This window comes from Galbibacter orientalis DSM 19592 (assembly GCF_000260115.1).
Classification (GTDB): Bacteria; Bacteroidota; Bacteroidia; order Flavobacteriales; family Flavobacteriaceae; genus Galbibacter; species Galbibacter orientalis.
On sequence record NZ_JH651379.1, the window covers coordinates 1,723,186 to 1,838,528 of the forward strand.

87 protein-coding genes (1 of these 87 running past the window's edge) are annotated in these 115,343 nt (G+C 32.6%); 40 read left to right on the forward strand and 47 right to left on the reverse strand.

The window, feature by feature from the left end; translation table 11 throughout:
- Together JOOMADRAFT_RS07665 and JOOMADRAFT_RS07670 are read right to left on the reverse strand one after the other, a co-directional pair.
- On the reverse strand, positions 1-761 hold the 5' portion of the coding sequence (locus JOOMADRAFT_RS07665; protein ID WP_008611013.1) for an IS3 family transposase. 88 nt of this gene lie to the left of the window's left edge; only the first 761 of its 849 coding nucleotides appear in the window; the start codon lies at positions 759-761; its stop codon lies beyond the left edge, outside the window.
- Positions 758-1,036, reverse strand: coding sequence for a transposase (locus JOOMADRAFT_RS07670; protein ID WP_008611014.1), 279 nt, complete (start codon positions 1,034-1,036; stop codon positions 758-760). The genes JOOMADRAFT_RS07665 and JOOMADRAFT_RS07670 overlap by 4 nt, the downstream gene beginning before the upstream one ends.
- Before the next feature lie 266 nt (positions 1,037-1,302).
- Between JOOMADRAFT_RS07670 and JOOMADRAFT_RS07675 the strand changes: the two genes are divergently transcribed.
- Positions 1,303-3,690, forward strand: coding sequence for a TonB-dependent receptor (locus JOOMADRAFT_RS07675; RefSeq protein WP_008612400.1), 2,388 nt, complete (start codon positions 1,303-1,305; stop codon positions 3,688-3,690).
- A gap of 4 nt (positions 3,691-3,694) precedes the next feature.
- Positions 3,695-4,534 carry a DUF4249 family protein gene (locus JOOMADRAFT_RS07680; RefSeq protein ID WP_008612402.1) on the forward strand — a complete coding sequence of 280 codons (840 nt, stop codon included), beginning with the start codon at positions 3,695-3,697 and terminating at the stop codon, positions 4,532-4,534.
- Positions 4,535-4,845: 311 nt separating this feature from the next.
- Here JOOMADRAFT_RS07680 and JOOMADRAFT_RS07685 read toward each other — a convergent pair whose 3' ends face one another.
- From JOOMADRAFT_RS07685 to JOOMADRAFT_RS07705, 5 genes are all read right to left on the reverse strand, one after another.
- The gene (locus tag JOOMADRAFT_RS07685) at positions 4,846-5,580 is read right to left on the reverse strand and encodes a sulfite exporter TauE/SafE family protein (RefSeq protein WP_008612403.1); all 735 of its coding nucleotides are present in this window, start codon (positions 5,578-5,580) and stop codon (positions 4,846-4,848) included.
- A gap of 359 nt (positions 5,581-5,939) precedes the next feature.
- Positions 5,940-6,878 (reverse strand): FAD-dependent oxidoreductase, encoded by a 939-nt coding sequence (locus JOOMADRAFT_RS07690; RefSeq protein WP_008612404.1) that lies wholly within the window; start codon positions 6,876-6,878, stop codon positions 5,940-5,942.
- Positions 6,875-8,332 carry an amidohydrolase family protein gene (locus tag JOOMADRAFT_RS07695; RefSeq protein ID WP_008612407.1) on the reverse strand — a complete coding sequence of 486 codons (1,458 nt, stop codon included), beginning with the start codon at positions 8,330-8,332 and terminating at the stop codon, positions 6,875-6,877. Before JOOMADRAFT_RS07695 ends, JOOMADRAFT_RS07690 begins: the two co-directional genes overlap by 4 nt.
- Before the next feature lie 3 nt (positions 8,333-8,335).
- On the reverse strand, positions 8,336-10,111 hold the full coding sequence (locus JOOMADRAFT_RS07700; protein ID WP_008612408.1) for a serine hydrolase: 1,776 nt from the start codon (positions 10,109-10,111) through the stop codon (positions 8,336-8,338).
- A 472-nt stretch (positions 10,112-10,583) separates the two neighbouring features.
- Positions 10,584-11,159 (reverse strand): hypothetical protein, encoded by a 576-nt coding sequence (locus tag JOOMADRAFT_RS07705; protein WP_008612409.1) that lies wholly within the window; start codon positions 11,157-11,159, stop codon positions 10,584-10,586.
- 483 nt (positions 11,160-11,642) lie between these two features.
- Here JOOMADRAFT_RS07705 and JOOMADRAFT_RS07710 point away from each other — a divergent pair, with 483 nt between their 5' ends.
- From JOOMADRAFT_RS07710 to JOOMADRAFT_RS07720, 3 genes are read left to right on the forward strand one after another with little or no spacing between them, the layout of a single operon-like run.
- A complete protein-coding gene (locus JOOMADRAFT_RS07710; protein ID WP_008612410.1) occupies positions 11,643-12,932 on the forward strand; it encodes a DUF5690 family protein in 1,290 nt (429 codons plus the stop codon).
- Positions 12,925-14,088 (forward strand): TIGR03364 family FAD-dependent oxidoreductase, encoded by a 1,164-nt coding sequence (locus tag JOOMADRAFT_RS07715; RefSeq protein WP_008612411.1) that lies wholly within the window; start codon positions 12,925-12,927, stop codon positions 14,086-14,088. The genes JOOMADRAFT_RS07710 and JOOMADRAFT_RS07715 overlap by 8 nt, the downstream gene beginning before the upstream one ends.
- A gap of 1 nt (position 14,089) precedes the next feature.
- Entirely contained in the window at positions 14,090-14,767 is a 678-nt protein-coding gene (locus JOOMADRAFT_RS07720) for a phosphonatase-like hydrolase (RefSeq protein ID WP_008612412.1), read from the forward strand.
- A 5-nt stretch (positions 14,768-14,772) separates the two neighbouring features.
- Here JOOMADRAFT_RS07720 and JOOMADRAFT_RS07725 read toward each other — a convergent pair whose 3' ends face one another.
- On the reverse strand, positions 14,773-15,339 hold the full coding sequence (locus tag JOOMADRAFT_RS07725; RefSeq protein ID WP_008612413.1) for a helix-turn-helix domain-containing protein: 567 nt from the start codon (positions 15,337-15,339) through the stop codon (positions 14,773-14,775).
- A 258-nt stretch (positions 15,340-15,597) separates the two neighbouring features.
- Between JOOMADRAFT_RS07725 and JOOMADRAFT_RS07730 the strand changes: the two genes are divergently transcribed.
- The 9 genes from JOOMADRAFT_RS07730 (at position 15,598) to JOOMADRAFT_RS07770 (ending at position 36,450) form a co-directional block, all read left to right on the forward strand.
- Entirely contained in the window at positions 15,598-18,759 is a 3,162-nt protein-coding gene (locus tag JOOMADRAFT_RS07730; RefSeq protein ID WP_008612416.1) for a SusC/RagA family TonB-linked outer membrane protein, read from the forward strand.
- A gap of 10 nt (positions 18,760-18,769) precedes the next feature.
- Positions 18,770-20,350 carry a SusD/RagB family nutrient-binding outer membrane lipoprotein gene (locus JOOMADRAFT_RS07735; protein WP_008612417.1) on the forward strand — a complete coding sequence of 527 codons (1,581 nt, stop codon included), beginning with the start codon at positions 18,770-18,772 and terminating at the stop codon, positions 20,348-20,350.
- Positions 20,351-20,355: 5 nt separating this feature from the next.
- Positions 20,356-21,993 (forward strand): alkaline phosphatase family protein, encoded by a 1,638-nt coding sequence (locus tag JOOMADRAFT_RS07740; RefSeq protein WP_050989668.1) that lies wholly within the window; start codon positions 20,356-20,358, stop codon positions 21,991-21,993.
- A 7-nt stretch (positions 21,994-22,000) separates the two neighbouring features.
- Positions 22,001-23,263, forward strand: coding sequence for a ComEC/Rec2 family competence protein (locus tag JOOMADRAFT_RS07745; RefSeq protein WP_008612419.1), 1,263 nt, complete (start codon positions 22,001-22,003; stop codon positions 23,261-23,263).
- On the forward strand, positions 23,250-24,587 hold the full coding sequence (gene pbfA / locus JOOMADRAFT_RS07750; protein ID WP_008612420.1) for a (R)-1-hydroxy-2-aminoethylphosphonate ammonia-lyase: 1,338 nt from the start codon (positions 23,250-23,252) through the stop codon (positions 24,585-24,587). The genes JOOMADRAFT_RS07745 and pbfA overlap by 14 nt, the downstream gene beginning before the upstream one ends.
- Before the next feature lie 2 nt (positions 24,588-24,589).
- Entirely contained in the window at positions 24,590-26,188 is a 1,599-nt protein-coding gene (locus JOOMADRAFT_RS07755) for a purple acid phosphatase family protein (protein ID WP_008612421.1), read from the forward strand.
- A 102-nt stretch (positions 26,189-26,290) separates the two neighbouring features.
- Positions 26,291-27,367, forward strand: coding sequence for an alkaline phosphatase family protein (locus JOOMADRAFT_RS07760; RefSeq protein WP_008612422.1), 1,077 nt, complete (start codon positions 26,291-26,293; stop codon positions 27,365-27,367).
- A 580-nt stretch (positions 27,368-27,947) separates the two neighbouring features.
- Positions 27,948-31,811 carry a hypothetical protein gene (locus JOOMADRAFT_RS19665; RefSeq protein WP_008612423.1) on the forward strand — a complete coding sequence of 1,288 codons (3,864 nt, stop codon included), beginning with the start codon at positions 27,948-27,950 and terminating at the stop codon, positions 31,809-31,811.
- A 91-nt stretch (positions 31,812-31,902) separates the two neighbouring features.
- The gene (locus tag JOOMADRAFT_RS07770) at positions 31,903-36,450 is read left to right on the forward strand and encodes a DUF4347 domain-containing protein (RefSeq protein WP_157136663.1); all 4,548 of its coding nucleotides are present in this window, start codon (positions 31,903-31,905) and stop codon (positions 36,448-36,450) included.
- A gap of 43 nt (positions 36,451-36,493) precedes the next feature.
- Here the strand turns inward: JOOMADRAFT_RS07770 and istB are convergent, their stop codons facing one another.
- Positions 36,494-37,240: an IS21-like element helper ATPase IstB gene (gene istB, locus JOOMADRAFT_RS07775; protein ID WP_008610832.1), complete on the reverse strand. Its 747-nt coding sequence runs from the start codon at positions 37,238-37,240 to the stop codon at positions 36,494-36,496.
- 17 nt (positions 37,241-37,257) lie between these two features.
- Positions 37,258-38,802 carry an IS21 family transposase gene (gene istA / locus JOOMADRAFT_RS07780; RefSeq protein ID WP_008610833.1) on the reverse strand — a complete coding sequence of 515 codons (1,545 nt, stop codon included), beginning with the start codon at positions 38,800-38,802 and terminating at the stop codon, positions 37,258-37,260.
- Between the two features lie 287 nt (positions 38,803-39,089).
- On the opposite strand from istA, the gene JOOMADRAFT_RS07785 reads away from it, so the two are divergent.
- The 8 genes from JOOMADRAFT_RS07785 to JOOMADRAFT_RS07820 all read left to right on the forward strand — a co-directional run bounded on the left by JOOMADRAFT_RS07785 (position 39,090) and on the right by JOOMADRAFT_RS07820 (position 47,741).
- A complete protein-coding gene (locus tag JOOMADRAFT_RS07785; RefSeq protein WP_008612427.1) occupies positions 39,090-39,422 on the forward strand; it encodes a hypothetical protein in 333 nt (110 codons plus the stop codon).
- 135 nt (positions 39,423-39,557) lie between these two features.
- Positions 39,558-40,121, forward strand: coding sequence for an REP-associated tyrosine transposase (locus JOOMADRAFT_RS07790; protein WP_008612429.1), 564 nt, complete (start codon positions 39,558-39,560; stop codon positions 40,119-40,121).
- Positions 40,114-40,377 carry a hypothetical protein gene (locus JOOMADRAFT_RS07795; protein WP_008612430.1) on the forward strand — a complete coding sequence of 88 codons (264 nt, stop codon included), beginning with the start codon at positions 40,114-40,116 and terminating at the stop codon, positions 40,375-40,377. Before JOOMADRAFT_RS07790 ends, JOOMADRAFT_RS07795 begins: the two co-directional genes overlap by 8 nt.
- A gap of 11 nt (positions 40,378-40,388) precedes the next feature.
- Positions 40,389-40,616: a hypothetical protein gene (locus JOOMADRAFT_RS07800; RefSeq protein WP_008612431.1), complete on the forward strand. Its 228-nt coding sequence runs from the start codon at positions 40,389-40,391 to the stop codon at positions 40,614-40,616.
- A gap of 378 nt (positions 40,617-40,994) precedes the next feature.
- Positions 40,995-43,307, forward strand: a complete 2,313-nt coding sequence (locus JOOMADRAFT_RS07805; protein WP_157136744.1) for a porin family protein — start codon at positions 40,995-40,997, stop codon at positions 43,305-43,307.
- Positions 43,308-43,501: 194 nt separating this feature from the next.
- Positions 43,502-44,464, forward strand: a complete 963-nt coding sequence (locus JOOMADRAFT_RS07810) for a sugar phosphate isomerase/epimerase family protein (protein ID WP_008612433.1) — start codon at positions 43,502-43,504, stop codon at positions 44,462-44,464.
- A gap of 9 nt (positions 44,465-44,473) precedes the next feature.
- The gene (locus JOOMADRAFT_RS07815) at positions 44,474-46,075 is read left to right on the forward strand and encodes a beta-N-acetylhexosaminidase (RefSeq protein ID WP_008612434.1); all 1,602 of its coding nucleotides are present in this window, start codon (positions 44,474-44,476) and stop codon (positions 46,073-46,075) included.
- Positions 46,076-46,217: 142 nt separating this feature from the next.
- Positions 46,218-47,741, forward strand: a complete 1,524-nt coding sequence (locus JOOMADRAFT_RS07820; RefSeq protein WP_008612435.1) for a GH3 family domain-containing protein — start codon at positions 46,218-46,220, stop codon at positions 47,739-47,741.
- Positions 47,742-47,743: 2 nt separating this feature from the next.
- Here JOOMADRAFT_RS07820 and JOOMADRAFT_RS07825 read toward each other — a convergent pair whose 3' ends face one another.
- Positions 47,744-48,316, reverse strand: coding sequence for a hypothetical protein (locus tag JOOMADRAFT_RS07825; RefSeq protein ID WP_008612436.1), 573 nt, complete (start codon positions 48,314-48,316; stop codon positions 47,744-47,746).
- Between the two features lie 258 nt (positions 48,317-48,574).
- Between JOOMADRAFT_RS07825 and JOOMADRAFT_RS07830 the strand changes: the two genes are divergently transcribed.
- Complete coding sequence (locus JOOMADRAFT_RS07830) at positions 48,575-49,381, forward strand: zinc-dependent peptidase (protein WP_008612437.1); 807 nt, start codon at positions 48,575-48,577, stop codon at positions 49,379-49,381.
- Here the strand turns inward: JOOMADRAFT_RS07830 and JOOMADRAFT_RS07835 are convergent.
- Positions 49,378-50,352: a YpdA family putative bacillithiol disulfide reductase gene (locus tag JOOMADRAFT_RS07835; protein WP_008612438.1), complete on the reverse strand. Its 975-nt coding sequence runs from the start codon at positions 50,350-50,352 to the stop codon at positions 49,378-49,380. The two genes, JOOMADRAFT_RS07830 and JOOMADRAFT_RS07835, sit on opposite strands and share 4 nt — an antisense overlap.
- Positions 50,352-51,011 (reverse strand): ribulose-phosphate 3-epimerase, encoded by a 660-nt coding sequence (gene rpe, locus JOOMADRAFT_RS07840; RefSeq protein ID WP_008612439.1) that lies wholly within the window; start codon positions 51,009-51,011, stop codon positions 50,352-50,354. Before rpe ends, JOOMADRAFT_RS07835 begins: the two co-directional genes overlap by 1 nt.
- 1,066 nt (positions 51,012-52,077) lie before the next feature.
- On the opposite strand from rpe, the gene JOOMADRAFT_RS07845 reads away from it, so the two are divergent.
- The 3 genes from JOOMADRAFT_RS07845 to JOOMADRAFT_RS07855 all read left to right on the forward strand — a co-directional run bounded on the left by JOOMADRAFT_RS07845 (position 52,078) and on the right by JOOMADRAFT_RS07855 (position 54,752).
- A complete protein-coding gene (locus tag JOOMADRAFT_RS07845) occupies positions 52,078-52,473 on the forward strand; it encodes a hypothetical protein (RefSeq protein ID WP_008612440.1) in 396 nt (131 codons plus the stop codon).
- A 151-nt stretch (positions 52,474-52,624) separates the two neighbouring features.
- On the forward strand, positions 52,625-54,412 hold the full coding sequence (locus tag JOOMADRAFT_RS07850; RefSeq protein ID WP_008612441.1) for a DUF885 domain-containing protein: 1,788 nt from the start codon (positions 52,625-52,627) through the stop codon (positions 54,410-54,412).
- Positions 54,405-54,752, forward strand: a complete 348-nt coding sequence (locus JOOMADRAFT_RS07855; RefSeq protein WP_008612442.1) for a DoxX family protein — start codon at positions 54,405-54,407, stop codon at positions 54,750-54,752. The genes JOOMADRAFT_RS07850 and JOOMADRAFT_RS07855 overlap by 8 nt, the downstream gene beginning before the upstream one ends.
- Positions 54,753-54,812: 60 nt before the next feature.
- Here the strand turns inward: JOOMADRAFT_RS07855 and JOOMADRAFT_RS07860 are convergent, their stop codons facing one another.
- Positions 54,813-55,409, reverse strand: a complete 597-nt coding sequence (locus tag JOOMADRAFT_RS07860; protein ID WP_008612443.1) for a DUF3244 domain-containing protein — start codon at positions 55,407-55,409, stop codon at positions 54,813-54,815.
- Between the two features lie 222 nt (positions 55,410-55,631).
- Between JOOMADRAFT_RS07860 and JOOMADRAFT_RS07865 the strand changes: the two genes are divergently transcribed.
- Positions 55,632-56,507, forward strand: coding sequence for an AraC family transcriptional regulator (locus JOOMADRAFT_RS07865; protein WP_008612444.1), 876 nt, complete (start codon positions 55,632-55,634; stop codon positions 56,505-56,507).
- A gap of 1,095 nt (positions 56,508-57,602) precedes the next feature.
- Positions 57,603-58,457 (forward strand): AraC family transcriptional regulator, encoded by an 855-nt coding sequence (locus JOOMADRAFT_RS07870; protein ID WP_008612447.1) that lies wholly within the window; start codon positions 57,603-57,605, stop codon positions 58,455-58,457.
- Positions 58,458-58,612: 155 nt separating this feature from the next.
- Here the strand turns inward: JOOMADRAFT_RS07870 and JOOMADRAFT_RS07875 are convergent, their stop codons facing one another.
- A complete protein-coding gene (locus JOOMADRAFT_RS07875; protein WP_008612449.1) occupies positions 58,613-59,383 on the reverse strand; it encodes a S1/P1 nuclease in 771 nt (256 codons plus the stop codon).
- Positions 59,384-59,613: 230 nt separating this feature from the next.
- Here JOOMADRAFT_RS07875 and JOOMADRAFT_RS07880 point away from each other — a divergent pair, with 230 nt between their 5' ends.
- The 4 genes from JOOMADRAFT_RS07880 (at position 59,614) to JOOMADRAFT_RS07895 (ending at position 64,737) form a co-directional block, all read left to right on the forward strand.
- Positions 59,614-60,960, forward strand: a complete 1,347-nt coding sequence (locus JOOMADRAFT_RS07880; RefSeq protein ID WP_008612450.1) for a serine hydrolase — start codon at positions 59,614-59,616, stop codon at positions 60,958-60,960.
- A 14-nt stretch (positions 60,961-60,974) separates the two neighbouring features.
- Complete coding sequence (locus tag JOOMADRAFT_RS07885; RefSeq protein ID WP_008612451.1) at positions 60,975-61,790, forward strand: Cof-type HAD-IIB family hydrolase; 816 nt, start codon at positions 60,975-60,977, stop codon at positions 61,788-61,790.
- A gap of 56 nt (positions 61,791-61,846) precedes the next feature.
- Positions 61,847-63,706 carry a M61 family metallopeptidase gene (locus tag JOOMADRAFT_RS07890; protein WP_040879616.1) on the forward strand — a complete coding sequence of 620 codons (1,860 nt, stop codon included), beginning with the start codon at positions 61,847-61,849 and terminating at the stop codon, positions 63,704-63,706.
- A gap of 167 nt (positions 63,707-63,873) precedes the next feature.
- Entirely contained in the window at positions 63,874-64,737 is an 864-nt protein-coding gene (locus JOOMADRAFT_RS07895) for a sigma-70 family RNA polymerase sigma factor (RefSeq protein WP_008612453.1), read from the forward strand.
- A 661-nt stretch (positions 64,738-65,398) separates the two neighbouring features.
- Here the strand turns inward: JOOMADRAFT_RS07895 and JOOMADRAFT_RS07900 are convergent.
- The 15 genes from JOOMADRAFT_RS07900 to JOOMADRAFT_RS07975 all read right to left on the reverse strand — a co-directional run bounded on the left by JOOMADRAFT_RS07900 (position 65,399) and on the right by JOOMADRAFT_RS07975 (position 81,890).
- Positions 65,399-66,499 carry a lipid II:glycine glycyltransferase FemX gene (locus JOOMADRAFT_RS07900; protein WP_008612454.1) on the reverse strand — a complete coding sequence of 367 codons (1,101 nt, stop codon included), beginning with the start codon at positions 66,497-66,499 and terminating at the stop codon, positions 65,399-65,401.
- A gap of 496 nt (positions 66,500-66,995) precedes the next feature.
- A complete protein-coding gene (locus JOOMADRAFT_RS07905) occupies positions 66,996-67,550 on the reverse strand; it encodes a GNAT family N-acetyltransferase (protein WP_008612455.1) in 555 nt (184 codons plus the stop codon).
- A 231-nt stretch (positions 67,551-67,781) separates the two neighbouring features.
- Positions 67,782-68,606 carry a hypothetical protein gene (locus tag JOOMADRAFT_RS07910; RefSeq protein ID WP_008612456.1) on the reverse strand — a complete coding sequence of 275 codons (825 nt, stop codon included), beginning with the start codon at positions 68,604-68,606 and terminating at the stop codon, positions 67,782-67,784.
- 641 nt (positions 68,607-69,247) lie between these two features.
- Positions 69,248-71,092: a hypothetical protein gene (locus JOOMADRAFT_RS07920; protein ID WP_008612458.1), complete on the reverse strand. Its 1,845-nt coding sequence runs from the start codon at positions 71,090-71,092 to the stop codon at positions 69,248-69,250.
- An 852-nt stretch (positions 71,093-71,944) separates the two neighbouring features.
- The gene (locus JOOMADRAFT_RS07925; RefSeq protein ID WP_008612460.1) at positions 71,945-72,421 is read right to left on the reverse strand and encodes a phospholipase D-like domain-containing protein; all 477 of its coding nucleotides are present in this window, start codon (positions 72,419-72,421) and stop codon (positions 71,945-71,947) included.
- A 503-nt stretch (positions 72,422-72,924) separates the two neighbouring features.
- On the reverse strand, positions 72,925-73,215 hold the full coding sequence (locus JOOMADRAFT_RS07930; RefSeq protein ID WP_245547660.1) for a DUF3861 domain-containing protein: 291 nt from the start codon (positions 73,213-73,215) through the stop codon (positions 72,925-72,927).
- A gap of 183 nt (positions 73,216-73,398) precedes the next feature.
- On the reverse strand, positions 73,399-73,869 hold the full coding sequence (locus tag JOOMADRAFT_RS07935) for a hypothetical protein (RefSeq protein ID WP_008612462.1): 471 nt from the start codon (positions 73,867-73,869) through the stop codon (positions 73,399-73,401).
- Between the two features lie 162 nt (positions 73,870-74,031).
- Positions 74,032-74,868: a class D beta-lactamase gene (gene blaOXA, locus JOOMADRAFT_RS07940; RefSeq protein WP_008612463.1), complete on the reverse strand. Its 837-nt coding sequence runs from the start codon at positions 74,866-74,868 to the stop codon at positions 74,032-74,034.
- A gap of 238 nt (positions 74,869-75,106) precedes the next feature.
- Complete coding sequence (gene abc-f / locus JOOMADRAFT_RS07945) at positions 75,107-76,693, reverse strand: ribosomal protection-like ABC-F family protein (protein ID WP_008612464.1); 1,587 nt, start codon at positions 76,691-76,693, stop codon at positions 75,107-75,109.
- A 526-nt stretch (positions 76,694-77,219) separates the two neighbouring features.
- Positions 77,220-77,528, reverse strand: a complete 309-nt coding sequence (locus tag JOOMADRAFT_RS07950) for an antibiotic biosynthesis monooxygenase (protein WP_008612465.1) — start codon at positions 77,526-77,528, stop codon at positions 77,220-77,222.
- A gap of 13 nt (positions 77,529-77,541) precedes the next feature.
- Positions 77,542-78,285, reverse strand: coding sequence for a hypothetical protein (locus JOOMADRAFT_RS07955; protein ID WP_008612466.1), 744 nt, complete (start codon positions 78,283-78,285; stop codon positions 77,542-77,544).
- Between the two features lie 82 nt (positions 78,286-78,367).
- Complete coding sequence (locus tag JOOMADRAFT_RS07960; protein WP_008612467.1) at positions 78,368-78,754, reverse strand: DUF3037 domain-containing protein; 387 nt, start codon at positions 78,752-78,754, stop codon at positions 78,368-78,370.
- Positions 78,744-79,523 (reverse strand): HipA family kinase, encoded by a 780-nt coding sequence (locus JOOMADRAFT_RS07965; protein ID WP_008612469.1) that lies wholly within the window; start codon positions 79,521-79,523, stop codon positions 78,744-78,746. The genes JOOMADRAFT_RS07960 and JOOMADRAFT_RS07965 overlap by 11 nt, the downstream gene beginning before the upstream one ends.
- 922 nt (positions 79,524-80,445) lie before the next feature.
- Complete coding sequence (gene rlmF, locus JOOMADRAFT_RS07970) at positions 80,446-81,393, reverse strand: 23S rRNA (adenine(1618)-N(6))-methyltransferase RlmF (protein WP_008612471.1); 948 nt, start codon at positions 81,391-81,393, stop codon at positions 80,446-80,448.
- A gap of 14 nt (positions 81,394-81,407) precedes the next feature.
- The gene (locus tag JOOMADRAFT_RS07975) at positions 81,408-81,890 is read right to left on the reverse strand and encodes a hypothetical protein (protein ID WP_008612473.1); all 483 of its coding nucleotides are present in this window, start codon (positions 81,888-81,890) and stop codon (positions 81,408-81,410) included.
- A 327-nt stretch (positions 81,891-82,217) separates the two neighbouring features.
- Between JOOMADRAFT_RS07975 and JOOMADRAFT_RS07980 the strand changes: the two genes are divergently transcribed.
- Entirely contained in the window at positions 82,218-82,745 is a 528-nt protein-coding gene (locus JOOMADRAFT_RS07980) for a DUF4494 domain-containing protein (RefSeq protein WP_008612474.1), read from the forward strand.
- A 191-nt stretch (positions 82,746-82,936) separates the two neighbouring features.
- On the opposite strand, the gene htpG is transcribed toward JOOMADRAFT_RS07980, so the two are convergent.
- The 6 genes from htpG to JOOMADRAFT_RS08010 form a co-directional block, all read right to left on the reverse strand.
- A complete protein-coding gene (htpG, locus tag JOOMADRAFT_RS07985) occupies positions 82,937-84,820 on the reverse strand; it encodes a molecular chaperone HtpG (RefSeq protein ID WP_008612475.1) in 1,884 nt (627 codons plus the stop codon).
- A gap of 695 nt (positions 84,821-85,515) precedes the next feature.
- On the reverse strand, positions 85,516-86,118 hold the full coding sequence (locus tag JOOMADRAFT_RS07990) for an HdeD family acid-resistance protein (protein WP_008612476.1): 603 nt from the start codon (positions 86,116-86,118) through the stop codon (positions 85,516-85,518).
- Positions 86,119-86,268: 150 nt separating this feature from the next.
- Positions 86,269-86,886: a hypothetical protein gene (locus JOOMADRAFT_RS07995; RefSeq protein WP_008612477.1), complete on the reverse strand. Its 618-nt coding sequence runs from the start codon at positions 86,884-86,886 to the stop codon at positions 86,269-86,271.
- Between the two features lie 34 nt (positions 86,887-86,920).
- Positions 86,921-87,961 (reverse strand): DUF481 domain-containing protein, encoded by a 1,041-nt coding sequence (locus JOOMADRAFT_RS08000; protein WP_157136665.1) that lies wholly within the window; start codon positions 87,959-87,961, stop codon positions 86,921-86,923.
- A 181-nt stretch (positions 87,962-88,142) separates the two neighbouring features.
- Positions 88,143-88,799: a hypothetical protein gene (locus tag JOOMADRAFT_RS08005; RefSeq protein WP_008612479.1), complete on the reverse strand. Its 657-nt coding sequence runs from the start codon at positions 88,797-88,799 to the stop codon at positions 88,143-88,145.
- Between the two features lie 155 nt (positions 88,800-88,954).
- Positions 88,955-90,508, reverse strand: a complete 1,554-nt coding sequence (locus JOOMADRAFT_RS08010; protein ID WP_008612480.1) for a PepSY-associated TM helix domain-containing protein — start codon at positions 90,506-90,508, stop codon at positions 88,955-88,957.
- A gap of 100 nt (positions 90,509-90,608) precedes the next feature.
- Here JOOMADRAFT_RS08010 and JOOMADRAFT_RS08015 point away from each other — a divergent pair, with 100 nt between their 5' ends.
- The gene (locus tag JOOMADRAFT_RS08015) at positions 90,609-91,487 is read left to right on the forward strand and encodes an IS982 family transposase (RefSeq protein ID WP_008610872.1); all 879 of its coding nucleotides are present in this window, start codon (positions 90,609-90,611) and stop codon (positions 91,485-91,487) included.
- Here JOOMADRAFT_RS08015 and JOOMADRAFT_RS08020 read toward each other — a convergent pair.
- From JOOMADRAFT_RS08020 to JOOMADRAFT_RS08040, 5 genes are all read right to left on the reverse strand, one after another.
- Positions 91,484-91,789 carry a hypothetical protein gene (locus JOOMADRAFT_RS08020; RefSeq protein WP_008612481.1) on the reverse strand — a complete coding sequence of 102 codons (306 nt, stop codon included), beginning with the start codon at positions 91,787-91,789 and terminating at the stop codon, positions 91,484-91,486. The two genes, JOOMADRAFT_RS08015 and JOOMADRAFT_RS08020, sit on opposite strands and share 4 nt — an antisense overlap.
- Positions 91,790-91,793: 4 nt before the next feature.
- Positions 91,794-92,123 carry a DUF3325 family protein gene (locus JOOMADRAFT_RS08025; protein ID WP_008612482.1) on the reverse strand — a complete coding sequence of 110 codons (330 nt, stop codon included), beginning with the start codon at positions 92,121-92,123 and terminating at the stop codon, positions 91,794-91,796.
- Between the two features lie 87 nt (positions 92,124-92,210).
- Positions 92,211-92,927 (reverse strand): DUF4198 domain-containing protein, encoded by a 717-nt coding sequence (locus JOOMADRAFT_RS08030; RefSeq protein ID WP_008612483.1) that lies wholly within the window; start codon positions 92,925-92,927, stop codon positions 92,211-92,213.
- An 11-nt stretch (positions 92,928-92,938) separates the two neighbouring features.
- Positions 92,939-95,392, reverse strand: coding sequence for a TonB-dependent receptor (locus JOOMADRAFT_RS08035; RefSeq protein ID WP_008612484.1), 2,454 nt, complete (start codon positions 95,390-95,392; stop codon positions 92,939-92,941).
- A gap of 201 nt (positions 95,393-95,593) precedes the next feature.
- On the reverse strand, positions 95,594-97,951 hold the full coding sequence (locus JOOMADRAFT_RS08040; RefSeq protein WP_008612485.1) for a TonB-dependent receptor: 2,358 nt from the start codon (positions 97,949-97,951) through the stop codon (positions 95,594-95,596).
- A gap of 82 nt (positions 97,952-98,033) precedes the next feature.
- On the opposite strand from JOOMADRAFT_RS08040, the gene JOOMADRAFT_RS08045 reads away from it, so the two are divergent.
- A complete protein-coding gene (locus tag JOOMADRAFT_RS08045) occupies positions 98,034-99,020 on the forward strand; it encodes a helix-turn-helix transcriptional regulator (protein ID WP_008612486.1) in 987 nt (328 codons plus the stop codon).
- Here the strand turns inward: JOOMADRAFT_RS08045 and JOOMADRAFT_RS08050 are convergent, their stop codons facing one another.
- Positions 99,021-100,211, reverse strand: a complete 1,191-nt coding sequence (locus tag JOOMADRAFT_RS08050) for a mechanosensitive ion channel (RefSeq protein WP_008612487.1) — start codon at positions 100,209-100,211, stop codon at positions 99,021-99,023. It abuts the gene before it with no gap.
- Between the two features lie 72 nt (positions 100,212-100,283).
- The gene (gene kdsA, locus JOOMADRAFT_RS08055; RefSeq protein WP_008612488.1) at positions 100,284-101,102 is read right to left on the reverse strand and encodes a 3-deoxy-8-phosphooctulonate synthase; all 819 of its coding nucleotides are present in this window, start codon (positions 101,100-101,102) and stop codon (positions 100,284-100,286) included.
- 333 nt (positions 101,103-101,435) lie between these two features.
- Between kdsA and typA the strand changes: the two genes are divergently transcribed.
- Positions 101,436-103,241, forward strand: a complete 1,806-nt coding sequence (gene typA / locus JOOMADRAFT_RS08060; protein ID WP_008612489.1) for a translational GTPase TypA — start codon at positions 101,436-101,438, stop codon at positions 103,239-103,241.
- A 174-nt stretch (positions 103,242-103,415) separates the two neighbouring features.
- Here typA and ppgK read toward each other — a convergent pair whose 3' ends face one another.
- A complete protein-coding gene (gene ppgK, locus JOOMADRAFT_RS08065) occupies positions 103,416-104,171 on the reverse strand; it encodes a polyphosphate--glucose phosphotransferase (RefSeq protein WP_008612490.1) in 756 nt (251 codons plus the stop codon).
- Between the two features lie 182 nt (positions 104,172-104,353).
- Here ppgK and JOOMADRAFT_RS20725 point away from each other — a divergent pair, with 182 nt between their 5' ends.
- Positions 104,354-104,587 (forward strand): YgjV family protein, encoded by a 234-nt coding sequence (locus JOOMADRAFT_RS20725; protein WP_008612491.1) that lies wholly within the window; start codon positions 104,354-104,356, stop codon positions 104,585-104,587.
- 155 nt (positions 104,588-104,742) lie between these two features.
- On the opposite strand, the gene JOOMADRAFT_RS08075 is transcribed toward JOOMADRAFT_RS20725, so the two are convergent.
- Positions 104,743-105,426: a cell division ATP-binding protein FtsE gene (locus tag JOOMADRAFT_RS08075; protein WP_008612492.1), complete on the reverse strand. Its 684-nt coding sequence runs from the start codon at positions 105,424-105,426 to the stop codon at positions 104,743-104,745.
- A 447-nt stretch (positions 105,427-105,873) separates the two neighbouring features.
- Here JOOMADRAFT_RS08075 and JOOMADRAFT_RS08080 point away from each other — a divergent pair, with 447 nt between their 5' ends.
- Both JOOMADRAFT_RS08080 and JOOMADRAFT_RS08085 read left to right on the forward strand, forming a co-directional pair.
- The gene (locus tag JOOMADRAFT_RS08080) at positions 105,874-108,897 is read left to right on the forward strand and encodes a tetratricopeptide repeat protein (RefSeq protein WP_008612493.1); all 3,024 of its coding nucleotides are present in this window, start codon (positions 105,874-105,876) and stop codon (positions 108,895-108,897) included.
- 10 nt (positions 108,898-108,907) lie between these two features.
- Positions 108,908-110,713 (forward strand): TonB-dependent receptor domain-containing protein, encoded by a 1,806-nt coding sequence (locus JOOMADRAFT_RS08085; RefSeq protein WP_008612494.1) that lies wholly within the window; start codon positions 108,908-108,910, stop codon positions 110,711-110,713.
- A 1,144-nt stretch (positions 110,714-111,857) separates the two neighbouring features.
- On the opposite strand, the gene JOOMADRAFT_RS08090 is transcribed toward JOOMADRAFT_RS08085, so the two are convergent.
- On the reverse strand, positions 111,858-112,334 hold the full coding sequence (locus tag JOOMADRAFT_RS08090; protein WP_157136666.1) for a hypothetical protein: 477 nt from the start codon (positions 112,332-112,334) through the stop codon (positions 111,858-111,860).
- Positions 112,335-112,346: 12 nt separating this feature from the next.
- Between JOOMADRAFT_RS08090 and JOOMADRAFT_RS08095 the strand changes: the two genes are divergently transcribed.
- Positions 112,347-113,225, forward strand: coding sequence for an IS982 family transposase (locus tag JOOMADRAFT_RS08095; RefSeq protein ID WP_008610872.1), 879 nt, complete (start codon positions 112,347-112,349; stop codon positions 113,223-113,225).
- Here JOOMADRAFT_RS08095 and JOOMADRAFT_RS19670 read toward each other — a convergent pair.
- Entirely contained in the window at positions 113,222-115,066 is a 1,845-nt protein-coding gene (locus JOOMADRAFT_RS19670; RefSeq protein WP_050989671.1) for an FUSC family protein, read from the reverse strand. The genes JOOMADRAFT_RS08095 and JOOMADRAFT_RS19670 overlap by 4 nt on opposite strands.
- Positions 115,067-115,343 lie beyond the last annotated feature (277 nt).

Genomic DNA, 115,343 nt, shown 5'->3' on the forward strand with positions numbered 1-115,343 from the left:
ATATATTCCGTGACCATTTGATAGAGATCTAGACCTCCGTTTGGTGGGTTTAGATAGATCTTTTCATATTTAAGAGACTTCCAGAAGCGCTCAATAAAAATGTTATCCAAAGCTCTTCCTTTGCTGTCCATAGATATTTGAATATCATGTTCTTTAAGCACTTCAATATATTCGGAGCTGGTATATTGTGACCCTTGATCGGAGTTATGGATCTCCGTATTGCCATATTGAGCGATAGTGTCTCTAAGAAGCTCGATACACCACTGTTTGTCCATTGAGTTTGAAATACTCCAATTAAGTATTTTTCTACTATATACATCAATGATAGCATTCATATACATAAAGCCACGGAACATAGGAATATAGGTGATGTCAGTCTGCCATACTTGGTTAGGGCGGTCTATTACTAAGCCCTTCAAGAGATAAGGGTACTTATAGTTTTTAGGATCCCTGATGGTGGTTTTAGGTTTTCTATATATGGTCTGTAATCCCATAATTTTATACAGCCGTCTTATTCTTTTCACATTTACGTGGTAGCCAAGATCAAGGATGAGATAATCAGTCATCCGTTCGACTCCATAATAGGGGTGTTCCAGGAACTGCGCATCTATTGCCTTCATCAGTTCTAAATTCAATGGACTCTCACTTTTAGGCTTATAATACAGACCAGAGCGATGAATGTTAAGGATTTTACATTGTTGTGCAAGACTCAGCCTTGGATGAGATTTTACTACCTTTTGTCTTCTTTCAGTAGTACTCATTTGCCCAAGACTTTCTTTAAAAAATCATTCTCAACTTGTAATTGACCGATCTTACTATAAAGCGGTGCGGTATCCACAGCTGGAGTATCTTTTTCTGATTTGGACTCGAAAGCAAGTTCTGCGTTTTTTAAAAACTCTCGCTTCCAATTGGATATTTGGGCTGGATGCAATTCAAATTTGGCAGCAAGTTCAGGTATACTTGTCTGCTCTTTTATCGCTTCAATGGCTACTTTGGCCTTAAAGGATGCGCTGAATTTTCTTCTTGATGTTTTCATATTGACAGGGTTAAAATTACAACTTAATTTCCTGTCCTAAATTTGGGGAGTATTATACATCATGCTTTTTATTACTTAGTTTAAATATAGTTGCACAAAACATATCGGTTACTATTAATAAAACCGTTACACTAAAAGAATTATTTAAACAAATAGAAACACAAACAGATTATAAATTTGCATTTACCAGTCAAATAGATACCAATCAAAAATACTTTAAAGAAAGTAAAGACTTCAATGCTGTCGAAATTAATGAATTAATTTCCTTGTTAAATCAAAAATTGCCTTTTAGTTTCTCTTTACAAGGTGCTAATATTTTTGTAAAAGAGCAAATAAAAAGTGCAAATCAGAGAACACACACATTTTCTGGGACTATCTTAGATGAAATTAACCAACCAATTTTAGGTGCCAATATTTTTATAAAAGAAAAAGGAACAGGGACTACAACTGATGAAAATGGACAGTTCTCTATACAGTTGCCCCAAGGGAACTATTCGGTTTTAATTAGTTATATAGGTTTAAAAAGTGAAGAAAAACAAATTTCACTCTTTAAAGATGTTCAAATAAAATATAGCATGGAAGCAGATAGCCAAGACTTGGAAGAAGTAATTGTAACTCAAGATAGGGCTGTGAGTATTAAAAAGCCGCAAATGAGTATTAACAGTCTTTCTATGCAGGAAATTAAACAAATTCCAGTGGCTATGGGAGAAGCAGATCCTTTAAAATCTTTATTGACTTTACCTGGTGTGACCAATGCAGGAGAAGCCTCTTCAGGATTTAATGTAAGGGGGGGAGCAGCAGATCAGAATTTAATCCTTTTAGATGGAACGCCAATTTATAGCGACTCACATATGTTCGGTTTTTTCTCAGTATTTAATGCAGATGCTGTAAATAGCCTAGATTTATACAAGGGAGGAATTCCTTCTAAATACGGAGGGCGCGTTTCCTCGGTGCTTGATGTAAAGCAACAAACGGGAGACTATGAGAATTTTAAGGTAAATGGAGGTATAGGTTTGATATCTAGTAGACTTTTGTTACAAGGGCCTGTAAAAAAACAAAAAAGCTCATTTATGGTAGCTGGAAGAGCTTCCTATGCTCATTTATTTTTGAAGTTGGCAGACAACAATAATTCTGCAATGTTTTATGATCTTAATGCTAAATTTAATTATCGGATTAATAAGAATAACAGTCTTCATTTTTCAGGGTATCTAGGGAATGATATATTCGATTTAAATGAACAATTTGCTAGTACCTATGGGAACACCATGGGAAGTATAAATTGGAAGCATAAATTTTCAGATAATTTAAGCACTAACTTAACTGCATTTTATAGTGATTATACGTTTAATTTAGGATTGACAACTGAAAATTTTGAATGGGATAGTGCCATTAAAAGTTATGGACTAAAATACGATTGGATGTATTTTGCATCTGAAAAAATAAAACTTAATTACGGGATTGATGCTACATACTATGATTTTAATCCAGGAACTTTAAAACCTACCAACAGCGATTCGCAATTTAATTATGATCAGCTTGATAAAAAGTATGCACTAGAGTCCTCGGCTTATATAGATGTAGAGCAGGAAGTTTCAGAAAAACTACATCTTCGTTATGGCTTGCGCTATAGTTTATTTTATCGTTATGGAGCACAAGAAATAAATACCTACCAAGATAACAATCCAGTGGTTTACAATCCAACTTATGATATTTATGAAAAAGCAGACCCTATAGGTACAACCTCCTATGATAATGGGGAGAAAATGGCAGATTTTAATAATCTAGAACCAAGAGTATCCCTTTCATATGCATTTAACGAAGAGAATTCCATTAAAGCCAGCTATAATAGGATGGCACAGTACATCCATATAGTGTCCAACACACAATCTCCAACGCCAATGAATATTTGGACACCAAGTGGGCCGTTTATCAAACCGCAAATACTAGATCAATACGCTATCGGGTATTTTAAAAATTTTAATAACCGGATGTATTCAATTGAAACGGAGGTTTTTTATAAGGATATTAAAAATAGATTGGATTATATAGATGGAGCAGACCTCTTGGCAAACAATAATATAGAACAAGTAATTCTCAATGGTAAAGCTAGAGCATATGGTTTTGAATTATTGTTTCGAAAAAATATGGGTAATTTAACAGGATGGGTCTCTTATACCCTTTCTAGAGCAGAACAAAAAACTTCAGGAAGAACAGCAGAAGAACCCGGAATTGCTAATGGAGATTGGTACTTGTCTCCGTATGATAAGTTACATAATTTAAGTGTTACTGGAAATTATGAGTTCAGTCCAAAATGGTCGTTTAGTGGTAATTTCTCATTGCAATCTGGGCAGCCTGTAACCTATCCAAATGGATATTATGAATTTGGAGATATCCATATTCCTAATTATTCACTAAGGAATGAAAACCGATTACCGCTATACCATCACTTGGATATAGCCGCTACTTATACGCCTAAACCAAATAAAAAGCGAGGTTGGCAAAGTTATTGGGTTTTTAGTATCTACAATGTGTACAATAGAAAAAATGCAGCCTCTATTAGATTTACCACCAATGAGGATACTGGCTTTAATGAAGCAAGGCGGTTGTCAATTTTCGGAATAATACCAAGTGTTTCTTATAATTTTAAATTTTAATGTGATGAAGTATTTTATTAAATATAGTTTTAAAAGAATATCGTTTATATATATAAGTTCCTTGCTGGTTGTACTCTTAGCTTCTTGTGAAGATGTTGTAGAAGTTGATTTAGATGCTGGAGCGTCTAAACTTGTAATAGATGCAGAAATAGTTTGGATTAAAGGAACCGATGGAAAACAGCAAACCATAAAAATTAGTAGAATGACAGATTATTATAATGAGGTTGTTCCTAAAGTATCGGGAGCTCAAGTTTATATAGAAAATAGCGAAGGAGAAACATTTAATTTTGATGAGTCTGAGGCTGGTTTTTATGTGTGCGAGGATTTTATCCCTGAACTTTATAAGAATTATACGCTCTATGTTGCTGTAGATGGTCAAAGTTTTACCGCTACGGAACAATTAACCTCAGTAACAGCAATTAATAAGATAGAACAACGTACTGTCTTAGATTTTTCAGATGAAGAGGAAATAGAAGTAGAGATTTTTTATGATGACCCTATTGATGAAACTAATTATTACCTCTCAGATTTTAAAAGTGAAAATTTCCTTTATCCAGAATATATTTTAAGTGATGATAGCCTGAATAATGGGAATGAACTTAATGATAGTCATTCGGATGAAGATATATTTGCTGGAGATACATTGGAAATCACACATCGTGGCATTTCTCAACAGTTTTATAATTATATGAATTTGATATTGGATGCCTCAAGTGCAAATCCATTTGCTGCCCCACCTGCTAATATTAGAGGTAATATTGTAAATCAAAACGACCCTAATAACTTTGCTTTAGGTTATTTTAGACTGTGTGAAGCCAATCACGTTTTATATGTAGTGGAGTAATGAGAGATTAGGTTAAAAAACTATTTTAAACTTACTTAAAAGGAAGTCAATATTATAATTATCTCTCAACAACTTTATGTTAGGTTTTTATAATAGCCGATGCAGGTTGTAGGGAAAAGGGGATAATAAAAATTTCAAATAAAATTATCCTCTTTTTCTACAGCAGCCAAAAGTTCTAAATCTTTAATAAAATGTTCAGAAATTTGTATTTTAAAATACTAACTAAAAAATAAAAAGATAGTTTAAGGATATTGGGCTGGTATTTTTATTGAAAAATATTATTGTACGCAATTTTTTTAATTTCTTTATTTTTAAAAAAAGGATTGACCTAATAATACAATGCCCACCCCTATTAAACCTAAATACACGTATTTTAAAAATACACCATCCTTTAATTGGTGATTAAAATACCTACCAAGAAGAATGGCAGGAATTATAGCGGGAATAGAAATTAAAAAATAGTATGTTACTGTAGAAATCCAAAGCCCTTGGTACCAATAGCCAAACATAGCTAAAGTGCTTGCAGGTAAAAAATAAGCCTGTAAAGTTGCCCTAAAATGTTTAGCGGTCCAATTACGCATATTACCATAAATAACAAGTGGAGGCCCGTTTAAGCCATATGCTCCGCCAAATACACCAGAAAAGAAACCACATAAAAATAACCAATATTTATGATCTGTTTCTAATCTAAAATTACTTTTATATAGCAAGGAATAAATAGAATACAAAATAATAAGTATTCCTAAAACTAATTTAGTCAGGTTTTCATTTCCATAAATTAGGAGTAATAATCCAAAGGGGATTCCCAGAGCTGCAAAAATAACCAACCATTTAGCGCTGTTAAAGTGTATTTGTTTTCGGTCTTGTACAACTACAAAAGCTGCAATTAAAATCGAGATTAAAACAGAAAGGGGAACGGCAATTTCAATAGGTATTAAAAGAACAAGTAAGGGAACAGCTACCAAAGATTCTCCAAAGCCAAAAGTTGAACGAACTAATGTTGCAATAAAAACAATTGCTAAAACGTAAAAGGTTAGTAAACTCATATTTTATTTTATTGTTGCCCGATAAAAGTTAACGGAATTTATTGGACTCCACTTATATCAAGGTTTAAATGAGGTATTAAAAAATAGCCCCCTTGCTATTAATAAAAAGAAGATTTCAGTAATGTTGTTTCTTTAAACTACTTATTTCATGATAGTAAATATTTAGTCTTTGCTCTTTTTTCTTATAGCGAAGCGGTCTTGTATTTTTTCACGGACAACAATAATTTTATTTAAATTCACTTCTTAAAATTTCAAGTTAATTAACTTTTAAAATGAAGTTTATCACACGGAAAATAATAATATGGGTATTAATTTTTCAAAGTTTCTAACTTTAATTAACCACCCCTTTTAGGGGTTAATTATCTAGCATCTATTATTTCTGTAAGTTCTATGGCACAACCCCAAGCTACTGTAAAACCAGCGCCACCATGTCCGTAGTTATGAAAAATAGCAGGATATTGACTATCAAACTCAAAACGCACCTCACTTCTTTTAGGGCGGAGACCTACAATTTCTTCAATTATTTCAGGCTGCTTTTGGGATAAACTAGTTTGTAAAAGTCTTTTAATTATGAGATCTGTATCGCTTTTTTCTATATTTAGATTCCAATCGTCTAAATAGTCTGTACCCCCAACAACACAATCTTCACTTCGATTAATAACATAACTCAGAGCACCTTTTTTTGTGGAGTCGGCACATGAAGGAATATTCATTTTTTTACAACGTAAAATTTGTCCGCGCATAGGCTGTAGATCCTTGTCGTTACAGAGCTTTTTTGCTCCTAATCCTGTGCAGTTTATAATAAACCCATCTAGCTTTGATGCTTCTTCTAAACTGGAAATTTCATGCTGTAAAAACGTTCCGTCAGATTCTATAAATCGTTGAAAAAGATATGGTAAATATAATAATGGTTCTGCTAATGGAACTCTAGAGATAAAAGCCTTTTGTATCCCTTTTGGTAATTCCTCTTTAGAAGCTTTTTTGGTGGTTCCTTCGGGCATTTTTAGTGTCCAATCGATATTACTATTATCGTTATAAGCAGTTATAAACGGAATAAATGATACTCCATTTTTAGGTTTAATATCACGTTGGTATTCTTGATAAGCGAGTGTAGCCCAATGATTTGTTTTTTCTTTAGGATAAATTTCAAATGGAAACCAAATGGCTCCCACTTTGCTAGACAAGGTTTTATTAAAATGTTCCTTAGCTATAATGGTAACTTTAAAACCTTTCTCTTGTAGTTTAATGGCGGTGGTTAGTCCTACAATTCCACAGCCGATAACTGTTATAGATCTCATAGTTGTATTTCGCTTTTTATAGCTTTTCCTGGGAATGTATTAACTTGTAACTCCCCATTTTCAATAAGTATTTTTCCGTTTATAATTACATAGTCCATCCCTGATGATCTTTCAAATCCGCTAGCATAAGTAGCATTGTCCTTTACCTTGTTTTGATCAAATAGTAATATGTCTGCGTAACATCCTTTTTTAATTCTACCTCTTAACTTCATTTCGGGAACTATAGATTCCAAGACCTTTGCGGGCATGAGGGTCATTTTTTTTATAGCAGTATTGATACTTAATAGTTTTTTTTCATTTACATATTCACGAATAACTTTAGAAAAGGTTCCAGATGATCTTGGGTGTCCTAAAAGGGAATAACCACCGCCATCACTAGCAATCATTGTAGCGTTAGAAGTTATTGCACTGTCAATCCAACTTTCTTTCATCATATGCACAATTACAGAACCTCCTTGTTTTCGGTACATTTCAAAAGTCTTTGCTGTTAATCGTTCTCCAGTTTCAATCCATTGCAAGTCTTGGTAAGTACAACCTAATCGCTCTTGCCAACCTTCATTGAAAATAGCAGATCCAATTTCGGTATTTCCAGCAGTGTATGGATATAACTCGGTAGTAATAGGAAAGCCTAAGGCCTGTGCTTTTTCAACCGCTTGTAAGCAGAAATCAATATCCTTACGCGCCATGCTTGGTAAGTGGCAAAGGTGAAGCTGTGTTTTATTTAAAATGGCATCGCTTATTGCTTGCTGAAAGGCAATGGCGCCGCCTTCGCGAATGTGTGAAAAAACGGGTAAGTTGTGTTCTCCAGCAAAAGCATATACATCGGCAATTTCTTTGATAGATGCGTTTGGTAAATAGCCAACTGGAATGCCAATACCTATTGCACCATCGTTTAGAGCATCTTTGAGCTTATTTCTTAGTGTTGGAAATTTGTTTTCGGTTAAAGCTAATGAGGCAGCAGAATCTTTTAGCTCTTCATAAATAGTATTGTAAACCCTGTCGCTATTAGAAATAACTTTGTTTCTGTAAGCTAATTGGCAGGCAGAGGCGCCAAAATTGACTAAAGCTTTTTCTTTTCTAGCTTCATAATATTGTTTAAGAGTGTCAATCCCAATTTCTAATTCTAATGCTGTTGTAACGCCATCAAATACTTGATATTCATTCTCTTTATTGGTTTGCCCATGGGCATGCAAGTCTATAAATCCAGGGGATAATATTTTTCCGCTGCCATCTATAACTTTTTCGCCTAGGAGTTTATGAGTACTTATTTCTGCTATTTTATCATCAGAAATAGCCAAATTTAATACTTGGTCAGTGTTGGTTTCTGGGTTGATTACTCTGGCGTTTTCAATAACAATATCATAGGTAATAGATGCGTTTTCTTTTTTTTGAGAACAAGAAACAATAAATACGGTAAGAGTTAAAAAAATAATATTTTTAATAATAGTACGCATAACTTATTTTTTTGTAGCAGTAAAGGTTCCATTGGGTTCATGTAGAATTAGTTTTTCATCTTTAAATTCTGCTTTATAGCCAGATAATCCTTTGATTATAAATTCATTTTCTTTTACAGGAACTAATGTGTATTCGGGTTGTTGGGGTACAAGAAGTGTTAAGTTTTTGTTTTTTAAGGTGACTTTTAATTCTGTGCCCGAAAGGAAATAGCTTCCTTCATATTTCTGTAATTTAGTTTCAGAGATAGCAACTTCATTTGGGCTTCTCTTAAAATAAATAGGATCTAAGGTTGGTTCTAATTTTAAATAGACTCCGTCTATATCTCCTAAATCATTAGTTTTAAAATTGAAATTAAAGCCTATACCTTCTTTTAAATCAATTTTATTATTTTTTATTAAATGAGGTTTAAAAACATCGTAATGGGTATGTTTTAAATATGTTTTTTCTCTAGTAAAATTTGCCCAAAGTGAATCGTTTTCAGCTTTAACCTTAATTGTGCCATAACCTTTGTTGCTATATTCCCCAGTATATTCTGCCAAATTATGGGTGGGGTTTGTATTAGAAATTTCACTTTCTTCTTCAGTCTTTTTCTTTTCTTTTTGTTGTTTCTTAAGTTCTCCTACTTTTTCATTATAATAAGCTACCCAGTCTGTCTTTTTTAAATTTAGAATTTCATCAGAAATTTCATTCCTTACTAAAGTAGGTAATGCAGAGCCATCTTGGTTTGTTAGCACTACAATTCCTATTCCGTCGGATGGAAAAAATGAGACATTAGCAGCAAATCCATCAATATTACCACCATGTTCTAGTCGATAGTGACCTTTATACGAAGAAGTAAACCAAGCATACCCATAACTATTTAAATGTTGTGCTGGAAATTTCTTATCGGCTATACCATTACCTACTAACATTAACGGATTTATAGCTTTTTCAACATATTGTTGAGGTATAACTTGTTTCCCGTTAAATTTGCCTTCGTTTAACCAAATCATTAGCCAGTTTGCCATTTCTTTTGCACTACTATTAATACTTCCTGCAGGGCTAATAGCTGCAATATTATAGTAGGGGGTAAGTTTGTTGGTAGAGAAATTCTCTAATGTATAACCCTTGGATGCATTTGCAGATTTTTCTAATTCTTTAATAGATAAATTAGAAGTAGACATCTGTAGGGGTTTAAAAAAACGTTCCCTTATATTATCTTCCCAACTATTTCCGGTTAGTCTTTCTGCAATTATACCTTGCGCCAAGTACATAAAATTATTATAGTACCATTGTTCTCTTATTCCTGTAAAAGGTTTGTGGTATTGTACACGAGCTAGTAGGCTGTCTTTGTTTTCCGTAGGGAATAAATACCATGAAAAATCATGTCTAGGTAAGCCTGTTCTATGGCTCACCATATCTAATATGGTAATGTTATTGTTTAAATCGTTATTATAAAATTCTAGTTCTGGGATATATTTTTTGGGACTATCAGTAAACTTCAATCCTTTTTCATCTTCCAGAATTCCTAATAAAGCAGTTGTAAAAGCTTTTGAGGAAGAGCCAATGGCAAAAAGGGTATTTTCATCTACTTTTAATTTATTCTCTAAATCTTTATATCCAAATCCTTTAGCGTAAATTACTTTTCTTCCTTGAACAATAGCCACAGAAAACCCTACGGTCTGTGTAGTTTCTTGCAGAATTTTTAGTTTTTTATCAAGTTGTTTTTCGTTGAGATTGGTCTGAGCAAAAAGAGTGGTGCTAATAAAGACTGCTAGAAGTAAAATTTTTGTTTGCATAAAATATTTTGTTTTATTCAGGATAGATTGGAATGTTTAATACTAAAATACACATTTATTGGGAATCCTTTCTAGGTACTATAAATTTTAGCCACAGATTCACGGATGTTGAATGAGTTGGTGTTATAGTTATAAGAAGCAACAAAATATATCCGTGAATTCGTGGCCAATCTACTTTTTAGTACAGACAATTGAATATGTCTCATAATTATGTAAAAACTATTGTAATGACTACAATACACATTTATAGGAAATCCTTTCTAAGTACTATAAATTTTAGCCACAGATTCACGGATGTTGAATGAGTTGGTATTATAGTTATAAGAAGCAACAAAATATATCCGTGAATTCGTGGCAAATCTACTTTTTATACAAGTTTAATTGTCTCACAAAACCGCTAGTGTGATTATCTTGTTCGTTCCCAGTAGGGGATAGTGGTTCTAAATGGACTTTACTTTGTTATGACTAAGGTTTAAAAGATTTCAAAATTTGTATGGATGATTTTTAATAAATCTGAAATGGATTTAATTTCATCAACGCTTTTAAATTGTGGTAAAAAATATGAAGGGTCTGGATACCGAATTTTGTTATATATACCTTTATCGTGATCTGTTTTAATTTCAATGACAAAGCTGATGCCATCTACAATTACTTTTTGCTCAGAGAAAATGACAATATCATCTTTTAAATTAATTATTGATGTATTGTATTTTAATTTATATTCGATTTTCTCCCAATCTGGTAAATATTGAATATTGGTTATTAAAATTTTTAACCATAATTTTTCGTCTAATCGATTTAATGTGTCTATAACTATGTTTTTAGTACAGACAATTGAATCTGCCTCATATCTGAAATATTTTACGTTCCATGTTTTGTCGGAATTTAGAAACATTTCAAATGATTCAGTTGTTTTGTTATTATAGCCATCTATTTTATCAATTTTTAAATAGTTAGATGAATCATGATAATCTTCAAAAGGTAAGCTTTCCTGTGAAAAGGTTAGATTAAAAATTAGGAAGAATATTATAATTAGAATGTTTCTCATAATTATGTAAAAACTATTGTAATGACTAAAATACACATTTATAGGGAATCCTTTCTAGGTACTATAAATTTTAGCCACAGATTCATGGATGTTGAATGAGTTGGTATTATAGTTATAAGAAGCAACAAAATATATCCGTGAATTCGTGGCCAATCTACTTTTTAGTACAGACAATTGAATATGTCTCATAATTATGTAAAAACTATTGTAATGACTACAATACACATTTATAGGAAATCCTTTCTAAGTACTATAAATTTTAGCCACAGATTCACGGATGTTGAATGAGTTGGTATTATAGTTATAAGAAGCAACAAAATATATCTGTGAATTCGTGGCCAATCTACTTTTTAGTACAAGCTTAATTATTCCAGAAAAACATCTTTTTTAAACATTTGGTAACTTAAAGGTAATTTTAAAAACATTACAAATAGTAATTATTTATCGAATTTTACATCCATAAATTTACTATTTGTAAACATTTTGAAATATACAAAAACAGATATTAAAACATTATTATATGGTTCTTTTGCTGCCTTTGGTACTTACTTTTGTATGTATGCCTTTAGGAAGCCATTTACTGTTGCTACTTATGAGGGGCTGAGTTTTTGGGAGGTAGATTATAAAATTATTCTTATAATAGCGCAGGTTCTTGGATATATGCTTTCAAAGTTTATTGGGATTAAACTTATTTCAGAACTCAGAAATAATCAGCGTTTATTGCTATTAATAACAATGATTGCAGTGGCAGAAATTAGCTTGGTGTTATTTGCCGTTGTACCAGCTCCCTATAATCTTGTTTTTATGTTTTTAAATGGACTTCCGTTGGGAGTGATTTGGGGGATTGTTTTTTCATATTTAGAAGGGAGAAAAACTACAGAGATATTGGGAGTAGTATTGTGCTCTAGTTTTATAGTTTCTAGTGGAGCCGTAAAGTCTGTGGGACTTATTTCAATGAGGTGGATTGGTGTTAATGAGTTTTGGATGCCTGCGGTGACTGGAGCAATATTTATAGTTCCTTTTTTAATATTCTCTTATCTTTTAGAACGAATCCCCTCACCAACACCAGAAGATATTTCCTTACGAACAGAAAGAAAACCAATGAGTAAAGTAGATAGGGCTAATTTGATTAAAACCTATTTTTTTCCAATTGTAATATTAGTGTTTTTTTATGCGGCTCTTACGGCATTAAGAGATTATAGAGATAATTTCTCTCGAGAGATATGGGATGCATTAGGGCTCAGGGATAGTATAGCTATTTACACATTTTCTGAGATTCCAATAGCTATTTTAGTGCTTGTTATTTTAGGACTATTTGCTTTTATAAAAAGCAATTTTAGAGTTTTTATTTATTACCATTATTTGCTTTTTGGGGGAGCGTTCGTAATAGGGTTGCTTACGGTATTCTATCAATTAGAATTGATTAGCGAAATTTTCTGGATGATAAGCGTAGGCTTCGGATTATATATATGTTATGTGCCTTTTAATTGTATATTTTTTGACAGAATGATAGCAGCTTTTAGAATTAAAGGAAATGCTGGATTTCTTATTTATATAGCAGATGCTTTTGGCTATTTAGGAAGTATTGCCGTGTTGCTTTATAAGAATTTTGGTCAGGGAGGAGTATCCTGGTTAAACTTTTTCATTTATGGATGTTACCTTATTGCAGCGCTGGGTTGTATTGTTGCTGTGGCTTCTCTAAATTATTTTAAAAAGAAATATAAGTCTTCAGAAAAAAAAATATCACATCTTTTAAATATAGCTTATGAATAATATCGAGAAGTATGATCTTGTTGTTATTGGAGGGGGAGTATTGGGGAGTTTTCATGCTTATCATGCCATTAATAAAGGATTAAAAGTAGCATTAATAGAGAAAAATAAAATACTTCAAGGGGCTACTGTTAGAAATTTCGGACAAGTAGTTCCTTCTGGAATGAACACGAAATGGCAGACTTTTGGTAGGGAGAGTCTGAAAATATATAAGGAGATTCAATCAAAATTTGATATTTCTGTACGCCAAGAAGGATCGGTTTATATAGCTTCTAATGAGGAGGAAGTTAAATTATTACACGAGTTAAAAAAAATTAATCAAGCAAATAATTATACGTCCGAATTGTGGACTAAAGAAAAAACAATTAATAATTATGCAGGCATAAATGAGGCTTATGTAAAAGAGTCTTTATTCTTTCCTGATGAGGTTTTAGTAGAACCTCGAGTTATGATAAGTAAGCTTCATGCTTATTTACAAACAAAGGGATTAGCACTTTTTTCTGGAAAGACAGTGGTAAGAAATGAATCTGTAGGAGAATGTGTAAAAGTATTTACAGCAGACGGAATGGTTGTTACAGCCGAAAAAGTGATTATTTGTAATGGAAGTGATTTTGAGAATTTATATCCTGAATTATTTTCTGAAAGTGAATTAATAATCTCCAAATTACAGATGATGGCAACCAAGCCTCAACCATTAAATTATAAAATGAAGGGGGCAATTCTTACGGGACTTTCTATAAGAAGATATGAAGCTTTTTCCGAATGCCCTTCATTTAAAAAGATAAAAGAAAAAGAATCTTCTGAGAGTTTAGAAAAAAAATGGGGAGTGCATATTTTGTTTAAGCAAGCAGTAGATGGTTCTGTAATTATAGGCGATTCTCATGAGTATGCATCAGTTAAAGAAAAGGAAAGTTTAGGTTTTGATTTAAATATGAATATAGATCAATTTATTATTGAGGAGGCTAAAAAAATATTCTATTTACCAAATTATGCCATTCAGGATAGGTGGTATGGAATGTATTCGCAGTGCAAGGAAAGCGATATTTATTTGAAAACAATAGATAAAAATATTCATATCGTAACTGGAATTGGAGGAAAAGGAATGACAGGAAGCGCAGGTTTTTCTAAAGAAAATATTAATTCAATTTTTAATTTTTAAAATGCAAAATAAAATAAAACTTGCCGTTTTTGATATGGCTGGAACTACAGTGAACGAAGGTAATGTTGTATATAAAACCTTACAGAAAGCAATAAATAATGCAGGGTATAAAGTAGAATTAGACTTTGTGCTTACACATGGCGCTGGGAAAGAAAAGCATCAAGCTATTAAAGATGTTTTAGAAGAATTAAATGAAGATAAAAGTAAGTCGGATGTTATTTTTGAAGACTTCAAAGTATTACTGGATAATGCATACAAAAAATTAGCGGTCAAAGCTTGTAACGGTGTTGAAGAGTTATTTAAATTACTAAAAAGTAACAATATTAAAGTTGCATTAAATACAGGGTACAATAAAGAAATTGCAACCTTGTTGTTGAATAAATTAAACTGGACAAAGGGAGAACAATATGATGCTTTAATTACTGCCGATGATGTAATAAATGGAAGGCCATGTCCAGACATGATTTCTAAGGCAATGGAATTAACCAATGTTCTTGAGGCAGATAAGGTGTTAAAGGCTGGAGATTCTATTATAGATATTGAAGAAGGAAAAAATGCAAACTGTGCAATTACGGTAGGGGTTACTACGGGAGCTCATACAAAAGAGCAATTACTGAGCGCTCATCCTACTTATGTAGTAGCATCTTTATTAGAATTAAAAGATATATTGCTTAAATAAAGGTATTATATAAAGAAGTAAACAACTAGCATTTTAGAAGGTTGTTTACTTCTATTTTCTGGTACGTGTGGAATTCTACCATCAAAAAATATGGAATCTCCTTCTTTTAGTAAAACTTCTTCTTCTCCAATAATATAGTAACATTCTCCTGAAAGAATGTATTTAAATTCAAATGCATCGGTAGTTACTTTTTCTCTTTTAGAATTTGGTTTTACTTCTAAGAGAACTGTTTCAAAACCAAGGGAAGAAAGTTGTTTGCTAAATATAAAGTTGTAGGTAAAGCCTTCTGCCTCTTCCTCTTTATCAATAGGGGTATTTTCTTCTTTTCTTGAAACAATAAAATTAGCGCCACTACCTTTTGGTATTCCTTTAAAAAAATCGGTTACTTCAACTTCAAGCGCATTTACTATTTTTATAAATACTGGGAGGGAAGGTATTGTTCTTCCATTTTCAATACGAGAAATAAGTCCGCTAGTTACTTCTGCTTTTACAGCAACATCATTAATGGTTTTACCATCATTTTTTCTAATTTCTTTAATTCGCTTACCAATACCTATAAGATAATCTTCCATTTAGTAGAATTTTTTACACCTCAAAATTAAAAGAAATACTGTAAATTATTTACCCTATTTTATGCTTTTGATTCTGTTATTTATTCAAATTAATGAAAAACAGAAAAGTAACTATTAGTAAACTAAGGTTGTTAACTTTTTGTTAACTGAATTTACAGTATGATTGCAATGATTTAATAGTGCATGTAGTTTAACTTAACTTACCTCTTCGATATTTGCATAACTAAATAACTTAATAAAGTTTACAAATACGAAAAAATGAATAAGCGGAAATTATTATGTGTATTTGCGTTCTTCGCATTTATTACAAGTTACTCTCAAACCTTATTTAAAGGGAGTGTATTAGATGAAAATAGCACACCTTTACCAGGTGCATCCATTATGATAAAAGGTCAAAATAATGGAGTTGCTACAGATTTTGACGGAAATTTTGAGATAGAGCTCCCCCAAGGCAACGAAATATTGATAATTTCTTACGTTGGGTATCTTTCTCAAGAAATTAATTCAGCATTAGAGAATGGAGTAAAAGTTGTTTTACAACCAGATTCTCAACAATTAGATGCAGTGGTAGTAACTGCTCTAGGTATTGAAAGAGAAAAGAAGTCGTTAGGATATGCTTCTCAAGAACTTGATAGCGACCAAATTAGTTCGGCAAGAGAACCTAATCTATTAAATAGTATTTCTGGTAAAGTAGCAGGACTTCAAGTAACTAATAGTCCTTCAGGAATTGGAGGGTCTGCTAGAGTTTCTATTCGTGGAGATGCGTCGTTAAATATTAATGGAAACTCTCCTTTATTTATTATAGATGGTACTCCTATTAGTAATGAAATAGTTGGATCTTCTGGAGCTGGGACTCAAGATGTGGATTATGGAAATGGAGCTGCTGAGATAAACCCAGAGAATATTGAGTCGATGAACGTTTTAAAAGGGCCAGCGGCGGCAGCTTTATATGGTTCTAGAGCGGCAAACGGGGCTATCATCATCACAACAAAAAAAGGAACTTCTAAAGATGGAAAAATAGGGGTTACCATAAATACTGGAGTAACAGTAGATAATATTTTAATGTTACCAGATTGGCAAAATGAATATGGTCAAGGTAATAATCAACAATTCTCTTTTGTAGATGGAAAAGGAGGAGGAATTGCAGATGGTGTTGACGAAAGTTGGGGGCCAAGATTAGATACAGGACTTTTAATTCCGCAGTTCGATTCGCCTAGACAAGACGGAACTCGTGGGGGAGATTTAATAAGTAATTCTCCAATTATAGCAACTCCTTGGGTTTCTAATCCAGATAACACAAAAGATTTTTTTAATACTGGATTTACCAAAACCAATAGTATTTCTATTTCTAAAGCTGGAGATTTAGGGAATATCCGTTTCAGCTATCAGAATTTTGATCAAGAAGGAGTTGTTCCTAATACAGATTTAGAGAGAAATACATTTAATTTAAGTGCGGGTCTTAATTTAACTGATAAAGTTAAGGTTAATGCAAATGTAAATTATGTAAAAAGTGATAGTGGCAACAGACCGTCGTTGAGTTATGGAACAGAAAGTATTATGTATCTTTTTATTTGGTACGGAAGACAATTAAATACCAATAGTTTAAGAGATTATTGGATGCCAGGGCAAGAAGGCGTGCAGCAGTTTAATTACAATTACAATTACCATGATAATCCTTTCTTTAATGTATATGAAAATACAAATTCTCAAGACAAAGATCGGGTATATGGAAATGTAAATTTAACCTATGATATTTCCGATAATTGGAAACTGTTACTTCGTACAGGACGCGATTTTTACCGAGATTTAAGAGCTAAAAAGAGAGCTTTTAGTACGCAACGTTTTCCGTTAGGATATTATAGAGAAGATAATGTGTTTTTTGAAGAGATTAATACAGACTTCCTATTGTCATACGATAAAACTTTTAATGAAAAATGGAATGTAAACTTTTCTGTAGGAGCTAATCAACTTAGACAAAATCAAGAGTACGACCAAACGGTAGCGCCAGAACTGATAAATCCAGGGGTGTATTCTTTTAATAATAATAGAAAACCATTAGAAGTTACTTCCATAGATCAAAATAAACGTATTAATAGTGTGTACGGTTTTGCTCGTTTAGCCTATAATAATTATCTGTTTTTAGATATAACAGGAAGAAACGATTGGTCTAGTACGCTTCCTTCTAATAATAATTCATATTTCTATCCTTCTGTAACATTGAGTACAGTATTTAGCGATATGTTTGTGTTGCCAGAGTTTGTAAGTTTTGCCAAATTGAGAGCAGCTTATGCAGAAGTTGGTAATGATACAGATCCTTATAAATTATCTAGTTTTTACACCAATGAGAATCCGTTTGGAGAGTATCCGGTGTTAACAGAATCTTCTTTAATACCAAATGCAAATTTAAAACCAGAGATTACTTCTTCTTATGAATTTGGGGTTGACTTACGCTTTTTTCAGAGTCGCTTAAATATAGATGCTACTTATTATAGCTCCTTAACAAAGAACCAGATTATTTCTATTGATGCAGATATTGCTAGTGGTTACGCTAGTAAACTTATCAATGCTGGGGAGGTTAAAAATTATGGTTTTGAAGCTATTTTAGGAATAACTCCAGTTAGAAATGATAATTTTTCATGGAAAGCAACCTTCAATTTTGCTAAAAACCAAAGTGAGGTTACAGATTTGGGAGGGGTAGATTATACCTTAACCGAAAGAAATTCAGCTTTTATTCAAGCAAGAGAAGGAGGTTCTATTAGTGCAATTTACGGAAGAGGATTTCAAAGAGTAGAAGATGAGAATAGCCCGTACTTTGGGGAAATGATTATTGATGCAAATGGAATTCCGTTACGTACAGATGATTTGGTGTATCAAGGAGATTATGCTCCAGATTATACGCTTGGGTTTCAGAATAGCTTTAGATATAAGGCTTTTGATTTTGGATTTCTATTAGATACCCGCCAAGGAGGAATTGTAGTGTCTAGAACAAAAACAATTGGAAGTACTTCTGGACAATTAAAGGAAACTTTAGTAGGAAGAGAAACAGGAATTGTTGCAGATGGAGTTGTACAAGTATCGGATGGGTTTTATGAACCTAATACTACTAATGTAGATGCTAGAACTTATAATAACAGATATTACGAAAGAGATAATGTGGAGGCTGCAAAATATGATGCTTCTTACACAAAACTAAGAGAGGTAACATTGGGGTACACTATTCCTAAGCGCTTTATAAAGCAGTTGCCAATTACAAATGCTAGATTTTCTCTTAGCGGAAGAAACTTACTTCTGTGGACAGAAAACCCACATTTTGACCCAGAAACAGTAGCTGTTTCGGGAGGGACATTGCAACCTGGAATCGAAAACATGTCGTATCCAAGTACAAGATCATTCACTTTTAATTTACGAGTAGACTTTTAATTCAATAGAAATGAAGAAAAATCAATTTATAAAGAAGCTATTTTTAGGGGCTACAATGATACTTTCATTAAATGCCTGTACTAAAGATTTTGAAGAAATAAATGCAAATCCTAATTATCCTGAAAAGGCAGCATCAGAATTATTATTGCCAGGGATTTTAAGACAAATGTCTTACAATTGGGGTAATATGGGCTGGGAACAAGGCTTTACAGTTGCACAATATGGAGCAAGACTACAGTTTACAAGTGGAGATCGCTATAATTGGTCGCCAACAGGAAACCCATATAACGATGCCTATGATGCGCTTAGAGATGTTGAGAATATTATAGAATCTACGGTAGGTGTAAAAGGACAAGAAAATTACTTAGCTGTTGCTTTAATAGTAAAATCTTGGATTTATTCTTACTTAACAGATGCTTATGGAGATGTGCCATACACACAAGCAACAAAAGGAATAAGAGAAGATAATATTACACCAGAATTTACACCACAGAGTGAAATTTATGATGGACTAATTACAGATCTTACTGTTGCAAATAATTTATTAAAAGGAGCTGCTACTATCTCTGGGGATATTCTTTACAATGGAGATGTTACTAAATGGAGAAAGTTCTCAAACTCTTTGCGATTAAGATTATTAATGAGAATTAGTGATGTAGATAAAGCGAGAGCAATTTCGGAAATGAAGGAAATAACAAATGCTCCTTCAGAATTTCCAATTTTTGAAAGCAATGGAGATGCTGCAGTGATACAATGGAATTCTGATAATCCACAGCCTAAATTTACTACTCGATCTGGAAGTTATGATGAGGTAAGGTTAAGTACTACTTTAGAAACTAGGCTAAAGGATTTAAACGACCAAAGATTAATTGTTTTTGCCCAGCCTACTTCGGCATCAGGAAAAGGGATTTATTCGGATAATATGGACGATTATGTAGGGATGCCAAATGGTTTAAATGATGAAGATGCATTGGCATATAGTCCTTCTGGGGATCCACAAAAATCGGGTTCTAATTTTATTTCTCGTTTAGGGGTTTTACTTACATGTAGAGCATGTGATCCTGAAAATGCTTCTCCAACAGCTTCTCAAACTATTATAATGAGTTATTCTGAACTTCAGTTTATTTTAGCGGAAGCTCGCGAGAAAAATTTTATTACTGCAGGGACATCAGAGCAGTATTATGAAAATGGAATTTATGCTTCATTTGAGTATTATTTAGAAAGAATTAATGCTGGAGGTTGGAATGAAATAGCTACAAGCTTGGCAAATTTTGATGTAGATGCATATATAAATCAAGAAAAAGTAGCTTATACAGGAACTTCCGAAGAAAAACTAGGGAAAGTGGCTATGCAAAAATGGATTTCACTTTTCTACACAGGTTTTGAAGCTTGGTCGGATTGGAGACGTACCAATATGCCAGCAATAGTGCCTGGTCCAGATGCTGCTAACGGAGGGAAAGTGCCAGTTCGTTTTCAATATCCAAATTCAGTAAAATCTACAAACAATGCAAACTACCAAGAGGCTGTGAGCAGAATGGGAGGAGATAATCTAAATACATTGCTTTGGTGGGATGTGTCTGTGAATAATTAATATCTATGAAATTTAAAAAAATCATTTTTATGGTAACCACAAGTCTTTTAGGCTTGTGGTCTTGCCATAATAATTCTACTGAGAACAGAGAAATTAAACATGTTGTTGTAATTGGGTTTGATGGACTTAGTCCAGATGGGATTAGAAATGCTTCCACACCTAATTTTGATAAGGTTATTGCTGAAGGGGCTTCTACCATGCGAGCAAGAGCCGTACTTCCTACAAGTTCTAGTTCTAATTGGGCATCTATGATAATGGGAGCTAGCCCTTCTCAACATGGGATTACATCTAATGCGTGGAATAAAGACAATTTTGAGTTACCTACAGTAGTTCAAGGGGAAGATTTTTTGTTTCCTACGGTCTTTAATTTAATAAATAAGCAAAAAGAAAATACAGAGATAGGTGCTATCTATCATTGGAGCGATTTTGGTAGATTGTTTGAGAAAAGTGCTGTTAATTTTGATATTCATGCAGACACAGAAGAACAGACTGCCGCCGTAGCAAGTAGTTATATTAAGAACAAAAAACCGACTTTTACTTTTATTCATTTTGACCATATTGATCATGCTGGTCATGAATACGGACATGGAACACCAGAATATTATGAATCGGTTACAAAAGGAGATAAATTATTAGGAGAGGTTTTATCGGCAATTAAAAAAGCTGGAATACTAGAAAATACATTAGTTATTATTTCTTCGGATCATGGTGGAGTAGGAAAAGGACATGGAGGGGAGTCTTTAGCAGAAATTGAAATCCCATTTATTGCCTGGGGGAAATCAGTTAAAAAGGGATATGAAATTAAAACGCCCGTATATCAATATGACAATGCTGCTACCGTTGCCTATGCATTAGGTGTTAAAACGCCTACAGCATGGATAGGAAAGCCTGTTCTGTCATTGTTTGAAGGGAATGAAATAAAGGGTGATGAGTATCTTATTGAAGATCGTTTGGTAGCTCCCATAATAAAGCCAGAAGCTAGTTTGAATAAAAGAGCAGGAGGTCTTTTTTTTAATGAAACGAAATTGGAAATAATAAATCCAAATAAAGAAGGTGTTATTAGATATACTTTAGATGGGTCTATGCCTACAAAAAAATCAACAGTATATGAGGGTATTATTGATATAACCGACAATAAAGTAGTAAAAGCAGCAATATTTTTAGAGGGGAAAATATCGAGTCCCTTAAGCGAAGCCTTTTTTAGAATTCGTCATGATGATAGAAAGAGAGTATCTTATAAAATTTATTATTTAGTGAATCTTACTTCTCTTCCTGAACTGTTCAATAAAACTCCAGATGATAGTGGTAACACCTATGAAATCACTTCAGAAGAAATAAAAGAGAAGATAAAAGAGAACACAGCAGTAATTTATACAGCAATTATAGATATTAAAAAAGCAGCTAATTATACTTTCTACACTAGATCTGACGATGGGAGTAAACTATGGATTGATAATGAGTTGGTAGTAGCTAATGATGGCGACCATGGGGTACTAGAAAAATCTGGAACTGTTAAGCTTAATGCTGGAGAACATGCTATAAAAGTAGCTTGGTTTAATGGAGGAGGAGATGGTTGGTTAGATGTTTATTATAAAGATGGTAAAAGTCCAAAGCAACTAGTTTCTACAGAACTTTTAAATTAAAAACAGCGTGCAAACAACTATAAAACTAGCTTTATATTTTTTATTCATTCTGTGCTTTTATAAAGGAATCTCTCAAGAGATGTACCCAAATTGGGAACCTGGTATTTTAGAGATTCATCATATAAACACTGGTAGAGGAGACGCTACTTTTTGTGTTTTTCCAGATGGAACTACTTTGCTTATAGATGCAGGAGATACCTCAGAAACACATCCAAGAACTTTGTCTGATAGAAATGCAAAATTGCTTCCTAATAGAAGTAGAACTGCTCCTGAATGGATTGTAGATTATATAAATCAATTTCATCCAAAACCAAAAGGGCAGACTTTAGATTATGCCTTGATTACGCATTATCATGATGATCATTTTGGAGAAGTAGATAGTACACGGTTATATTCTAAAAAAGGGAAGTATCAATTAACCGGAATTGTTGCTGTTGGAGATGCTATTCCTATTAAAAACTTAATAGATAGAGGTTCTCAGTTTCCTATAGATTTAAAAGATGAACAGGTTCAAAAGGAGCTATCTGCAGATAAATATCATATAATTCCAACTTTGAAAAATTATTGGAAGTATAGTGATGTACACTCTAAAAATGGATTGAAACATTCTGTTCTAAAAGCAGGAATGCTAAATCAAATAAGACTGTTATATAATCCTGAAAATTATAAGAGTTTTTCTGTCAGAAATATTGCTGTAAATGGTAATGTCTGGACAGGAGAAAAGGAAAATTACTACGCATTATTTTCAGAAGGAGACTCTCCTTCTGAAAATAATTTAAGTACCGTTATAAAAATTTCATTTGGTTTGTTTGATTATTATACCGGAGGAGATATTAGCGGGGTAAATGCAATAGGGGCAACCGATTTTAATTCCCTAGAATCCAATATTGCTCCTGTTGTAGGCCCTGTTGATGTTGCTACCTTAAATCATCATGGAAATAGAGATTCTCAAAATGCATTTTATGTAAGAACACTTCGTCCTCGAGTATGGGTACAACAAAATTGGTCGTCAGATCATCCTGGAGAAGAAGTGCTCAGAAGAATACTTAGTAAAGAAATATATCCTGGGGAGCGAGATGTGTTTTCAACAGTAATGCTAGCTGCAAATAAAAAAGTAATAGGCAATCGCTTAGATGCGTATAAAAGTCAGGAAGGACATATTGTAGTAAGGGTTTATAATGATGGAAAAAAATACAATGTTTACATTTTGAATGATAAAGATGAAAAGCGTAATGTGGTAAATAAATTTGGTCCTTATGAAGCAAGGTGAAATTAATAAAAGAACAGAAGGAGATATTAATACTACTTCAGAAAGGGAAAAATGGAACCTTCGAGAAAAGGATAGGCATACACAGTTAATTTTAGAAAAGGACGAACGTTATTTTATGCATCAATCTATGTCTACTCCTTGTTTGGATGTTTTAAAATCATCTAAAAATAGTTATATAGAGAATTTGTCTGGAAATAAATATTTAGATTTTCATGGTAATAATGTGCATCAAATAGGTTTTGGAAATGAGGAATTAATTCAAAAATTAATAGCGCAATTAAAAACACTTTCTTTTTCTACAAGAAGGTATACCAATGAACCAGCCGTTTTATTTGCTGAGAAATTAGCGTCTATAGCTCCATCAGATTTAAATAGAGTTTTATTAACGCCCAATGGAAGCTCTGCAATTGGAATAGCGTTAAAATTGGCTAGAGCTATTACAGGAAAGTTTAAAGTGGTTTCTTTTTGGGATTCTTTTCATGGAGCGTCTTTAGATGCTATCAGTGTTGGAGGAGAAGCGGTTTTTAGAGAAGCTATGGGGCCTCTAATGCCAGGAGTAGAAAGAATTCCACCTCCCGTTACCTATAGAGGGATTTTTGAAAATAATGAGGCCAAGTGTTTAGAATATTTGGAATATGTTTTTGCTAAAGAAGGAGATATTGGTGCTTTTTTAGCAGAAACTATTAGAAATACAGACGTACAAATTCCTTCTAAAGAGTTTTGGAAGGAGGCTCGCAAATTATGTGATAAATATGGAGTTCTTCTTATTTTAGATGAAATTCCAATAGCTTTAGGAAGGACAGGTAAATTGTTTGCTTTTGAGCATTATTCTATAGAACCAGATATTATTTGTTTAGGAAAAGGACTTGGGGGAGGAATATTTCCGCAAGCAGCGGTTATAACAAGAGATAAATATAATACATTTGGAGAACTGTCTTTGGGGCATTACACCCACGAGAAAAGTCCGCTTGGAGCAGTAGCTGGAATGGAAACGATTAGAATTGTGGAAGGTTTATTGGAGAAAGTTAAAGCAGATGAAGCTTTTCTAAAAACAGAACTCAATAGATTAAAAACAAAGTTTGATATAATAGGAGATGTAAGAGGGATTGGAATGCTTTGGGGAGTTGAATTAGTTTTAAATAGATTAACTAAAGAAAAGGCCCTAGAAGCTGCCGAGAAAGTTATGTACAATTGTTTAAGAGAAGGATTAAGTTTTAAAGTTTCTTCGGGGAATGTTTTACAATTATCGCCTCCTTTAACAATTACACGAGAGGAATTGTTAAAAGCAATTCATATTTTAGAAAACAGTATTTCAAATTTATAGAGATGAGATTAGTTTATACCAAAAGCCTGCTTATCTGTTTTTTTATGTTGAGTTTAATGTTGACTCATGCACAAACAGTTAAACAAAATTTATTAGTAGCGCCTTACTTACAAAACGCTTCTCCACAAGAAATAACTATTATGTGGGAAACAGCTGTAGGAGAAGAAAGTACAGTATTGTATGGCAAAACAACCGATTTAAAGAAAAAAGAGACAGGAATTTCTTACGATGTTAATTTTTCCGACCATAGAATTCACGAGGTAACACTTAAAGGATTAGAGCGTTTTACAACTTATTATTATAGAGTAAAAACTGGAGAAACGTATTCAGATGTTTATCAGTTTAAAACTCCTCCTTTTGCTGAAGATAAAAAAGCGTTCAATGTTTTAGCCATGAGCGATATGCAAAGAGACCATAATGAACCAGAAAAGTTTGCTGAAATTGTAAATGAAGGAATTTTAACCTACCTGAAGAAAGAATATGGAGAAGATATTTCAGACAATCTGGCTTTAGTGCTTATTCCTGGAGATTTAGTTGAAAATGGAACTAAATATGAACAATGGCAAAATGAGTTTTTTGAGCCTTCAAAGAAGTTATTTTCAAATGTACCTGTATATCCTGTATTGGGGAACCATGAAAAGAATTCTACATTCTATTTTAAATATTTTAGTCTTCCTAAAAATGGAACTCCAGCTTATGCCGAGCATTGGTGGTTTAAAGATTATGGAAATACAAGAATAATAGGGCTAAATTCAAATGACGGATATAGAGACTCTAAAGAGCAGTATATTTGGTTAAAAGAACTTTTAGAGCGTACAGCCAATAATAATGAAATAGATTTTGTTTTTGCACAATTACATCATCCACATAAATCGGAATTATGGATTCCTGGGGAGACAGATTTCACAGGAAAAGTTGTTGAATTATTAGAGAATTTTACTACCAAAACTGGAAAACCGAGTATACATTTTTTCGGACATACGCATGGGTATTCAAGAGGACAATCTAAAGAACATAAACATTTGTGGATTAATGTAGCTTCTGCTGGAGGAGCTATAGATAATTGGGGAGAATTTGAAGGACGAGATTATGATGAATTTACTGTAACTCAAGATGAGTATGGATTTGTAATGGTAGAGGTAGATCCAAACCCAGAAAATCCTAAGTTTGTTGTAAAAAGAGTTAGTAGGGGAAATACTGTACAATCTAGAAACAATGAGGTTACAGATAGTATGGTAATTTATAAGAAAAAACGCTTGCCTTACGCTCCAACAATAGAAAGTCCAATGGGAGAGCATATAGCAAATAAAGATGTACTGTTGAAGGCGGGAGGTTATAAAAGCGATTATAAAGATAGTTTTCATGCAGCTTCAAATTGGCAATTAGCTACCGATGCTGAGTTTTCTAATATTATAGTAGATAGATGGAAGCAATACCAAAATTGGTATTATAATGAAAACCGACAAAAGGATGATGATCTTACAGATGAGAAAATGCCTTTATTAAAATCTAACACTAAATATTTCTGGCGCGTACGTTATAGAGATCAAAATTTAAATTGGAGTGATTGGTCTAAAACCGCAACTTTTACAACAAAATAAAAAATAAAAATATGAAATACCCATTAGCAGTTTTATCAAATCAATCGATTTGATAATTGAGGGCATTACATCTGACTTTTTTAAATCAATAAATATTAACAAATGAAAAAGATAAGTTTACTACTTTTATTAATAACGAGCTTTATTTCGGCACAAGATAAAGATCAGAAAGTAATTTTAATTACGTTAGATGGCCTTCGTTGGCAGGAGCTATTTACTGGAGCAGATGAGAAGTTAGTTGCTAACAAAGAATATGTAGCTAATCCAGAAGGGTTAAAGAGAATGTTTTGGAAGGAAACTCCAGAAGAACGTAGAACTGCACTTTTTCCATTTGTATGGAATTTTGTAGCTGAAAGCGGACAGATTCATGGAAATAGAAATGTAGGAAGTAAGGTGAATTTAACAAACACGATGTGGTTTTCTTACCCTGGTTATAATGAAATTTTAACAGGGGCTGCAGATGATGTAAACATAAAGAGTAATGATAAGATTTATAATGCTAATATTACTATTTTAGAGTTGCTAAATAACACAGCAGATTTTAAAGATAAGGTAGCAGCCTTTGGGAGTTGGGATGTGTTTCCTTTTATAATTAATGATGAAAGAAGTGGAATCCCTGTAAATGCAGGGTTTAGAAATGCTGAAGGTGACTTAACCGAAAAAGAAGAGTTTTTAAATCAATTGCAGACTGAAATTCCTAGCCCATGGGGGAGTGTTCGTTTGGATGCTTTTACGCATCACTATGCAAAAGAATACATACAAAAAGAGCATCCTAAGGTAGTTTATATTTCCTACGGAGAAACAGACGATTTTGCGCATGATGGTCATTATGAAGCATATTTAAAATCGGCACATACTACAGATTCTTTTATAAAAGATTTATGGGAATATGTACAAGCAGATCCTTTTTATAAAGACAATACAACTTTTATAATTACTACAGATCATGGTCGTGGTACAACGCCTTTAAAAACATGGAGAAGTCACGGAAGAGATATTAAGGGAGCAGATGAGGTGTGGTTAATTGCTTTTGGTGCTAATGTAAATACATTGGGAGAAGTTAAACATGATGAGCAATTATACAGTAATCAAATTGCACCTACTATTTTAAATATCTTGAATACCAAAATCGATACCAAAACAATGAAAGGTGCTGATTTAAAAATAACAAATCCTTAAACATAAATTAGTTAAGGTTTTACAATAGTATAATAGCCTTCTCTTAAAATAGAGAAGGCTAAATTATTTTCAAACTAGTTTCCTACTTTTTATAATTCTAAGTTTTACTTTATATACGTAAGCGTGCTAGTTTATTATTAAAGACTACACAATGTAATTTCTCTTCAATTTTAATATTCAGCTTTTAAGTTACAAATTTAAACTGCTTACTAAGCTATACTGAGGGCTAAAATCATAGCGTAATGTAGATTTTTTTCAACTAGGTAGTAGTTGTTTTTACACTCTAATTTACTTGAGTATTATTAGAATTTAGTCTATTTTTTTTAAATATTTTTATTAAGTTAAAATATATCTTCATTCTTTAAGAATAGTTCAAAAATTAAAGTTTTTAATACTATTAATAATGATTTGAAAGAGAATTCTTTATGATTTTTAGGATGAAAAAGAAGGTTTTGTAAGTAGTTTATCGATTTTATATCGCTTTTAGTCTAATAGGAGTCAATTATGAGTGACGAAAATGATGATTGGGTTTCTTAATAAGTGAAGGCTAAACTATATAAAATAAATTACGATATAACGAATGAAAAAATTATTACTTTTTCTAGCATTAACTATTGGCTATTTTTCCTATTCTCAAGTTGGGATAGGAAATACATATCCCAATAGTTCCTCTCAACTAGATGTTGAAGCCCAAGACAAGGGGTTGCTTATTCCGAGACTTGCACTCAAAAGTACAACAGATTCAAGTACTATAGTTAACGGTAATGTTAACAGTTTGTTAGTTTTTAATACAGCTACTACTACCGATTTAATACCGGGGTACTATTATTGGTATGTAGATAAATGGCTTCGTATTCTTAATGCAAACGATGTTAATGGTACTGGGGATCTCCCAGATAACATTGTTATTTACAATCCATTAGAGGAGACATTTAACTATATTGACAATGAAGGGAATCTTCAAAATATAAGTTTTGAAGATATTGTAAAGGCTAATGAAACCGTAACTGTTATAAAGGATAACGGAGATGGAACGTATACGCATACTTCTGAAGATGGAACGGTAACTACTATTAATGTTCCTGCAGATGTAATCAACCAATTTCAAGATATTGTCAAAAATGAAAATGTAAGGAATGAGATTACTAACTTAATTAATAGTATAGGTGGTAATGTTTATTATGATGGTAATAACTTTACATATATAGATGAAAATGGTGCTGAGCAAACAATCAACTTAGGTGATATCGTTAAAGCGAATGAAACAATAACTGTTTTAAAAGATAATGGAGATGGAACGTATACACATACTTCTGAAGATGATACTAAAACTACCTTTAAAGTTACACAAAGTGGAACAGGTAATCCAAATAATAACAATACAACAGGTGGTGCGGGAGATATTTATGTAGATGAGTCTACAGGAGATGTTTATACACACAATGGAATAACTTGGGTTCAGGTAGCAGGAGATAACTTAATTATAGATGAAGGAGACCCTAACGATAACAACACCTCTGGAAACGAAGGGGATGTATATATCGATAACTCTACAGGCGACACGTATGTGTATAATGAAACTACAGGCGAGTGGGAACAAAACACAGACAGTTTAAGTGTAGTAGACGGAAAAGCAACACATACAGCAGTTGATGGCACAGTAGAAACCTTTGATGTAAGTCAAAGCGGAACAGGTAATCCAAATAATAATAACACAACAGGTGATGCAGGAGATATTTATGTAGATGAGTCTACAGGAGATGTTTATACACACAATGGAACAACTTGGGTTCAGGTAGCAGGAGATAACTTAATTATAGATGAAGGAGATCCTAACGATAACAACACTGAAGGAAACGAAGGGGATGTATATATTGATAATTCCACAGGTAATACCTATGTATATAATGAAACTACAGGCGAGTGGGAACAAAACACAGACAGTTTAAGTGTAGTAGACGGAAAAGCAACACACACGGCAGTAGATGGCACAGTAGAAACCTTTGATGTAAGTCAAAGTGGAACAGGTAATCCAAATAATAACAATACAACAGGTGATGCAGGAGATATTTATGTAGATGAGTCTACAGGAGATGTTTATACACACAATGGAACAACTTGGGTTCAGGTAGCAGGAGATAACTTAATTATAGATGAAGGAGATCCTAACGATAACAACACTTCTGGGAACGACGGTGATGTATATATTGATAATTCCACAGGTAATACTTATGTATATAATGAAACTACAGGTGAGTGGGAGCAAAGCACAGACAGTTTAAGTGTAGTAGACGGAAAAGCAACACATACAGCAGTTGATGGCACTGTAGAAACCTTTGATGTAAGTCAAAGCGGAACAGGTAATCCAAATAATAATAATACGACAGGTGATGCAGGAGATATTTATGTAGATGAGTCTACAGGAGATGTTTATACATTTGTTAATGACCCTGATGGAGACCCTACTACGGATGATGCAGTTTGGGTTCAATCAAATGTTGGAGATGATGAGAGTCAGACTATTTTAGTAAGTACAACCGATAAAAGCGAATTATACTACGTATCGGAAGCTTATTTAGCGGCAAATAATCAAACAGCCCCTACAAGTACAGATGCTGATGGATGGGATCCTACATCTTTACCAACAGGAATTTATGCAATTGATATTGCAGGTGGTGTAGTAAACAATTTTGAAAATATCGTTAACAGCGGCCCAGTTACTATTAATGGAGATACGTATACTACTGTTGAAGAATATTTAGAAAATATCGTAAGCGCTAATGAGAGTCAGACTATTTTAGTAAGTACAACCGATAAAAGCGAATTATACTATGTATCGGAAGCTTATTTAGCGGCAAATAATCAAACAGCCCCTACAAGTACAGATGCTGATGGATGGGATCCTGCATCTTTACCAGCAGGAATTTATGCAATTGATATTGTAGGCGGGGTAGTAAACAATTTTGAAAATATCGTTAACAGCGGCCCAGTTACTATCAATGGAGATACGTATACTACTGTTGAAGAATATTTAGAAAACATCGTAAGCGCTAATGAGAGTCAGACTATTTTAGTAAGTACAACCGATAAAAGCGAATTATACTATGTATCGGAAGCTTATTTAGCGGCAAATAATCAAACAGCCCCTACAAGTACAGATGCTGATGGATGGGATCCTGCATCTTTACCAACAGGAATTTATGCAATTGATATTGTAGGTGGTGTAGTAAACAATTTTGAAAATATCGTTAACAGCGGCCCAGTTACTATCAATGGAGATACGTATACTACTGTTGAAGAATATTTAGAAAACATCGTAAGCGCTAATGAGAGTCAGACTATTTTAGTTAGTACAACCGATAAAAGCGAATTATACTATGTATCGGAAGCTTATTTAGCGGCAAATAACCAAACAGCCCCTACAAGTACAGATGCTGATGGATGGGATCCTGCATCTTTACCAGCAGGAATTTATGCAATTGATATTGTAGGCGGGGTAGTAAACAATTTTGAAAATATCGTTAACAGCGGCCCAGTTACTATTAATGGAGATACGTATACTACTGTTGAAGAATATTTAGAAAACATCGTAAGCGCTAATGAGAGTCAGACTATTTTAGTAAGTACAACCGATAAAAGCGAATTATACTACGTATCGGAAGCTTATTTAGCGGCAAATAATCAAACAGCCCCTACAAGTACAGATGCTGATGGATGGGATCCTGCATCTTTACCAACAGGAATTTATGCAATTGATATTGTAGGTGGTGTAGTAAACAATTTTGAAAATATCGTTAACAGCGGCCCAGTTACTATCAATGGAGAGACATTTACTACCATTGAGGATTATCTTGAGAGTAAAGAACCTTGGAATGTGGAAAATACTTCTACTCCAGCAATAAGCAATACAGAAAACATTTATCAAAAGGGAAAAATAGGGATCGGAGATTTTTCAGGAGAAACAACTACCGAGAGCTTAGATATTAAAACTGGGAGCGCAAGAATACGTGAGGTTAATACAAATGTAGGAACCATAGAAGCTGCTACAACAGGACAAAAAGACCGTGTGTTAGTAGCCGATGCAAATGGAATCATAAAATCATTAAAGGCAACCTTACCTAAGTTTTTCTTTATGCCATCTGTTTTAATACCAGTTATTGCAGAGCAGGTTCCTGCTGGAGATACATTTGGAACAATAGATCTTCATGCAAAATATATCGATCAATTTGGAACACCTCAGGCAAGTAGTGATACTTCATTAGATGTAGCTATACCAGTTTTACCAGCTGATGAGTTAGCATATCATATTACATGGTATGATGAAGAAGTATTTGAAAATGTTGCTGTTTCAGCAGCTGGAGTGCTTACGTATGATGTTATAGCAGGAGCAGATATCTATGAGGGGTCTTTTATGAATATAGTATTTGTTGTAAAGGAAGATTAATACTGAAATCTAAATTTTTTATAACAATTAATGAACCAATTTTATGTGCAGAATTAAATATATCATAATACTTATTATATACATGTTTATAGTGAGCTTTACTTTTTCAAAAAGCTCATCTGAGACTGTATATATAGATATTGCTGTTAAGAAGAGTGATAGTTTTCTTGTTATAAATAAGAATTTAGATTCAAGAACTTATCATTTAATAACTCATGGTCGTCCAGGACAATTATTGATAGAAGGTAAATGGCTGAACGCCGAGCAAATTACTGACTTTCTCAAACCTAAAATTCAAAACTCAGAATTCAAAATTCAAAACTTAAATATTTATGGTTGTGAATTTGCTAAAGGAGAAGAAGGGATAAATGCAGTTAAATACATAGAAAGTAAATTAGATGTAAAAGTTTCTGCATCTACTAATCTTACAGGAAAAGATGGAGATTGGGTGTTAGAAGTAGGTGTTAAGGCTAATTTTAGTTTTTTAAAAGATTATCCTTATACTTTACAAACAGGCCCTAATGATGACTTAGATGGAGACACTGTACTTAATAAAGATGATTTAGATGATGATAATGATGGAATTCTAGATACTAATGAGAGTTCGAATTGTGTTAATAATATTGTTATAACAGATTTGGTTTCTAGTAGAGAAAACATACCAGAAGAAGGGACTCCTTATTGCAATGGTCTTTTAAATAGTTATACCCATTTTGGACCTAGGGGTTATCTAGAATCTCAAAATGATATACCAGGAACTTATGAGGCGGTTTTTACCTATGCTGGTTTAGATACATCAAAAGAGGCAATATTTCAACATCGTTTTGTTTATTCAAATGTTAATGGTAGTCATGGAGTATATGGTGTAAATGATGCAGATGTCAGGCTTACTACTAGAATATATGTTAACAATACCTTAATTAGAACAACAATAGTTCAGGGAATAGAATATACTAGTGCATCAGGAGAAAGAGATATTAAATATTATACATTTACTCCTAATTCTCCTTCAGGAACAGTTACCGTTCGAACTACTTTTGAAAGATTTAATGGGTATTGTAACCACCTTCCAGAAATACATTTTTCTAATGCAGAGATTAGACAAGAGGGAAATGAGCTTACTTGTGATTCAATTGATACGGACAATGATGGTCTTCCAAACCATCAAGATCTTGATAGTGATGGAGATGGTTGCCCAGATGCTTTAGAAGGCGATGGAGGAATAACTTCAAATCAATTACAAACCTCTAACATTAATGGAGGAAATACAGGAGCAGAATACAATGGTACCGCAGGTCCTGTAATAGATAATCTTGGAAATAATGTGGGTGACACTGGGATACCAACAATCGCTAATGGAGGACAAGCTGTTGGAACTTCACAAAATGCTTCTGCAATTAATGAAGAAGAATGCGGTGCAGTTCCAACAGCTTGTGATGACTTAGATGGTGATGGATTTTGTAATGCTTCTGATTCAGATGATGATAACGATGGTATCTTAGATATAGATGAACAAGAGTGTACAAGTAATGGCTTATTGTTAAAAGATTATGATGGAGTATGGACTAATAAACACGGAGATAGTTATAAACAATATAGTGAGAATACAGGGATAAGAGTAGCCAGTTATAGAGATACGGGAACAGAATCTTATAAATTTTCTTTATCAGATTTAAATCCAAATGTAGTTAATACGTTAAGGTTCAGATATTATAGTTTGAATCCTCAAAACATTAGAAGTCAAAATGTTACGTTAAAGGTGAATGGAACTTCTTTATTTTCATATACCACAACAAAAGGACAACCAGATCCTCCTCCAGCATACACAGTAGATCATGGTTATAAAACAGTTTCTTTTACACCTACTTCTGAAACAGCGGAAGTGATATTAGAGTTTGTAGCTCCTACTTCTGCAGGAGGTACAAGCGATGGACTTTTTAGAGAGTTTAATGTAAATGGAGAAACTAACCTTACATGTACTCCAATTGATACGGACAATGATGGTCTTCCAAACCATCAAGATCTTGATAGCGATGGAGATGGTTGCCCTGATGCCTTAGAGGGCGATGGAGGAATAACCTCAGGTCAATTACAAACCTCTAATATTAATGGAGGAAATACTGGTTCAGGATATAATGGTATAGCAGGCCCTGTAAATCAGAATCTTGGAAATGGGGTAGATGATGAAGGGGTGCCAACAATTGCTAATAATGGTCAAGCTATTGGAACCTCACAAGATGCTACAACAATTAATGAAGAAGAATGCGGTGATGGTACTGGATGTAGTCAATGTTCTGTAGCTGGAGTAGTTGGTGGCTCTGAAGCTTGTGATGACTTTGATGGTGATGGTATTTTGAATAGTTGTGATTTAGATGATGATAACGATGGGATTTTGGATACCGTCGAAGGATGTATTACTAATCACATAACCCGCAACTGGGTAGACGAAGGAAATGGGGTGTATACATCTGTAGATCCATTAACAGGTATAGCCACCACCATTACTTTGGGTAATTATTCTACATTTTGGGATAACGGTACCAACGCAGGGAACAATAGTAGGACTGGTTGTAGTACATGTACTGAGACTGGAGAAGACTTGAATTCGGGGAGAAATATGAATTTTGGCGCTGGAAATGGGGGAGGCTCTTCTTCAGGAACATTTGAGATATCGTTTACTGACGCAAGTGGCCAGCCACTCAATATTAAATCCCCTAAAATCCACATTTTGGGTATGGGGGGAAGTGCAGGTTCTCCTACTAAGTTTACATCTGTACAGTTGATAGCACAGAATTCCTTGACATTGACAAAACTATGTGGAGGGATAGCTCTTAAAAATTCCAATGAACTGATACATTCTAGAATAACAGATAATACCAATAATACAAGGGTGTTAAGTTGTGATTCGGGAGAAGAGAATGGAAGTTTTATTCTTAATGATACAAACTCTTTATTCACATTTCAGGTAACAATGCTAGGGACTGCAGCATTACCTAGTTCTAGTATTCAAGATGCATTCATCTTTTATGTGGAATATTCTTATTGTGAAGAAGACACAGATGAAGATGGTATTCCAAACCAATTTGACCTAGATAGTGATGATGATGGCTGCTCAGATGCTTTTGAATCTGGAGCAACTACAAATAAAACAGCAAGTAAATTTAATACAACACAGGGAGCAGGTAATGGCGATGAAAATGGCGATGGTCTAGCAGATGTTGTAGATAATGGAGCTAATAGTGGTACTGCCAATGATGGAATTCCAGATTATAATTATTTACCATATGCATATGATAAAGATTTAAATTATTGTACAGATACAGATAATGATGGTGTACCTGATATAGTAGATTTAGACGATGATAATGATGGTATTTTGGATAAAATAGAATGTCCTGCAGCTTATACAAATTTAGTAGATGGTGGTGGTTTTACTACCAATCCTCCTACGTCAAATTGGTATTATTCAAATAGTACATTTAATTATGAGACTTCTAGTGGAAATTTTCCATTTTATTACTCAGGTACTCAAAAAAATTCAACACTTACTACAGGATTATTTGCTGAAATAGAAGGAGATAACACAAATTCTGGAACCTTAAATGCATTAATGGAACTAAATGGCGCTACTGATGCCTTGGTAACTAGACTTAATCAGGAGCTCATACCTGGAGTAACTTATAAGTTCAGTTATGATGCTGGACTTCGAGGTTCAGGTGGAGTTGCAGGACAAAATTGTACGTTGCAATTATACAATGCAGATACTGATGAAGTAGAAGCTGTCTTAAGTTCAATTCCACTTCAAGACCTACCTTCATATGGAGCAACACCAAACTACATAACAATTTCAGGGTCATATACTGTAACCAGAAAAGGAAATTATTATTTACTCTTTATGAATGCAGGAAATGGCGGTACTAATAATGATTATATTATGGATAGAGTTGCTATGGTTGGAGAAAAAACAAATGTTGCTATTTGTGATATAGACGGAGATGGTATTCCTAATCATTTAGACCTTGATAGCGATGGAGATGGTTGCCCAGATGCCTTAGAAGGCGATGGAGGAATAACCTCAAGTCAACTAGAAACTTCAAGCATTAATGGAGGTAATTCAGGTGCAGAATACAATGGCATAGCAGGTCCTGTAAATCAGAATCTTGGAAATGAGGTAGATGATAATGGGGTTCCAACAATTGTTAATGGAGGACAAGATTTTGGAACTTCACAAGACGCAACTACAATTAATCAAGAAGAATGTGGAACTGGATGCAGTCAATGTTTTATAGCTGGAGTAGTAGGTGGCACGGAAGCTTGTGATGATTTTGATAACGATGGTATTCTTAATAGTTGTGATTTAGATGATGATAACGATGGAATTCTAGATACAGTAGAAGCTGATTATACAGAAACAGCTGTATTAAATTTTAGTCAGCTTGGAATTACCCCACCTAACGATAATAATCCTCATGATTATTCAATAGATATTAGTGAGCAATTAGGTTATCCAGCAGGAACTACAATTTTATCTTTCAAAGATATTTATCAAATGAATTTAGGAGGGGATTTTCAGGATGATTTTTCTTCTAGTAGATTGAGTGTAAATTCCTGTAAAGTTGACCCACCCATTCCTGTTTAAATTGAGCATAGTAAAACAGGTTCTAAAAAGAGCAGTTTTGTGCTTATAAAAATATAAAATTTATCATTGTTTTTTCTTTTTTTCTCATGGATTCACCTTTAAGTTCCACTCTATGTGCTGCATGTACCAGTCGATCTAAAATAGCATCAGCAATAGTTTGTTCTCCGATAATTTGATGCCATCCCATAATTGGTAGTTGTGAGGCTATGATAGTAGCACGTTTTCCATGTCTATCTTCGATGATTTCCATAAAAGCTTGTCTTTTATTAGTATCAAGTTCTTGAAGTCCAAAATCATCAAGAATGAGCAAATCCTGTTTTTCTATTCTATCGATTTCTTTCATGTATGAACCGTCTGCTTTAGCTAGTTTGAGTTTAGCAAAAAGCTTATTGATATTGTAATATTTGACTTTATACCCTAGAGAACAAGCTTGGTATCCAATAGCTGAGGCAATAAAGCTTTTACCAACACCTGTGCTTCCTGTAATGAGTATGTTTTCCTTGTTTTTAATAAACTCGCACGATGTGAACCTAATTAATAGGTTTTTGTCAATCATTCGGCTGGATTCAAAAGATATCTCTTCTACAGAAGCTTTATATCTAAACTTGGCTGCTTTGGTTAATCGTTCTATTTTTCTATTGTGTTTATCATCCCATTCAGATTGTAATAAATACGCTACTAGCTCATCATTAGTATATGCTAGATGATTTGCTTCTAGTGTTGTCGTAAAGGCTCTATGCATGCCATATAGCCTTAGTTGTTTCATTTGTTGTAATGTTTGGTCATTCATAATTTATAATGATTTAATTATTTATAATAATCGCCCCCTCTGATGTTTCCATGCTTAGGGATTGTAGATTCTGTATTGGTATCTTCCTGTATAAAATCCAATCCTTTTTCAAGAATACTTTTAACACTTTGATAATTGATGCGTTCATAATCTAAAGCTCGTTTACAAGCATTATCAAGACGTTCATTCCCAACTTTTTTAGCTAGCCCTAATACACCAGCACAAGATTTATAGGATTGTTCAGGATGTTGTCTTTTTCCTAATAATAAAGTGATGAAAGTTTTACAATGGCCTCCAATACCTTCAGCCCAATTTAAAAAGGTGTCAGGATTCCAATCAGCTACATAACGATGTGTTGAAGGCATATGCTCGCTATCGGTAGTGTAACCATGACGTTTTAAGCCTCTTTTATGAACAGCAATCCGTTTTTGCTTATAGTAAATTTCAACGGTGTCTTTTGTATAAATGATGCGAACCTTCTTTCCTATATAACGATAAGGAACGCTGTAATAATGCTTATCTTTATTAATGTGGATATGAGAGGTCTTATATACTGTTCCCATTAGGTAGGCACGTAGTTGATATTTATCTGTAGGCAATGGCAATAATTCTTCTTGCTCCAAAGATGTAAATAAATCTAACCTAGAACAGTCCCTTGCTTGAAAGTTAATTTTATTATGCTTCCCCGTGAGTTCTAATACAGCTTCATTTAAAGCACTTAAGGTATAATAATCATTCCCATTTAATGGAGCAAAAACTCTTGTGTAGATAATCTTTACAGCATTTTCTACTAGTGCCTTATCTCTTGGACGATAGGTTCTTGTTGGAAGTATCGTGGTATCATAATGAGTTGCCATAGCCAATAAACTCTCATTAAGGATAGGCTCATACTTGCTACTTTTTGTAACAGCTGACTTTAAGTTATCAGTTACTATTGCTCTAGGAACGCCTCCGAAAAAATGTAATGCACCTACTATGCACCCAATAAAATCCTCTCGTTTTTGTGAACGACAAGCTTCTACATAGGTATAGCCGCTTGCTCCTAGTACAGCAATAAATACTTCCATTTCTTTTAGTAAACCAGTAGCGGGATCTATGATAGCTAATTTCTTTCCTGTGAAGTCCACAAACATTTTATCCCCAGCCTTATGGTTAAATCGCATGACTGGATTTTGAGTACGAGACCAAACTCTATACAAATGACAAAATCTAGAATAAGAGATAAATACCTTTTTATTTTGATAATAGTCCTCCCAGATCATGTAACGAGTAACTCCAACCTTTTTAAGGCGTTTGCTTACCTCTGGGTATAACTTAAAAACATACTCATGACGAGTCGTTATGTGGGTCTCATCAATATGCAATAATATACGTAAATCTTCAAAACCAAGCTTATCAACCTCTTCACTTGTAAGCTTGCTCTTTAGTAATAATTCGATGTATTTGCGAACAGTATTCCTGGATATACCAAGTTGTTTACTGATGCTCCGCTTACTAACTCCTTGAGTATGTAAACGATATAGTTGTTTGATTTTTCGCATGTCTAAATGTATGTTTGCCATGGTTATTTTTCTTGATTATAACCATACAAGTTATTTAATACATGCTCTTTCTAGAGGTGGGTCAATTTAGACAGGAATACCCGGGTCACTTTAAATAGGATTCAGTGGGTCACTTTCGCAGGATTACATGGGTCAGTTTGGCAAGAATTTCCACTTTGGGAACCTGGAGGTAAAACATCAGGAGGTTATAGAGAAGCTATACTTATTGATAAGACAAACGCATCTACGCCCATTAGTCATAATAAAAGTATAAAATCACTTAAAGAACAATTTAATTGGGAGAAGCTATGAGTAAAAAAATAACAATTACGGAACTTTTAGAGTTAATTCCTCAGAAGAATGAATCAAAAAAGTATTTATCTTGGGAAAAGCTTGACCTTAACGATTTTAACGATTTCAATCTAGTAGGGGAGGTATATTCTAATTCTGATAATCAAACAGAATTTTCTACTAAAGAAAATTACTGGTCTGAAAACTATCCGATTGCTTTAGACTTTTTTCCTAATTCAAGGTGTGAAGTCTATACAGATAATATTAATTATTATCTAGTTTATAGAGATTTTGGAGGGCATGTGCCAGAAAGAAGATGTCGTTTGATTAGAAGAGAGTTAATTATATAAAATTCTTCTACAAATAAGCTTGTCTAGTTTTATAATGAACTTTCTTGAAATCATAAAAAATATCTTTATTCCCCCCGCTGGTGCGCGATTGTATCGCGTTCCACAAGGTAATAATATTAGTAATAAGATATAAATATGAGCCGCAACTATAAATTTCATAATCCGGAGGGACTTTACTTTGTGAGTTTTGCAGTAGTTTATTGGCTTGATGTTTTTACAAGAAATGAATATAAAAAGATAGTAGTGGATAGTCTAAAATTTTGTCAAGATAAAAAAGGAATGGAAATAGTTACATGGTGTGTCATGACAAATCACGTTCATTTAATTTTTAGGAGCATAAAAGGGAATAAACCTGAACTATTAATAGGAGATTTTAAACGTTTTACAAGTAAAGCTGTGGTAAAAGCCATACAAGAAAATTCACAGGAGAGTAGAAAAGAATTTTTATTAGAAAATTTTAAGAAAGCGGCTAATGAAAGTTCTAATGTGAAACATCATCAATTTTGGAGGCATGATAACAAGCCAATTGAGTTATGGAGCAATAAAGTGATAAATGAGAAGATAGTTTATGTACATAATAATCCGGTAGAGGCTGGATTGGTTTTTAAGGCAGAAGATTATGTTTATAGCAGTGCTATGGATTATGCAGGCGAAAAGGGAATGCTAGAAAATATTATAAAATTTGAACATTATGGATAAAAGACAACTACCACACGAAAGGATTCGTGCGGCAGCGGGGCCAACCTGGATTGCAGAATTTTCAAGTAGCCAAATTATAAATGATGTTCGATTCCCTAAAGCAAAATTCAATAATGCTGACTATATAGAGGTTTTGACAAGGAGTTACCCAGAATGGGGTGTAGGAGGCGGGAGTCAGTTTATTACTAATTCACAAATTAAAGTGTTGAAAATCAAAAATCTAGAAACAGGAGAAACTATAAATTTCAATCATTAAAATTTGATTAAATGAGTAAGAGAAAAAAAATAGAGGATTTTGTAAATAAACTTGAATTTTTTTACAGAAACTTTGGAAACAAATGGAATCTTAAGGACTTTATAGATATTAGAAATAAGAATGATGAAATAATCCTTTCAGAATGTTTAAAAGACTTGGAGAAAAAGGGAATTGTGAAAATACTTAGTGATAATCATGATTTTGAGATAATTGATTTGCCTTCTAATAAGAAAGAGTAATCTATCTGATTTGTTTTTGTAAAAAACAGAGAAATCCATTTCCCCCCGCTAGCGCGAGCGTCACGCTCGTGCCGATTATGAGTAAGGATATTATTAATAAACAATAACAGAACAAAAACGAATGAGTCGTAAATATAAATTCTATAGCAAAGAACTGGTAATAGACTGCATTAAGTATTGTATGAATAACAAGAAGATAATATAGTATTGAAGTTAAAAAAGAAAAGAATAAATACTTATAAATAAACCTAATACATAAACCTATAAAAGCTGAAAAGATAAACCAGCCCTAAACAGAACAAACAGAACTATAATGTAATAATTATCTTGAAGCAACATCTACTCTACATACTACTTTTTATAGTAGCGGGGAATGCTATGGCTCAAAGCGTAGATTTGGAGCAATTTGGTAAAGAAAATCCGCTAAAAGTTACTGGTAATATTGCAGCTAATAGCGTGTATTACAATTCCAATCAAAATAATGCGCGCGAGCCATTTACCTACTTTTTACAAGGAACACTTAATGTGCAATTGTATAGCTTTGCCATGCCTATAAGTTATAGTTTTACTAATCAAGGAAAGAATTTAGATTATCAATTACCTTTTAATTTTAATAGACTCAGCTTACATCCCAAATATAAATGGGTAACAGCACATATAGGAGATGTAAATATGACTTTTTCTCCTTATACTTTAAGCGGACACCAATTTACTGGAGGTGGTGTAGACCTAACTCCTGAAGGAAAATTTAAAGTAAGCGCTATGGCTGGACAACTTTTAAAAGCCACCGAAGATACAGAAGATTCCCGAACGGTGCCAGCTTTTAAACGTATGGGCTACGGACTAAAAACCGAATATGAAACCGAGAAGTATAAAGTGGGAGTTATTGGCTTTTATGCCAAAGATGCTATCACTTCCATAGATTCTGTACCTGAACAAAAAAATGTTCTACCAAAAGAAAATTTGGTATTAAGTATAGAAGGAGCTTATAAAATAAATAATAATTTTGATGTTTTTGCCGAGTATGCATCGAGTGCTATAACACAGGACTTAAGGGCTCAAGATGGGAATGGAGGCAAAGGTGGGATGGCAGGCTTATTATTTAATAGTAAAATTTCTACCGAATATTATACAGCACTCAAGGCTGGAGTAAATTATGTATTCGATCAATCCTCAGTAGGAGTTGCTTACGAACGTATAGATCCAGGTTACCAAACTTTAGGTTCTTATTATTTTAATAACGATTTTGAAAATATTACTCTTAACGGAGCTACAACAGCATTGAATAATATATTAAATGTTTCATTTAATGTGGGGTATCAGCGAGACGATTTAAATAATAAAAAAGACAATGCCACCAGCAGAATGGTGGGGTCAATAAATGCAACAGCCAGTGTAAATGAACGATTGAATATAACCGGTTCTTACTCTAACTTTAGAACTTATACCAATGTAAAAGTAAATCAGTTTGATAATATCAACGATGATAATTTGTTGGATAACAATTTGGATACGCTTGACTATAGACAACTTTCACAATCGGCAATGTTGGGAATAAATTATGTAATATCCCAAAAAGAGACAGTACAACAAAACATCAATTTTAATTACAATGTAAATGATGTTGCTAACGAACAAAACGGAGTAGTTAGAATAGGAGATGCCTCTATCTTTCATAATTTCAATACGGCTTATACCATAGGCTTCCCAAAACATCAAGTAAATATTACGGGTGCTGTAAATGCTACACTCAATACTATTGGTAGAGAAGATGCTACAACAATTGGGCCTACCTTGAGTGTTAATAAACAATTTTTTGAAAATAAACTAAATACAGGTTTATCGTCTTCGTTTAATACAACTAGCAATACTTCTGGTAAAACTTCTATGACTAATATTAGAGCCAATGCAAATTATAGATTGTTGGAAAGACACAACATTAATTTAAGTTTAATTCAGCTTTTTAGGAATAACAATTATCAAGAGAATGCAATTGGTTTAAGTGAGTTTACAGCTACATTGGGTTATAATTATTCGTTTAATCTTCCGCCGAAATTCAAAAAGAATAAAAAAGATAAGATTTTTAACTTTACCTATCGTGAATATTATTTTGAAGGCGTGCATGATAGTATAAGTCCTCAGGTGGTAGCAGTTTCTCAAGAGGATAAGTTTAGTGCCATTTTAAAGATTAAAGGAATAAAATCTAACTTGACTTTTTTAGAAGAAATTATATCTCAAACAGAAAACGATAGCGATAAGAAATACAAACAAGCTGCTATTGATTATTTAAAGTATTTATACAAGCATAAAGATTTTCTAGACACATATAATGATCTGGCTTTTCAAGGACTTAAAAAACTTTATATAGAAGCTGTTGAAATGAATGATGAAGTTGAAAAAGAATATTTTGCATTACAAGCAAAGGTAAATAGTGCTAAAACAAAAGATAATAAAGACTTGGCAGAATTAGAGGTAAAAGAGAGAAGGTATAGGGCACACACTTATATGATGGAGCAATTACAGACCATTCATTTTGATGATATTTTGAATGATAATCCGCCATTTAAAATATTTAAAGATAACCATATTTCAAAAGTATTTGCAATGCTTGAGGACGGAAAAAGTAGAGAAGAGATACAAACATACCTTGAAATTCAATTTGCAGATATGTATCATAAAAAAGCTTTATAATTCTTAACTTTCTTCAAACTGCGTTATTGAACAACAGGTATAATAGTATTTATCACATTTGTTTGTGGTGAATTTCTTGTTTTCTGTTTATATTATTAATAGATTTAAAAACTTATTCTTATGAGAACTTTAATATATAGAGTGTTATTATGAGAATATCTTAAATGCTAACTAAAATTTCAACTAAAACAAAAATGAAACGTAGACAGTTTGTAACCAAAACTGCTCAGACAAGTTTAGCGCTCACTTTTTTGGGAGCAATGGCTTGTAAAGAGCAAACTAAAAAAACTACCGAAGAAACTATTAAAGAAGTTGTTGAAAACGCTCCTTTATTTTTTAAACTATCATTAGCTCAATGGTCTTTTCATAGGGCTTTAAAAGCTGGTGAAATGGATAATTTAGATTTTGCTAAAAATGCTAAAGAATTAGGATGTGAAGGACTCGAATATGTAAATCAGTTTTTTGCTGATAAGGCTACGGATACAGCTTATTTAAATGAAATGAATAGCAGAGCAAAGTCTGAAGGGTTACAAAATGTACTTATTATGATTGATGGAGAGGGCCAACTTGCAGATGCAGATACTAAAAAGCGACAAGTAGCTATAGAAAATCATTACAAATGGGTAGAAGCTGCAAAATTTTTAGGCTGTCATGCTATTCGAGTGAATCTTGGTGGTGGTGTAAAAATGGAGGAAGCATCCAAAGCTGGAATCGATTCTTTGACGCAATTGTCTGAATTTGCTTCAAAAGAAAATATAAATATTTTAGTTGAAAATCATGGTGGGTTTTCTTCAAATGGTGCTTGGCTAGCCAATGTAATGAAAGAAGTAAATAAAAATAACTGTGGTACACTTCCTGATTTTGGAAATTTCTGTACTGAATATGGTGAAAATTATAGTTGTAAAACGGAATACGACCGTTATAAAGGTGTAAAGGAAATGCTTCCTTATGCAAAAGCTGTGAGCGCTAAGTCTCACGATTTTGATGCTAATGGAAATGAAATTCATACAGATTATTTAAAAATGATGCAAATGGTAAAAGCATCTGGTTATAAAGGTTTTGTAGGGATTGAATATGAAGGAGACAAAGTTTCAGAGAGAGAAGGAATTGCCTTAACAAGAGATTTATTAATTAAAGTAGGAAAAGAATTAAGCTAATAATAAACAATGAAGAATTATATAAAAATATTTTCTTTGACTGGAAAATATATGAGTACACTAGGTAAAACCATTTTTTTATTCCTATTCATATTTGCTTCATGTAGCAAAAAACCTAAACTTCAAACAAGTATGGAAGATATAGGTTTAATTCCTATTCCAGTTTCTGTAGACAGTCAACCAGGAACTTTTGAGATCCTTGAGAGTACTCCAATCTATGTAAATGGAGATGATGAATTAGTAAAAGTTGCTAATTACTTTTCAGAAACTATTCATATTATTAGCGATTTTCATTTAGAAATAGCTTCTTCTTCAGAAGAAATTAAAAGTGGTGTGCTTTTTAAGATTTCATCTGAAATAAAAAATGAAGAGGGTTATAAAATAACTGCTTCGGAAAATTTAATAACACTTGAGGCAAAAGATGCTGAAGGTGCTTTTAGAGGAGTGCAAACTCTTTTGCAGTTACTTTCTGTACAGGAAAATGCTGATGGAATTCGATTGGGAATTCCTGCCGTAAAAATTGAAGACTATCCTCAATATGAATACCGCGGGAGTATGTTGGATGTTTCAAGACATTTCTTCTCGGTTGATGAGGTAAAAAGATACATCGATTTAATGGCTTCTTACAAGCTTAATGTCCTTCACTTACATTTAACAGACGATCAAGGTTGGAGAATTGAAATTAAGTCGTGGCCCAAACTTACCAAAATAGGAGGAAGTACAGAAGTAGATGGGGGAGACGGAGGTTTTTATACCCAAGAACAGTATAAGGATATTGTAAATTATGCTGCTGCTCGCTACATTACAATTATTCCAGAAATAGATATGCCAGGGCATACCAATGCTGCTTTAGCATCATATCCTGAGTTAAATTGTGATGGAAATGCACCAGAGCTATACACAGGAACAGAAGTAGGGTTTAGCTCTTTGTGTATTGATAAGGAAATTACTTACAAGTTTGTGGAGGATGTTATAAAAGAACTTGTTGAGATTACTCCTGGTCCATATATTCATATTGGTGGAGATGAATCGCATTCTACAGAATTGGAAGATTATATTCCTTTTGTAACTAGAGTTCAAGATATGGTTTATAAATACGGAAAAACTCCAATTGGATGGGACGAAATCCGTCATGCAAAACTTAAAAAAGCTTCTATTGTACAATTTTGGGCTAATAAAGAAAATGCAAAAGCTGCGGTAAAACAGGGAGTAAAAGTACTTATGTCGCCTTCTGCAAGATCCTATATGGATATGAAATACGACAGTATTACACCTTTAGGATTGCAATGGGCGGGACTTATTAATGTAAAGAAAGCTTACAATTGGAATCCTGCAACTTTGGTAGATAGTATTAGTAAGAAAGATATTATTGGGGTGGAAGCTCCTCTTTGGGCGGAGACAATAGAAACGATGGAAGATATTGAATATATGACTTTTCCTCGATTATTAGGTTATGCCGAAATAAGTTGGTCGCCAGATTCTTTACGTAACTGGGAAACCTATAAGTTAAGATTGGCGAAACAATACAAAGATTTAAAACTTAAAAATGTTAATTTATATGAGTCTAAAATGGTTCCTTGGGAAAAAGGAATAAAAGATTCTTTAGAGTAGAAATTTATTTTACCGTCTAAACCGTCGCCTGCGACGGTTTTTTTATGCTTAAAGCACAGCATACATTTTATTAGGAATCCATATTTTATCTTTTTATTAATATTTTTTTAGAAGGAAAAAGTTAAATTCAAATAAAAAAAGAATGGCAGTAATAGGTTCTATAATTAAAGGAATAATTGAATTGGCAGATAGCGTTATTTCAGAAGAAAATGCAAGCAAAAATCAACATATAGTTTTAAAACAACTACTAGAAAAAGCCAAGGACACCAAGTTTGGAAAAGACCATTCTTTTAATGAAATATTAGAATCTGAAAATACAGAAGAAGCTTTTGCTGAAAATACTCCTTATTATGATTACAATCTTATAAATGATAAATATTGGAAGTATTTGCATGAAGGGGAGGAAAATCTTACGTGGCCTGGAAACCCAGAATATTTTGCTTTAAGTTCTGGAACTACAGGGAAAACGAGCAAACGAATTCCAGTAACCGAAGCTATGCTAGAAGCTATTAGAAAAACAGGAATCAAACAAGTAAGTGCATTAGCAAATTTTGATCTTCCAGCAGATTTTTTTGAAAAAACAATTATGATGCTTGGAAGCTCAACTAAACTAAAAGAAAAAAATGGACATTTAGAAGGAGAGATAAGTGGAATTAGTGCTAGTAATATTCCTTTTTGGTTTCGTGGATATTACAAGCCAGGGGTTGAAATTTCTCAAATTGACGATTGGGACGAGCGGGTACAAAAAATAGCAGAAGAGGCCAAAAATTGGGATATCGGTGCTTTAAGTGGAATTCCTTCTTGGATGGAACTCATGATAAAAAAAGTTATAGAGCATCATGGTGTAGCTAATATCCATGAAATTTGGCCCAACTTACAAGTTTATACTACAGGAGGGGTGGCGTTTGGGCCATATGAAAAGAGTTTTAATGCCTTACTAAAACACCCTATTACAATTATTGATACTTATTTAGCTTCTGAAGGTTTTTTGGCGTATCAAGAACGACCAGAAACAAAATCGATGAAATTAGTACTCGATAATGGTATTTATTTTGAGTTTGTTCCGTTTAAACCAGAATACATTAATCAAGATGGTTCTTTAGTGCCTAATGCTCCTTCTATAAATATTAGTGAGGTTGAAGAAAATGTAGAATATGTTTTAATTATTTCTACAGTCTCTGGCGCGTGGCGTTATTTAATTGGAGATACTATTAAATTTACAAACATAGAGCGGGCAGAAATTATAATTACTGGGAGAACTAAATTCTTTTTAAATGTTGTAGGCTCTCAATTATCGGTTAATAAAATGAATGACGCTATTCAGGAGGTTGAAGAGAAATTTGATATGGAAATACCTGAGTTTACTATTGCAGCAACAAAAATAAATGATGAATATCACCACAAATGGTACATCGGTTCTCCAAATGCTAAAGTTAGTAATGAAGAATTAGCAGATGCTTTGGATGCTGCTTTAAAAGAGGCCAATAAAAATTATAAAGTAGCACGCTCAAAAGCTTTGAAAGGGGTAAAAGTGGAAGTTGTAAAACCTGAAATATTTCATGCTTGGAACGAGCATAATAAAAAGAAAGGCGGACAGGTAAAAATGGAGCGTGTAATGGGAGAAGAAAAATTTAAAGAATGGGAAGCTTTTGTTTCCGAGCAATAAAATTATTTTAACTCTTGTGTTAATTGTAAAATATCTTCGGGAGATAAGTATAAACTCTTAATTCTATTTTTATAAGCTTCTGATAAGCTGGTATGATTTAATATAAAATTTTTAGTACTTAAAATATAATCTCCCATTCCGTGACTTACAGCAAAAACATCGGCTGTTCTTTCGGCTTCTCGAATGTGTTTTCCAATAAAAATATATTTAATTCCGAATACAAATAAATTCCAACTACTACGGTTGAGGTAATCCATAATATGTCCTAATTCATGACCAATCCATCCAATTATAACATCCTCTGGAACGTTATTAATATTAAATTTTTCGCCCTCAATATTAAAATTACTACTGATAAATATAATGTACTTTCGCTTTTTAGGTTTTTTTAAAAGCGTAGAGAAATCGGGTTGCGCTTGCATAAACGACTTTTGTAATTTCTCTTTAAATTTAAACTCAATAGCAACTTCCTTTAATTCAGGATAAAAACTTAATGCAGTTATAACTTCCTTTCTTATGGCTAAAGGAATTTCTTTATTTATAATTTTTTCTTTACTGTTTGTAGTCTCTTTCATTAAAAAGAAGATACAAAAAAGAGGATATAATGTTTGTATTCAGAATTGTAATTTTATCTTAATATTTGTGTGTAAACACTAGGCTTTATGTGTGAATTTGTTATAAATAATTAAAAAAATTAATGTCCGAGTATAAATACAAGATCGCTTCGCTATAAGAAAAAAGACTAAATATTAACTATCAAAAAAAATAAACATTGATTTATTTGGAGTAAATTATCTCTTTTTTTTTATCAAGAAAAATAGTATTTTCATTAGATGATTGTTCCATTTCTTATAGGCATACCTACAGCCTTGCTTTTTACCTACTGGGGGGTTAATCTCACAGATCTTGCCTATTCCAAAATTTACGGAAAGCCATTAATTGTTTATGACCATATATATTTTAAAAAGTTACGTACTGAAGATATTGAGGTTATAAAGGCTCATTCGTTATTCTATACTAAGCTTAGTGCTTATAAAAAAAGGGTTTTTCGACATAGAGTGGTAATGTTTATAAATGATAAAACATTTATAGGACTTAATGGTTTTGAGATTACTCGGGAAAAGAAAATAATGATTGCTAGCGTTGCTGTAATGCTTTCTTTTGGAATGCGTACTTATTTAATAGCATGTGTAAATAAAATTATAATTTACCCACATGCATATTTTTCGGAGATTAACAGGAAATATCATTTGGGAGAATTCAATCCGCTTTTAAAAACCATTGTTTTTTCTTGGGAAGATTTTATTGCTGGCATGAATAACAATACCAATAATAGCAATTTGGGGGTTCATGAATTTGCGCATGCAATTTATTTTTGCTCTAAATATTCAAATGATTCTAGTTCTATATTGTTTACTAACGGAATAAAAAAAATTGATAAGCTGCTGCATTCCGAATCTTATATTGATAAAATGAAGAATACAGCATATTTAAGAGGTTATGCATATACTAATAAATTTGAATTTTTTGCTGTCTGTTTAGAACACTTTATTGAAACCCCCAAACAATTTAAAGAAGCATTTCCTCAGTTGTTTGGAATTATAAAGGATATGATGAATTTTGAAACTTCAGAAGCTTAATTCTTTTGTTTTTTTGAAATTGTGTTTAGTATCATTTTAGCATGAATTCTAGAGTTTTCTATAAACCAAAGATGGGTGTCCATACCGCCACAAATAACCCCAGCTAAATAAAGATTTTCCACATTTGTTTCCATAGTATCCTCGTTGTATTGAGGGTAGAATTTTCCATCATCAGATAGTTTAACACCTATTTTTTCTAAGAACGAAAAGTTGGGTTTGTAACCAGTTAGTGCCAAAACAAAGTCGTTTTCTATAGTTTTTTCGCCTTCTGGAGTGTTTATTATAATGCTATGTTCTTTAAATTCTTTAACGGTAGCGTTAAAATAAGCATTTATACTCCCTTCTTTTATTCTATTTTCAATATCAGGTTTTACCCAGTATTTTACACGGGGTCCAATTTCTGGTCCGCGTACAATCATTGTAACATCTGCACCCTTTCTATAACACTCTAAAGCTGCGTCAACGGCCGAATTGCTAGCTCCAATTACGGCTAGTTTTTGCATGGCATAAAAATGAGGATCTTTGTAATAGTGAGCCACTTTGGGTAAATCTTCTCCTTTGGTATTAAGAGTATTTGGAATATCATAAAATCCAGTGGAAACTACCACATAATTAGCGGTATAAGTTTCTTTTTCTGTTTTTATTACAAAAGAATTGTTGTTCTCTTTTGTTACAGAAGTTACTTTTTCGAATAAATTAATATCGAGGTCGTTTGAGGTAACTATTCTTCTGTAGTATTCTAAAGCCTCATTTCTTCTTGGTTTTGCCTCTTTACTGATAAACGGAATTCCATCAATCTCCAATTTTTCAGAAGAAGAGAAAAACTGCATATTCATTGGGTAATTAAATAGCGAATTTACGATGGCTCCTTTTTCAATAATAAGAGCGTCAATTCCTCTTTTTTTTGCTTCTAACCCACATGCTATTCCGATAGGACCACCACCTATTATGATTAAATCTTTATGCGTCATTAAGCAATTTTATTTTTTAGATCTGAAATTGTTTGGAGTTGATTTTTACTACTGAAGATAAAGCTACCAGCTACTAACACATCTGCGCCAGCATCGGTAAGTTTTTTAGCATTTTCAGCATTTACGCCGCCATCTATTTCAATAAGAGTAGTGGCATTATGGGTAAGAATCATTTCTTTAAGCTGCTTTATTTTTTTGTAGGTATTTTCAATGAATGATTGTCCGCCAAAACCAGGATTTACACTCATAATTAAAACAAGGTCAACATCTTTTATTACTTCTTCCAAAACACGGACACTGGTATGAGGGTTTAATGCTACTCCTGCTTTCATACCTTCCGCTTTTATGGCTTGTAGCGTTCTGTGTAAATGGGTACAAGCTTCATAATGAACCGTAAGATTATCTACCCCTAGATTTGCAAAATCTTTAATATATCTATCTGGATCAGCAATCATTAAATGTGTATCTAGAGTTTTTTTGGCATGCTTTGCAATTGCTTTTATAACGGGCATCCCAAATGAAATATTAGGAACAAACATTCCGTCCATAACATCTATATGAAACCAATCGGCTTCACTAGTATTTACCATTTCGATATCTCGTTGTAGATTGGCAAAATCGGCTGCCAATAGGGAAGGAGCTATTAATTTTTTATTCATGGATGTTTGTTATTAAACGGTTTGGCTTTTAACAAAAATAAGGAAAGTTAAAAAGTTAGAGAGTTAAAAAGTAGGTAAAGTTTTTTTTAGTTGAAGGTTCTAAAGGTTCAAAGATGTAAAGTTGTAATTGTATAAATGTGTCAATTTGAAGATTTGGAAATGCGAGAAAAAAAATCGGAAGTCCGAAGACCGAAGTCGGGAGTGTTCAGTTGGCAGTTACAGTATGTAGTTTTTTTTCATTGTAACTTCATAACAGCATAACTTTTTAACTCAAAGATGCAAAGGTTCAAAGATGCAGAGGGACAAAGTTATAAATTTATAAAGTGGAAATGAGGAAATGAGGAAATGAGGAAATGAAAAAAGAAAACCGAAGACCGAAGACGGGAGTGTTCAGTTGGCAGTTACAGTGTGTAGTTTTTTTTCATCGTAACATCGTAACTTTATAACAACATAACTTTTTACTTTCAACTCAAAGTGGCAAAGATGCAAAAGTGCAGAGAGGCAAAGTTGTAAATGCGAGAAAAAAAAGTCTGAAGTCCGAAGACCGAAGACGGGAGTATTCAGTTGGCAATTACAGTATGCAGTTTTTTTTCATCGTAACATCGTAACTTCATAACAGCATAACTTTTTACTTTCAACTCAAAGTGGCAAAGATGCAAAGGTGCAGAGAGGCAAAGTTGTAAACGTGAAAAAAAAGTCGGAAGTCCGAAGACCGAAGACGGGAGTATTCAGTTGGCAGTTACAGTATGCAGTTTTTTTATCGTAACATCGTAACTCCATAACAGCATAACTTTTTAACTCGAAGATGCAAAGGTGCAAAGGTTCAAAGAGGCAAAGTTGTATATGTGCTAATTTGAAGATTTGGAAATGTGGATTTGTGAAATAAATAAAATCTCCCGACTTCGGTCTCCCGACTCCCATCTTTCAATCTTTCAATCCTTCAATCCTTCAATCCTTCAATCCTTCAATCTTTAAATTTTCAAATCTTAACCTTCCAAAAATATAAAGCTTGTTAAGGGACGATATTTTTTTTAACTTGTATACATTATCCAAACCGCTGTACAAGATGAAAACGCTATTTGAAAAGCTGAAACTAGAAGACCTGAAAGAAATTCTTATTATTAATGAGCCTGAAGGCTTTTCTGAGCAATTGGCAGAATTGATTGATATAGATATTTACCAATCTTTGATCCAGGTAAACAAAATGGAATTTGCCTTGGTATTTGTTTCTTCAATTGAAGAATTAGAAAATCAGGTGCATACGCTTCATCCAAAATTAAAAGACGACGTAGTACTTTGGGTTGCGCATCCTAGAAAAAAATCGGAAAAACTAACTACAGATATAACAGATGCTTATGATTGGCAACCTCTTCTAAAACACCGCTACGAAGCTGTAAAAAATCTTAAAATAAATCCCGATTGGGAAGCAGTTAGATTTAGAAGGGTGGAATATATTAAGTAAACTCCCTCGGGGCAAGCCTTGGAGCATTCAAGTCTCAATTATTGAGTAAATTACTTGAGGAGCCTACCTTACTAACTATTATAAGAAAAACTAAAACATTTTTAACCCAGACCAAAAAACTCGATTATCGAGAAAACTCAACTAACTGATAATGAAAAAAATCATCCTAACAGCAAGTGTTATACTTCTATTTTTTTCCTGTAAAAACAAAGAAGTTTCTAAAGAAGTAATCGTAGATAAGGTGTCTATTGATTCGGTATTTAAGCATTATTATGAAGAAAGTTTGAAATTATATCCGCTAAACGCTACTCTTTCGGGAGATTCTCGTTATAACAATTACCTGCCAAACGATATTACAGCATCCTTTAAGAATAAGCAAAAGGCGTTTTATAATGCTTATAGAGATGAGCTTTTGAGTTTTAATAAAGATTCGCTTTCCAAAGAACAGCGAATGAGTTACGAGGTTTTAATGTGGGAATGTAACATCAATTTAGACAAGTTACAATATCCAACAGAGCTCATTCCTATTAATCAGTTTTCCTCATTACCACAAACCATTGGGCAGTTGGCGGGAGGTTCCAGCGCGCAACCATTTAAAACGGCAACCGATTATAAAAATTGGCTGCAACGCCTTAACGACTATGTTGTTTGGTGTGATACCGCAATAGTAAACATGAAAAAAGGGATTAAAACTGGTTATGTTTTACCCAAATCTCTTACCCTAAAAGTAATTCCGCAGATGGAGAGTTTTTCTAGCGGAGCTCCAAAAGAACATTTGTTTTATAGCCCTATAAAAAACATCCCGAATAATATTAGTCGTGCTGAAAAAGACAGTCTTGCATTGGCTTATGAAACAATAATTGCTGAAAAAATTATTCCTACCTATAAAAAATTAGAAAACTTTTTTAGAGATGAATATTTACCTGCCAGTAGAGAAACCTCTGGAATAAATGATGTTCCGAGAGGAAATGCATATTACGGACACCAAATACAAACTTTTACCACTACCTCTTTAGAAGCAGATTCTATCCATAAATTAGGATTGAGTGAAGTAGCTCGTTTAGAAAATGAAATGAAAAAAGTGATGGCGGAAGTTAATTTTAAAGGCGAATTAAAAGATTTTTTTCAAGCCATAAGAACTGCAAGAGAGTTAATGCCATTTGATAAACCAGCACAGGTAATTGAAAATTTTAATGAGATTCACCAAAAAATGAAACCTCAACTTGCAAAGCTTTTTGATTTAACTCCAAAAACCGAATTTGAAGTTAGAAGAACAGAAGCTTTTAGAGAAGCATCGGCAAGTGCAGAATATAACCCAGGTTCTATAGACGGCACACGTCCGGGGGTGTTTTATGTTCCAATTCCAGATGTAAAAAAATACAATATTTATTCGGATGAGGATTTGTTTTTACATGAAGCTATTCCGGGACATCATTATCAAATTTCGCTTCAGCAAGAAAATAAAAGCTTACCAGATTTTAGAAAAACCCTATGGTATAGTGCTTATGGCGAAGGTTGGGCTTTATATTCTGAATCTTTAGGAAAAGAACTCGGACTTTATAACGATCCATATCAATATTTTGGAATGCTAAGTGCAGAAATGCATCGAGCCATACGTTTGGTGGTAGACACGGGCATACATACTAAAGGATGGTCTAGAGAAAAAGCTATAGAATTTTCTTTGGCTCACGAAGCAGAATCTGAAGAAAGCATAACCGCAGAAATAGAGCGTTATATGTCGTGGCCAGGACAAGCATTGTCTTACAAAATAGGACAACTTAAAATAATAGCTTTAAAAAATAAGGCACAAAAGCAATTGGGGGATAAATTTGACATTAAAATTTTCCATAATAAAGTATTAGAATCGGGATGTATCCCAATAAAACTTTTGGAAGAAAAAATAAATACTTGGATCCTTAAAAACACAGTAGATGAATAATTGGCATTACTACTTAATGGCTGGCATTTATATTGTAGCAGGAATTTTACATTTTGTAAGACCTAGAAGTTACGTTTCTATTATACCTTCCTATATTCCTTACCAAAAGGAAATGGTATACTTAAGCGGAATTGCAGAAATAGTTTTTGGAGCAATGCTATTTACTACTTTAAAGGATTATGCACTGTGGGGAATTATTTTAATGCTAATAGCATTTATTCCAGTACATATTTATATGTTAAAAGATAAGAAGTTTGAAAAAGTAGCTCCAAGGTGGGTATTAATTTTAAGAGTGCCGCTACAATTTGCCCTTATGTTTTGGGCATATACGTATTTATAAAGCAAAAAAAAAGGGAGTTCTAACACCTCCCTTTTCCAACTTCAAAATCTATTTGTAAGATTACAAGCTAACTGTTTTGTAAAATGTATTTCCTTTGCGAGTTACTTCAAATCTGTAAGAACCTTTTTGAGCGTTAGAAAAATCAAATCTTTTTCCTACACTTTTAGCTCCTTTAAGTATTTCTTCATGTACTAACTCATTTGTTGTTTCGTTGTAAACTTTTACAGTTACAGGAGACATATCTGAGCTTAACATGTTTACACTTAACACAGACCCATCTTTTCTAAAATAAGGCTTGTAAGTAACTTCTTCTTTTTCTCTTTCAACAATTGTTTTCCCATCGGTAAAAACTACAGGTACTCTTTCAATTTTAATTTCGTTCTCAACAACAAAATAGTAAGTTCCTGTTGGTAACCCTTTAAAATTATAACGTTTTACGTTTGTTGGTAATTGTTTGTATTCATAATTATACAGAACCTCTCCTTTTGCATCAACAAAAGAAATTGCTATTGGCTGGTTGCTTTTCTCTACGAATAAATCAACAGTTCTATTATCATCCTTTTTTACAGATAAGTAAAAATCATTGGCTCTTGTCATCGCTAACGTTGCAATACTCAATACTACAACTAGCATACTGTTTCTTAATGTGTTTTTCATCTTTAGCAATTTTAATGGTTATACATTTCATTTTAATTACATTACAAAGATACGGTGGACACCAAGGTTAAAATACATCAGGATTTTCAAGTTTATGCACTATTTTAACACGATGCTTATGTTAACTCAATGTTAAGGATAAAATAGAACACATTTGAGGTAATATTTTGTATATTTGCCCCGTTAACATGGTATATTTTTATACTGAAAAACAATTTTGCTATGAGTATTAAAAAGCCTGCATTAGAAGTAATTAACCCAACTTTTGGCAGTTCTTTTTCTTTTGTGAAGTTTGATGAGAATCAAAATCAGAATACATCGTATTGGCATTATCATCCAGAAATTGAATTGGTATATGTAAAAGGAGGAGCTGGAAAAAGACAAATTGGGAGTCATATTTCTTATTACACAGAAGGAGACCTTATATTAATAGGTTCTAATTTACCACATTGTGGTTTTACAGATAAATTTACTGGAAACGAAAACGAAGTGGTTATTCAAATGCTCCCCGATTTTCTAGGAGCCGATTTAATGTCGAAACCCGAAATGAATAATATTAAATTATTATTTAAAAGATGTAAAGGAGGATTGGCTTTTACAGGAAAAACAAAAGAAATTATTGGAGAAAGAATAGAAGGTCTAGAAAAACTAAATAGTTTTGAACGCTTATTAGGTTTCCTTTCTATTTTAAATGAATTACAACTTTCTGAAGATTATCAAATCTTAAATGCAGAAGGCTTTTCTATGCAAGCCGATGTACAAGATAATGACAGAATTAATATTGTGTTCAATTATGTGAAGAAAAATTTTCAACAACCTATTACTCTAGAAGAAATTGCTAGCATTTCTGGTATGACAGTTCCTTCGTTCTGTAGATATTTTAAACAAATTACAGGGAAAACATTTACACATTTTGTAAATGAATACAGATTAGTACATGCTTCTAAGCTGCTTGCTGAGAAGCCTATTGGAATTACAGATATTTGCTTTGAAAGTGGATTTAATAACTTTTCATACTTTAATAAATCGTTTAAAAAGTTTACAGGAAAAACGCCTTCTCAATATAGAAATGAATTAAAAACGGTTATAGAAGATTAAAAAGTATCTATAATAAGGATACTCGTTAAAGCTTATTCTATTTCTTAACTTTAATGTCCGAGTAAAAATACAAGACCGCTTCGCTATAAGAAAAAAGAACAAAGACCAAATTTTAACTACCACAAAATAAGTAGTTTAAAGAAACAACATTTCAAAAACTCTCTTTTTATTCATTTTTATTAATAGCAAGGAGGGCTTAAAAACCCCATTTGAACCTTGCTATAAGTGGAGTTCAATAAATTCCGTTAACTTTTATAACACAACAATAATTTCTTAACAGAAAATTTTAAATGAAGTTGAGCATAAAAAAAGCCGCATTCTTAGCAAAATGCGGCTTTTTTAAACTAACCAACTTAAAAAATAATCAAACAAGTTTTTATATTATTTAGCTGAAAACATCAGCTTTACTTTCTTTTTATATATCTTCTTTTAAAATTCCAATCTTCCACAATAATCAATTCCTTCGGCACAAATTATAAGGGTTAAAATAAAGAGTCGCACGGAGTTGGGTTTCAAATAAGCACGACTCTTTTAACTAACCAACCAAAAAAATCTATAAATGATGAGCTATCAACCTCATCATTCTAATTATGAAAACTATCTTAAAGAACGCGTTGTTTAATTGCTAACAACAGTACAAAGATACAGCCCGTTTTTACCTTAATACTTGTATAAACTAGTTAAAAAATTTCCTTTTGGTATTTTCTTAACGTAACTATAGCATCACATTATAAAAAAGAAAAAGCCGCATTCTTAGGGAGAAATGCAGCTTTTTCAACTAACCAACTTAAAAAATAATCAAACTAACCTTTATATGTATCGCTATTATATATGTTCTTTTTTAAAATAAAGAGCCGTACGGTTTGAGGGAACGTTTGGGGGAAGTACGACTCAATATTATAAACTAACCAATCAAAAAATCTAAATCGATATGATAAAATCACATCATTATGAAAAAATTTTAAAGAACTATCGCTTTGTTTTTAATTACCGTGCAAATTTACGACACGATTATACCTTATTACTTGTAAAAACTGCTTGAAAATTTTCTATTTTTGATATAATTAACTGATTATAAACACCTAATAATAAGAAATGGACAGTTTTCATGACGGTTTTATTGTAGTTCAAGGGGATATAGACAAGAAGGAAACATCATTGCAAAAGCATAATTATTTCCAAATTGTCTATATTAGAGATGGTAATGGTATTTATAGAATTAATGATATAGATGTTAATTACAAAAAAGGGAGTATCTTTTTATTAGCTCCAGAAGACAACCACATTTTAAATCCAAAGACCAATACAAGCTATACCGCTTTAAAATTTACCGAAGTTTTATTTTCCAATAAGTCTAACCTTCCAGATAGAAAAATGTGGTTAGAAAATATTGAACACATTTTGCATAATCCTAATATTATGCCAGGCGATTGTATTTCTGAAGAGGTTGATAGAGAACGACTTTGGAGAATTCAAGATTTTATTGTGGAAGAATTTAAAAATCAAGATGAATTTTATTGGAGCATTATTACCAATGGAATTACAACTTCCTTAAGTATTATTGCAAGAAATATAATTAAAAAATATGCTCCTAATAAAGAGCTAACTGCATCTGTAAACTTAAAGAAATCGGATCAAATTCTGGCATACATTAGAACCAATGTATACGAACCAGAACTTATTAAAATTGAGCATTTGGCGCAAAAATTTAATATGTCTCAGGCAAATATTGTTCATTTATTTAAAAAAGAAACAGGAGAGAGCATCAGACAATACATTATTAACTACAAATTAATGCTTGTAAAATACCGATTAAAAAACACGCATTATTCTATTTCAGAAATTAGCTATGAGTTAGGTTTTACAGATGAGAGTCATCTTACCAAATCTTTTAAAAGTAAGTTTAAAAAAACCCCTAAGCAATACCGCCAAGAGGTTTTGAATAAGTAGTACTTATCATACTTTTCTATTTCCTTACTCCTGTAAGAGAATCAACTACTTTGGAGCAAGCCCAACATACAAAGGAAACTATTACAACACATTTAGACTTTAACCCTACGGTAAACTCAGAACAAGCATTGGGAAATTAACTCCTTAATAAAGGATTAAAAAATATCATCTAAAATTTTAGCCAAACGCAAGCCTCCTTTTTCCAATTGAGCACGTACGGTATCAAAATTATCATACATATAATTGTAGCCAAGCTTCTCTCCCACTTCTACAGAACCATATACTTTTTTTGCCAATTCTTGAGATTCTTTTACCCAATCTAACAAAGTTCCCTCCGTAATAGCTTTTTGCTGTTCTTTAGAATACACAGGTAAATTAGCCGATAATTCGCTATAACTCATCCCATAAGACTCTATCATATCGCTGTCCCAAACCCGGTGTAAGTTACTTCCGTCTCCAAACCAACGTACTTGAATGTCGTTTCCTCCCTTATCTTCTGCTCTTCCAACATGCAGAGGCTGATGTAAATCTCCCACAAAATGAATAAGTAGTTTTAAGTAAAACGCTTTATCTTCTTTAGTAGCGGTATCATCTTTTATTACAGAGATGCATTTTTCAATTCCCATAATAATATCTCCATCTTCACTTGGAGTAACATCTGTATAATTTTTATCAAAAGGAAAGTTTACATAATGCCACGGACTAAAACCACGAAATCTTTTATCCGACTTAATATCGTCGGCATACGTAGCTACAATTGAAAGGGATTGCCCACCTAAAAATTTTTCAATTTTACGTTTTGTGCTATTTTTTATATGTTCTTGTGCTACTTCACCTACTACACGGTGACCAGTTTTTCCCCAAAAAGGAGTATTTGCAAAAGACTGTTGACAGCATAAAATAACCAGAATAAATAATAAACGCATAAGATAAATTTTTTAACAAAAGTAAAACTCTATACTTTAACCAGATGTTAAATTTACCAACGAATTTATAATCAAACAACCATTATAAATATTCCATACACTTTAGTACCTTTACGAAGAAAGGAAAAGCTTCCTTTTATAAAGCATTCTTGCCCTAAACTATATGCTTATTGAACTATGTTGAAGAAATGATGAAAGGATTGAGAGTCAACAAGAATAAAAAACATAAGATGAAATTAAAATATATCGCCACATTTGCGGTAAGCATTTTCTCTATAAGTATTGGATTTTCACAAATTCCTGAAAATATAAAGAAGGAAATTCAGTACAGAGTTAAAAATAAAATAAACCCATCCATTGCAGTTGGAATAGCAGACTCCACAGGAACATATTATTACGTCCATGGATTAAAAGATGTTGCAAACAAATTAAAAGCAGATGAAAACACCTTGTATGAAATAGGCTCTATTACCAAAACATACACGGGCCTACTTCTTGCAAAATACAATGTTACAGATTCGTTAGATTTAAAAACTCCTGTAAACAATTTCCTACCAGACTCTATAACCCTAACCGATAAAAAAGGGGTAGACGTTACCTTAAAAAGTTTGTCTACACACTCTAGTGGTTTACCAAGACTACCCAACAACATGGATTTACAAAATCAACTTAATCCATATGCCGAATATTCTAGAAAGGATATGTATACTTTTTTAAGCCATTATATCCCAAAAAGTGTTGATAAGAAGTTTGAATATTCTAATCTAGGAGCTGGTTTATTAGGAGATATACTTTCTATTTACAAAAAAGACAGTTACAAAAATTTATTGCAAAAAGAAGTATTGAGTCCGTTAGCTCTAAAAGCTACTTTTTTAAATATCCCAACCACACAAACCGAAAACTTTGCTAAAGGATATTTGGGAAACCAAGAAGTTCCACATTGGAAATTTAAGTTAATGGAACCAGCAGGTGGATTAAAAACCAATATAAAAGACCTTGTTAAATACGGGAAAAGTTATTTAAATCCGCAAAACCCTTTGGCAAAAGCCCAAAAAGTAGCTACCTCAGTACAGTTTACGGATCAAGAAATGAAGAAACATGGCTTGGGATGGTTTATAAATGAAGATGATATAATTTTTCATGGTGGCGGTACTGGCGGTTTTAGAACTTTTATGGCTGTGGATAAAAAGAATAAAAGAGTTATTGCAATAATGACAAATTCTGGCTCGAGCTCTGTGGAAGATATAGCTGAATATATTATAGATCCAAAGAAAAATCCAATAGATTTCACTCCAAAAGCAATAGAAATTACGCCAGAAGAATTAATGGCTTACGAAGGGAATTATATAAATGATGGTTTAAAATTATCCTACGATTTTATAATTAACGAGAACACCTTACAAGCTCAATTAAGCGGACAACCAGAATTTCCTGTTTATTACCAAGGAGAATCTACTTTTTTTTATAAAGTTATAAAGGCTAAAATAGTATTTGAGCGTGATGAAAACAACACAGTTGTAGGTTTAACTTTACACCAAAACGGACAGGAAATCCCTTTCATTAAAACAACTCCATAAACTACAATTTATTAATGTATAAAATTATTTTTACAGATATTGATGGTACTTTATTAGGTCCAGACAGAGTTCTAACACAAGCAACCATAGACCAAGTAACTAGAATAAAAGAAACAATTCCTTTTATTTTGGTTTCTTCTAGAATGCCAAAACAGATGTATCATCTTCAGCAGGATTTAGGAATTTTAAACACCCCGTTAATTGCATTTAATGGCGCTTATATAGAAAAAGAAAGTAAAGTAATTCATTCTTCAGAAATTCCAATTTCAATTATAAAAAACTTAGTGCTTTTAAATGAAAAAGCAGGCGAAAACAAAATCCACATCAGTCTCTTTAATGCCAATAATTGGTATGTAGATAGTATGGATTATTGGGCAAAACGTGAAGAAACAAACACAAAAATTTCTCCAGAAATAAAACCCAATTCCGAAGTTGTAACACTTTGGGAAAAAGAAAATAAAGGAGCACATAAAATTATGTGTATGGGAGATAAATTACTCATTGATAAAATTTACAAATTTCTAGAAGAAAATTATAAAGACGCTCTACATCTATATCGTTCTAAAGACACTTATATTGAAATAGCTAGCAAAGAAATTTCTAAATTAACAGGAATAAAAACCTTATTAAATTGTTGCTACCCAACTTATAATTTAGAAGAAGTTGTTGCTTTTGGCGATAATTATAATGATGAAGAAATGATAGGCGCAGTGGGTCATGGAGTAGCTGTAGATAATGCTCGAGATGAAGTAAAGGCAGTAGCCAAGGCTATAACCCAACATCATAAAGAAGATGGAGTAGCAAATTATTTGAAAATTCTATTCAAATAATTGTAACATAACAATAAAAATTAGGTCTTATATAAAAATTTTGATAAATGATACACATGAAGAAAATTGCATTTGCACTTTTGGCTGTTACTATTGTAGCCTGTACACCTAAAGTCAACGATTTAGCAACAAGCAAACCAATAGACGCGTCTATTGATTTAGTAAATGTAACAAACGATATGGTACATGTAACCATCAATCCTGGTAGATTTACTACTGAAAGTATTAATTTTTATATCCCAAAAACTGTTCCTGGAACTTATAGTAATAATAATTATGGTCAGTTTCTAGAAAACGTAACTGCTTACGATTACGATAACAATCCCATGGAAATTTCTAGTGTTGACACCAATACTTGGAAAATAGCAAATGCTACCAATTTTGATAGAATTGAGTACGATGTTAACGATTCTTTTGATACCGAAGCAGAAGTTGAAGAAGCTGTTTTCTCTCCAGCAGGAACAAATATCGAAGCGAATAAGAATTTCTTTCTTAACTTACATATGTTTGTAGGGTATTTTGATAACTTGAAAGAGCATTCCTATTTATTACATTTTACACATCCTACAGGATTTGAAGCTTCTACCTCATTAAATAAAGTAATGTTGAATGACGGTAAAGCAGATACCGATACTTTTATGGCAAACAGATACTTTGAGGTTACAGACAACCCAATTATGTATTCAAAACCAGATTCTGAAAGCTTTTCGGTAAACGATATCGAGGTTACTTTGTCGGTATATTCTCCAAATAAAGTATATTCTGCATTAAGCATTAAGGATGAAATGGAGAAAATGATGAAAGCCCAAAAAACTTTCTTAGGAGATATAAATTCTACAAAAAAATACCATATCCTACTATTTTTAGGAGCAATGGGAGAAGGAGATCCTACTGGATTTGGAGCTTTAGAGCACCATACTAGTACAACCGTTGTGTTACCAGAAACTATGCCTAAAGATGCATTAGTAGAAACGATGACCGATGTAGTCTCTCATGAGTTTTTCCATATTGTAACTCCGCTTACTGTTCATTCAGAAGAGATTCAATATTTTGATTATAACGATCCAAAAATGTCCGAACATTTATGGATGTATGAAGGAGTTACAGAATATTTTGCTAACCTATTCCAAATTAATCAAGGACTTATAGACGAGCAAGCTTTTTATGATAGAATAGCTACTAAAATTCAGAACTCGAAAAGGTATAACGACAGTTTATCTTTTACTAAAATGAGTAAAAATGTTTTAGTAGAACCTTATAAAGACGATTATGCAAATGTTTATGAAAAAGGAGCATTAATTGGAATGTGTATAGACCTTATTATTCGTGAGCAAAGTAATGGTGAAAAAGGAATTTTATGGTTAATGAAAGAACTTTCTAAAGAATATGGCGAAGACAAACCATTTAAAGATAATGAGCTGTTTGATAAAATTGTTTCTTTAACATACCCGGAAGTTGGTAGCTTTTTAAATACTTATGTTGTAGGAGACACGCCTATTAATTACGAAGATTTCTTTGGAAAAGTAGGTTTATCTTTTGAAAGTGAAATGGTAGAAACTGGATTTTTCTTAAACGGACAAATTCCTTTTATTGATGTAAAACCTAGCAACAACGAAATTTTTGTTAGAAATGTCGATTTAAACTCTTCGATGAAAGAAATAGGACTACAAGCAGATGATGTTATAAAATCTGTAAATGGAAAAGACTTTACAGTAGAGGCAATTCGTGAGATCATTATGGGTTCTATGTCTTGGCAAGCAGACAGCGAAGTTATTTTGGTAATTAATAGAGATGGAAAAGAGCTAACGCTTAAAGGAAAAGCAGGAACTCCTAGGATAGAAAACAAAAAACTTACTAAAAAAAGTTCTACAACCCCAGCACAAGATACTTTGCGTAAAGCATGGCTAAAAAGCTAACAAACAATATGTTAATATAACGCAATCATCCCCAAAGGTTTTAAAACTTTTGGGGATTTTCATTTAAAAAATAAAAAATCATTTTTTTTGTAACATTTTATCTCCTAGCTACGTATAATAATCTGTATACCCAAATTCATTCATTTAAAACAATCAGGAGAGAATAGATGAGACAGCTCAAAATTACGAAGCAGGTAACCAATAGAGAAACCGCTTCCCTGGATAAGTATCTTCAAGAAATTGGTAAGGTAGACTTAATTACAGCAGACGAAGAGGTAGAATTAGCACAACGTATTAAGGCGGGAGACCAAATAGCCTTAGAAAAACTTACAAAAGCTAATTTACGTTTCGTGGTTTCTGTTGCAAAACAATACCAAAATCAAGGATTAACTTTACCAGATTTAATTAACGAAGGAAACTTAGGCCTTATCAAAGCTGCACAACGTTTTGATGAAACACGTGGGTTTAAATTTATTTCGTACGCAGTATGGTGGATTCGTCAATCTATCCTACAAGCATTAGCAGAGCAATCGCGTATTGTTCGTTTACCATTAAATAAAATTGGTTCTATTAATAAGATTAATAAAACCTTTGCTTTTTTAGAGCAAGCTCATGAGCGTGTTCCTTCAGCAGAAGAGATTGCAAAAGAACTCGATATGTCTATAAACGACGTAAAAGAGTCTATGAAAAATTCTGGTCGCCATGTATCCATGGATGCTCCTTTAGTAGAAGGAGAAGATTCTAACCTTTACGATGTACTTCGTAGTGGAGAATCTCCAAATCCAGATAAAGACCTTTTACACGAGTCGCTTCGTACCGAAATTGAAAGAGCTTTAGAAACACTTACGCCTAGAGAAGCAGATGTTATTAGACTTTATTTTGGTTTAGGAGATCAACATCCAATGACTTTAGAAGAAATTGGAGAAACTTTTGATCTTACAAGAGAGCGTGTTCGTCAAATTAAAGAAAAGGCTATCAGAAGATTAAAACATACTTCTAGAAGTAAAATTCTAAAAACCTATTTAGGTTAATCATATTTAGCTTATTTTTTTGTAATTTTAAGTGTAGAGATTAAAATTTTATAAAAATATATACAGTAACAACAGTTTATCATAACTGTTCGTTTTTTGATTGATGAATAAACTCCGGCTGATTACCGGAGTTTTTTTGTTGGAAAAGGTTGGGAGTCGGAAGATTAAGATTTAAAGATTGAAAGATTGAAGGATGGAAGTCGGGAGACCGAAGTCGGGAGATTTTATTTATTTCACAAATCCACATTTCCAAATCTTCAAATTAGCACATATACAACTTTGCCTCTTTGAACCTTTGCACCTTTGCATCTTCGAGTTAAAAAGTTATGTTGTTATAAAGTTACGATGTTACGATGAAAAAACTGCCAACTGAATACTTATTAGCTTCCGACTTCGGTCTTCGGACTTCCGACTTTTTTTCTCATATTTACAACTTTGCCTCTCTGAATCTTTGAACCTTTGTCACTTTGAGTTGAAAGTAAAAAGTTATGTTGTTATGAAGTTACGATGTTACGATGAAAAAAACTGCATACTGTAACTGCCAACTGAATACTTCCGTCTTCGGTCTTCGGACTTCCGACTTTTTTCTCACATATACAACTTTGCCTCTCTGCACCTTTGAACCTTTGCCCCTTCAACTAAAAAAACTACATACTCAGTACTAAGAAGTACTCATTTCTTGTAACCTAAACAAATCGTAGGCTTTTTGATTGAAAGGATAATCCCAACATCCCATTCTATGAAATAAATCGCCTCCAAACCCTTTTTTATAAACATGAACTCCTCTTAGTGGGTGCGAATCGTTTAAATTGGGAGCAGAACCAAACATATCGTATTCCGTACATCCCCAGTCTTTAGCTACTTTTATAGATTCCCATTGTAGGGCATAACTCGCCAATTTGTTATGTGTAGAAGAAGCGCCATAGAGGTAATTCCCACGTTTATTAGACAAAACCAAAAACATAGAAGCTAGAAATTCCCCATCTTGGTGTGCCATTAACATCTTTACATTCACCCCATTTTTATGGTTGTCTTGATTGGTTAAAATACGTTTAAAATAATCTTCATTCTGTAATGCCATATTATGGCGTTTCGAAGTTTCTAAATACAATGCATACCAATTGCTAATATGCTCCACACCATATTCCTGCACTTCAATTCCCTTTTTATTGGCTTGTCGGATGTTATAGCGGGTATTATAGCGCATATTATATAGGAGCGTTTCTTTTTTTTGCTGAAGGTCTAAAAAGAAAGTATTCTTAGGAAGCACGTCACTCGGACTCTTACGGAGGTTCCATTCCGAAGTTTTGTAATTTACTCTAAATTCCTGAATTCTACTTTGTGGTGGCCCATTCCAATTTCCCGAAGCATCAAAATATTCTTCTTCCTTAGCCCATTGGTTTTCCCAAATTAAATCGTAACGGATAAACATACAATTCTCTGGTAGATGTGGTTTTATAGTCTCTGAAAGTTCTTCTAAAAACACCCCCTGATTCTCAATAGTAGGTTCCAATTTAGGGCCATAAGGTACATAGGCGTAGCAAAAACTATCATTAATATATTTTATAAGCACCAATAAATCGTCTTGAGTTTTTGAGAGTCCGCTAGTTGAGGTTCCTAAAATATCTTTAGAAATAGTAACTTCAAACCCATTAGGAATAAATCCCTGTTGGTCTTTTAACCTTCCCCAATACGGTGTTTGAGGTAAAATATTTGTTGGTTTGATATCTTCAATCTCCTTTTTCGCTACAGTACAAATCATCCAAAAAAATTTCGTGCAAAACTAAAAAAAGTGTTTGGAGTATTAAAATTATAAGCAAATGTTTTTGAGTTGAAAATTAGTTAGTTAGGGGGTGGAAGAAGTCGGGAGTCCGAAGACGGAAGATTAAGATTTAAGAATTTAAAAATTTAAAGATTGAAAAAGTCGGAAGTCCGAAGTCAGGAGACGGAAAATTAAAAAATTCGACAATTGACACAATAACAACTTTGCCTCTCTGCACCTTTGCATCTTTGAGTTAAAAAACTATGCTGTTATGAAGTTACGATGTTACGATAAAAAAAACTACACACTGTAACTGCCAACTGAACACTTCTGTCTTCCGACTTCCGACTTTTTTTTCACATTTCCAAATCTTCAAATTAGCACATTTACAACTTTGCTTCTCTGCACCTTTGAATCTTTGCATCTTTTATGTTGAAAGTAAAAAAGTAAAAAGTTTTGTTGTTATGAAGTTACGATGTTACGATGAAAAAACTGCCTACTGTTTACATCCGACTTCGGACTCTAAGATTGCGTATTCGTAATTGTCAGACCAGCCTGATTTAAGGGGTAATACTTGTCTACGATGTCCTTCTCTTATCATGCCTACTTTTTCTAAAACTTTAATAGAACCAATATTGTTGATTGCACAACCTGCTTCTATTCGATGTAATTTAAGAGTTTTAAATCCGAAGTTTATTACAGCTTTTAAAGATTCAGAAGCGTATCCTTTCTTCCAATAATTGGAATGTATTTTATACCAAACTTCTGCTCTTTTATATTTTGTACTCCCAAGTTTAAGTCCAAATAAACCAATAAAATCTCCATTAGAAATAAGATCAATTGCAAAAGTGTAATTCTTTATTTCAGGTAATTGATTGTTCGTAATCCAAGGTTCAATTATGGATTTGGTTTCTTCAATATTTTCGGGAATCCCCAACGCATTGTATTCATCTGTTTCTGGTAGGGAATGTAAATTATGGATTGACTCTAAATCTGTTAATTCAATCAATCTTAATTTTAATCTATCAGTAGATATTTCAGTTCGATTCATTTTTTTACTAAACTCCTAATTTAGGAAATAAAAACTGAATATACAGTCTATTATGGATTTAGGGGCTAGCGGAGAGCAACCAATTCCTTGTAGTTAACAATTCTAGCACATTTTCAATTCATCTTTATAATTTAACATAAAAATTTAAAATTTAACGACCTTGAGAAAAGTACCTAAATCTATATGACTTCAGATATTCGCGCTATTTTTATAACATTGTAAGCAGTTTTTCTACATCGCTGTAACTGAGTTCGCTAATCTTTTTTCATTTCCAATTAGGGTTGTGTAATAACGTTGTTCAATCCCATATAATAATTGTTTAAGATTTTCTTCTGTTCCAATTGTAAAGCATTCATCATCATCTGAAAACTCCAATTCATCACAATATTCCTTAATATAACCATATATTGAATTTCTTTGTGTAGGATTGAAATTATTAAAGGTGTCTATCGCCATTGCAATTCTTTTTCTATTCGCTTTTTTAACTTTTGTAGCATCATAATCACCCACGAGGTTTATAAAATTATTTTCCAAAAAAGTTTCTGTGTCAGCTTGCGTTGCCTCCCTGTAAAGTTCTTCGATACCCGTAAATATAGTTGTGATAGATGTCAATTTTTTGAAATACAATATGTCATCAGTTTTGTCATAAATAGCATCGGCTATATCCTTAATTACGATAATTGGATTTTCTGAATGTAGTTCGGGTTCGTTGTTTAATGGAAACCATTTTCTATTTATAGTTTGACTTTTCGATAATTTTTGAAAAAAGTAATACCTGTTATTCTGATAGGAACATAGATAACTTAACTTTGAATAGTCTGCATTAACGATTTGATTGTATTCTGCTGAATTGAAATCTTTTGTTAAGAAATCTATTATATAATCTGTTTCAGAAAATCCGCCAATTGCAAACCATTCATCATCTTCTAATTTGTAATCGGTATCATATTCATGAGGATTGTCTAAATCATAAGGTAAATCAAATACATTTTCATCAGACATTATTTTAATAAATTGTCCGTTCTGTCGTGATTTTTTTGCAAGTAAATGGTTCATAGTTATTTGGTTAAATCTATAAATGTAAAATCGTTAATTCTTCTTAACTGTTCAAATTCCGTATTCTTTGGATCTTTTAAAATTCTGCGGGTAATAATGAAAATCTTTATTTCATTCGTGGTTGTCAAATAGTAGAAATGATACTTGAATATTAAAAAAAGCGGATTAAAATACAATGTTTGAGATAAAAATGTAAAAACAAACAGAATTGCAAATACAAAAATCAATGTATCAACATATGGTACGCTTAATGCAACAAAGAAGTACCCTAAATAACTGGGCAAAAAAGCATTATTAGCTTGCTCAATACTTTTTATCGTTCCTAAAGAGATATTGTCTTTGCTTAAAAATTTCGCAATTAGAAGGCTTATAAAAGTTAAGAAAATTGGGATTAGAAAATACAGAACATAGGAAACGTAATTAGGAAGTCCAAACAGGTAGCAATTCAAATTATTAAGCAGAACTTCTACTTTCACGAGATATACTACAATGATTAAAGATGTTGCGTTGAAAGTCAATAAAAGCCTATAAATAAAATTCATTTTTTATGTTTATTGGTTTGGTTAAATTGCTTACAACTCTCAAATATAACCAATCATCAAAGAATCACTTTGTGGAATTACTCATTTACAGCAGCTTAATTATTTACTTAATGCTTTTATTATTCTTTCTTCATTAATTACAATATCTCTAAATAATACATGTGGAAATTCTTGATATTTAGAATCTTTAAATGTTTCGAATATTTTGGAAAGCGTAGAGGCCGTTAAAAGTGATAAATTCATTTCAGTATCCATTTCGCAATCATAAACAAAGTCATCACTAAATTCAGGGGCAATAAGTAAGATTTTAACAATTCTTAGATTGTTTTTCAAGGCTAAGTTTTGATATGATTTTAATTGTCTCGAAACTGTACTAAACTTATTATATCCTTTTTCTTTTATTGTTTTACATTCAACAATAATTATTTCATCATTACCTAAATTCAAAAGTATATCCATGATATCCTTTTTTGTATTCAATTGACTTTTAAATTTATCATCAACATGAAACCCTAAGCCTTTAAATATAACTTTTGTAAGTTCCTCAAATTTTAATCCTAATTCACTTTCTTTTACAGTTATTCCATTCTCTTTTAATAGATTTAAATTTCTATAGCCAACATTAGCATAGTTCTCGAGATATAAATTTTCAACATCTTTATAATGATCAAGGATGTTTAATATATCATCTCCACGTTGTTTAATTCCATTATCTTTAACGAATTTGGAAAGATTTGGCTTTGTTATTAAATCTAAGATGTCTCTAGGTTTTATATTGTAGTCAAGTAAATAATCTGCGCTCAGAACAAATTCATCTTGTAACTCAAATTGTTCTTTTAGTTCTTTGTTAAGTGTGGGAATTGAAACATTGAGTTCTGAAAGCATTTTATCAAAACCGTCTATTGAGATACCAACTTTCTCATCTTTTTCGATAGTTTCGAAATGAGTTATTAAACTTTTAATTTTATCCTCTAGTGTACTTCCCTTTAAATTGGGAATATTTAGTCCTTTCTCACAAAGTTCATTGAGCGTTTTTTTCTTCTCGGTAAGATTAGTTCCTTCTTTATATATTTCATTTGTAAGTAAATCTGTGAAAGAAATCCCTACTTTAATTATTTGTTCTATTTTTTGTGAATGAGTTAATTTTCTTTCAATGTTATGCTCTTTAGCAATTTGATTGATTATAGGCTCCCTTAATAATTTTAGTGTTCTTCTATAAAACTTCTCTGCTACTTCTTTTTCCCTAACCTTTCTTAAAAGTCTAACCATCTCGTCCGCAACCAAAATTGTATTTTCCTTTTTTGAGTAGAATACAACGCCAAGATTCTTTAAATTGTTAATAACATCTAGAATATCTGCTTTCTTGATGGGAAGAATGGAATAGTTAATTAACTTGATTTCTTCTTGCGAAAGACCTAACTGTTTTGATAAAGTCAATATTATAGATAATTCATCAGAGGTAATTTTTGCATCCCTATTATTTGTAATATCATTAGTGTATGCAGTAGATAAACACGCTTTATATATGCGATAATCTCTTTTTCTAGTATCACTTAATTCCGATTTCTCCTTTTCTAATTCTGATATAAGGTTCTTTGTCTTAACTTTTAAGTTTTTGATTTCGATTTCATATAATCTAGAAAACCAATCTTGTTTCATTAAGCAATTTCCATCTCGAATTATAATATCAATTAAGATGTCTAATTGAGAATTAGCTTCTTGGAATTCAGACTTAAGATGCTCTGTGAATTCTGATGAGATTAAGCTAAATATATTTGATACATTTTGATTATCAACAGATTTAAGCCCCTTGTCGGATGAACTTAAAATTTTATCAATCTCTTTTGAGTTTTTAGGGTTCTTAGAAATAATATGATCAATGATTTTTATAAAAGAGTTCTTTTCAATAGAACCAAGTTTATCAAGTATCTTTTCCAGTTTCATAAGTTTCTATTTATAACTTCATCAAAGGATTAACAACAAATAATATATAGGATATGCTTTTGTTTTCTCAAACTTATACATTCAAATAATGGAAGCCTTACGGAATTCCTCATTTACAACAGATTAAAGAAATAAATAGTCCTCAAACACTTATAGAATGATACTTTAGCGCTATAGGGGGTATTTTCCCTTTTTTGTTGGAAGTGGAAAAGTCGGGAGACGGAAGATTAAGATTGAAAGATTGAAGGATTGAAAGAAGTTGGGAGTCAGAAACTAATAAGAATAAAGAGCATAGAATAGATTTTGCATTCTTGACTCTTGATTCCTGATTCTTTGATTGAAAATGTACGCCTACTGAACTGAACACTGCATTCTGTCTTTCGACTTCAGACTTTTTTCTCACATTTCCAAATCTTCAAATTAGCACATTTAGCATACTAAAACTCCATTTAGGTCAAAAGATGTCCCGTTTGGGTGTTTTAATGATGTTTATGGTTAAAAGATATATAATTAGTAGTGTTGCAATCATAATTTTAATTAATGTGTTTATAATTTTAGTCGTTTTGCCTTAAATTATGGGTGCGAGCCTCCAAATTATAGTTATCGGACTTAAAAGCATCTTTAAAACACGCAAACGGGATATTAAATAACCGTATCGCATCTATCTTTAATCCTAGCAGCTTATTAGCATGCTTAAACAGTGTTATGGAGGACTTGAATTCTTTAAGTTAAACCCTAAACTTTTAGGGATAATACCTAAAAAATTAGGGAGACAACTCAAAAAAATAAGCATGTCCCCTAATAATATAGAAGTACATGCTTATTGTATGGATTCCGTGTTATAAAATCAGACTATGAGCTGGAATCGGGGTCTTGTGTTTTTTTAGTTCTTGGGAAAAACTGCTTTAAATCGGCCACTTTCTCTGTGAATCCGTTTGCGCCAGCACCTTTTTTATATTGTGCATGACTATAATCTAACAGGGCATCATGGTAATTATCGTAATCATGCAGCGTTTTGGTACTTTCCATTTGGTATGCTATACTTTTAAGTCGCTCTAAAGTACTTTCCAAAAATTCACGCGACTCAAAATCGCTTTTAAATTCTACCCAATCCACATCGGCAGTGCTAAGAGTAGGGGAGCGTTTGTAATAATCGTAAATCTTATTTACTAATAATTTATTTTGCTCGTTAATAGAACCATATTTAATACGTTCCTCTTCAGTAAGTGCTATTAATTTGTCTTTAATAAGGTCTTCTAATTGTCCAACTGCTGTGCTAATAGCTGTTACATCCTCCGGACTTAAATTTGAACTAATTACATTTCTCATTATTCTTCGTTTTATGATTAATCTAATAAATGTATAGCTTTAATTCTATAATCAGTTCAACAAGTGCGTTTTTAATTTCTATTTTATAGAAAATAAGTTTACATAAAAAGAAGTCGGAAGGTTAAGATTTTAAAATTGAAAGATTGAAGGATTGAAAGATTGAAAAAGTCCGAAGTCGGGAGTTGGAAGGAAGCAAGAATAAAGAGCATAGAATAGATTTTTGCATTCTTGACTCTTGATTCTTGACTCTTGATTGAAAAGAGAGAAGTTGGAAGTCTGAAGCCCGAAGTAAAAAGTTACGCTGTTATGGAGTTACGCTGTTACAAAGAAAAAAACTGCTTATTGAACATTGAACACTGCATCTGTCTTCAGACTTCGGACTTCCGACTTTTTTCTCACAATCACAACTTTGCTTCTCTGCACCTTTGAACCTTTAAGCTGAAAGTAAAATGTTATGCTGTTATGAAGTTACGATGTTGCGATGAAAAAAAACTGCCTACTGCCTAACTACTTTTTAATTTCTTCATGAACTTTTGAATTTCTGGGGAGAGCTCAGAAAAAAGTTCATTCTTTCTATTTTTAAGCATTACTTCTGTAAAGAGTTTTAGACCGATAGCAAATTCTATAGATTGATTCTCGTTTTCAAATAGATTTTTCTCTTTTATAAGCTCTATAATATGAAAGACTTCGTCATGATTTTCAAATTCTATTTCCAAGGATTTATCCTGTTTTTTATCATCATTGGTTGTTTGAAGCTGAGTTAGTTTTAAAGAATACTTGTTTGTTTTTTTCATCATTTAATCTTTAAACAATTAATGGAGTTTTTGATATCTTTTTAAGAAAATTTAAACGCTTTAATAGATTGTTTATGTACTATTAATTACAAGACTTTAACCTTATTTCTTCAAAGATACCCATTTAGTAGGTAATTTCTTATTTCAGATTATTTTTTAGAATAGGAGAGGTGTTTGCTATAATTATTCTTCATTTGCGACCCAAGTGTTGGTGGTAAAATCAAACGTAAGAGATAAGGTGTTTCCTACTGAATTATTAACCTTTTCCAATTTATCTACTACTGTATCTTGACCAGATATTTTTGTGAGTTTTGTGCTAATTAAGCTTATATTATCGGAAATAGGAGTAATTTTTATTCCTACTACTTTGTATTCTTTTACCATTCTCGAATCAACAGTAATGGTTTCATCACAACAATTTATACCAGAATAAGTTAATACTTCTTCCTGTAGCTGGTCTTTCTCATCTGTTGTAATAAAAGTAGCTTCAAATTCATAGGGTAAATCGGCGCCCGTAGATTCAACATTGAAGGCAAGTTCATAATCATCAAATTGAGATAAATCAACTTCCTTATTTTTATTGATACTATCATCAGAAGAACATGAGATTGAAAAAAATAATATGGCTAGAACTAGTAGACTTTTAATTTTCAAATTGATTGATTTTTAAATCCCTCGCGGATTTGTCCCGAGGTAGTTAATTGAATACTAAATATCGGGATTTTTGAACGAATAGGGAAATAATGTACTATAAACTTTTATTTTTTTCTAAGCTTTTCCCACATTTATCTGTAAGAAATACTCCCGTTATATGGTTTATTTTATTATTTTCATTTGTTTTAATGCTGTATAAGTCACCTCTTTTCTAATGCTTGGAAACAGATCCATATTAAACTGTTGTTTAGGCGCTACATTTGTTGCAAAAAAATAGCTATTGTTTTGAACTTCCACATATCCAACAAACCAACCATTATTGTTTCCATTACTAATAGACCAGCCTGTTTTACCACTAATTTTATAGTGGTTGTTAGTCTCCATAACTATCATTTGTTTTATAATCGACTCTGTCCGCTTAGAAATAGGGAGTTTAGATTGATAAAGCCTTTTTAAAAAGTCTATTTGTTCAAACTGATTAATTCGCGATTCTCCTTCTAGCCAGAAAGAATCAATGTTTGTAGCATCAACTTTTATAGCTCCATATTCAAATTTCTTTAGATACTCGGACATTCTTTTAGCCCCAATTTCTCTCGCTACTTCTTGATAGCAAGGTACACATGAATAATGAAAAGCCTCTTTGAAAATTAAATCTTGCTCCCAGCTTTTAAGAAATCTTTCTTCTCCGTTCCATTCAAAAAGAGTACTATCATTTTCAACAACACCCGTTTCTATTGCTATGATTGAATTGGGGATTTTGAAGGTAGAAGCTGGTAATTTTCCTTTTTTTGCCCATTTAAAATTATTAGAATAATATTTGTCCTCCTTAAGATCGTAGATTACAATAGAACCTTTAATAGCAGCCGAATCGATAATAGTTTGAAATTCTGGAATTATAACCTCACGTTCAGCAGAATTATTATTTGTATTAGAAGATTTCTTCTTATCTGTACAAGAAAGAAAGAGGATGAACGCTGATAGAATATAAAGTAATTTCATTTTTTTATAATGGTGATAGGGTTGAAAAATACTGAACCTTAGTTACCTATTGCTTTACTCGATAATCGAAATTTGAATGTTCCAAAGTCTGTCCTGAGTTTACCGAAGTGCTTGCCCCGAGGTAGTTTACTTAATCATTCCTTTTCAAAATTAATGAAGAAAAAGGTTTTATACTAGTTATTATAAATTCTTAATTAGCTTTTAGATTTGACGGTCAATTTATTTAAATTATTCCTTTTCAAAGTTTAATTATCCGATTTATATTTATTTGTTCTAAAAGTGTTTCATCGTGCGAGACAATAATCAATGTACCTTGATACTCATTAATTGCAGCTGTTAGAATTTCTATATTTTGAAGATCAAGGTTATTCGTAGGCTCATCAAGGATAATTATATCGGGTGATCGATTGCTAATTGTCAAACAACAAATCATTAATCGCATTCTTTCTCCGCCACTTAAAGCGCTAATAGGTTTGTCCCATTCGTTTTTAGTAAATAAAAATCGGTTGAGTCTTATTTTTATCTCGTGTTCTTGTAAAGTAGACGAATTGAATTGTTGAGATTGCTCGAAGACGTTCAATTTATTATCAAGCAAAGAATAATCTTGATCTATATAAACCGAACTATTTTCTGCTCTTTTGATGTTTCCTAATTGAGTTTCTAGCGTTCCTAAAATCAATTTGATTAGCGTTGTTTTTCCTGAGCCGTTTTTTCCTTTCAGAGCAATGCGTTCACCACTAATTATTTGGAAATTGAGATCTTTCTCCCAAAGCTTATTTGTATTGTATTTAAAATTGATATTAGTTGCTGTAAACAAAATTTTTCCTTTGTGTAAAGATGAATCTTCAAAGCCAAATTTCATTTTATCAATATCGGATAATGTTGAACGAAAGTTTTGCAATTCTTTAGAAATACCATCAACTTTTTCAGCATGAATTCCTTTCATTTTTGAGGTACTATTTTCAGCATTGTTTCGCAAAGTATTCATCATAATTCGGGAAACCCCAGATTTCTCCTGTTTGCCTTTTCCTCGCCTGTCTAACTTTTGTTGACGCTCCAATGTTTCTCTTTCCTTTTCTTTGGCTTTTTTTAATGCTTTTTCTTTACTCTGAATATTATTACTTAAAGCATTGTTTTCTATCTGTTTTTGCGCTGTATAAAATTCATAGTTTCCACCATATACTTTAATAGCATTTTTACTTAATTCGGCAACTTTATTTAAAAGGTTTAATAATTTTCTGTCATGGCTAACAATAACCAAAGTACTTTTTGTAGACTGAATAAAATTATATAAAAGTTGCCTCCCTGTAGCATCTAAATGATTGCTGGGCTCATCGAGTAAAATAAATTTTGGTTGATGGATTAGAATACCTGCGAGAAAAACTTTTGTTTTTTGTCCGCCACTTAAAGATTTTATAGGTGATGATATGTTTAAATCACTGATATTCCAATATTTTAATGCTTCTTTGTAGCGGTCTTCAATTGTCCAATCATCATTCAATATGTTGAAATTTTCTTCAGAAGTATTTCCATTTAAAATTTCTCGAAAAGCATTTAATTTTTTATGAATCCGTAATGCTTCAGCAATTGTTAAATGATTGTATTGTCCAAAAATCTGAGGAATATAATAAGGCTCGGATTCTATTTGTAAATGTCCTTCTGCATATTGTAATTCTCCAGCAACTATTTTTAGTAATGTTGATTTTCCTGTTCCGTTGTTACCGATTAAAGCTATCTTTTCTTGGGCATTTACTGTGAGATTAATTTCTGAAAACAGCAAATCTTTGTTGGGATGTGTATATGAAAGTTGTTGTATAGTCAACATAATTTCTTTCTTTAAAGATTAAATAATGAAACAAACCGTATTGCAGCTTGTTTTCTTTAAATAGTTTGAAAGAAATTATTTTTCACATATTGTTTTTAATTAAGGCATCAAATTTACAAATTATTTTTTTTATAATGCCATTCTCTATCTATTGCAAAATTAAAAACCACAATGTGAGAGTCGTAAGTAGCACTCAGACAAATTGTATAATTAAATGTAGATTCATTAGAAATGGAAAGTAGGAGTGTAGTATTGAATTCTCTAATTTTTGCACCTGGATTAGCAAATTCATTTGTAGGAATAAACTGAAAATCTGAATTTAAAAAGTTGTTTTCAACTTTTACGCTATCTGGACAATTGTTCTATTCAAAATATACAGTTTTGTATGAAATGTCTAAATTACTGATTAGTTGTATTAAACATACTATAAGATTCAACTTGTCTAGAAAAGATAGAACTCCTAACATTTATATAATTTATTAGATACTATGTTTATTAGTTCAACTAAATGAAATGTCAAAAAATATCATTTTCTTTTTGGTAAAAATTCGTACTCATAAAATGTCTCTCGAACTGGTTTGAAAACTTCTATTTTTTTTGAAATTTTAGATTTAGAAACAATTTCTTGAGCAAATTTTTCAAATTCTTCTTTTGATTCCCAAGTAGCATAATTAATTACAGTGCTTTTATCTTCATTGGTAATAATTTGAGAAGATATAAAACCAGGGGAAGGACTTACCTCTGTTGCAAAAAAAATCTTAATTAGTGAAATTAGAAATTGAAAATCATCTTTCTGTATTTCGAAACGAACTAGAACGCAATATGTTTTTTTCATTGTAATTGCTTTCTTAGATGTTATTACTTTTTAATAGAAATCGAGATATTGCATTCTCTTTTATTAAGTCATTTGTATATTTTGTGATTGAATCAGAAATTAATTCTGGAGATGCTAGTTGTAAAAATCTTAGTGTTTTGTCTTTTTGAGGAGTAACTAGTACTGTTTTTCCAAAATTCAAATCAAAAAGTTTTGTGTTTATAATTGCATATGCTGTATTATCTGCTGTTTTAAATGCCAAATAGTCAATTCTGTTATTTTTTGTTTTGAAAAATCCCTGTCCTAGATAATCAGGATGATTTCTTGATAAAACAAGGCTCTGGTTGTTGTTGTTGATTGTGTCGGTTAAAACAATTATTTGAAAAAATATTTCATCTTTTTTGTTGTTTAATCTGTTTTTATTCAGTTCATTTTGCCCAATAAAAAAACTGTTCATTAAGAGTGTTTTGTCTTTTAATTTAAACACTCCCGATTTATTACCCAATCCTTTAAAGCTTTCCTCTCCTAATAAGCTGTACTTTGGAACTGGATAAGCTCCTAATTCAAATGGGCCGAAATCTCCAATTTCAATCAATTGCTTGTCATTTTCAAGCATTTCCATATCCCAAGTCATAGAGTCTTTAGTATTGTTTATATGTTTAAGCCTTTTAGTTTTAGACCATTTGTTATTGCTTTTTTCTACTGATTGGTTTTTAGAACAAGCTATAAGTAAAATTATAAATAGGGAGGTAATAATTCTATTTCGCATAGTTTTCATTTAAAAAGTAATTTTATTTTTTTGCCTAAAGCCTAAAGCCTAAAGCCTAAAGCCTAAAGCCTAAAGCCTACTGCCTTCATGCCTACAACACATACTTCTCAAAAATATCTTGTAAAACTTCTTGAGGGTTGGCGTTACATAGTCCTGGATGTGGTTTGGAGCTTTGAATAATAGTACTTCTAGAAGCAACTAGCCAACGGAATCTATCGGATATTTCTAACTTTCCAATAGCACCCCCAGCAGGAGCCCCTTGACAAATAAGTTCCCACGATTTTAGATAATCTTCAAGGAAATTGACATCCAATTCTTCAGAAAAAGCCTTTAATTTATTCGTGTCAATATGGTATTTTACTTGTAGGTATTTTTTACTTTTCGAAAAAAGTATGACCCCAACATTAAAGAATTCTTCCCGTTCTACTTTTGGAACAACTCTAATAATTGCATATTCATATTTTACTCTATCTTGCATCGTTCGCCTCGTTTACTAATGAATCAATTTTTGAAAGTTTAGTAGTTATAAATTTAATATAAGCTACTCTCATTTCGTTTGGAGTTAATGTATCAGACTCGCTTAACAACCAGTCTTCAGGAATTAGAGATACAATTTCTTTAATTTTTTCTTCGGTTAATAGTTTTTTTATTTCTTCGGATGCTACTTCAAGCATAGTAGCACGCTCCAAAAGTACGTGGTCTTTTATAAGTGGGAAAGTTCTGGTAAGATGATTTTCCCATTGTTGCCAATTATGATGAAAATAAAAACTGGCACCATGGTCTATAAGCCACAATTCTTTATTCCAATTTAATAGATTGGTGTTTTTATGAGTACGATCTATATTGCTAATAATACTGTCCAAAAGCACTATTTTAGAAACTGTCATTTCATCAGAAATAGGAACGAGGGGATCGTAAGTAATAGCGGTAGATAAAAAGTGAAGTCCCAAATTTAAACCAACACTATATTTTAGTAAGTCTTGAATCTCTTCATCGGGTTCGGTTTTACTAAACGAATCATCAAGATTCATAAAAACTAGTTCAGGGACTTTTAAGCCAATAGCACGTGCTATTTCTCCACCTAGCAATTCGGCAATGAGGGCTTTTTTTCCCTGCCCTGCGCCTCTAAATTTTAGTACATACAGGAAATCATCATCTGCTTTTACAATAGCAGGAAGCGATCCACCCTCTCGTAAGGGCTTTATGTATTGAAGTACATCTACAGTACGAATTTCAATTTTACTCATTTTCAAATTTACATATTTGAGTCGGAAGTTTTGGAAGTTGAAAGTTGAAAGTTTGTAAAGTAAAAAAGTTATGTTGTTATGAAGTTACGATGTTACGTAAAAAAAACAGGGAAGGAGTTGGAAGGTTAAGATTTTAAGATTGAAGGATTGAAAGATTGAAAGATTGAAAAAGTCAGAAGTCGGAAGTCCGAAGTCGGGAGTTGGAAGTTGGAAGGAAGCAAGAATAAAGAGTATAGAATAGATTTTTGCATTCTTGACTCTTGATTCCTGACTCTTTGATTGAAAATGTACGCCTTGAACATTGAACACTGCATTCTGTCTTCCGACTCCCGACTTTCTTTCTCACATTTTCAAATCTTCAAATTAGCACAATCACAACTTTGCCTCTTTGCACCTTTGAACCTTTGCCACTTTGAGTTAAAAAGTTATGTTGTTATGAAGTTACGATGTTACGTAAAAAGAACAGGGAAGGAGTTGGAAGGTTAAGATTTTAAGATTGAAATATTGAAGGATTGAAAGATTGAAAAAGTCAGAAGTCAGAAGTCCGAAGTCGGGAGTTGGAAGTTGGAAGGAAGCAAGAATAAAGAGAAGAGAATATAGATTTTTGCATTCTTGACTCTTGATTCCTGACTTTTTGATTGAAAATGTACGCCTTGAACATTGAACACTGCATTCTGTCTTCAGACTTCCGACTTTTTTTCACAATCACAACTTTGCTTCTTTGCTTCTTTGCACCTTTGCACCTTTGCCACTTTGAGTTAAAAAGTTATGCTGTTATGAAGTTACGATGTTACGTAAAAAAACTGCATACTGTAACTGTCAACTGAACACTCCCGTCTTCGGTCTTCCGGCTTCAGACTTTTTTACTCACAATCACAACTTTGCCCCTCTGAATCTTTGAACCTTTTAAAGAAAAAACTGCCTACTTTCTCGAAACACGCCATTGATTTTGAGCTTCTGTGGAGAGGAATGTCCATGCTACTATGCGACTTGTTTTGTTGCCTGTACCCATTTTAATAGTTTTAAATTCTGCTACTTTTGCTTTGTCTAAAAGCTTGTAAATTCCTTTTAAATTGGATTCTTTGGAAACTAAAGTAGTAAACCACAGACAATTGTTTTGAAACATCATACTTTCTTTTATCATGTTGCCGATAAAAGCAAATTCTCCCCCTTTATAGATAAGTTCGTTACTAATTCCAGCAAAATTTAGGTCAGGATTTTTCTCTTTTTTTCCTGAGAGATTTTTAATTTTTCGTCGGGTTCCTTTTAAAGCGTCTTCTTTAGATGCATGAAAAGGTGGATTACTAATGGTAACATCTATTTTTTCATTTGTAGTTATTATCCCTTTAAAGATTTGCGTTGGGTTATTTTGTAATCTGCATTCAATTTTCCCTTTTAATTGAGGGTTTGAAGCTATAATATTTTTTGCGTTGGCAATAGATTTCTCCGCAATATCACTCCCAATAAAATTCCAGTCATATTCGGTAACTCCTAAAATAGGGTAGATGCAACTGGCTCCCATCCCAATATCTAGACAAGTAATATTGTTTTTTGAAATCTCTCCTGAATTATTAACTCTTAGTAAATCGGCAATATAATGCAGGTAATCAACTCTCCCAGGAATTGGCGGGCATAAATTAGCATCTGGAAATTCCCAGTATTCAACTCCATAATAATGGTGGAGTAAGGCTTTGTTGAGGATTTTTACAGCCTCAGGATTAGAAAAGTCAATACTTGGATTACCAGCTTTATTAGGTTTTATATAGTTTGCTAAAGAAGGTTTGCATTGTATTAACGACTCTAAATTGTATAGATTTCTATTCTTATTTCTGGGGTGAAGTTTAGATTTTTTATCAGTACCTGAAGACATCTTTAGTTATAAGTTTATACTGCGCTAATGATTGCAAGATACAGATTTGCAGCATAACCACAATAAAGGGCAAGTTCTTCAAAATTTGTTTGTTGATCAAAGTTTATCTCTTCAATTTCGTAATCGTAGTTTAATTTAGTCCATTTATTCTCAGACTTTAAAGAAAATTGTAGTTCGTTACTTGCATTAAAAACTTCAAATTTTAATTTCCACAAAGAATTATTTTTCAATATGTAATTAATTTCCTCCTCATTGTTTGTAAGTTTTATAATAATGTAACCTTTTAAATTAAAGGTGATATCCCCAATAGCCTCTTCATTTTTAAAAATATTAATTCTACTAGTCCATATATTTTTAGGCTTTAATGTAATAGTATGACTATGTAGTGTAGCTGTAGCATTTTCCGAAAACCAGTTGCTATATTTTAATTCGGTAATAGTATTGTTTTGAACTATTAAATTGAAATTACCTTTGGCAGAAGTCGATACTATTTTCATGTTTCCTATTTATAAAATTCTTCTTTGAGAGTTGTAAAATAAATAATATTAAATAAATAGTAATGTTATTTCAATGGTTATTATTTTGAATCCCTCATTGAGGGTTTTATTCCCCGACGTTCTACGTCGAAATGGATTAAAATATTTTTCCTTTGAATACCTCGTAGGCTTGCCTCGAGGTAGTTGATTCATTAAAAAAAAATCTTCAATATTCTTTAAATCAATACCTTGAAGAAATTGCCTTTAAATTGTGGATATCTATTGTAAGAATTGCTAATTCTATTTTATGGTAACGGCTATATTTGACTTCGAAAAAAAAGATATATTATGAGTGCAACTTGGTACGAATGCAAAGTAAAGTACAGAAAAACAAACGACACAGGAGTTCAAAAAATGGTTACCGAACCTTATTTGATAGATGCCGTTTCTTACACAGAAGCAGAGTCGAGAATAAATGAAGAGATGTCGGCTTATATTAGTGATGAGTTTAAAATAACAAATATAAAAGTAGCTAATTATGCCGAAATTCACCCTTTTGAAAATTCCGATCGTTGGTTTAAGTCGAAGGTAGCTTTGGTTGCTTATGATGAAGAGAGTGGGAAAGAGCGTAAAACAAATATTTATTTGCTAGTACAGGCAAATGATGTAAAAGAAGCTTATGATAACACGGTAACTGCCATGAAAAATACAATGGGAGATTATACAATTCCAGCTATTTCTGAGTCGCCTATAATGGATGTATTTCCTTATTTTTCTGGAGAAGAAGAAGATTTGGCTAGCGTAGAAGAGTTTAATAAAATTAAAGCTTCTGTACTTGTAGAAGAAGAGGAGGGAGTAGAAGCAGAAAAAATTTAATCCCTCCTAGGGGTCTAACTTTCCAGCCCTGCCCTGAGTTTATAGAGGGGCTCTGCGTGTAAATAAGTTAGATTTGTTTCTTTTAAATACCTTTTGGGCTTGCCTTTAGGTAGTTGATTATAAAAAAGGTATAAAAAAAAGGCTTCTAAAAAATTAATTTAAGAAGCCTTTTTCTGTATAATTCTAGATGCTTATTTTATCATTTCGTAGCTACGTTTTACAAAATTGGTAAGCTCTTCTCCTTTAAGCAATCCTTGAGAAAGTCTTGCTAAGTCTAAAGATTGCTTAATTAAGCGTTCTTGTTTTGCTTTTGTTTTGGTATTCAAAATGTCGTTAACAAGTTCATGGTTTGTATTTACCACCAAGTTGTACATTTCTGGCATATTGCCCATTCCAAACATTCCGCTACCTCCAGTAGCACTCATTTCTTTCATTCTACGCATAAATTCTGGTTGCGTAATAGTAAATGGAGAAGCTTTGCTATCTAAGGCTTCCAGTTGTACCGTAAATTTTTCTTTTGGAACAACTTCATCTAAAACAGTTTTTAGAGATTCCTTTTCTTCATCTGAAAGTTTAGAAATTTTCTCTTCGTCTTTTTTGATTAAATTATCTAAAGAGTCTGAATCTACACGAGTAAAAGAGATATTTTCTTTTGAAGTTTCTAATTTCTGAATTAAATGTGAAACAATTGGAGAGTCTAATAATAACACTTCATACCCACGCTCTTTTGCTTCGTTAATGTAGGTGTGCTGTGCGTCTTTATTGCTAGCATAAAGAATTACTAACTTTCCATCTTTATCTGTCTGGTTTTCTTTTATTTTCTCTTGAAGTTCTTCAAACGTAAAATAAGTGTTGTCTACCGTTGGGTAAAGCGCAAATTTATCTGCTTTTTCAAAGAATTTATCTTCAGAAAGCATTCCGTATTCGATAACTATCTTAATATCGTTCCATTTTTTCTCGAAATCTTCACGATTTTCATTGAAAAGAGATTTTAATTTATCGGCTACTTTACGAGTAATATAGCTAGATATTTTCTTAACATTTCCGTCGGCTTGTAAATATGAACGCGAAACGTTTAATGGAATATCTGGAGAGTCTATAACTCCTTTAAGCATGGTTAAAAATTCAGGAACAATTCCTTCTACATTATCTGTTACGAATACTTGGTTTTGATACAGTTGAATTTTATCTTTCTGCATCGTCATATCGTTAGAAAGCTTAGGGAAATATAAAATTCCCGTAAGGTTAAACGGATAATCTACATTTAAATGAATATGGAATAAAGGCTCCTCAAATTGCATTGGATACAACTCACGGTAGAAGTTTTTATATTCTTCTGGAGAAAGATCTGCAGGTTGTTTTGTCCAAGCTGGATCCGGATTGTTAACGATATTATCTACCGTAGTTTTTTCTTCCTTAGCATCGTCTCCTTCTCCTACAGTATTTGTTTCTTCACGGGTTCCAAATTTAATTGGAACAGGCATGAATTTATTGTATTTGGTAAGGAGTTCATTAATTTTTCCTTCTTCTAAAAATTCTAATGAATCTTCGTTTATATGAAGAATGATCTCTGTACCACGTACTTTTTTGTCAGTTTCTTCTAAAGAATATTTCGGAGAACCATCACAACTCCAATGAGCAGCAGGCTCATCTTTGTATGATTTAGTAATAATTTCAACGGTATCTGCAACCATAAATGCAGAATAGAAACCGAGTCCAAAATGACCAATAATTCCGCTGTCTTTAGCAGAATCTTTATATTTATCTAAAAATTCTTCAGCTCCAGAAAAGGCAACCTCATTGATGTATTTTTGTACTTCTTCTGCTGTCATTCCTAATCCTTGATCAATAATATGAAGTTTTTTAGCCTCTTTATCTATCTTTACTTCAATGATAGGATTTCCATATTCTACGCCAGGCGCTTCTCCTATATTAGTAAGGTGCTTTAATTTAAGAGTTGCATCGGTAGCATTGGAGATAAGCTCTCTTAAAAAGATTTCATGGTCGCTGTATAAAAACTTTTTTATCAGCGGAAAAATATTTTCAACAGACACATTGATATTTCCAGTTGTCATAGGTAAAGTATTTTTTTATGAATTAATTTCTAATTCTTAATAGTCAAAAAAAATACCAATTGATTAACAGTGACAAGATGACAGCGATTTAATTTGTTCTTCCTTGGAGCGCGATACTAATTTTAACAAAATATTTTGTTTAACGATTAGTGTTTATTATTAAACGTTTGTTATCTTAGTGAGAGAAAAATATGGGATGAATCGCTATGAAAAAGAAGATTAACATCCTCCATATACAGATTTTTATAATTGGTTAGGTTGTTTAAGAGCGCATAACAGTTTTATGGTTATGCGCTTTTTTATTTGTTCCTAAATATGTTATAAAAACCTACATTTTTATTATAAACCATTAATGTTTGATTAAAAATACAAGACCGCTTCGCTGTAAGAGAAAAGAACAAAGACTAAATCTTAACTATTATAAAATGAGTAGTTTAAATAAATAACATTAGTAAACTCCTCCTTTTATTCATTTTTCTTAATAGCAAGGGGGTTATTTTAAAAACCTTTATTAACCCTTGATATAGGTGGAATGCAATAAACGCTGCCCGCATTTATCGGACAACAATAATTATAAACCAATTTTAAGTCAAAAATATATTAAACTATTTTCCTTTTAATACCTCGTAGGCTTGCCTCAAGGTAGTTGATTGTAGTTTGGTTTTATTAAGATGTATACTAATGTATTTGTAGGCTTAATCTCTTAATTTTTGTTTGGTTTCGTCTATTTCTTCTTTAAAACCTTCCACTTTGTCTTTAAGCCATTTACTTCCTTTTCTTAGTTTAAAAGCAATAATAATCATTACAATTCCTATTAAAAGAGCAGCAAAGGCAATAATCCACATAATATAACTTATTCCTAAAAGTGGGGAAGAAGCAATAATAAGTCCAAAAATTACAGAGAGTGTTCCTCCAAGGATAATCCATCCTTCACCTTCAATTTCTTTACGGACTTGAATTCCCATAGCTATTCTGCTAATTCCTCCAAAAATGAACCAAAAAGCTACAGTAAATCCTACAATTAAAAGGGTAAGCCCCGGCATGTTTAATAAAATAATACCAAGAAATAGGCTAATAGCTCCTTCTAAAAGAATAAGCCATTTATCTTCTCGTTCCTTCCAACTAGCAAAAGCAGCAAGAATGGTAAAGATTCCATCGGCAATCATTAAAATAGCAAACCAAATGGCAAGTCCTGTTGCAGAAATAACAGGGTTCATAAAAATAAGAATAGCAAAAATAACTAGAATTAGTCCTTTTATAGCCAACGCCCACCAGTTTTTTGTAAGAGATCTAAGCATGAGTACTTGTTTTTAGTGTTAATCCCTCATTGAGGGTTTTATTCTTCAAAGCCTATCCAGAGTTTACGAAGGGCTCTACGTCGAAATAGATTAAATTATTTTCCTTTGAATACCTCGTAGGCTTGCCTCAAGGTAGTTGATTTTTTATAGTTAAAACTTCTTTCCGTATACTAATCCTATCGAAAAGGTATCATAATATTTTTTGTTATTGTATGAGAAACTAATAGAGAGTTCTTTGGAGTCTTTTTCAAGAATAACATATTCTGTAGCTAGATGTAGAATTGGTAAAGTTTCGTTTTTATCGATATCAAGACCACCACCAGCTATGGCAGTCCATTTAGGGAGTATTTCGTACACAGCTCCAACCGCTAATGATAATGCATTCTCTCTTTCTAACTCTGCGTTTTCATCATCTTTCTCTACTTTATATTTTACAATTTCAATATCGTTGTAGGTTCCAATACCCCATTTTTCTGTAAACCAGTACTCGTAAGAAAAACCAATTGATGGAACAAAAATTGTTTCTTTTTCTCCGGTGTCTTCATCTTCTCCTTGAGGAATCCAACTATACCCTAAAAATAAAGCCAGTTTATTTCTTTTAAATTCTTCAGACTCTTCAAAAGCTTCTTCTGCATTAAATTCTAACTCTTCTTCAGACTGATTTCCATTTTCTGTTTCTTGAGCATTTACACCAACTGCAATCATTGTAAATACAAAAAAGATAAAATAACTCTTTTTAAAGGCTTTTAAAAAATGTAATTTTTTCATGGTTTACGGAGTGTTATAACTTAAACGCTAACTTTTATAATTCCCAACCAAAAGTGGTTTGAAAAATATAATCCACTTTGGCAGCACTTTCAATAGGTTTGCTATCAAAGTTGTGAGTAAATCCTAGTTTTATAAAAAATTCATAAGGCAAATCATATTTAAGATCTAAAGTAAAATCGGTTCTTAACCTTCCAGATTCGGTTAAACTAGGGTAGGCAACTAGATTAGTATACAAGCTAATATCATCAAAATCAAACATGTTTAATTCTAACCCTAAATAGGCCTCTAAACTATTTCTTTCCGTATTAAATTCGTCCGAAAAACGTTCGTTGTTCCATGCTAAACCAGTTCCAGCTCCAAAATATACTCTATTGGAATGAATAAAATATTTACCAGCACCCCCTTTAATAGTGGTTCGTAAGTCCAATTTTTGTTCGTCGTTTGATAAGAAATCACCAGATAATGACAAAAACCAATCATTTTTCAGGAAATATTTGGCACCAATATTTGCATCGGTACGATTAGTTTCTGGAACACTATCTTGTTTACTTACCACAGAATTATAGCTTGCATTAGCTCCCCATGTATCGGCAATATAACCGAGGGTACTTCGAACTGTAAACTGACTCAAATTATTGCTTTTTGTAAAGTTGTAACCAACCGAAAGAGAAGCGCTAAGTCTTGAGAAAAAACTGGTTTTTATTGCTTTTATATAAACAATATCACTAATATTTACAGTTACTTTTTCGTTGATACTTGTTAGATCTACAACCCCAGTATCTTTTGCTTTTGTATGAAGATCTGTATTAAGCCTTACACCATTGTTAAGTGTTACTAAATAATATTGGCTACTACTTATTTTTTTAACCTTAATCCATTTAATTGTAAAATCGCTGTCGCTATAATCTGTTTCTATAGAAAGCACTCCATTTTTCATTTCTTTAATTTCTCCAACAATAATATCCCCATTGTCTAGCGCAAGGGTGTCTGCCGTTTGAGCGTAACTGATTTGAAAACTTATAAAAACAGAAAAAGCGATTAAAAATTTTATAAGCATATGGTTAGTTGTATGCATATTTTCAATAAAAATTAAATTAATTTACCTTTTATGGATAGGGAGGGGGAAAGAATTTTACCGAGAAAAGATTCTTTTTTTGTACGGTACTATAAATATAGCAGATATTTTTAAATGTAAAAAACGGTTATGGTAATTAATTACCATAACCGTTTTTATATTGTATTGTTTTTTAAAAAAGTTATTTCAACTTAGCAAGGATTCCATCTTTTTGTAATCTTCCTACAATAGCATCGGTATATCCTTTTGTAAAATCTTCAATGTTATTAGGATTGTATGTTTTTGATTGTGCAGACCAGATTAACTCTTGGCTTTGCGCATCATAAATATTTGTTTCAATGTAGTAAACTTTATCTGTTGTATAATATCCTGGGTCGTATCCAAAACCATATGCATAGTTATAGTACCCGTAGAAGTTTCCGTAGTAACCATATCCCATTGGGTTGTATAAACCATACGCATTAGTAGAACCTTGAACATATCTAGTTTCATCTTCTTCATGACGTAGTGTTACCGTTAAAATAGCTTCACTTTTAGATGCTTTAATTCCATCTAATAAAACTTCTTTTGAAGGTTTGTTATCTTTTGTAAAAGTTCCAGGAAATACATCATGACTTTTAGTGGCTGTAATTCCTCTTTGGGTCATTTGAAATCCTAATTCATTTTCAATAATTGTTTTATTAGGAACGTTTCCTGTAATAGCTGCTATAAAAACACTTTTATATTGTTTAGTAGCAAAAGCTTCTTTATTTGCCCAAGAAGCTGTAATGTCTGTAGTAGTTCCACAAGCATATACTAATACAAGCGCTAAAATTGGAACGATAAATTTTTTGTTCATAACGAATAATTTTTATGCTAATTTAGATTTATTTTTTCTAAAATACTAAATTTAAAATGATGAATAGTTATTACTTTTCTTACATGAAGATATGAAATTATCTTCAAAAAATGCATTCAGTTTTTTTGAAACTTACTTTTAGAGTTCCATTATTTTTAATGTGATGTTTCTTTTTTCTTAATCTTAAATGTTACTAATAGCGTAATTATTGCAAGAATTAACCAAAAAACATCAATAAAGAAAGACTGAAATTGTCCGTTATTATATGCTAACCAAAACCAGTTCCCTGTTACAATTCCATTTGTTATGGGTACGAAAAAACCTATAATACTTCCAGAAAGTAAGGCGTATTTATTAGTAAAATAAAGACTCTTTCTAAAAATAAAACCTAGAGAAATTATAAGCCATCCAATAAAATAGAACTGATAAATAAAAGTTTGATCAACAGGCCCAAAAGCTTTTACTGCAATAAATGTTAATGCTGTAATTGGATACATAGCCATACTGATAGCCAAATAAATATTTACTAAGGCAGTATTGAATTTTCGCTTTTTCTCTGGTACATTTTTTTTATCTCTAGCAACTAGCCAAATTAGTACTCCAGAGATAATTACAAAACAAGAAATAAGCCCCAAAATAAAACTAATAATCCTAATAGAAAAACCACCATAATCTCCATAATGCAAACGATACATTATGTTTTTTACCCCATCCAAATAAGAAGTATCTGTAAACGGATTTTTCTCTGCAAGAACCTCTCCATTAGTTGCTTGGTATATTATTTTGCCGTTTCCAGTAAATTTCTTTTTTCTGTCTAACTCTCCTTCAACAGCAATTCTCATGTCTGCATCTCCAAAGTTATAAATATGAACATGAGAAATGTTGAAATTGTTCCATTTTTGCCTTGTTTGTTCTATGTATTTTTCTACTGAAGGAACTGTTTCTAATTCTTTATAAGCAAGAGGAACAGGTTTGTCAAAATATTCTAGGTCTTCGTATAATTTTTGTTGATTTTCATCATAAAGAAGCATAACGCTAGGTGCTGCCATGAGTAAACTCAGCATAAAAAAAGCTCCAGTAACTGCATATACAAATTGAAAAGGAAGCCCAATTAATCCTAATGCAGTGTGTGCATCTGTCCAAATTGTTTTAAGTTTTGTTTTTGGTCTGAAGATGTAAAAATTGGAAACAATTTTATCCCAATGAATAAGGACGCCTGTTATAATTGCAAATAGAAAAAAGAAAGCAATAAATCCAGAAAGGTAATATCCAAAAGGGTAGGGGATCTGAGCAAAAAAGTGCAAACGATATAGAAACTCCCCTAAGGTATAAGATTCTATATAATTATAAGTATTAAATGTTTTGGTGTCTAGATAAAAGAAAGCTCCCGTTTTTGCATTTTCTGTAGCTAAGGAATCTTTGGAAGCCGACATATTAATATCTAGCCTACGTTCGTTATAATGCTTTCCTATTTCGAGATCTCTTCCGTAGAGTGTGTAATTTTTTTCTATGGAATCTATAACCTTATCAATATTTAAGGTAATTCCAGTTTCTATAGGAGTAACCTCTTCATTTTTTTGCCAGTTGGCAATTTCATCTCTAAAAAAAGAAAATGAACCAGTAAAGAAAATAACAAACAGAGCGGCACTAATAATAATACCACTAATAGTATGTAAATGAAAAAATATATTATAGGAACGCTTGTTCATTTTATGGTTGAATAATAGGGTTATAACCCGTTGTGCATTTAGAAAAAGTTGTGCAAACTGCTAAAATGCAGTAAATTGTAGTAACCACACTATAATTTATATGCACAACTTTCAAGCAAATTACGACAAAATCCTCAAGGTTTTAAAAGAATTGGATTGTAAAATGGATTATTTACATCAAATCCGTAAACCTAAATTAAGAGATAAAGAGCTTATAGCTATTGATTTAACATCAGAATATATGAGTGTTGATAGTGAATGCCAGCTTTTTCGAATGTTACCTGCTGGTCTATCCAGCAAAATAGAGCGCAGTGTCTACAATAGAAGAAAGCGTAAGTTGTTTTCTTTTAGAGAATCACTTCGCAAGGCATTAGTGAGAAAGTTGAATAAATCTGAGCATTGTTATATTGTTGACAGTATGCCGTTAGAGGTCTGTAAATTATCAAGAAGCGCTAGAAGTAAGATATGTAAAGAACAAAACTACAGTCTGCCCGAAAAAGGATATTGTGCAAGTCAATCAAGCCATTATTATGGATATAAATTACATGCTGTCTGTTCTGCTCAGGGTGTTATCGAAAGTATGGATATTAGTCCAGCCTCTGTGCACGATATTAATTATTTAAAGGATATAAAGCATCAATTAAGTGATTGCATATTACTTGGTGATAAAGGGTATTTGTCGGCTGAATATCAATTGAATTTATTTGAATATCATAATATTAGACTTGAAACCCCTATGAGAACAAACCAGCATAACTATAGGGAGCAGCCGTACGTTTTTAAGAAATCCAGAAAGCGTATTGAAACATTGTTTTCTCAACTTTGCGACCAATTTATGATTCGAAGGAATTATGCTAAATCTTTTGAGGGATTCAAAAACAGAATATTATCTAAGATTACGGCTATGACGGTCATTCAATATATAAACATATTTGAATTCAACAGAAATATCAATAACCTAAAAATCAATATTGCCTAAATGCACAACGGGTGGTTATATATTTTTCCTAAATACAGGATTGCATAAAATACTCCGCTTAATAAGAGGTATAGTGCCCATATTTTCAAGCCATTTTTAGCTAGAAAAGCTACTATCATTAAGGTAGCCCAAAGGATGAACCCTGTAAAAGTTGAAGAGATCATTACATTGACGTGGTTTAACCAGACTGCTAATGCTAAATGAAAAGTAATGGTAACCATATAGCCGCCAATAAAACCTGCAGATATTTTAGCCAAACGTTGCCATGGAGAGCTCGTTAAATATTTTTTATTAGCTGGCATAAGTTTAAATAATAAAATTTTCTATTACCAAAGTGCAAACAAAAACCACTAAAAGAGTTTTGTAGTTCATAAGTTTTAATGGAGTTAATAAAATAACTAAGCTACCAAGTGTCATTAAAACAATAAACCATAAAAATGTACCAGTTGCAAACCCTTCCGTTAGAATAGATAATCCTAACCCTATTAATAGCAAAAATACACCTGTTAACTTTAGAGGTTTATAGCGCTGTTGTATCCAAAGGTCAATTTTGGAATTATTTAAAGCTGCTCTTTTAGAACTGCTATATAGTGTGTAAAACCCTAAAAAAATAAATAAAATAGTTAAAGTAGTCATTGGTTTATTATTTATGGTTTGTTTTTTGGTGTAAACAAAGACAACTCTGAGGGTAATTCAGAGTTGTTTTTGCTAAGTCAAATATGGTTATTCTGGAATACAATAGGTAGCACAATGCCATACAAATTGGTAATCCTCTCCATTATAAGAGCCAGGAACTTCTTCTTTGTAGGTAGTTTCTAAAATGTATTTTGTATCCCATGGTTGTTTGAAAGAAATATATCCTTCTTCATCACTATGTAAAGTTTTAGACCATTGGTCTGAAACAAAAACGGTTACTTCATTTTTTGCCAAAGGCTTATTTTTATAAAGCACCTGAAGTTTTACTTCTTCATCATTAGAAGCTATTCTTTTTACGGTAATTCCTTCTTCATTTTGCGCTGCAGTGTCGTTGCTGTTGTTTCCTACGTTTACATTAGCTACAGAATGATAATGAGTTTTAAAAATTCCGAAGTCGTACTGCGTATAATCAATTACGTCAACTTCATTGTTATTTAGAAGGATGGTGTAAGTTCCTTCTTCTGTAGGAGTAAAAGCGGTTAAGTAAAAAGTTTCTTTAGCAGAAGTTTCCAAAGGAGTTTTTACTCCAGATGGAGAAACTAACCAAACAGTAAATTTATTTACATTTGAAAAGGCGTCCCCTTCAACTTTTTCAATAACGCCATACGTATATTCACCAAAGTGTACTTTTACTTCTTGTTCTTTTCCTAATTCTCCGTTGGTATTTGTTTCAATCCAAAGGTAATGTGCAAAAGTATTGGTAGTTGCAAGTAAGAAAATTGCGATTGCTATTATTTTTTTCATGGTATATTTAATTAAAAGTTATAAGTAAAGTTTGCAGAGAATGATCTTGGCATTTGCGGACTCACAGTAGACCAACCAGTGTAATATTCTTCGTTTGCAATATTGTTTAATTTAAGAGTAATGCTAAAGTCTTTTACTTCGTAAAATATAGACGCATTTAAAACTGTATATTCAGGAACTGTAAATGTACCGGCTAAGTTTCTGTTAAAAATCATATTATCACTAGCATAGTTTCCTCCAAAACCTGCACCAAAACCTTTTAAAGAACCATTGTAAAAATGGTAGCTAGCCCATAAGTTAGCCAAATTTTGAGGTCCTGCTTGTTCTGGTCGTTTATTAACAAAATCTTCCGCACCTTCGGTAACTTTACTGTCGTTATAGCTATAACCAGCAATGATATTTAATCCTTCAATAGGGTTGGCAGTAATACTTGTTTCAAAACCTTTACTGTACTGTTCTCCTCCCTGAGAGTAGGTGGTAGGACTTGTGCTTAAAACAATGTTACTTACTTTTATATCATAGTAACTTAAAGTGGCAGCAAGCTTGTTTTCAAATAAACTCAGTTTTGTTCCAACTTCAAATTGATTTGCTTTTTCAGGATCAAAACTTAGTGTTGTAGTTGTTTCTCCATCTTGAACAATTCTTGGAGCAACATTGCTAAATCCATTCATATAATTAGCAAAAATTGAAACCTTGTCTAAGATTGGTTGGTAAATTAATCCGAATTTAGGAGACAGCGCAGTTTGCTCGTGTGCATCATTAGAGAAATGATCAAGTCTTAAACTAGCCATTGCAGATAACTGAGGCAGAAAGTAAATAACATCAGATACATATGCACTGTATATTTCTTGTTTCGTCTCGCTGTATTGAGCGCTTGGATTTCCTAATGTAGCAATACTAGCATCTGCACCAGCTTGTGTTAAAATACCTGTATCGTCAACAAAACCATCATTCATTGGAGTTCCAAATTGTTGGTGAAGAGCAGGAGCAACAGCAGCAAACTCGTCATTATTAGTACCTATATAAACAAATCCTTGGTTTGCATACCCTGTACTATTGTTAATAATACGTTGATTGTAATAATCCAATCCTGCAACCATTTTGTTTTTCAAGTTTCCTAAATTGAATTCTCCAATAAAGTTTTGTTGGATATCTACTCCTGTTTTTTCTGAATTTTGTTTGCTTGTATAACGAGAAAGGATAATCCCATCGTTAATTGGAGAAACTTGATCTACGGTATTTGTTATTTCATATAAATACGAATAATACCCATTAGATTTTGCACTCGAACTCGATATAGCTGTTTGTGAAGTCCAATTATCGCTCAATTTGTAACGCATTTCCCCTTGAACACTAAACGTAGGGTTTTTAATTGTTAAATCGTTACTGGTGTAAGAACGGTTATTATCATAGCCTAATTCATCAATATTATGCACCCTTAATTCTGCACCTCTATCTAGAAATAACATAGTTTGGTTAGTATTTTCTCCACTGTAAAATTCAGTGTTGATATTGAAAGTCAATCGGTCGTTTGCTTTGTAAGCTAGAGACGGAGCTACATAAATAGATTTTTTTAAGCCTGCATCCTGAAAACTATTTTGGGTATGATAGGCAGTATTAATACGAAGCGCTACAGTTTCTTCTTCATTTAATAAAGTATTGATGTCTGCAGTAACACGGTTTAATCCATAGCTTCCTCCAGTATAAGAAATACTTCCTCCAAATCCGTCAAAATGTGGACGCTTTGTGTTTACATTTATTAATCCACCATAAGAAATTAGACTACTCCCATATAAAGTACCCGATGGGCCTTTTATAATTTCTACATTTTCAATATTTGCAGGATCCATAGTTCCGTTGGTTAAACTAGGTAATCCATTCATCATGGTTGGTTGTACCGCAAAACCTCTTAAAGAGTAATAACCGCCACCATCGCCACCACGACCTGTAGATTCCCAAAGTTTGTATATACCAGGTGCATTTTTTAACGCATCTTCAAAATTTGTAATAACTTGTTCGTTTAATAACTTGCTCGAAACGGTATTGTATACTTGTGGGTTTTCAATGTCTTTTAGAGGAAGTTTAGAGACAATAGTGCTTTCTGATCTGTAAAATTTATTCTTTTTATATCCTTCTAAAACTACTTCTCCAAGCTCTTCACTCTTTTCAATAATTTCAATAGTACCTATATTGGTAGTTTGGTTGTTGTAAACACGAATATCTTTTGAAGTGGTTCTAAACCCAATATAGGATACTTTTATTTTATATCTTTTTGCTGGAACGTTTTCAATTTCAAAATAACCAGATTCATCTGTGTTAATTCCAATATTTGTTCCTGTTAAAATTATATTTGCGCCAGGAATAACTTCCCCGCTGTTGGAAATTACTTGCCCTTTAATTTGCCCTTGTTGAGCAAAAACAAAAGAGGTAATAGTTAAGAATAGTATAGTAACTATATTTTTCATGTATTCAATTATTATTTGTATTTGGTCTAAATAAACTAGACCGCAAATTTAAAAAAGCTACTACATCATTAGTGACGCGATATGGATAAAAAAAGACGTGATTTTATTAATTATGATATTAATAATCTTTTAAAACCGATATTGGTATACTGATGTAGTAGCTAGATATAGATTCTTAAAATATGGCTTTAGAATTATTTTTTAGAACCTATAAGCAATAGTTATTCTTCCGTTTATGCCTGGTTCACTTTGCCAATACAGGTAATCTGCATACGCGGAACCAGAATATAGATATTCGTCTAAAATATTATTAATATTCAAATTCACTCTAAAATGATCATTAGTCCAGAATAAGCCCCCATCCATTCTAAAATAGTTAGGTAATTCAGATTCATTATCGGCAGCCCATGCCCATGTAGCACGATCTACTTGATACTGGTATCCAAGAGAAGCTCCAAATCCTTGTAATGCAGTTCCGGGTTGGAAGGTATAATTTACCCATCCATTGGTAATGTGTTTTGCGTGTCCTGCAACGCGAGTTCCTATATTTGTAGGATCGGTATCTTTTGTAATCTCTACATTAGTATTTGCGTAATTTAATACTACGTTAATAGCAGGAGAAATCTGTCCTTGCATATCAAATTCAAAACCTTTAGACTGCACTTGTCCTGTTTGTGTTGAGAATCTGTAGTTTCCATTTTCATCTGTATGTTCTATATCTTGAACTAAATAATTGTTTTTAGTAATTTGATATACCGAAAAGCTTGTGTTAAGATTACCATTAAACCATTCTTTTTTCAATCCTCCTTCAATATCTGAGGATTCTAATGGATCGAATTTCTTATTGTCATAGCTTTGTCCGTATTGTGGAGTGAAAGCCTCATCATACAAACCGTAAGCTGTAAATCCAGGTAATATTTCGAAATTTAGACCTATTCTAGGAGTTATTTTAGCATCTTGACTTTGACTTCCGTAAGCAAAAATAGAAGCATCGTTATAGCGTGCTGCTAGAGTTAAACGAAGACGGTCTTTAAACATCCATAATTCATCTTGTAAATAAAACGCATTGTATTTATTTCCTTGGTAGTTTCCTTTCCCTCTTTCTTTTACAGATTGCGTTCTATCAAATTCAGGATATACTGCATTTCCATATACAGGGTTGTAGATATTAAAAGGACCATTTACATCAAAAGTACCTCCTTGTCCCCAATCGGCCCAATATTGTAAATATCTATAATCAAAACCTCCCATTACTTTGTGCTTAATACTTCCTGTATTAAACTCTCCGTTAAAATAAACTTGGGCTAATTCGTTAGTACTTACGGCATCCCAAATAGAAACACCTCTGTAGAAATCGCCATTTCCAGGAACAGAAGTAGGCCAAGCTGAAGATCCTTCTACCGTATAATCCATATACATATATTGCCCTTGGATTGACCATTTGTCGTTAAAGTTATGTGTTACATTTGCTAAAATGCTTAATTCTACTATTTCAGATTGTGGGAAATCTTCATCTAAAAAAGTAAAATCTTGGTCTAAACTTCCAAAACCATCTTCTACTGGGGCAAATATGTATGCTGCTCCAGTTATTTGATCAGACTCTTGGTAAGTAAATTCAGTAGTAACAGATGTTTTATCAGAAATTTCATATTTAAGAGAAGGCACGATACTTAATCGACTACTTTCTTCGTACTCTCTAAAAGACTCGTTATTCTCATACATTCCATTCAAACGGTATTGTAGTTTTCCGTCTGTAGTTAAAGAACCACCAGAATCAAAAGTGCCTCTATAACTATTAAAGCTTCCAGCAGTAAAAGATATTTCGTTAATGCTCTCTTTTACAGGTTTTTTAGTAACAACATTGTAAAAACCTCCAGGCTCTCCAGCAGATAACATAAATCCAGCAGGACCTTTTACAAATTCTATGTTTTGCACCATAGACATATCTTCAGATAATGGTCCCCAAGGCAACTCTACATTCATTCCATTTCTAAAAGCAGGAAGCTTAAATCCACGCATATTAATACGTGCAAAAGTTCCCCAATGTTCTATCATTTGAGCTCCACTCACGTTTCTAGTAACATTTTCCATCATACTAATTAAGTTTTGATTCTTGATTAGTTGATTGCTAATTATTTGAATGTTTTGAGGTAAATCCAAAACTTCTGTCTTTAAACGGAGGGAAGAAGATGGTTGTTTTACTAGGAAATCTGCATGCCCGTTTCCATTTACAACTACTTCATCTAAGGCTTCTGTAGATTCTTGAAGAACAATTGTTCCTAGCTGTGTAGTGTTGTCGTTTTGAACATTTACTTCAATTTCTTTACTAACAAAACCAATGTATTTTGCTACTAGGGTATAATTTCCAGCAGCTATAGCTTTTAAATTAAAAGCACCATTGTAGTTGGTTTCTGTCCCTTTGTTAGTATTTTTGAGCATTATATTAGCCATAGAAATTGGAGTGCCATTTTCTGTGGTAACTTTTCCTTTAATGTTTCCTTCTTGTGCATAGGAAAGCATTGAGAGTGCTAAGAATAAAATGGTAAATAGATGTTTCATCTTTTAGATTAGTTATTTATATTTGGTCTAAATAAAGTTGAAGGCAAATTTAGAAAAGCAAACGCAGCATTAGTGACGCGATATGGAAAAAAAAAGACGTGATTTTATTAATTGTGAATTAATCAATCTTTTAAAAGAAGAAAAGGGCTTTAAGGATATAATTGCTTTCAGTTCTTTATCGGAAAACGAATTTGATTATGAATATTCAGAATATAAATTACATCCTAAATATGGAAAGGGGTCTATTTTATATACAAAAATAGATGGAGTTTCTATACATGCTAGCAATATAGAGCTTGAAAGAGATCTTGTTTTTTATGATGAATATCAAGAGGATGTTTTACAAATGTCTTATTTAATTGATGGAGAAAAAATTATTTCATTACGAGGGAATACTGATATTTTAAATGAAAGTCAGGAATGCTATACTTCTAGAATTGAGCAATTTAAAGGCTATGTCCGTTTAACAGGAGGAAAGCCTTTTAGGGAAATTAGAATTACAATTCCGATAACGTATTTAAAAAAGCGAGGAATTACAGATATATCGGTTTTTAACTCTTTTACAGATACAAATATAATCCAGCCCATAGCCAATAATATATTGTCTATTTTAATGAGTATGCAAGAGACCGAAATGAATGGTATTAGTAGGCGTTTGTATTTAGAGTCTAAAGTTATTGAGTTATTAGCAATACAAATAGAGCGCTATAAAAATGGTGTTGTAGCAAAAGTTGGAACGAGTCAGGATAAGATTTTGAAGAAATTATATGCGGCTAAGCAATTGATGGAAGAAAATATCGATAAAAATTATTCTATTAAGGAAATGTCGAGGGTTTTAGCACTTAATGAATATGTTTTTAAAAAGGAATTTAAAAGAGTTTTTGGGTGCGCTATTAATGAGTATTATACAAAAGAGAAGATGAATAAAGCTTCCGATTTATTAATTGCAACACAACTTCCAATTTATGAAATAGCTGAAAAAATTGGATACAAAAATGCCACACATTTTAGTGCGGCATTTAAGCGTTTTTATAAGAAAACCCCTAAAAAATATAGGAGTAGTTTGTAGTTATTCCTCTTTGTTTGAAGGAGATTTAGATTTCATTTTTTGAAGAATTTCCTTAAAATGTTCGCCTGCAGCTTCTCTTCCTCCAAGCCCATAACTTAAAGCAACTGTTACTGCCAATGCTCCAATAATAAAAGTAAAGGCAATTTCTACAATTTCGTTAGCTATGCCCATGGCTCTTAAGGAAATGGTAATGAATAATGCTAAAGATGCAGCTCTAACAATTCCAGCAATAAAATTATTATTGTTTGATTTTGAAACCATATTATAAATAAGCAACGAGATGTAATTACCAATGGCTAGAATTAAAAGGCCAAAAATAATTTGTCCAGTAAGGGTTAGAATCTCATTTAAAATATAGGTAAGATGGTCTAATTGTAAAATTTCTACAGCAGTAATAATTCCGAAGAAAACAATAAAAAAGTAACAAACATTAGATACTATTTTTGCTAATGATTGTTTTTCTCCTATGATTTTATGCAGCTGAATTTTTTCTGATAGGCTGTCAAGTTTTAAGCTTTTAAGTAAATCTTCAATAAGGTTGGTAAGGTATTTTCCTCCCCAAATAAAAAGAACTAGAATGGCAGATGCTACTAATACTTCTCCGATTAAATTGGTAAATTTTAATAAAATGTTATTAGCAGGTTCCGATATGGATTTAATATTTAATGCATGGAAAGCTTGAATTAAAAAGGGTACAAAAATTAAAATAAAGATTACTTTTTGAACAATATTAACAAGCATTTCTGTGTCTTTAAATCCTGTTTTATCTATCAATTTATCAAGAAATGATCCTCCTAAATTGATAAGGTTTGAAACGAATTTTGCTAATAAGTAACCGGCAAAAGCAATTAGGAATCCTGCAATAATACTCGGAATAAAACTTAAAATTTCGGCTACCATATTTTCAAGCGGAGTAAGTACTTGACTTACGCCTAGTAGTTCCAGTACCACCATAATTACAATAATCATGATAACATAATAAAATATATTGCCTAAAAAAATGTTGGTATTGCCGAGGTCAGTTTTACTCAGAATTTTTTCATCCAAAGAAGTTTTCTTTAGTATTTTTATAACAACAGCTTTTACTCCACGAGCAATTAACCATCCAATAAATAAAACGATTATGGCTCCCAGAATACTGGGCATGAAACTTAAAATTTTCTCAGTAATTAAGTGTATAGTTTCTCTCATGTCAATTATTTTTTAATTAATTGACAATATAGCAGAAAATATATTCTATTTCAAGTTAAATATACTATTATTTTAAAAATTATTTATGGTCTGTCTAATAGCAATTAATTGATTTAAGAGGTTTTCTAGTAAGTCTAAATGGAGCATATTTGCTCCGTCACTTTTTGCATTTGCAGGGTCAAAATGAGTTTCCATAAATAAACCATTTACACCTGCTGCAATTCCAGCTTTTGCAATAGTTCCAATCATTTCTGGACGTCCTCCCGTTACGCCACTGCTTTGGTTAGGTTGTTGTAGAGAGTGTGTAACATCTAATACAACAGGCGCATATTGTTTCATGGTTGGGATACCTCTAAAATCTACAATCATGTCTTGGTATCCAAACATAGTTCCGCGGTCTGTAATTACAGCTTGTTCATTGCCGCAATCTAATACTTTTTGTACGGCATGCTGCATGCTTTCAGGACTCATAAATTGTCCTTTTTTTAAGTTGATGGTTTTTCCTGTATTGGCAGCAGCAACTACCAAATCGGTTTGGCGCACTAGAAAAGCTGGAATTTGTAAAACATCCACATATTCGGCAGCCATTTCAGCATCACTTATTTCATGAATATCTGTAACTGTGGGCACATTAAAAGTTTCAGAAACTTTTCTTAGTATTTTAAGTGCTTTTTCATCGCCAATTCCCGTGAAAGAGTCAATACGACTACGATTAGCTTTTTTGAAACTTCCTTTAAAAACGTATGGAATTTGGAGTTTATCGGTAATAGCAACTGCTTTTTCTGCAATTCGCATTGCCATTTCTTCTCCTTCAATAGCACATGGACCTGCTAATAAAAAGAAATTGTTGCTATTTATATGTTTTATCTGTGGAATGTTCTCTAATTTCATGTGTTTATTTTATTGTTTTTAACGGTCACATGGAACATCCAAATAATCATTTCAATGTGTGTCTAAAATTTAGACATGGATGTTTCATTTCAATAAGAATTATAAAACAAAGATACTCTTTTATGAAATAATTTGTTTGCTGATTAATTAAAGATTAATGAGATTTTCTTTATTTAGAATAAAGCATTGATACTTTGCTGGTTATAGATACGATGGGAATTTGTTAAAACGATTGTAATGAGTTAATAATCAAATAATTAAATATTTTTGATTTTATGCTTCATCTAAAATAAATATACATTACCTTTGCGCCCTTAAAAGCGAGGGTATAATATGACTTCTATTAAAAACATAGCAATTATTGCGCACGTTGACCACGGAAAAACTACGTTGGTTGATAAAATAATGTATCACTGTCAGTTATTTCGTGAAAACGAAAATACGGGAGATTTAATTCTTGATAATAACGATTTAGAGCGTGAGCGTGGAATTACCATTACGTCTAAAAATGTATCTGTTATTTATAAGGACACAAAAATTAATATTATCGATACTCCTGGTCACGCCGATTTTGGTGGTGAGGTAGAGCGTGTTTTAAATATGGCCGATGGGGTTTTACTTTTAGTAGATGCTTTTGAAGGGCCAATGCCGCAAACGCGTTTTGTACTACAAAAAGCAATCGATTTAGGCTTAAAGCCATGTGTGGTTGTTAATAAAGTAGATAAAGAAAACTGTACGCCAGAAGAAGTTCATGAAAAAGTATTCGATCTAATGTTCGAATTAGGGGCAGAGGAGTGGCAGTTAGATTTCCCAACGGTTTATGGTTCAGCTAAAAATAACTGGATGAGTACCGATTGGAAAAATCAAACAGAAAACATAGAGCCATTGTTGGATATGGTTATTGAGCATATCCCAGCTCCAAAATTACCAGAAGGAAATACGCAAATGCTTATTACATCTCTAGATTTCTCTAGCTTTACTGGGCGTATTGCTATTGGGCGTTTAACTAGAGGAGAATTAAAAGCAGGGCAAAACATTTCGTTGGTAAAACGTGATGGTTCTGTAGTGAAAAATAAAATTAAAGAACTTCATGTTTTTGAAGGTCTTGGACGTATAAAAGTAGACGAAATACAAACAGGAGATATCTGTGCAATTGTTGGATTAGAAGGTTTTGAAATTGGAGATACTGTAGCCGATTTTGAAAATCCTGAAGGTTTAAAAACTATTGCTATTGATGAGCCTACAATGAGTATGTTGTTTACAATTAACGACTCTCCTTTCTTTGGGAAAGATGGTAAATTTGTAACATCTCGTCATATTAAAGATCGTTTAAATAAGGAATTAGAAAAGAACTTAGCGCTTAGAGTTAATGAAACTGATAGTGCGGATAAATTCTTAGTTTTCGGGCGTGGGGTATTACACCTTTCAGTTTTGATTGAAACCATGCGTAGAGAAGGTTATGAGCTGCAAATTGGTCAGCCACAGGTTATTATCAAGGAGATTGATGGTGCAAAATGTGAGCCAATTGAAGAGTTGACTATAGATTTACCAGAAAGTGTTTCTGGAAAAGCTGTAGAAATGGTAACGCTTCGTAAAGGAGAAATGTTAAGTATGGAACCTAAAGGAGACCGAATGAATATTGTATTTAATATTCCTTCAAGAGGTATTATTGGGTTACGTAACCAATTGCTTACTGCTACTGCTGGAGAGGCTATTATGAATCACCGTTTCTTAGAATATCAACCATATAAAGGAGAAATTCCTGGAAGAAATAATGGGTCTTTGATTTCTATGGAGAATGGAAAAGCAATTCCTTATTCTATTGATAAATTACAAGATAGAGGGAAATTCTTTGTAGATCCAAATGAGGAAATTTATGAAGGGCAGGTTGTAGGTGAAAACTCTCGTAGTGATGATATGACCGTTAATATTACTAAGACTAAAAAATTATCTAACGTACGTTCTTCTGGAGCAGATGATAAAGCGAAAATTGTTCCTGCAATAAAATTCTCTTTGGAAGAAGCTTTAGAATACATTCAAAAAGATGAGTATGTTGAGGTAACTCCAAAAACTATGCGTATCCGTAAGATTTATTTAAAAGAAACAGATCGTAAGCGTTTTGGAAAACAAATAGGATAATTCGCAAAGCGAAAAATTTATATAAAGAAGCGGATAGAGATTAAATCTTTATCCGCTTTTTGTTGTTTTAGAATGATACTTTAATGTTTTTCTGACTTTGTAAAAAGGTATTTAGTATCAAGAAGATAAAACTTCGAGAAGCTTTTTTGAAAACATATAGCTGCTTTAGTCAGTTTATTGAGATTTTTCAGTAGCCAATTCTTTGGCTGCATAAGCGGCACCAATAATTCCAGCTTCGTTTAATGTTTCAGCTTGAATAGTAGGGACTTTCATGTCTAAATATTCTTCAAATTCTTCAAAATATTTACTTCCTCCGCCGCCAATAATAAATAAATCAGGACAAAGAATTAAATCAACATAGTTTAAGAATTTATTAAAACGCTTACCCCATTTTTTAAAACTCATGTTTTTATTCTTTCGAACAGAGTTGGCAGCATATTTTTCTACATTTTTATATTTTTTGTAGTACATCTGTCCTAGTTCAAAATTCGGAATTAATTGTCCGTTGTAAAATGCACCACACCCCAAGCCAGTTCCTACCGTAATAATTAGAACGAATCCTTTTTTACCTTTTCCAGCACCAAAATTCATTTCGGCAATTCCAGCCACATCAGCATCATTGGCAACTATAAACGGGAGTCCTGTTTCGTTTTCAAATAATTCTTCAGCATTTACGCCTACCCATTTCTTGTGTAGATTACTTTCAGTAAGAGCTACACCATTTTTAATAGCTGTAGGGAAGCCGCAACCTACTGGTCCGTTCCATTTAAAATGAGCAACAATCTTTTTTATTACGGCAGCCATGGCGCCAGGGGTGGCTGGCCTTGGAGTTTCTATTCGGAAACGCTCCGTTAATAATTCGCCCTTTTCTATGTCTACAATGGCTCCTTTCATTCCAGATGCACCAATGTCTATACCTAAAATTTCCATCTATTATATTTTTCTTATTATGATAGCTTTTGATGTAAAAATAATAGATTGTTAGAATTATTCCATGTTTTTTGAATATTTTGTAAAAATAAATCTACTTTTAAGGTATATTTATTATAAAAAGTTAAAGTATGTGTCTTTAGCTTATTAGGTAAAAGGGGGAGTAATTTATTAAATTAGATATGGGATTTATAGATACATCTATCACAGAATTAATAGGTTATGTGGCTTCATTAGGGATATTACTCTCTTTTTTTATGAAAGAAATAACCAAACTCAGAATAGTAAATTCTATAGGATGTATTTTTTTTGTAATCTATGGGATTATGTTGCCTTCTATTCCAATAATTATTACAAATGCAGCTATTTTAGGGGTTAATTTCTATTATTTGTTTGTTAGGAAGGTGAAAAGTTGATTTGTAGTGTTCGGTTGGCAGTAACAGTAAACAGTGTTTAGTATGCAGTTTTTTGTTAGTAACAACGTAACTTTTTCCCCAGAAACAATAAAAATCTTTATTCTTGTCTCCTTTAACTCATTAACTTTTTACTTTACAAACTTCCGCCTTAAAAACTAAACATTCTTCTGCACTACTTCAAATACCTTGCTACCGTCGCATTTTAGTGTTTTAGAAGGGAATTTTAAGAGCAGTGCATAATCGTGGGTAGCCATTAAAATAGTTCGTCCATTTTTGTTGATATCCTGTAGAACCTTCATTACTTCAACACTGGTTTGCGGATCTAAGTTTCCAGTAGGCTCGTCGGCAAGGATAAGTTCTGGGTCGTTTAGCAAAGCCCTTGCTATAGCTACACGTTGTTGCTCACCTCCAGATAATTGATGCGGGAATTTAAAGCCTTTTGTAGCCATTCCTACTTTGGTAAGGACTTCGTCTATTCTAGAAGTTATTTTATTTTTATCTGTCCATCCAGTAGCTTTGAGTACAAATAATAAATTATCGTTGATAGTTCTGTCTGGAAGTAATTTAAAATCTTGAAAAACAATTCCTAATTTTCTTCTTAAAAAAGGAATGTCTTTTTCTTTTAAAGTGCGAAGGTCGTATTCAACAATGTTTCCCGACCCTTGGGTTAGCGGAAGATCTCCATAAAGTGTTTTCATAAAACTACTTTTCCCACTCCCAGTTTTCCCGATTAAGTAAACAAATTCTCCTTCTGAAATACTAAGATTGATTTCACTTAAAACCAAATTTTCTTTTTGATAAATAGCAACGTCTCTTAGCTCTAAAATTACTTCACTCATATTTTAAGTTCTCAGAATTAATATTTGTTATCCTCGATAATCGAGATGCAATGCTTCAACACTTATGCTGAAATTGATTGAGTTATTTCTTTTGACACCCTTAAAGCTTACCTTTTAGGTTAATTGATTAAGAAAAACTTCGTGTAAAGGTAAATATAATATGTAATTTTTATCGGTTCAAGTCTTAAATTATTTTGATTGAATAGCTAAAAGATCTAATAAGTAATGTAAGAAAGTTCCTGAAAAAAGCTTGTAAGCATAATTTCTTCCTTTAGGATAATTATAACAAAAAATCTGCGTTATAAATAGGTTCATTCATGTATTTTTGACTAAAGGGATGGATTTCCTCAAACTGAGTTTTTGAAGGAGAAAGACAAATTAAAAAATAACAAGTAACAACACTGTTGTTGGCTGCTTAAACCGATTTAAGGGATTAAACTAATTTTTATGAATCTAACCAATAAAGGGTTTGCCGTGCTATTTGTACTTGGAAGTACATTTTCTTACGCACAAGAATCGAAAGTTTATACGTATAACGAAAAGGATTATCATGAAGCTATAGATTTATATAATAAGAAACAATATCAAGCCGCTCAGGTAATTTTTCAAAATGTAAAAAGAACTACTGTTGATGAAGAAACGGAGGCTAACTCGGCTTACTATATTGCCAATGCTGCCATTCGGACAAATCAATTAGGAGCAGATAGGTTGATGGAGGAATTTGTAACTAATTATCCTACATCTACAAAGCGTAATTCTGCATACACGGATGTGGCCGATTATTATTTTAATCAGGCTAAATATTCTAATGCACTGCGTTGGTATGATCTTGCTGAAGAGCAATCAATGAGTAATGCAGAGCGAGACGAATTTAACTTTAAAAAAGGATATTCGCTTTTTGTGGCAAAAAAATATGCCCCTGCTAGAGAATATTTAGAGCGGGTTTCTAATTCTCAAAAGTATGGTTCTCAAGCCAAATATTATATTGGATATATGGCATATCAAGGCGACGATTATAATGAGGCTAATCAATATTTTGATCAAGTCTCTGGAGACCAAGCGCTCAATAAGAATTTGTCGTATTACCAAGCGGATATGAATTTTAAACTTGGAAAATTTGATGAGGCTATTGCTTTAGGAAAAGAACAGTTGGCAACCGCCGATAGAAATGAAGCTTCAGAATTAAACAAAATTATTGGAGAGAGTTACTTCAATAAAAAAGAATATGAGGCCGCTATTCCATACTTAAAAGAATATCAGGGGAAAAACGGTAAATGGAATAACACCGATTTTTATCAGCTAGGATATGCCTATTATAAGCAAGGAGAATATGAATTGGCTATTAATCAGTTTAATAAAATTGTAGAAGGAAGTAATTCCGTAGCGCAAAATGCATATTACCATTTAGGGGAATGTTATTTAAAGACTGATAAGAAACAACAAGCATTAAATGCGTTTAGAAATGCCTCTCAAATGCCTTATGATGAGCAGATTAAAAAAGATGCATTTTTAAATTATGCACGGTTGAGTTACGAAATAGGGAATCCATATCAAAGTGCGCCTTTAGTGCTCACTAATTATTTAAAGGAATATCCAAAGAGTGAAAATACTCAAGAGATACAAGAGCTATTAGTGGATTCTTACATTACATCAAAAAATTATGATGCTGCTTTAGAATTGCTTGAAAGTAATAAAAATTACAGTTCTAAAACTACCTACCAGAAAGTTGCGTTTTACCGTGGATTAGAGCTTTTTAATGAAGGGAATTATGCAGAGGCAAAAGAGTATTTTGGCAAATCTAAGAAAGAGCAACAAGATCCACTTTTTACTGCGAGAGCTACTTTTTGGAATGCAGAAGTAGATTATTTGTTAGAAAATTACGAGGAAGCGGTTATAGGATTTAAGCAGTTTGAACAGTCTACAATGGCATTGCAGACTCCAGAATACAAGAATTTAAACTATAATTTGGCATATACTTATTTTAAACAGAAAGATTATAGCAATGCCGCTACTCATTTTAAAAAGTATATTAATGCTAATAGTGAAGATGTAGCTAGAATAAAGGATAGTTACTTACGACTTGCCGATAGTCAATTTGCCGATAGCCAATATTGGCCAGCAATGGAAGCGTACAATAAAGCTATTGAACTTGGCGGAGCAGCTGCAGATTATGCACATTTTCAAAAAGCTATAAGCTATGGTTTTGTAGATAGGAATGAGAAAAAGATAAGCGAACTACAGGCGTTTGTGAATCAATTTCCAACTTCTCCATTAAGAGATGATGCGTATTATGAGTTAGGAAATACCTTTATAAATAGCAACCAAACAGAAAAGGGAATTGAAGCATATGCAAAATTAGCATCGGAGTACCGAATGAGTTCTTTTGTGCCAAAAGCAATGCTAAAAGAAGGTTTAGTTTATTATAATGGCGGTCAGAATGAAAAGGCTTTATCAAAATTTAAAGCGGTTGTAAATACCTATCCAAACACTCCAGAAGCACTTCAGGCGGTAAGTACGGCAAAACAGGTTTATGTAGATGAAGGTCGCGTTGGAGAATATGCTTCTTGGGTTAAAGGTTTAGGTTTTGTAAATGTAACAGAGAGCGAATTGGAAAGTGCTTCTTTTGAATCTGCCGAGCGCCAGTATGTTCAGAATAAATCTACTTCAGCAATTAAAGGTTTTGAAAATTATTTAAATGAATTCCCTCAGGGTTCCAATGCTTTGAAGTCGCATTTTTATCTAGCGCAACTTTATTACAAAAGCGGAGATAAACAAAAGGCATTATCTCATTATAAATATATAGTGAATGAAAAGCGAAATGAATTTTCAGAAGAAGCTTACGTTAGAGCAGGAGAGATTTATTTAGAAAACAAAAATTATAACAAAGCAATTTCCGTATTAAAAACATTAGAAGAAGGAGCAGATTTTCAGCAGAATATCATTTTTGCCCAATCTAATATTATGAAAGCGAGTTATGAGCTGAAAAATTATCCGCAAACTATTACATATGCTGAAAAAGTATTGAATACTTCAAAAGTAGATGATAGAATAAAAAGTGATGCTTATACCATGATTGCACGTTCTGCTATTGCTACAGGAGATGAAACAAAAGCAAAAAAGGCATATGCTGAAGTTCAAAAAATAGCAACAGGAGAATTAGCTGCGGAAGCACTGTATTACGATGCTTATTTTAAAAACAAAGAAAAAAATTACGAGGCATCAAATGCGTCGGCTCAGCGTTTAGCAAAAGATTACTCTGCGTATAAAGAAACAGGAGGAAAAGGTTTAATTATTATGGCAAAGAATTTCTTTGCTATGGACGATGCTTTTCAGGCAACCTATATTTTGCAAAGTGTAATTGATAATTTTTCGCAATATCCAGCAATTGTGGAAGAGGCAAAAACACAACTTTCTATTATGAAAGCTAAGGAATCTGAAAGAAACTCTTCTGTTAATCCTAATCAAAATTAAGTAAGGATTTATGCAAACTATTCAAATAAAAAAAGATAATAACATACAACGACATACAATGCGCAAGAATTTAATAATAAGTGCACTTCTCATTTTATCAAGCAGTTATACTGTGATGGCGCAGGAAAAGGAAACTGATGAAAAGCAAGATGAAAACATAGGAACACAGGTTGTAAATGTTGTAAAACCATATACGCCAACAATTTCTGATGCTAATAAAATTCAGGAAAAACCTTCGTTAAACGATTCTATAACTACTGCAAAAAAAACAATTAATTATAACATCTTTTCGGTACCAGTAGCTTCTACTTTTACACCTGCAAAGGGGAAGGCTACGGGGCTTCAAAAAGCTGTAAAAGAGCGTTTGTATAATTCGTATTTATCGCTTGGTCTTGGGAATTACAATTCTGCTAAATTAGACTTTTATACGAGTCACGATTTTAGTAGAGACGAAAGTTTAGATGTGATGTTGAATCATCATTCTTCTCAAGGAGGAATTGATAATGTAGTTTTAGATGATAAGTTTTATAATACTTCCTTAGAAGCGTATTATCGTCAGCGAGATCGTTATATGAGTTGGGGTGTAAATGGAGGGTTTAAACATCAAATCTATAATTGGTACGGAATTCCGCAAGGGGTATATAGCGAAACTCAAATTAATAGTATCGACGAAAAACAGAGCTATTATACAGGATTTGTAGGAGCGAATATGGATTTTGTGGATTCTTATTTTACAGGAGGAGAAATCTATTACCGTCGTTTTTGGGATGGATTTAGCTCTGGAGAAAACAGGGCAGTTTTAAAACCTAAATTTCAATTTCCAGTAGGAGAGGAGCTACTCAGTTTGGATGTAGAGGTAGATTATGTAGGAGGAAATTTTGATCGTCAATACGCAAATACAGACGAGATTAATTACAGTAATATATTTGGGGGTGTTACACCAAGCATTCAGATTTTAACCGATAGATTGGCAATTAATTTAGGAGCCTCTGTTTATTATAATCAGGATCTTGAAAATAGTGATGGAGATGTGTTTTTCTACCCTGAAGTAGATGTTTCCTATGATATTGTGGAAGAATATGTTGCGGCATATGGAGGTATTAAAGGAGATTTGAAACAGAATTCGTATTACGAGTATGCTCAGGAGAATCCATATGTTTCTCCAACAATAAATATGATGCCAACCGACCAGAAGTACAATGGTTTTGCTGGTTTAAAAGGGCGTTTTTTGCCTAATGTTGGTTATAATATCAAGGGGTCTTATATCAAAGAAAATAATAAATATTTATATCGTTCAAACTCCTACAATACAGGTTCAGATAGCGGAATTGTGAATGATGAGGGGTATGCTTTTGGAAATTCTTTTGAAGTGGTTTATGATGATGTTACTACTATTTCTGTTTTTGGTGAAATAAATGTGGATTTAACGCGCGATTTTACCCTAGGGATTAATGGACAATTTTCAGATTATTCTACAGACGATGAAGCTGAGGCATGGAATTTACCTACAATTAAGGGATCCTTATTTGGAAACTATTCTAAAGGAAAATGGTCGGCTGGAGTAAATGCTTTTTATATAGGAGAAAGAAAAGATTATATTAATTCGCCAAATTTACTTCCTTCTGAAGGCCCTATAGTTAGGAATTTAGATGGGTATTTTGATTTAAATGCAAATATCGGCTATGATATTACAGAGCAGTGGTCTGCTTTTATTAAAGCAAATAATATAACTGGCTCACAATACGATAGATTGGTAAATTATCCTGTACAAGGATTTCAAATCTTAGCAGGAGCAGCTTATAAATTTGATTTGTAGGAGGAGTCGGATGTCCGAAGTAGGAAGTAAAAAAGTTAATGAGTTAAAGAGAAGAATATAGAATATAGAGAAAAGAATATAGATTTTTCTTGACTCTTGATTCCTGACTCTTGATTGAAAAAGCCCGAAGCCCGAAGCCTGAAGTCGGAAGTTGGAAGGAAATAAGATTGAAAGATTGAAGGATTGAAGGATTGAAGGATTGAAAAAGTCGGGAGTCGGAAGTCCGAAGTAGGAAGTAAAAAAAGTTAATGAGTTAAAGAGAAGAATATAGAATATAGAGAAAAGAATATAGATTTTTCTTGACTCTTGATTCCTGACTCTTGATTGAAAAAAGCCCGAAGCCCGAAGTCTGAAGTCGGGAGTTGGAAGGAAATAAGATTGAAAGATTGAAAGATTGAAAGATTGAAGGATTGAAGGATTGAAGGATTGAAGGATTGAAGGATTGAAAAAGTCGGGAGTCGGATGTCCGAAGTAGGAAGTAAAAAAGTTAATGAGTTAAAGAGAAGAATATAGAATATAGAGAAAAGAATATAGATTTTTCTAGACTCTTAATTCCTGACTCTTGATTGAAGAAGTCCGAAGCCCGAAGCTGGAAGATTAAAGAATTTGAAAAAATTATTTATTGAACACTGCTTCTGACTTCTGTCTCCTGTCTTCAGCCTACTGAACACTGCCTTCTGTCTCCCGACTTCGGTCTTCCGACTTTTTTTACTTCCACATTTCCAAATCTTCAAATTAACACATTTACATCTTTGAGTTAAAAAGTTATGCTGTTACAAAGAAAAAACTGCCTTGCCTACTGAACTGCCTACCGCCTACCGCCTAATGCTTACTGCCCTTTGCATCTTTGAGTTAAAAAGTTATGCTGTTATGGAGTTATGATGTTACAGAGAAAAACTGCCTACTGAACACTGCCTTCTGTCTCCCGACTTCGGTCTTCCGACTTCGGTCTTCCGACTTTTTTTACTTCCTCATTTCCAAATCTTCAAATTAACACATTTACATCTTTTGCCACTTTGCATCTTTGAGTTAAAAAGTTATGCTGTTATGGAGTTATGATGTTACAAAGAAAAACTGCCTACTGAATACTGCCTTCTGTCTCCCGACTTCGGTCTTCCGACTTTTTTACTTCCTCATTTCCACTCTACAAATTTTCAACCCTCTCTATATACCCATTAATAGCAGTATGGAGGTTTTTTGATAAATTATGGAGCCATTCAAGTTGCTCAGAAATTATTCGAACCTCTTTTAATTGTTCTCTCAATTCGGAATTGATTTCTAGCATTCCTGCATCAATTTCACTATTTCTTTTTTGCGATAAACTTTCAAAAACTTGTTGGAGGTAATTTTTAGTTTCTTCTAAATTAAGGGTTTCTATTTCTGTAAAAGTTTCATTTTTTAAGGTAGCTTCACTGCATGCTAATTGATTGTCTATAGCGGTCATATAAGCATCAAAATATTTGGAAGCATCTGTGGTATGATGAATTTGAATATAAGTTCCCAATGATGCTGTTGCAGATAAGAGCGTGTTTTGAGTTACTACAATTTCATATAATTTACCCGTTGTGCATTTAGAAAAAGTTGTGCAAACTGCTAAAATGCAGTAAATTGTAGTAACCACACTATAATTTATATGCACAACTTTCAAGCAAATTACGACAAAATCCTCAAGGTTTTAAAAGAATTGGATTGTAAAATGGATTATTTACATCAAATCCGTAAACCTAAATTAAGAGATAAAGAGCTTATAGCTATTGATTTAACATCAGAATATATGAGTGTTGATAGTGAATGCCAGCTTTTTCGAATGTTACCTGCTGGTCTATCCAGCAAAATAGAGCGCAGTGTCTACAATAGAAGAAAGCGTAAGTTGTTTTCTTTTAGAGAATCACTTCGCAAGGCATTAGTGAGAAAGTTGAATAAATCTGAGCATTGTTATATTGTTGACAGTATGCCGTTAGAGGTCTGTAAATTATCAAGAAGCGCTAGAAGTAAGATATGTAAAGAACAAAACTACAGTCTGCCCGAAAAAGGATATTGTGCAAGTCAATCAAGCCATTATTATGGATATAAATTACATGCTGTCTGTTCTGCTCAGGGTGTTATCGAAAGTATGGATATTAGTCCAGCCTCTGTGCACGATATTAATTATTTAAAGGATATAAAGCATCAATTAAGTGATTGCATATTACTTGGTGATAAAGGGTATTTGTCGGCTGAATATCAATTGAATTTATTTGAATATCATAATATTAGACTTGAAACCCCTATGAGAACAAACCAGCATAACTATAGGGAGCAGCCGTACGTTTTTAAGAAATCCAGAAAGCGTATTGAAACATTGTTTTCTCAACTTTGCGACCAATTTATGATTCGAAGGAATTATGCTAAATCTTTTGAGGGATTCAAAAACAGAATATTATCTAAGATTACGGCTATGACGGTCATTCAATATATAAACATATTTGAATTCAACAGAAATATCAATAACCTAAAAATCAATATTGCCTAAATGCACAACGGGTATAATTTATTTAAATTTTGCTGTTTCCATTTTGGTTCTTGTGTCATTCTTTGGAAGCCAGCATGTAAATTCCCGATAGCAATAAAAGCATGTTTTCTAGAAATTTTATAAGGTGTTTTTACGGTTTCTTTGTCGTGATAGAGGTGTTTTACTTCTTGTAAATATTTTTTATTGGTGGTAACAGCATCAGTAATTAAATTAGTAATATTCTCGCTCTCCCAAGACGGCCATAAAATTAAGTTTGTAATGCTTGCTATAATAGCCCCAATAAGCGTATCAATAACTCTAAATTTGATAATGGTGAGAGCATCTGGAGATAGCATGGCATAAACAAATACAATGGTAAGTGTAATAAATACAGCCGATGCTTTATAGTTTTGCTGAATAAAAGTAAAGGATAGCGTCATTGCAACAAAAGTAACAGCAATGTAAACCCCTAAATTATTGGTGAGCAAAACAATTCCAACTGCAATAGCGCCACCAATTAAAGTTCCAATAATACGTTGTTGTGATCGTTCTTTGGTAAGCACATATCCAGGACGCATAATAACAATAATGGTTAGTAAAATCCAATATGCATTTTGGAGTTCGAAAAAACTTCCGATAGTGTAACCAATTAAAACCGTTACAACCAAGCGCAACGAATGTTTGAAAATGGGCGATTTTAATGTGAGGTTTTCAAGCAGTATTTTGTAGCTATAATCTTGTGTGGTAATAAATTTTAGGCGGTCTGTTCTTTTAAGAATAGAGATTTCGTTATGCAAGTTATTATTTACAATATTCTCAATAGTATTTACTTTATGAAACTGCCGTTCTGTGTAGTCGTATAAATTTCTGAGGATTAATATTTCTTCTCTATTTTTTTTAAGGTCTAATTGAAGTTTTAGCTCTTCAATCTTTTCATTAGAAACTTCTAATTGTTTTGAAATTGTTGTACTTTCAGAAATTTTTCTACCTTTTAATCGGTGGTTGGAAATTTCTATAAGTCTATTTGCTACGGCTTCCATAGTGGTAGCTATTTCTACAGCAACCTTTTTAAAAGCATCACTACTGTTATCAAATTTTTGATAGTTAAGCGGATTTGCAACGGCAAACTCTAAAATGTCTATAAGTTCAATAAAAAGAAGTAACTGCTGGCGTTTGGATTTCATAGAGCCAGAACGCTGCCGTTGCCTTAATAAAATAGTTCTTAGTGTTTCGTGTTTTTCATTTAACTCATTCTGTAATCGTAATTGTCTATTTAGGGCATTCTCTCTATCTGTAGCAGATAAAAGTGCAACACGAGTGCTTAAATATTCAGCAGTAAGCTGCATACATTCTGTAAGTAACTCATCACTATATTGTTTAGTTCTTACACTTTCAAAAATCAGAGAAATTAATAAATACCAAATTCCGCCACAAATAATATAAAGTGCATTATAGAAAATTTCAATTCCAGTGAGCGGGTGGGCAAAGCTCAAAGAGACCGCTAATAATCCAGAGAAAGCAATGAGAGAAGCTCTAAAACCATATACCGAAATATACGAATTGAGAAAGACTAAAATAGCTAATGACGGAATTAATAGTAGAGGGTACGGAATAGTAAGATGAATTACTACATAACTAAGAACGGCTAGGAATAAAGAAATAAAAATTCCGTAAATATGGTGTTTTTTATTTCCGGGAATATCACTTGCTGAAGCGAGTAAAACTCCAAATGCAACGCCTGCTCCAATAGTCATATTCAAAAAGAAATAACAAAAAGTAACAGCGCTAAAAGCGGTAGTACTTATTATTAATCCTTTTGTAAAATTGTAGCTTTTTAGAAACTGTAAAACTTTCTGTACCATTCAATGCATCTTATTTTGCAAAGGTACATTATTAGTTTTTGCAGTTTAATTTTTACGCTGTTTTCTTGTAGCGAAGCGGTGTTGTTTCTGTTGAGTCAAAAAGTGAAAAGTTAATGAGTTAAAGATTGAAAGATTGAAGGATTGAAAGATTGAAAGATTGAAAGATTGAAAAAGTCGGGAGTCGGAAGTCCGAAGTAGGAAGTAAAAAAGTTAATGAGTTAAAAGAGAAGAATATAGAATATAGAGAAAAGAATATAGATTTTTCTTGATTCTTGAC

What these genes read in the sequence shown, in the direction of transcription:
- JOOMADRAFT_RS07670 (WP_008611014.1), bottom strand. Translation starts at nt 1,036, where the DNA reads ATGAAAACATCAAGAAGAAAATTCAGCGCATCCTTTAAGGCCAAAGTA.
- JOOMADRAFT_RS07680 (WP_008612402.1), top strand. Translation starts at nt 3,695, where the DNA reads ATGAAGTATTTTATTAAATATAGTTTTAAAAGAATATCGTTTATATAT.
- JOOMADRAFT_RS07685 (WP_008612403.1), bottom strand. Translation starts at nt 5,580, where the DNA reads ATGAGTTTACTAACCTTTTACGTTTTAGCAATTGTTTTTATTGCAACA.
- JOOMADRAFT_RS07690 (WP_008612404.1), bottom strand. Translation starts at nt 6,878, where the DNA reads ATGAGATCTATAACAGTTATCGGCTGTGGAATTGTAGGACTAACCACC.
- JOOMADRAFT_RS07695 (WP_008612407.1), bottom strand. Translation starts at nt 8,332, where the DNA reads ATGCGTACTATTATTAAAAATATTATTTTTTTAACTCTTACCGTATTT.
- JOOMADRAFT_RS07700 (WP_008612408.1), bottom strand. Translation starts at nt 10,111, where the DNA reads ATGCAAACAAAAATTTTACTTCTAGCAGTCTTTATTAGCACCACTCTT.
- JOOMADRAFT_RS07705 (WP_008612409.1), bottom strand. Translation starts at nt 11,159, where the DNA reads ATGAGAAACATTCTAATTATAATATTCTTCCTAATTTTTAATCTAACC.
- JOOMADRAFT_RS07715 (WP_008612411.1), top strand. Translation starts at nt 12,925, where the DNA reads ATGAATAATATCGAGAAGTATGATCTTGTTGTTATTGGAGGGGGAGTA.
- JOOMADRAFT_RS07720 (WP_008612412.1), top strand. Translation starts at nt 14,090, where the DNA reads ATGCAAAATAAAATAAAACTTGCCGTTTTTGATATGGCTGGAACTACA.
- JOOMADRAFT_RS07725 (WP_008612413.1), bottom strand. Translation starts at nt 15,339, where the DNA reads ATGGAAGATTATCTTATAGGTATTGGTAAGCGAATTAAAGAAATTAGA.
- JOOMADRAFT_RS07730 (WP_008612416.1), top strand. Translation starts at nt 15,598, where the DNA reads ATGAATAAGCGGAAATTATTATGTGTATTTGCGTTCTTCGCATTTATT.
- JOOMADRAFT_RS07735 (WP_008612417.1), top strand. Translation starts at nt 18,770, where the DNA reads ATGAAGAAAAATCAATTTATAAAGAAGCTATTTTTAGGGGCTACAATG.
- JOOMADRAFT_RS07740 (WP_050989668.1), top strand. Translation starts at nt 20,356, where the DNA reads ATGAAATTTAAAAAAATCATTTTTATGGTAACCACAAGTCTTTTAGGC.
- pbfA (WP_008612420.1), top strand. Translation starts at nt 23,250, where the DNA reads ATGAAGCAAGGTGAAATTAATAAAAGAACAGAAGGAGATATTAATACT.
- JOOMADRAFT_RS07755 (WP_008612421.1), top strand. Translation starts at nt 24,590, where the DNA reads ATGAGATTAGTTTATACCAAAAGCCTGCTTATCTGTTTTTTTATGTTG.
- JOOMADRAFT_RS07760 (WP_008612422.1), top strand. Translation starts at nt 26,291, where the DNA reads ATGAAAAAGATAAGTTTACTACTTTTATTAATAACGAGCTTTATTTCG.
- JOOMADRAFT_RS19665 (WP_008612423.1), top strand. Translation starts at nt 27,948, where the DNA reads ATGAAAAAATTATTACTTTTTCTAGCATTAACTATTGGCTATTTTTCC.
- istB (WP_008610832.1), bottom strand. Translation starts at nt 37,240, where the DNA reads ATGAATGACCAAACATTACAACAAATGAAACAACTAAGGCTATATGGC.
- istA (WP_008610833.1), bottom strand. Translation starts at nt 38,802, where the DNA reads ATGGCAAACATACATTTAGACATGCGAAAAATCAAACAACTATATCGT.
- JOOMADRAFT_RS07785 (WP_008612427.1), top strand. Translation starts at nt 39,090, where the DNA reads ATGAGTAAAAAAATAACAATTACGGAACTTTTAGAGTTAATTCCTCAG.
- JOOMADRAFT_RS07790 (WP_008612429.1), top strand. Translation starts at nt 39,558, where the DNA reads ATGAGCCGCAACTATAAATTTCATAATCCGGAGGGACTTTACTTTGTG.
- JOOMADRAFT_RS07795 (WP_008612430.1), top strand. Translation starts at nt 40,114, where the DNA reads ATGGATAAAAGACAACTACCACACGAAAGGATTCGTGCGGCAGCGGGG.
- JOOMADRAFT_RS07800 (WP_008612431.1), top strand. Translation starts at nt 40,389, where the DNA reads ATGAGTAAGAGAAAAAAAATAGAGGATTTTGTAAATAAACTTGAATTT.
- JOOMADRAFT_RS07805 (WP_157136744.1), top strand. Translation starts at nt 40,995, where the DNA reads ATGGCTCAAAGCGTAGATTTGGAGCAATTTGGTAAAGAAAATCCGCTA.
- JOOMADRAFT_RS07810 (WP_008612433.1), top strand. Translation starts at nt 43,502, where the DNA reads ATGAAACGTAGACAGTTTGTAACCAAAACTGCTCAGACAAGTTTAGCG.
- JOOMADRAFT_RS07815 (WP_008612434.1), top strand. Translation starts at nt 44,474, where the DNA reads ATGAAGAATTATATAAAAATATTTTCTTTGACTGGAAAATATATGAGT.
- JOOMADRAFT_RS07820 (WP_008612435.1), top strand. Translation starts at nt 46,218, where the DNA reads ATGGCAGTAATAGGTTCTATAATTAAAGGAATAATTGAATTGGCAGAT.
- JOOMADRAFT_RS07825 (WP_008612436.1), bottom strand. Translation starts at nt 48,316, where the DNA reads ATGAAAGAGACTACAAACAGTAAAGAAAAAATTATAAATAAAGAAATT.
- JOOMADRAFT_RS07830 (WP_008612437.1), top strand. Translation starts at nt 48,575, where the DNA reads ATGATTGTTCCATTTCTTATAGGCATACCTACAGCCTTGCTTTTTACC.
- JOOMADRAFT_RS07835 (WP_008612438.1), bottom strand. Translation starts at nt 50,352, where the DNA reads ATGACGCATAAAGATTTAATCATAATAGGTGGTGGTCCTATCGGAATA.
- rpe (WP_008612439.1), bottom strand. Translation starts at nt 51,011, where the DNA reads ATGAATAAAAAATTAATAGCTCCTTCCCTATTGGCAGCCGATTTTGCC.
- JOOMADRAFT_RS07845 (WP_008612440.1), top strand. Translation starts at nt 52,078, where the DNA reads ATGAAAACGCTATTTGAAAAGCTGAAACTAGAAGACCTGAAAGAAATT.
- JOOMADRAFT_RS07850 (WP_008612441.1), top strand. Translation starts at nt 52,625, where the DNA reads ATGAAAAAAATCATCCTAACAGCAAGTGTTATACTTCTATTTTTTTCC.
- JOOMADRAFT_RS07855 (WP_008612442.1), top strand. Translation starts at nt 54,405, where the DNA reads ATGAATAATTGGCATTACTACTTAATGGCTGGCATTTATATTGTAGCA.
- JOOMADRAFT_RS07860 (WP_008612443.1), bottom strand. Translation starts at nt 55,409, where the DNA reads ATGAAAAACACATTAAGAAACAGTATGCTAGTTGTAGTATTGAGTATT.
- JOOMADRAFT_RS07865 (WP_008612444.1), top strand. Translation starts at nt 55,632, where the DNA reads ATGAGTATTAAAAAGCCTGCATTAGAAGTAATTAACCCAACTTTTGGC.
- JOOMADRAFT_RS07870 (WP_008612447.1), top strand. Translation starts at nt 57,603, where the DNA reads ATGGACAGTTTTCATGACGGTTTTATTGTAGTTCAAGGGGATATAGAC.
- JOOMADRAFT_RS07875 (WP_008612449.1), bottom strand. Translation starts at nt 59,383, where the DNA reads ATGCGTTTATTATTTATTCTGGTTATTTTATGCTGTCAACAGTCTTTT.
- JOOMADRAFT_RS07880 (WP_008612450.1), top strand. Translation starts at nt 59,614, where the DNA reads ATGAAATTAAAATATATCGCCACATTTGCGGTAAGCATTTTCTCTATA.
- JOOMADRAFT_RS07885 (WP_008612451.1), top strand. Translation starts at nt 60,975, where the DNA reads ATGTATAAAATTATTTTTACAGATATTGATGGTACTTTATTAGGTCCA.
- JOOMADRAFT_RS07890 (WP_040879616.1), top strand. Translation starts at nt 61,847, where the DNA reads ATGAAGAAAATTGCATTTGCACTTTTGGCTGTTACTATTGTAGCCTGT.
- JOOMADRAFT_RS07895 (WP_008612453.1), top strand. Translation starts at nt 63,874, where the DNA reads ATGAGACAGCTCAAAATTACGAAGCAGGTAACCAATAGAGAAACCGCT.
- JOOMADRAFT_RS07900 (WP_008612454.1), bottom strand. Translation starts at nt 66,499, where the DNA reads ATGATTTGTACTGTAGCGAAAAAGGAGATTGAAGATATCAAACCAACA.
- JOOMADRAFT_RS07905 (WP_008612455.1), bottom strand. Translation starts at nt 67,550, where the DNA reads ATGAATCGAACTGAAATATCTACTGATAGATTAAAATTAAGATTGATT.
- JOOMADRAFT_RS07910 (WP_008612456.1), bottom strand. Translation starts at nt 68,606, where the DNA reads ATGAACCATTTACTTGCAAAAAAATCACGACAGAACGGACAATTTATT.
- JOOMADRAFT_RS07920 (WP_008612458.1), bottom strand. Translation starts at nt 71,092, where the DNA reads ATGAAACTGGAAAAGATACTTGATAAACTTGGTTCTATTGAAAAGAAC.
- JOOMADRAFT_RS07925 (WP_008612460.1), bottom strand. Translation starts at nt 72,421, where the DNA reads ATGAGAAATGTAATTAGTTCAAATTTAAGTCCGGAGGATGTAACAGCT.
- JOOMADRAFT_RS07930 (WP_245547660.1), bottom strand. Translation starts at nt 73,215, where the DNA reads ATGAAAAAAACAAACAAGTATTCTTTAAAACTAACTCAGCTTCAAACA.
- blaOXA (WP_008612463.1), bottom strand. Translation starts at nt 74,868, where the DNA reads ATGAAATTACTTTATATTCTATCAGCGTTCATCCTCTTTCTTTCTTGT.
- abc-f (WP_008612464.1), bottom strand. Translation starts at nt 76,693, where the DNA reads ATGTTGACTATACAACAACTTTCATATACACATCCCAACAAAGATTTG.
- JOOMADRAFT_RS07950 (WP_008612465.1), bottom strand. Translation starts at nt 77,528, where the DNA reads ATGAAAAAAACATATTGCGTTCTAGTTCGTTTCGAAATACAGAAAGAT.
- JOOMADRAFT_RS07955 (WP_008612466.1), bottom strand. Translation starts at nt 78,285, where the DNA reads ATGAAAACTATGCGAAATAGAATTATTACCTCCCTATTTATAATTTTA.
- JOOMADRAFT_RS07960 (WP_008612467.1), bottom strand. Translation starts at nt 78,754, where the DNA reads ATGCAAGATAGAGTAAAATATGAATATGCAATTATTAGAGTTGTTCCA.
- JOOMADRAFT_RS07965 (WP_008612469.1), bottom strand. Translation starts at nt 79,523, where the DNA reads ATGAGTAAAATTGAAATTCGTACTGTAGATGTACTTCAATACATAAAG.
- rlmF (WP_008612471.1), bottom strand. Translation starts at nt 81,393, where the DNA reads ATGTCTTCAGGTACTGATAAAAAATCTAAACTTCACCCCAGAAATAAG.
- JOOMADRAFT_RS07975 (WP_008612473.1), bottom strand. Translation starts at nt 81,890, where the DNA reads ATGAAAATAGTATCGACTTCTGCCAAAGGTAATTTCAATTTAATAGTT.
- JOOMADRAFT_RS07980 (WP_008612474.1), top strand. Translation starts at nt 82,218, where the DNA reads ATGAGTGCAACTTGGTACGAATGCAAAGTAAAGTACAGAAAAACAAAC.
- htpG (WP_008612475.1), bottom strand. Translation starts at nt 84,820, where the DNA reads ATGACAACTGGAAATATCAATGTGTCTGTTGAAAATATTTTTCCGCTG.
- JOOMADRAFT_RS07990 (WP_008612476.1), bottom strand. Translation starts at nt 86,118, where the DNA reads ATGCTTAGATCTCTTACAAAAAACTGGTGGGCGTTGGCTATAAAAGGA.
- JOOMADRAFT_RS07995 (WP_008612477.1), bottom strand. Translation starts at nt 86,886, where the DNA reads ATGAAAAAATTACATTTTTTAAAAGCCTTTAAAAAGAGTTATTTTATC.
- JOOMADRAFT_RS08000 (WP_157136665.1), bottom strand. Translation starts at nt 87,961, where the DNA reads ATGCATACAACTAACCATATGCTTATAAAATTTTTAATCGCTTTTTCT.
- JOOMADRAFT_RS08005 (WP_008612479.1), bottom strand. Translation starts at nt 88,799, where the DNA reads ATGAACAAAAAATTTATCGTTCCAATTTTAGCGCTTGTATTAGTATAT.
- JOOMADRAFT_RS08010 (WP_008612480.1), bottom strand. Translation starts at nt 90,508, where the DNA reads ATGAACAAGCGTTCCTATAATATATTTTTTCATTTACATACTATTAGT.
- JOOMADRAFT_RS08015 (WP_008610872.1), top strand. Translation starts at nt 90,609, where the DNA reads ATGCACAACTTTCAAGCAAATTACGACAAAATCCTCAAGGTTTTAAAA.
- JOOMADRAFT_RS08020 (WP_008612481.1), bottom strand. Translation starts at nt 91,789, where the DNA reads ATGCCAGCTAATAAAAAATATTTAACGAGCTCTCCATGGCAACGTTTG.
- JOOMADRAFT_RS08025 (WP_008612482.1), bottom strand. Translation starts at nt 92,123, where the DNA reads ATGACTACTTTAACTATTTTATTTATTTTTTTAGGGTTTTACACACTA.
- JOOMADRAFT_RS08030 (WP_008612483.1), bottom strand. Translation starts at nt 92,927, where the DNA reads ATGAAAAAAATAATAGCAATCGCAATTTTCTTACTTGCAACTACCAAT.
- JOOMADRAFT_RS08035 (WP_008612484.1), bottom strand. Translation starts at nt 95,392, where the DNA reads ATGAAAAATATAGTTACTATACTATTCTTAACTATTACCTCTTTTGTT.
- JOOMADRAFT_RS08040 (WP_008612485.1), bottom strand. Translation starts at nt 97,951, where the DNA reads ATGAAACATCTATTTACCATTTTATTCTTAGCACTCTCAATGCTTTCC.
- JOOMADRAFT_RS08045 (WP_008612486.1), top strand. Translation starts at nt 98,034, where the DNA reads ATGGAAAAAAAAAGACGTGATTTTATTAATTGTGAATTAATCAATCTT.
- JOOMADRAFT_RS08050 (WP_008612487.1), bottom strand. Translation starts at nt 100,211, where the DNA reads ATGAGAGAAACTATACACTTAATTACTGAGAAAATTTTAAGTTTCATG.
- kdsA (WP_008612488.1), bottom strand. Translation starts at nt 101,102, where the DNA reads ATGAAATTAGAGAACATTCCACAGATAAAACATATAAATAGCAACAAT.
- typA (WP_008612489.1), top strand. Translation starts at nt 101,436, where the DNA reads ATGACTTCTATTAAAAACATAGCAATTATTGCGCACGTTGACCACGGA.
- ppgK (WP_008612490.1), bottom strand. Translation starts at nt 104,171, where the DNA reads ATGGAAATTTTAGGTATAGACATTGGTGCATCTGGAATGAAAGGAGCC.
- JOOMADRAFT_RS20725 (WP_008612491.1), top strand. Translation starts at nt 104,354, where the DNA reads ATGGGATTTATAGATACATCTATCACAGAATTAATAGGTTATGTGGCT.
- JOOMADRAFT_RS08075 (WP_008612492.1), bottom strand. Translation starts at nt 105,426, where the DNA reads ATGAGTGAAGTAATTTTAGAGCTAAGAGACGTTGCTATTTATCAAAAA.
- JOOMADRAFT_RS08080 (WP_008612493.1), top strand. Translation starts at nt 105,874, where the DNA reads ATGAATCTAACCAATAAAGGGTTTGCCGTGCTATTTGTACTTGGAAGT.
- JOOMADRAFT_RS08085 (WP_008612494.1), top strand. Translation starts at nt 108,908, where the DNA reads ATGCAAACTATTCAAATAAAAAAAGATAATAACATACAACGACATACA.
- JOOMADRAFT_RS08095 (WP_008610872.1), top strand. Translation starts at nt 112,347, where the DNA reads ATGCACAACTTTCAAGCAAATTACGACAAAATCCTCAAGGTTTTAAAA.
- JOOMADRAFT_RS19670 (WP_050989671.1), bottom strand. Translation starts at nt 115,066, where the DNA reads ATGGTACAGAAAGTTTTACAGTTTCTAAAAAGCTACAATTTTACAAAA.